Source organism: Paraburkholderia sp. JHI2823 (assembly GCF_038900695.1).
Classification (GTDB): Bacteria; Pseudomonadota; Gammaproteobacteria; order Burkholderiales; family Burkholderiaceae; genus Paraburkholderia; species Paraburkholderia mimosarum.
The window spans coordinates 168,740-284,082 of sequence record NZ_JAYMRY010000004.1; the positions used below are offsets into that span (position 1 = coordinate 168,740).

A 115,343-nucleotide genomic window follows, 5' to 3' on the forward strand; every position below is an offset into this window, starting at 1 on the left:
GCATTGCCGGACGGCACGGTCATAGACGGAGAAATTCTCGCGTGGGAACGCGGCGCCGGCGCGCCGCTACCGTTCGCGCGTCTGCAGCCGCGCATCGCGCGCAAGTCGCTGACCAGAAAGGTGCTCAGCGAATCGCCGGCTGCGATGGTCGCATACGACCTGCTCGAAGCCGACGCGCGCGACCTGCGCATGGAACCGCTCGCGATACGGCGTGCCCGGCTCGATACGCTCGCCGAGTCGTTGCCGCGGACGGTTGCGGTCGACTTGCGCGTATCGCCGGTTGTTGTCGCCGCGGACTGGTCCGCAATCACGCGGCTGCGCGAGGAAAGCCGCGCACGCGGCGTCGAAGGGCTGATGTTGAAGCAGCGGATCTCGATGTACGGTGTCGGACGCACCAAGGCATCGGGCACCTGGTGGAAATGGAAGATCGACCCGTATTCGGTCGACGCCGTGCTGCTATACGCCCAACCCGGTCATGGCCGGCGCGCCAGTCTCTTCACCGACTACACGTTCGCGGTCTGGGACGAAGCCGACGGCGTGCGCACGCTGGTGCCGTTCGCGAAGGCCTACTCCGGACTCACCGACGAAGAAATCCGCAGGGTCGATGCAATCGTGCGCAAGACGACTATCGAGAAGTTCGGGCCCGTGCGCAGCGTCACGCCGACGCTGGTGTTCGAAATCGGCTTCGAAGGGATTCAGGCGAGCCCCCGGCACAAGTCGGGCGTGGCGGTGCGATTTCCACGGATGCTGCGATGGCGCACCGACAAGTCAGTCGAGGACGCGGATACGCTAGAGATGCTCAAGGGCTTTCTGAAGGATGTTGCTGGCGGCGGGCGGCGGGTATAGGTGCGGTGCGGGCGCTTCTGTCAGGTTAGCGCCCCGGCGCCTTTGCGGGTGTCAAGGCGCCGCTCTCATTGAAGAGCGTGGCCTTAGAGTGGCTATCGGCCCCTGGCGCCGCGCGCAGTATCCGCGCATGTTTCCGATCAGATAGATTGATTCCATGCCTGGCCGCGATGCTCACGAAGACGGCAGCTCCGCGAGAACGGCCCGCGCCAGAATCCAGTTGTTTCCCGTGGATTTGCGGTAGCGCATTTTCGAACGTCCGCCTTACCGCCAACGCGGCGAAATCAGGCGACGCCACAACAGTTTCCCGGCGATTCCCACGAAACATCCGGTGATTGCAATTGCGCAGAGACAATAAATGATTATTGCAATTACCGCCATATCCTCTGGCGCCGGCATGTCTTCTCCGACAAATACCTTGAATCCGAACCGGATGAAAACATCGACGAGAAATGGCATGTCAAATGGCATTGCGAGAAATAATTTTGCCAAATAAAAACTAGCAACGAAAATTACGACTACGCAGAACAAGGACCATACAACCAATATCAAACGCCTCATCTCACTCCACTGTACCGTAGGCACGCAACGTCGAACCAGGCACCGGCAAAGCTGCCGGGTGTGAACGGATGTATCGCCGAAGACTGTCGAACGCGAACGGACTAATGACCGTAATGCAGCCTTCGCTCAGCCTTGCCGGTCCTTCGGGGTGCAGCCTGAAACGTCCGCGCTTGATACCGTTAATCATCGTCGTGTCTCCGCCGTGAGCGTTCCATAGCATGAACCACTGCGTATGATCAGTTGTGCCGTACCCATGTGCGTCATACCAGTCCCAGAACCAGCCAAACCGTCCGCCCGTATCGGCTGGTAACGCGACCAGCGACAGTCGAGCGAGAATCTCGCCCTAACACGCGATTCCACTTCACGCTAGCTCTGCTTTCAATCGGAAAAGGCTGAAAAGTAATGCCAATTGCGTCTGCCGCATTAGCGCGGCACTGCCGATTAACGTTCGACAATTTGTCTCAAATCGTCGGCATGTGCTACGTACGCAGTTTGCCAGGGCGTGCCGTATCAGCGTGGAGCCAGCCCCTTCGGTTCTCATCGGCGTTCGATAGACCGCGCGCGCCTCAGCGGCGTACTGCGATGCGCGAGGGCGTAGGGCTACGAGCGCGCGCCGACACGCGAGAGTGAATTCGCGACGCTGGGCATCGCAGCGCTGCACGCTGCCAGATGTCAGATTCCCCATCTTCCGCACGAGGCACGCGAAATGCGCGGCATGGACTTCGCCCACTTCAACGCGGAGAAAGACATGACCACGGAATCCAGTGTCTACAAGGTTACGGAAATCATCGGAACGAGCCCGACCTCATGGGAGGAAGCCGCAAGAAATGCGGTGGAAACGGCAGCGGGTTCACTGCGTGACCTGCGTATCGCCGAGGTCTGCAAGCTTGACATCAAGATCGAGAACGACAAGGTGGTTGAATATCGGGCCCGGGTGTCGGTGTCGTTCAAATACGAGAGTTGAGAAAATCGCTCGGGCACGCGGCGGTCTCTGCGTTTCCCTTGACACCAGGTGCGCGTGTCTACCGCGCTTCACCGTCTGCAGCGCTTTTACCGGGGGCCGGAGCCCGGCGCTTGTCGCGCCATTCCACGACTTGCCATGCAACGAGTCCGGGCAGAAAGACGACGATGTCGCGAATCCGGCGCGCGCCCGCGAGCGCGAGGCATAGCTGAGGATTGAGCCCCAGCGCCGTGCCGATCAGCAAAAATCCGCCTTCCTGAACGCCGAGCGCGCCGGGCACGAAGAACGCGATACTGGTGAGCGCCTGGGTCAGCGACTCGAGCGCGAGTGCCTGCAAAAAATTGCTTTTCGCCCCGAGAAAACGCAGCGCGAGCCAGAGTTCGAGCGCCGTCGCGATGCATTGGAGCGATTGCCAGATGAGCAGGTAACGAAGGATCATGCGGCGTTGCTGCCAGAGTCCGCTGATCGCCTCGTCGATCTGCACCGATTCCCCAACGAGTGAGCGGAATTTGCCGCTCGTCATGCGATTGAACAGTTTCGTCAGTCGAGCGAACGGACTCGCGCGCTGCAAGAGTGAAAACGCCGCGAGCAGGACCACGAAAATGGCGATGCCGCCTCCCAGTCTTGCTGCGAGGTGCCACGCACGCGAGCCCGCGAGAGCGATCAGATAGCCGATCGCCGCAATGGCAAAGAGCATCTGGCTGATGAGCGTCAGTTGAATGTCGACGACGAGGCTGGCCATCGCGGGAGCCGGCTGCATGCCCCACTTGCACATCATGCGAAACGTCACGACTTCGCCGCCGATCCGCGCAACGGGCAACATGCCGTTCACGGACTCGCGGATCCAGACGAGGCGCAGCACGCCAAAAAGGTTCGGGCGGATCGGGTCGCGCATCAGCATCTGCCAGTTCCTTGCATTGGCGAGCATCGGCAGAACATGGACCATTCCCGCGAGGACGAGCCCGGCGCCGGCCACGCGCATCAAGCCGAGCACCGCTCGCGCGTCGGCGTGCCAGACGAGCCAGACCGCGACGGCCAGGCCCGCAAACGCGGCAATCCGGGGAAGATATTTCATGGAGCGTCGTCGCTGTGTTCAGCCTGGCTGCCCGTCGACGAACCTCGCCACGCCGGAGAGCCAGCAATACCCGTCGGTGAAGGCAGACCTCGTGCGCCCAGCTTCGCTCATCGTTGCAGTCCTGCCGCAAGCAGCGCCGCGACCGGCGCCCAGCCCTCATGCGCACCGACTGCGCCCGGTCTTCGGGCATAGGCGATGCGCGCCGTCATCCGAACCACGACGAGTGAGACGATGACCACCGTCGATATGCGTGAGCGCCTGGCCGCGCGCAGCGCGCCAGCTTCCAGCGGCTCGCGCAGGAACGACGAAGCCGCGCGCGAACTCGCCTCCGCATTGCGTGCAAAGATCGCGGGCGAGGTGCGCTTCGATGGCGGCTCGTGCGCGCGCTACGCGACCGACTGCCCGATTCGAAGTACATTGGCCGCGCTGGCGTTGCGGCACAGCCATCGCGTACGTGCGTAGCGGGTACGGCCCGCATCGCTTTCACACTGCGAGCAGGCGCGCGGTGGCACCACTGCGCGCGACGCCCACGAGCGAGATCATGCACGCCCTGCTCTCCAGCCTCGCGCTGGCCGTCGCGGCCGCGCTCCTGCTGTCATACGGCACCGCTCTCGCGTTGCTGTACTGGTTGCAGGGCCGCCTCATCTACCCCGGCGAACGCCTGCGACGTGGCCCATTACGCCACGACGCGCAACGGCGCATCCATCACGTGCGCATGCGCTCCGCCGATGGCAACGAATTGATCTGCGGATACGCGGCGCCCGAGAACCCGGCTCATGCGATGGTCGTTCTCTTCCACGGCAACGGTGAAGACCTGAGCCAGCGCTATCATATCGCGCACGCGCTGCTCGACGCGGGCTATGGCGTCGTGCTCGCGGGTTATCGCGGATACGGCGGCGCGCCGGGGCGGCCGAGCGAAGCGGGACTCTACGCCGATGGCCGCGCAGCGGTCGCGTTCGCAGCACGACATGCGCGCGATGTCGTCGTCCATGGCTATTCGCTCGGCTCCGGCATTGCCGTGCAAATGGCCACCGAGCACGCGCTCGCCGCGTTGCTGCTCGAAGCGCCGTTTACGAGCATCGCCGACGTGGCCGCCGTGCGCCTGCGCGGGCTCCCTTTGCGGCGGCTCGTGCGCGACCGCTATGACAACCTCGTCAAGATCGGCGCCGTGCGCGCTCCGACGCTCATCTACGGCGGCGACGCCGATTCCGTGATCCCGCCCGCGCAATTTTCGCGGCTTTTTTCTGCAATTCGCGCGCCCCGGCGGCTTGCCATCGTCGGCGGGGCCACGCACGTCGACGCATGGGAACGCGGCGGCCATGCCCACGTGCTGCGCTTCCTGGCTGACGTCCTCGGCAACTAGCCGCGATTGCCGGGCAATCGGAACGGATGGCACGCGCGTTGCTGTCATCGCAGCAACAGCCTCTGCGCTCCGGAGCGTGTCCGTGTCCCTCGTGCCTGCCCTTTTATGCCTCGCGATCGCTGCGATCGCGCTCGGCTGGCTATCGCTGGCGTGGCGCAGACTCAAGCAGGCCAGCGCGCTCGACGAAGGCAGCCGCCGGCTCGGCATCGAAGGCGCCTCGGTGCAGGCGGGGCCTTACCGCATGTTCTTTCGCTTCGCGCGGCGCCGCGCGCCTGCGCCCGCGCGTCTGCCCGTCGTGCTCGTGCACGGCCTCGTCATATCGAGCCGGTACATGGAGCCGCTCGCCCACTCGCTGGCGCGCGACTTCGACGTATTCGCGCCCGACCTCCCAGGCTTCGGCGAAAGCCCGCTCGCCAGTGCGCGCGAGGTGTTGAGCATCACGCGGCTTGCCGATGCGCTGCGCCTCTGGCTCAACGCATGCGGTTTCGAACGCGCGATGTTCGTCGGCAATTCGTTTGGCTGTCAGGTGCTCACCGATTTCGCGGTCCGCTATCCGCACGCCGTCGATCGCCTCGTTCTCCAGGCGCCCACGCCGGACCCGGCCGCTCGCTCGCTGCCCCGCCAGGCCTGGCGCGACTGGCTCAACGGCCGGCGTGAACGCCCGCGCACGCCGGCCGCGCCCGGGCGCATCGACTATGCCAAAGCGGGCCTCTGGCGCGCGATTGCCACCATGCGCATGCTCGTGCGCGATCCCATCGACGAACGCCTGAAGCGCGTCGCGGCCCCGGCGCTCGTCGTCGCCGGCACGCGCGATCCCGTCGTTCCGCTCGCATGGGCCGCCGAGGCAGCCCGACGCCTGCCGCACGGTGCGCTGATGACGATCGAAGGCGGCACGCACACGCTCAACTATGCCGCCCCGCATGCGTTCGCCTTCGCGATCACGCCGTTCCTGAAGGCCGCAGGCAGCGATTTATTCAGGAGCCCGCATCGATGAGCAAGCCGCCTCCGGGCATCGCCCGATTCGATTCCGCCGCCGCCATGGCGCAGGCGCTCGCAAGCATGCTGCACGGCAGACGGTTTTCGAGCCCGAGCCAGTCGCCGCTGCTCGACCGCCTCATGCCCGCGATCAACGCCATGCCGAAGCGCCAGCGCGAATGGGCCTATATCCTGGGCGGCATGAGCGAAGGCATCGATCCGCATCGCGCCCGCAACCTCGACATCGAACGTATCGCGCAATGGCTCGCGGGTCTCTATCCGCAGGTGCCCTACCGCTGTGCATTCGTCGGCTCGTCGAACGGCGCGATGATCCACCTCGCGGCCGCGCTGCGCGCGCCCTGGCTGCCGCAGACGTTTCTGTGCCCCGTGCGTGCACCGTTCAGCGATCCCGACGATGCGCAACGCGGCTTCGCGGCGAGCCGGCGCGTGGTCGAAGCGCTGCTGGCCGCCGACGAGCGCATTGCCGTCCACCACATGCACGACCCGAATCAGGACCGGCTGATGCTGCAAGGCATGCGCTATTTCCGCCTCAAGCATCGGCGCTTGCCGCTCGCGTTTCGCGAGTTCCTGCTGAGCAGTCTGGAGCACGGGTCGACGCTCTACGTGGTGCATTGCACGCGCGACTGGGCGGTCACGCGCACGAGCGAGCGCTCCGTCTTTCAGTTCGGGGCCACGGGCGGTGCGACCGAAGACGAGTATTTCAACGGCGGCGAGCGCGTACGCGCATTTCTTGCTCACTATGGCAGCGCAAGAACGCGCTGGGATCCGCCCGCTCCGGATACCCGCGCGCCCGAGGCCGAATGGGGATTCGACACGGCCTTGATGGAAGACCTCGCCGCGTTGGCCGGCCCGATGCGATGGCGCATCGTCGAAATCCGCTTCGAGGAGCCGGAAGCGCTGAGCTTCGTCACGGCCATGGTTTACCGGCGCTGGTATGAGGAAAGCGCGATCGAGCGCCGCCGGCTCGTCGTGGACTCCTTCATGCTGATGGACCCGCTCTCGACACTGGAACTCCATGCGATCCCGTTCTGGCTGCTGTTCGGCGTCGAGCCTTCCGCAAACGCACTGCAACGCTTCCTGGACGCCGAGGCCCCATTCGAGGAAATCGACATGACCTTGTTCTCGCACGGCACGGAAAGCGTCGGAATCGCGCCCATTGCGCGCTGGCGCGCGCTGCTCGCGCGTGCCCGCCACGCCGGGCGCTTCGCCGGGGTCGATACCTCGCGCTTTCCGCGCGATTTCGCGACGTTCGAACGATACGGTCGCGCGCTCGCGAATTTGCGGCCGCGGCTCGGTCCGCCTTCCCCGCTCGACCCTTCGCACTTCGAATCATTGCTGCGTGAATTCGGTGCGCCCTTCGGCGTGCATTGCGACATGCTTTCCTGTTCCGTGAGCACGGCGCCCGAATACTGAAGCCCGGCTTGGTGGCCCCCCGGGAACGATCGATGCGCTGACTGCTGCATCACTTTCGGGGGGAACACCATGACTCAGCCATCCCACGCTTCGCAGGCACAAAATGCTCTCGACATACTGATCGCCGATCACCGGGCGGTCGAGAGACTGTTCGCGGCCTTCGAGCCGGCGGACAAGGCCACGGCCGACGCGCGCTTCGCGCTCGTCAAGCGCGCTTGCGAGCAACTGGCCGTGCACACGATGCTCGAAGAGGAACTGCTCTATCCCGCCGCGAGCGAAGCCCTCCCCGCGCTGACACTCGACGTGGATGAGGCGCGCGTGGAGCACTACCTCGTCAAATCGCTGATCCAGCGCTTTACCACGTTGACGCCCTTGCACGCGGGTTTCGACGCCACGTTTCGTGTCATGACGGAGCTGGTCAGGCACCACGTGCAGGAAGAAGAGGCCGATCTGTTCCCGCGACTGCGAAAGAGCAACCTCGACCTCGGGCGCCTCGGACAGCGCATCGCCGCACGCAAGGCCGAACTGGATTCGAAGCTCGAAGCCGCCGGGGTCAAGCAGACCGGCGATCTGACGCTCGCGCACCTCGATCTCCCGCTCTGAAAGCGCGCGGCCCATCGCGCCCGCTTGTCCACGGCGGGCGGCCAGGTCGGCACGCCCATTGCGCTCGAAGGTATTCGACATTCACAGCGAGGTAAGCGCCATGAACGAACATCGCCCCGTCCCGCCCATGCCCGGACAGCAGCAAGACACCACGCCGGGCCGCACCGGCCCGATGGACCCGCAACCCGATCACGGCGAAGCGAGCTATCGCGGCAGCGGCCGGCTCGCCGGCAAGGTCGCCCTCGTGACGGGCGGTGACAGCGGCATAGGCCGCGCCGTTTGCATCGCCTTTGCGCGCGAGGGCGCGGACGTCGCCATCGCGTACTACGACGAGCACGACGATGCGAAGGAAACGGCCCGCTGGGTGGAAGAAGCCGGCCGGCGCGCGCTGCTGCTGCCCGGCGACATCCGCGATCGTGCGTGGTGCCGCGAGCTCGTGAGCAAGACCGTCGGCGAGCTGGGCAAGCTCGACGTGCTCGTGAACAACGCCGCGTACCAGATGACGCATGAATCGATCGAGTCGATCAGCGACGAGGAATGGGACCGCACCTTCGATACGAACATCGGCGCCATGTTCCGCATTTCGCGCGAGGCGATCGCGGTCATGCAGCCGGGCTCCGCGATCGTCAATACGGCGTCGATCAACGCGGACAAGCCCAAGCCCACGCTGCTCCCCTACGCGGCTACGAAGGGCGCGATCCAGAACTTCACGGGCGGCCTCGCGCAGTTGGTGGCGCAGCGCGGCGTACGCGTGAACTGCGTCGCGCCAGGGCCGATCTGGACGCCGCTCATCCCATCGACCATGCCGCCCGAGCAGGTGCGCGAATTCGGCAAGGCGACGCCCATGGGGCGCCCCGGGCAACCGGCCGAGCTGGCGGGGGCCTATGTGCTGCTCGCCTCCCAGGAAGGCAGCTACATATCGGGCGCGACGATCGCGGTCACGGGCGGGACGCCGCTCATCTGAATTCATTGCAAAGGAGTCCTTCATGCCGATGCAGTACGCATTCGCGATCTCTTTCCATTTGCCGCCGCCCTGGCCGCAGGACGACCCGCAACGTCAGCCGTTGCCGCCGGCCGAGCCCGACGACCAGCCGCCCACGCTGCCCGAAGGCGATCCCCCGCCGCACGTGCCGCCGCAACGCTTCGGCCGCGCGCGCTCACTCAAGCAGCGCCACCACCCCGCAAGGAGAAGACCATGGCACAGGTTCGCGAAGTGATGTCACGCGACGTCCTGCATATCGCGCCCGAGACGACGATCCGGCACGCCGCCGAGATCATGCGCGACCACGACATTGGCGCATTGCCGATCTGCAACGGCGAGCGCATCGTAGGCATGGTCACGGACCGCGACCTCGCCATGCGCGGGCTCGCCGAGGGCTGCACGGGCGAGGAAACCGTCACGCATGTGGCGAGTTCGGGCGTGGAGTGGTGTTACGAGGACGAGGACGTGAATGTCGTCCAGCGCCGCATGGCGGAGGCCCAGGTGCGCCGGCTGCCCGTGGTGAACCACGAACGCGGCCTCGTGGGCACGCTTTCGCTCGGCGACATCGCCACGCGCTGTGACGGCGCGCAGCGCGAGCGCATCGCCAACACGCTGGAAGACATTTCCCAGCGGCGCGTGCGCTGAGGCACCAGGCGAAGTCAGCGATTGCCCTCCTCGTTTTGCTTCGCCGCTTCAGCGATCGTGCCCAGCAGCGCGTGGACCGCAACGGGCTTCTCCAGACGCGCGGCAAACATCGCGCTTTCGTCACCGCCCGGCGCGAGGCGATCGACCTGACCGGTCATGGCAATGACCGGAAGCGGCCGAGCCATAACGCCCCGCTGCGCCGCCTGCTCTGCCTCCATGGCGCGTAGCGCCGTCACGATCTGCTCGCCCGCTTCGCCGTCGAGCTGCAGATCGCACAGCACCACGTCGGGCCATGCGCTGCGCGGCGTCTCGCGAAGCGCTGCGAGCCACGCCGCGCCGCTGGCTTCCTGCTGCACCGTCGCGCCATGAAGCGCAAGCGCGGCCTCGAGCGCATCGCGCGATTCCACCTCGTCGTCGAGCACCACCACGCACAGGCCCGCGAGTTCTCCGCCGCGCGAGTGCGTGCGCTCGGGCAGCACCGCGTGCATCGGCAGCGCCACGGCGTAGCGCACGCGTTGGCTCTGCGGATCGAGCGTGAGACTGCCGCCCGCTTCGCGCAGCAATGTTTCGATGCGCTCGAGCGCGTTGTCGTCGAGCGGCGCGGGCCGTGGGCCGTCACCCGTCACGTCGAGCAGCACGGTATTGCCGTCGCGGCGCGCGCCGAGCTGCACGCTGCGCTTGTCTCGCGCCGGGCTCGCCTGCATGGCGAACTCCGCGTCTTGCGCACCATTGTCGACTGCGTGCTCCACTTCGTTCGCCACCAGTAGGGTGAGCGCCTGCAACAACGCATCGCTGTCGGCCACCGTCGCCCACAATCCTTCGTCCGGTTGCGCGGCCACGCGGGCGGCGGCCTCCCCTGACGCCTCGCGCACCCGCGCGGCCACTCGCGCGAGCAGACTCGCTACGTTGACCGTCGTCGTCGCCAGCCGCCGCTCCGCATGTTCGAGGTCGTCCTGCTGCCATTGCATCGCCCACATCTTCGCGTAGACACCCTCGCGCGCAAGCAACGCGTCATGTCGCCCTTGTTCGACGATGCGCCCATGCTCCATCACGAGTATCAGATCGGCTTCGACGATCGTCGAAAGGCGGTGCGCGATGACGATCGTCGTGCGCCCGCGCGCGAGCCGCTGAAGCTCGTTCTGGATCGCACGCTCCGAGCGTGTATCGAGTGCCGAAGTCGCCTCGTCGAACACCATGATGCGCGGATTCTTGAGGATGGCGCGCGCAATCGCAATGCGTTGCCGCTCGCCGCCCGAAAGCCGCACGCCGCGCTCGCCCACCCGCGTTTCGTAGTGGTCTGGCAGGCGCTCGATCAGTTCGTCGAGCTGGGCCGCGCGCGCGGCGCGCACGACGTCGGCGCGCGTGGCGCGCGGCTGCCCGTAGGCAATGTTGTACGCGATGGTTTCGTTGAATAGCACGGTGTCCTGCGGCACGATGCCGATGGCTTCACGCAGGCTCGTTTGCGTGGCGTGCCGGATGTCCTGGCCGTCAATGGCGATGCTGCCGCGCAGGGGCTGATAGAAGCGGAACAACAGCCGGATCAGCGTGGATTTGCCCGACCCGCTGCCGCCCACCACCGCAACCGTGCGCCCGGGCGCCGCCGTGAACGAAACATCGTGGAGCACGGGCCGCCCCGCGTCATAGCCGAAATCGACGTGGCGGAACGCCACTTCACCTTCGTGCACCATGAGCGTGTGCGCAGTGGGCATGTCCTCGTCCTCGCCGGGCGTGCCGCGCACCGAGAGAATGCCGAACAGCCGCTCGACATCGACGAGCGCGTCGTTCGCCTCGCGGAACACGAAGCCGAGCGTGTTGAGCGGCGCGCACACCTGAATGATGTACGCGTTGATCAGCACGAGATCGCCGACCGTCATCGCGCCGGTCAGCACGTTGTGCACGGCGATCACCATCACGGCCGCGATCCCCGCCGCGACCACACCGCTTTGGCCCACGTGCAGCGCGGTCAGCGCGCGCTGGTTCGCCGTGCGCGCCAGCACCCATTCGTCGAGCACGCCGCGCAGGCGCGTCACTTCGTGCTGTTCCGTCGAAAAGTATTTGACGGTGTCCTGATTGAGCAGGCTGTCGACGAGCCGTCCATCGGCCTGCGCTTCGAGCCTGTTGACGGCGCGCTGAAACGCGAGCCGCCGGCGCGTGTAGATCGCCGTCCACGCGGCATAGCACACAAAGGTGCCGGCGATGGCGAGCACGAAGGCATTGTCGTAGCGCGACGCCACGATGGCGACGACCACGCCGATTTCGAACACCGTGGGCAGGACCGAAAAGAGCGCGGTGCCGAGCAGAAAGCCCAGACCATCCGCGCCCTTTTGAACGTCGCGCACGATCGCCCCCGTTTCGCGCTGCGCATGAAAGCGCGCGCCCAGGCGGTGCAGCTGAGCGAACGCGCGCTCGCGCAACGACGCCACCGCGCGCTGCACGACGATGCTGAACGCCACGTCGCGAGCCTCGCCGAGCGCGTCGGAAAGAAAGCGCAGCAGCGCATAGGCGAGCGCGAGCAGCGCCGGCAGCGTCGCGAGCGCGTGGGCGTGGCCGAGATCGTCGATCAGATGCTTGAGCGCGATCGGCACCGAAACGGCGCCAAGGCGCGCGAGGATCATCAGCGAAGTGGCGGCTGCGGTGGCGCTGCGGTGCTGCCACAACGCCTCGCCCAGCGTGCGCAGGATGCCCGTGCGCACGGCGCGCCGGCTCGGCGTGGCTCCGTTCATCGTCCGCCAGCCTCCTGTGGAGCGTTCGTGAAGCGCATACATGCGCAATTGGCGCGCCCGCGCGGATACACCAGGCAACGCGCTTTCGCATGCTTTTCGAAACGTCTTCACCCTCGGTGTAAAAGTGCGCCGTCCAGCCGCGCACGCATTGCGGATTGTCGCGCCGATACGCATCGACCGCACACGCACCGTTCATGCGACTCGCGTGGCCTTGCATGCGGTCTGCTGCGCACTCCGAACCAGTGGCACAGCGCTTGCGCTTGCGCCGTTGCACCCGGTGCAACATTCCGCCGCGTTCATCAAGACGCTTTCCGATACCCCGCGCCCGCCGCCCACTTCTCGCGAGGACATACCATGAAAATCGCACTCGTCAGTGAACACGCATCGCCGCTCGCCGTCGCGGGCGGCGTCGATACCGGCGGACAAAACATCTACGTCGCGCACGTGGCCCGTCAACTGCACCGTGCCGGTCATCAGGTCGATGTGTTCACGCGGCGCGACCGCGCACTGCTGCCTCCCATCTCGCATATGGACGGCGTGCGCGTGATTCATGTTCCCGCCGGGCCGCCCATGCAATTGCCCAAGGAGCGGCTGCTTGCTCACATGCCGCAATTCGCCCGGTTTCTCGTGGATTTCTGCCGCAGCGAGCCGCAGCGTTACGACGTGATCCACGCGAACTTCTTCATGTCCGGGCTCGCCGCGCTCGCCGTGAAGGACGCGTTGCGCGTGCCGCTCGTCATGACGTTCCATGCGCTCGGACGCGTGCGGCGGCTCCATCAGGGCGCCAACGACGGTTTCCCTGACGAGCGTTTCGCCATCGAGGAGGAACTGGTGCGGCGCGCGGACTGCCTCATCGCCGAATGCCCGGCCGACGAGGCCGATCTCCTCGAGCACTATCGCGCCGATCCCTCGCGCATTGCCGTGATCGCTTGCGGCTTCGATCCGGGCGAGTTCTCGCCCGTGGATCGTCTGCAGGCGCGGCGCCGGGTCGGCTGGCCCGCCGACGCGTTTTGCGTCCTGCAACTGGGGCGCCTCGTCGAGCGCAAGGGCATCGACAACGTCGTGCGCGGCGTGGCCGAGCTTCACGCACGCCATGGAGTGAAGGCCACGCTCTACGTGGTGGGCGGCGACGCCGATACGCCCAACGAGATCGCCACGCCCGAGATCGCCCGCCTGCGTGGCATTGCGCGCCAGTGCGGGATCGAACCGCACGTCACCTTCGTGGGACGGCGCGAGCGAGCGCAATTGCGCGACTTCTATAGCGCCGCCGACGTGTTCGTGACCACGCCATGGTACGAGCCGTTCGGCATCACGCCGGTCGAAGCGATGGCGTGCGCCACGCCCGTGATAGGCGCCGATGTGGGCGGCATCCGCCACACGGTGCGCCACGGCGAAACGGGCTGGCTCGTGCCGCCGCGCGACCCGCACGCGCTCGCCGAGCGGCTGCTGGCCGTCCATGCGGACCCCGAGCTAGCCCGCACGATGGGCGAAGCAGGACGCGCGCGCGTAGAGGCGCACTTCACGTGGCGGCAGATCGGCCTCGAACTCGAAGACGTCTATGCGCAACTCGCGGGCGCGACCCTCGGCACTCGCGAGGGTACGGGCGAAGCCGCCCAGGGACGCGTGCGCCGCGCCATCGGCTGAGGAACCATCGGTATGCAGAAAGCTGCACCCAACGGGCCGAGCGCCGCGCGTCCCGCCGTCTTTCTCGACAAGGACGGCACGCTGCTCGAAAACGTGCCGTACAACGTCGCTCCCGGCCGCATGCGTTTCGCGCCGGGCGTCGCCGACGCGCTGGCGCTGCTCGCGCGTACGCCGCTGCGTCTCGTCGTGGTGAGCAACCAGCGAGGCGTCGCGCTCGGGCGCTTCGCGCACACGGCCCTCGCCGGTGTGGAAGAGCGGTTGCATCGCATGTTCGCCGACTGCGGCGCCACGCTGCACGCCGCGTACTGGTGCCCGCACGATCCGCTCGGCCATGTGGCGCCCTGGGCGTGCGATTGCGATTGCCGCAAGCCGCAGCCGGGCATGCTGTTGCGCGCAAGCCGCGAACATGGCATCGACCTCGCGCGGAGCTGGATGGTCGGCGACATTCTCGACGACGTGGAGGCCGGCAATCGCGCCGGCTGCCGCGCGATCCTCGTCGATTGCGGGAACGAGACCGAGTGGCAGAGCGCGCCCGCGCGCCTGCCCTATGCGATCGTGGCGAATCTGCATGAGGCGGCGCAGGTGATCGTCGAGCGATTTCACTACGAAGGAAACGCACACGCGGTCACCCCACATGCCGTACAGGAGGCGCCGCGATGAACGGAACCGCCTTCGCCATCGCGCCGCGCGACGCGCACGCGCGCTCGCCACGCGTGCGGCCGCCGGGCGCGGCGTGGGACGCCGGGGTCAAGCGCATTCTCTGCGTGCGCCTCGACCAGCTAGGCGACGTGCTGATGACCACGCCCGCGCTGCACGCATTGCGGGAAAGCGCGCCTGACCGGCATATCACGCTGCTCACCTCCCCAGCGGGTGCGGCGTTGGCGCGCTACCTGCCCGACGTCGACGAGGTGATCGAATACCACGCGCCGTGGACCGGCGGCGCGCGAGCGGCTTCGAACGACGATGAAGCCGCGCTCCTTGCGCGCCTGCGCGCGGGCGCGTTCGACGCCGCGGCGATCTTCACCGTCTACAGCCAGAATCCACTGCCGGCGGCGACCCTATGCTTTCTCGCCGGCATCGAGCGACGCCTCGCGCATTGCCGGGAGAATCCTTACGCATTGCTAACGAACTGGCTTCCCGAGCAGGAACCGCACGCCGACCTGCGTCACGAAGTCGAGCGCCAACTCGCGCTCGTGCGCAGCGTGGGCGCCAATCTCAAAGATCCCGCCGACGCGCGGCTGCGCCTTACCGTGGATCGCGCCGCATGCGCCACGCTCGCCGACAAGCTGCGCATGCACGGTGTCGATCCTGCCGAACCCTGGATCGTCGTGCACACGGGCGCCAGCGCTCCGTCGCGACGCTATCCGCCAGCGCTTTTCGCCGAAGCGCTCGATCAGCTCGCGCCCACGGCGCGTTGTCCGATCCTGCTCACCGGGAACCTCGCCGAAAGCGAGTTGACGCGCGACGTCATGCACTTTTCTCGCCCGGTCGCGCGTGCGCGCCTCGTCGATCTCGCGGGCTCGCTCACGCTCGGCGAACTGATCGCCTTGCTCGACAGGGCGTCGCTCCTCATCGCGAACAACAGCGGCCCTGCGCATCTGGCCTCGGCGCTCGGCAAGCCGGTCGTCGATCTCTATGCGCTGACGAATCCGCAGCACACGCCGTGGATGACGCCGCACCGCCTGCTGTATCGCGATGTCGCATGCCGCTGGTGCTATCGCAGCGAGTGCCCCGAAGGCCATCACGCGTGCCTGCGCGGCGTGCCGCCCGGCGATGTCGCGCAAGCCGCGCGCGAACTGCTCGAGGAGGCTGGCGGGCTCGCTCCTGCGGCCGTCCGATCCTTGCCACCCTGAGTTCATCTGGCAGCAGCCCCATGCCAGCATGGCCGTCCGCAACGGGAGACCGTTCATGTATACCCTCGGAATCAACGCCGTCTACCACGACAGCGCCGCCGCACTGGTCCACGACGGCGTGGTGATCGCCGCCGCCGAAGACGAGCGCTTCACACACGTCAAGCACGCCAAGCGACCCGTGCCGTTCTCGACATGGCAACTGCCCTTCGACGCCATCGATGCCTGCCTCAAGGAGGCCAACATCACGCTCGCCGAAGTCGATCACGTCGCCTACTCGTACGATCCTGCGCTGTTTCCCGACATGCCGGCGAAACCGGGCGCGACGATTGCGTTGCCGCTCGATCCGTCGCGTGCGCGCATGGAGACGAACGCCTCGCCCTGGGATCCGCTCTTCCTCACCTATATCGTGAACGCCCGCGCGCAATTGCTGGACGGCGCACCGCATCATCTGCGCAAACGCTTTGCGGGGGTGGACCGGGAACACGGCTTTGCGTGGCACAACGTCGAGCACCATCTCGCGCACGAAGCGAGCGCCTTCCTCGCGAGCCCCTTCGACGAATGCGCCGTGCTGACCATGGACGGACGCGGCGAAGGCGTGACGACGAGCCTGGGCGAATTCCGCGGCGGACGGTACAAACGCATCACCCAGGTGGAGCTGCCGCATTCGCTCGGACTCCTCTACGAATCCGTGACGGGCTGGCTGGGTTTCCTGCATTCCTCCGACGAGTACAAGGTCATGGCACTCGCCTCGTTCGGCGAGCCGCGCTATCTCGATCAGTTCCGCGAGATCGTGCAGTACAACGGCAACGGTCATTACACGGTGGCCGACCCGCATCTCGTCGACCGCTTCGGCGTGCCGCGCGAGCGCGGCGGCCCGCTGGAGCAGCGCCACTTCGATATCGCCGCTTCGCTGCAGCGCGTGCTCGAAGAAACCGTGCTGGAGATGGTGCGCTGGCTCCACGCCCGCACGGGCCTTTCGAAACTGTGCATGGCGGGCGGCGTCGCGCTCAACTGCGTGATGAATTCGTACGTGCGCGACAACGGCCCATTCGATGACATCTGGGTTCAGCCCGCGGCGGGCGACGCGGGCACCGCGCTCGGTGCGGCGCTCTGGACCGACTACCGCCTGCGCGGCGACGCCGCGCAGACAGCGGGCGAGCCCGTCGCGCGGCACTGGCAAATGGACCACGCCTACCTCGGCCCCGCCTTCGACGATCAGACCATCGAGCAATTCCTGCGCTGGTCGAAGACGCCCTACCGGCGCCTCGACAACATCGCCGAGGAAGCCGCGCAACTGCTCGCCGAAGGCCAGGTGATCGGATGGTTTCAGGGGCGCACCGAGTTCGGTCCGCGCGCCCTGGGCGCCCGTTCGATCCTCGCCTCGCCGATCGACCCCGGCATGCAGGCGAAGCTCAACGAGATCAAGGACCGTGAGGACTTTCGCCCCGTCGCGCCGGTCGTGCTCGAAGAACGGGCCGCCGAATGGTTCGTGGGCGGGAAGCGCGCGCCGTTCATGCTGTTCATCTTCGACGTGCGGCCCGAGAAGGCCGATCGCATTCCGGCCGTGCGCCACGTCGACGGCACCGCGCGCATCCAGACCGTCAACCGCGATCAGCATCCGCTCTACTACGACCTGGTCGCAGCGTTCGAGCGGCGCACCGGCGTGCCCGTGCTCGTCAACACGTCGTTCAATACGCGCGGCGAGCCGATGGTGAACTCCCCGCGCGACGCGCTCGAATCGTTCTGGACCTCGCCGCTCGATGCACTCGTCATCGGCCCGTTCCTGGTTCGCAAGCGCGAGGCGCGCGCATGAGGCCCACCGACGTCGAGCTGCGCGAGGCGCGGCCCATCGGCGCCGAAGCGCCGGTGTTCGACGGCTACCCGGGCGCGCTGCTGGAGCATGTGCGCATTGCCGTGGTCGTACCCACGTACCGCCGTCCTGCGCTGCTCGAATCGTGTCTCGCCGCGCTGTGCGCACAAGACCTCGCGCCCGACGACTACGAGATCATCGTCTGCGACGACGGCCCGAGCGATGCCACCCGCGCCGTGGTCGAGCGCGCAGCGGCGCAGCATGGGCCGCGCGGCCTGGACGTGCGTTACCTCCCGGTACGCGAGACCCAGGGGCCGGCGGCGGCGCGCAACGCGGGCTGGCGCGCCGCGCGCGCGCCGCTCATCGCCTTCACCGACGACGACACCGTGCCGGATCGAGGCTGGCTGCGAGCCGGACTCGCGGCGCTCGCGCATGCCGAGGCCGCGGCGGGCCGCATCGTCATGCCGCTGGGCGATCCGCCAAGCGATTACGAGCGCGACGCGAGCGGCCTCGCGCACGCCGAATTCGCCACCGCCAACGCGTTCGTGCAACGCGCGACGCTGGTGCGGGTGCGCGGCTTCGACGAACGATTCACGGCGGCCTGGCGCGAGGATTCGGACCTGCATTTCGCCATGCTGCAAGCGGGCGCTCGAATCGTGCGCGCCGACGACGCCGTGGTCATGCACCCCGTGCGCCCCGCCCGCTGGGGCGTGAGTCTCGCACAGCAACGCAAGAGCCGCTTCGAGGCGCTGCTGTTTCGCAAGCATCCCGCGCTTTATCGCGAACGCATCGGCTCGGGGCCGCCGCTACTTTACTATGGTGTGCTTATCAGTGCGCTCGCATTCGCTGTCGCGCTGGCATGCGGGCAGCCGAAGATTGCGCTGGCCGCGCTCACCGCATGGTTCGCGCTCACGGCTGTGTTCTGCGCACGCCGCTTGCGCGATACGCGCCACGATGCACGCCATGTGGGCGAAATGATCTGGACGTCGCTGTGGATTCCGTTTCTATCGATCTTCTGGCGGCTCCAGGGAGCCGTTCGTTACCGCGTGTGGTTCCTCTGATGGATGCGCCCATGCCCTCCTTTCTCGACGCGCTCGCGCCACGGCGCATCGTCGTCTTCCGCGCGCTGCAGCTCGGCGACATGCTCTGCAGCGTCCCCGCGCTGCGCGCCCTGCGCGCCACCTGCCCCGATGCGCACATCGCCCTCGTGGGCCTGCCGTGGGCGCACGACTTCGTGTCGCGCTATCCGATGCTGATCGACGAAATGATCGTCTTTCCCGGCGCGCGCGGCTTTCCCGAACAAGCCGAGGACGAGCGCGATCTGCCCGCCTTTCTCGACGCCATGCGCACGCGCTGCTTCGACCTCGCGATCCAGCTCCACGGCAGCGGCGGCGTGGCGAACACGCTCGTCGACGCGTTTGGCGCGGGCGCGCTCGCGGGCTTCACGCAGCCTGGCGAAAAGCCGCCGCCAGGCTGCTACCTGCCGTGGCCCGATGTGCTGCCCGAATCGCAGCGCTACCTCGCGCTCATGCATGCACTGGGCGCGCGGGGCCAGGCGCTGCGTGAAGACGCGCTCTGGTTTCCGCTGCACGAAGCGGACCGCGCCGCGTGCGCCGACATCGTGGGCCATTTCGGGCTCGATCCGGCGCGCCTCGTGCTCGTGCATCCGGGCGCGCAGTTGCCCTCGCGGCGCTGGCCCGCCGCGCGCTTCGCCGCCGTCGCCGACACGCTGGCGTTCGAGGGCTGGCAGATCGCCGTCACCGGCACCACGCGCGAACGCGAACTCACGGCGAGCGTGCTCGGCGCCATGACGCAGACGGCCCACCATCTCGCGGGCGAGACCACGCTCGGCGCGCTCGCGGCGCTGGTCGAAATGGCGCGGCTCGTGGTGTGCAACGACACGGGCATCTCGCACGTGGCCGCGGCCATGCGCACGCCCAGCGTGGTGATCGCCTCGGGAAGCGACACGCGGCGCTGGGCGCCGCTCGATCACGCGCGGCACCGCGTGATCGCCGACTGGCCCGCTTGCCGCCCCTGCTCGTTCCACACCTGCCCATACGACCATTCATGCGCGCTGAACGTGACGGCCGAACAGGTCGCAGCGCTTGCGCAAGCGCATCTCCTCGACATGAGCGCGCCGGCCTTCGCGCGCGGCGCATACGCCGAGGCCGCAACGACAAGGAGGAGCCGGGCATGCTGATGCGAAATTCGCGGCCCTTGCGCGTGCTCACCTGGCACGTTCATGGCAACTACCTCTACTACCTCACACAGGCGCCCCACGAATTCCACGTCGTGACGAAGCCCGGACGGCCGGCGGGCTACGCCGGACGCGCAGGCGTGCTGCCCTGGGGCGCGAACGTCCACGAGGTGCTGACCGAAGACGTCGCATCGGGCGATTTCGACGTGGTCGTGTATCAGCACCGCAGTCATTGGGAACGCGACCGCTTCGAACTTCTCAGCGATCTGCAACGCCGGCTGCCACGCGTGTACATCGAACATGACCCGCCGCAGGAAGCGCCTTTCGCGCAGCGCCATTGGGTCAACGATCGCGGCGCATTGCTCGTGCACGTCACGCCCTTCAACGCGCTGATGTGGGATAGCGGCCGCACACCCACACGGGTGATCGAGCACGGCGTACTCGTACCCGGAAACGCGCGCTATTCGGGCCAGCTGCGGCGCGGCATCGTCGTCGTCAATCATTTGCGCGAGCGTGGCAGACGGCTGGGCGCCGATGTGTTCGAACGCGTGCGGCGGGACGTCCCGCTCGACCTCGTCGGCATGGATGCGCAAAGCCTTGGCGGCATCGGCGAGATTTCCAACGTCGAGCTGGCAAGGTTCGTTTCGCGCTACCGGTTCTTCTTCAATCCGATTCGCTGGACGAGCCTCGGTCTTGCCATCGTCGAAGCGATGACGGTGGGGATGCCCATCGTCGGGCTCGCGACGACGGAGCTCGCAACGGTGATACGCGACGGCGAGAACGGCTTCGTCGATACGCGCGTCGAGCGGCTCGTCGAGCGCATGCGCGCGCTCATCGACGACCCGGCGCTCGCGCGGCGGCTCGGCGAAGGCGCGCGGCGCACCGCGCTGGAACGCTACAACATAGGCCGCTTCGCGCACGACTGGGATCTCGCCTTGCGCGAAGTCGCGGCATGAGCGGCGGTCTCGCCAACTTTCCAAAGGACGGCAAACGTGAAAGAACTGATCCGCAAACGTATTCTCGTGACGGGTGGCGCGGGCTTTCTCGGCTCGCACCTGTGCGAGCGGCTCGTGATGCAAGGCCACGACGTGCTGTGCGTCGACAACTTCTACACGGGTTCGAAGCGCAACGTGGCGCATCTGCTCGATAACGCCAATTTCGAGCTGATGCGCCACGACGTGACGTTTCCGCTCTATGTCGAAGTGGACGAGATCTACAACCTGGCGTGCCCCGCCTCGCCGGTTCACTATCAGCATGATCCCGTGCAGACGACGAAGACGAGCGTGCACGGCGCGATCAACATGCTCGGGCTCGCCAAGCGCGTGCGCGCGAAGCTCCTGCAGGCATCCACGAGCGAGGTGTACGGCGACGCGCGCAGCCATCCGCAAACGGAAGACTACTGGGGGCATGTGAATCCCATCGGTCCGCGCTCGTGCTACGACGAAGGCAAGCGCTGCGCCGAAACGCTGTGCATGGACTACCTGCGCCAGCATGGGCTCGACGTGCGCATCGTGCGGATCTTCAACACGTTCGGGCCGCGCATGCATCCGCGCGACGGCCGGGTGATTTCGAACTTCGTCATGCAGGCGCTCGCGGGCGAACCGCTGACCGTCTACGGCGACGGCTCGCAAACACGCTGCTTCTGCTACGTCGACGACCTGATCGACGGACTCATGCGCATGATGGCGTGCGCGACGCCGCCCACGGGCCCCGTGAACATGGGCAATCCCGAGGAAATATCGATGCTCGACACCGCACGACGCGTCATCGCACTGGCGGGTTCGAAGTCGACGATCGCCTTTGCCCCGCTGCCCGTGGACGATCCATGCCGTCGCTGCCCTTCGATCGAACGCGCGCGCACGCTGCTCGGCTGGACGCCGCACACCTCGCTCGACGCGGGCCTCGACGCGACCATTGCGTACTTCCGGCGTCTGGTCGCCAATCGCGCCGATGCAGCGAACATGCATGCGGAGCGGGTTCCAGCGCCGGCGGCGGGTTTCTGACCAGGGGATTCACGACGGGGGGTCTTTCCGCAGGCACTCCATGACCGGCCAGAGGACATCAGCCCATGTGTCTCGAACGGATCTATACGCGGCTATGGCAATGTCTCGCCGCCGCAACCCGCGAGGGTCCGCAACCCTTCAAGGCGATGCAGGTCGCGACGATCGGCCTCGACGGCGCGCCTGACGTGCGCACCGTGTTGCTGCGAAGCGTGTGCGAAGCGCAAAACCTGCTGACGTTCCACACGGATTTGCGTTCGCCGAAAGTCGCCGCACTGAGCCGGGAGCCGCGCATCGCGCTAGTGGCTGTCGATACGGACCGCAACCTGCAAATTCGCGTGCACGGCGAGGCTCGCATCATCCGCGATGGGCCGGCGAGAGTCGACGCCTGGCATTCCAGCGACGATCGAAGTCTGGTGGCGTATCGCACGCTGCTCGCGCCGGGCTCGCCGATGAGCCAGCCCTGCGATGCGTTCGGCACGCAGCCGGGCATTCCGGGCCCCGAGGAAGGACTGAAACACTTTTGCGTCGTCGAGGTTCAAGCCGCCTGCCTCGAGTGGCTCGATCTCTCGGCCGGGGATCGTCCCGAACGAGCGCGTTTCGTACGCGCTGGCGAGACATGGGTCTCCGGCTGGATCGCTCCCTGATCGCCGGCGTGCGGCCCCGATTACCCCGTGTGCGACTCGTTGCAACGCGCCCAGCGCAAGGCGCCGGGCGCGTTCAAGAGCGCTCACTCCGTCGAGGCAGCGTTGGCATGTGCCGCCTTGTGGTGCCGCATCTTCTTGTTGGTGGTCGACGGGCCGGAATTGCCGAGCGTGTCGGCGCCCTGGGCGTTGGACTCCGTAGCCGTCGGACCGCCTGATTGCGGCGCGCTCATGCCCGTGCCGCCGCCGCTGCTGCCGCTGCCGCCCCCGCTTCCGCCAGCGGTGCCGCCGCCCGCTTGCGCAAAGGCGCCGCCGGAAAGTGCGAGACACGCCAGTGCGGCGATAAGGTGACTCTTCGTCGTCTTCATATTTTCCTCCGTGCTATCGATTCGAAAACCCGCTTGCTTGATGATGTCGACGCCGCCGGGATCGAGTTGCCAACCACTGTGCTGAACGTCGGGCACGGCGGTCGCCATCTCAGGCGGCAGCACTCGCATCCCGCAAGGCCCATGCCGGGCACGAGAGGTTCGTGCATCGCCTCGATCATGCGGGCACCGCAGCGACGCAGCATCTCGCGAGTCAACCCATCGCCTTCGCGTATTCGCGGCGAAGCAGGACATCGCGATAAATGCCAGGCCGGCACGCCAGTTCCCCGGGTGGCCCATCGTCCACGAGCCGCCCGTCCTGAATGACGACGATGCGATCGAAGTTTTGCAGCGTCGAAAGGCGATGTGCGATGGCAACGACCGTGCGCCCTTTCATGAGCTTGTCCAGCGCGGCCTGGACCACGGCTTCCGAGGCGCTGTCGAGTGCCGAGGTCGCTTCGTCGAGCAACAGGATCGGCGCGTCTTTCAGAAAGGCGCGCGCGATCGCGATACGCTGCCGTTGCCCGCCCGAGAGGCGCGCGCCGCGTTCGCCTACGGCCGTGTGCAAACCCTCCGGCAACGAGCGGATCAAATCGAGGCAGCCTGCGTGCTCGCAGGCCTGCAGCACTTCCTCTTCCGTCGCTTCGGGGCGGCCGTAGCGCAGGTTATCCAGCAGCGAGCGGTTGAAGAGCGAAATGTCCTGCGGCACGAAACTCACCGCATCGTGCAGGCTCTTCAGGTTGACGTCCGCGAGGCGCTGTCCGGAAATGCATACCGCGCCCGCTCCCAATGGCGGATCGAACCAGCGAAGCAGCAGCGCGAGCACCGTGCTCTTTCCCGCGCCGGACGGTCCGACGAGACCCACACGTTGTCCCGCATCGATATGAAGGCTGAAGTGGTCCAGCACACGACGCCGGCCTGGATAGGAAAACGAAATATTCTCGAAGTCGATATTCGCGTCGCGAACTTCCAGGTTCGGCACGCCCACCCGTTGCTCCATCTCACGCGGAACGAGCAGGAATTGCGCGGCGTCGGCAAGCCGCGCCACATGCTGGGTCATATCCACCAGTGCGACGGCGAGGTCGCGCGTGCCATGCAAAATGGCGAATCCGAGCGAACTCACGAGCACGACATCGCCCGTGGTGGCCCGCTCCACGGTCCAGAGCCAGACGACCCAGCCGAGCAGCGAGCCCGACAGCAGCACCGTGAGAACGGCGTGCACGATCCTGAGTTTTTCGAGGTGACGCAATGACGATTGGCGCGAGCGGATTTCGTTGTTGAGAAAGTTGCCGAAGCGCAGGCATTCGCGCGCCGTTGCATCGAAGGCTTTGATGGTCGGCATGTTGCCGAGCAGATCGACCAGTTCGCCATCGACGGAAGCCGCCCATGAAGCAAAATCCAAATGCCGCTCACTGCCCCTTCTCGCGAGCCAGAACAGGAACACCGTCATGAGAGCGGAAATCACGACGAGCGCGAAGGCCATCCCGACGTTTACCCAGCCGATGAGCACGACGGATCCCAGCACCGTCAGCAAGGTTGGAATGGCGCTCCACGCCGACGTATTCTCGATCGTGAAAATGGCGTTGGCCGTGGCGGAAATCCGGCTTGCCAGCGTGCCCGGCTGCGCGTTCGAAAAGTAGGCGGGCGAATGGCCGGTGAGATAGCCGAACAGCTCGCGCCGCACGTCGCCCGTTACCGCGACGAAGGTTCGCACACCGGCCAGCCCCGCCAGACGCCAGAGGAGGTTATCGGCGAACAGCAGCGCAACGATGACGAGAAAGGCGCCCACGACGCGCGAGGGATGCTCGTGGCCTGCGGGCAATGCATCGATGAGATCGCGGATCGCGAACTGCGCCCCGAGCGCACAGCCCACGGCCGCGGCGATGGACGAGACGACCAGCGCATGCCCGTACGGATGGGCGCGGACGTACCGCCATAGCAGGCGCAAAGGATGGTTCGCGTACTGAATGAGCGTCTTCGCGCGCCGCCCGAGCGTATCGGGCCGGTGCCCGCCGTCTGCCATGCCTGCATCTGTCGTGATCATCGGAACGCCCCCGCTTGCGGCCGTTCCGAAGTCCCGCACAGATCGTTCCCAAAGCGGCGGAACCGACACCCGTCAACGTTTTCGCGTGATCGCCTGAAGCAGGAATTCGCCTTGATCCGTCACGCGCGGCCGGCGCATGCCGGTAGGGAGGCTCTCGAGTGCTACGAGTTGTTGTTCGAGCAGCGTGTCGAGTTCGCCGCGGTCCATGTCGATCTGATCTGGCGACGCCTTGACCAGCATGAGCGTCGCAAATTCGTGAGGGCTCAGCACCTGCGTCTCCTGAATTTTCTGTATCGGCGGATTCCTTCCGTCCTGATTGTCCTGATTGTCGTTCGCCTGAAAGGCATGAAATCGCGAGCGCTCGCCGTGCGCGGAACGAGCCGCGAGCGGCGATCGGTTCCGGGCATCGCTGGCGTTGAACCCGAAAGTCGGGTTCAGAGCGAATCCGCTGCCTCGCTCGAGTCTTCCGCATCATGGGCGGATGCGGGACTCGATATCACCGTCAAATTCAAAGTCGTCACGCTCATTTCGAGCGGTGCCAGCGTGGTACTCATCTCCCCCACGCGGCCAGGATCGATTTCGAGAATGTCGATGGTCATCGAGTCCACGCCCGTGCCGCGATCGGCACACGCGTTCCACCGAACGACCTTGGCGCCGCTTTGTGCGAGGCATCGCCATACCGGGATGACCTTGAGCTTGCCGGATGCGGCGCGGATTGTGAGCCTTTGGACCACCATCGTGTCTCCCATGCAGTGACGGTTCTGGCGGATAAATGCTTCGATGTGGCTCATACGAGCATATTCCACGGAAGGCCCCAAAGTACACACAAGGCCGCTGTTCGTAAGTTCAGCTTTACGGACAGCCCCGCCACACCGGGGAAACGAAGGCATCGCCGGGTCCGTCTTTTCCCTTGCCACACGGGTGGCAGCAAGGCGCTTGCCTGGATAGCCGCGCCTTGCGGAGTGCCAACGGCGCGGCGGGGTCGGATGGCCGCAGAAATGCCTGCGCGCGAATGCTGCAAACGCCCGCCGTCCGGCGAAACGCGCCCTTGATCAGCCCCCGCCTTGCGGCACCACGATATCCGTCGTGGCGGCCCGGGACGGCACATCGTTGTCGTCGGCGCGTGCATATGCCCCAGGCGCGCGAGTTCGGCGCTCGACGCTTTCCGGATGCAGCACGTCGAGCACGGTCCGCCCCCTTTCGGTCAGATGCGCGCGGCGCCGGCCCGCGGCGCTATGTTCGAGCATCACCAGTTGCCGCTCCAGCAGCGCGTCGAGTTCGGCGCGGTTCATGTCGAGCTGGTCCGGGGCCTGACGAACCAGCATCAGCGTTGCGAATTCATGTGGACTGAGCATTGCCGTCTCCCGTCAAGAATGAAACCGTGAACTGGGGCACGGTGCAGAAAAACGATACGAGCGGCGCCTGGCGGCGTGCAGCGGCGCGAACCCGGCGGCCCGCGCCGCACGACCCTTCCGGCCTAGTCAACCCTCACCTCGATACGTCGCGGCTTCGCTTCTTCGCGGCGAGGAATGGTGAGCCTCAGCACGCCATCGCGCAGTTGCGCATCGATGCGCGAAACGTCGAAGTCGGGGCTGAGCGTGAAGGCTCGCCGAAAGTGCGGGTGGCGCACTTCGCCATGCTGCAGGCGCAGCCCGGATGGCATGGGGATCACCGCCTCTGCCTCGATGGTCAGATTGCCGTCCTGCACGCGCACGTCGAGCTTCTCGCGCGGCACGCCCGGCAGGTCCGCATACAGCGTGATGCCGCGGCTGTCCTCGAACACGTCCACCGGCGGGGTAATGCGGGTGACCTGCTGCGCGGATTCGCCGGTCTCGCGCGCGGCGACCTCGTTGTGCGCCGCACGGGTCAGTTCAGTGCTGTCGTTCATGATGTCCTCCGTGATCGCATGGTTCACGCCGGGCTCACTGCACGGTGATCGCGCGCGGCTTCGACGCCTCGGAACGTCCGACGCTGATCGTCAGGCATCCGTTCACATAACGCGCGTTGACCTTGTCGGGGTCGGCGTGCTGCGGCAGTTCGACGACGCGCCGGAACGCGCCCATGAAGCGCTCGCTCGCGTACACGCGCGTATCGTCTCCCGACCGGCTCTCGGGCGGCTTGCGCTCGCCACTGATCGTGAGCAGCCCTTTGTCGATCGAGACGTCGATCGCTGACGGGTCGAGTCCCGGCGCGAACGCGACGATCTCGACGCTGTCGTCGGTGCTGCCGATGTTGAGAGGCGGAAATGTCTCGCTGCGCATCGCGCGCAGGCTTGCGGGAAAGCCCGGAAAGAGACTGGCCATCTGCCGTTGCAGGCGGTCGAATTCGCCCAGCAGATCAGTGCTGAAGAAGGGATCGCTCATGACTGGCTCCTTGAAACCGGGGCCGGCACGGAAGACGAATGGAACCACGCGCTCCAGTCCGCCTGCCGTGGGAAGCCCCGCCGACAAACAAATCGAAACACGCAGCGCTTGTCGCGACTGCCTGAGCGATGAATAAAATAGCGCATGGAACGGAAATTTCAAGAGGCCCCGCAGCATGTCACGGAGGCTTCATGGACCTTTCCAGCTGGCTCGAAGTCGTCCTCGCTTCGATCCCAAAGGAGACGCAGCAAGCCGCCGCGCACGAACGACGGTTCGCGTCACTTCGCGCGTGGCGGCTCGATGCCTTCGTCGGCGCGATGGAGCTTGCCCGCGCGCAGCGCCGTCACGGCCTTGACCACGGCGCGCGCCACGTTCGCCACTTCCTGCTGGAAGCGCTCGTCCGCATCGAGCGTTTGGTGCGAGGTCGCATAGGGCTCGTAGTAGCCCACCATGCGGTCGAGGCGCGCCGACGCGCCCGCATCGATCCAGCCCATCCAGTCGAGCCAGTCGGCGAGCGCGCGGCGCGTGTCCTCGATACCGGCCACGTCGCCGTGCACGATCGCGCCATACGCGCGCCCCGCCAGATGCTTCGGAAAGTGCCAGCCCGACAGTTCGAGCGCCTTGGCTTCGTCCGGATGCTTGCCGTGCGTGGACGTCGGGTCCGGATTGCCGCCGTCCGCGCAGACGAGCCGGTCCATCATCAGCTTGAGCGGACTGCTCACCTGATACCAGTAGACGGGCGTGACGAAGATCGCGCCGTGGCAGGCCGCGAAGCGCTCGTAGATCTCGGCCATCCAGTCGTTGATCTGGTTGAGCGAATGATTGGGATAGCAGCTACAGGGCCAGTGACAAAGCGGCATCGCCGTCGAGACACAGCCCTTGCACGGGTGAATGTGCAGATCGGGCTCGGCGGTGAGCCGCGAAAGGTCGAGCAGATCGGCTTCCACGCCGGCCTGCTCGATCTCGCGTTCGCAGATCTTCGCGAGCCGGAAGCTCTTCGACATCTCTCCTGGGCAGGTGTAGTCGTTGCGCGAGGACGCATTGACGACGAGGATGCGCGACGGCGTGCCGGCCGAACGCTGGCGGTGCTGCGCCGCGTCGATGCGTTCACGCGCCGCACGCCACTCGGTGGAGAGCGCGTAGTCGGGATCGGCGTAGCCCTCGCCCGCCCGAGACGTGACGGGCGCCTTGCGCCCTTCGCTGTAAGCGTCCCACGCGATGGCCTCGAGGCGCTCGAGCGCCGCGTCTTCGCCGCGAAACGCGGGGTCGTAGAAGCGCGCCATGAAGCGCGCGCGAAACACGTCGCGCGGCACGCCCTCTTCGGTTTGCCCCTTGCGCACGAGACCGGCGGCTTGTTCGGCGGATGTTTTCGGCATGATGGCTTCTCCTTGTGCGAGGCGTCGGGCATTCAGGCTGGCGCAGGCGTCGTGCGAACCGGTTTGTCGCCTGCTTCGTGGCCTGCTTCGTGGCTTGCTGCATGATCTGCCTCGTGGCCTGCTTCGTGGCCCGCTTCATCGCGTACTTCGCGGCAAGCTTCTTGACCCGATGCGCGACGTTCCAGCAGCGCCCCGTACGCGCGCAGATAGTCCTCGCACATGCGCGCCGCCGTGAAGCGTCCTTCGAACGCGGCGCGGCAGCGCGCGCGGGAAAGCGATGGGAGTCGCGCGACCGCCTCGACCGCGGCCCCCACGCCTTCGACGATGAACCCGCTCACGCCGTCTTCGATCACCTCGGGCACCGCGCCGCGCCGGTAAGCGATCACGGGCGTTCCGCTCGCCAGCGCCTCGATCATGACGAGGCCGAACGGCTCGTCCCAGGCGATGGGCACGAGGAGTGCCTCGGCGCGGCGCAGCAGCGCGGCGCGCGGCTCTCCCCCCACTTCGCCCAGATAGTCGACACAGCCGGCATGACGCGCGAGCAACGGCCGCATGCGTTCGTCGAACCAGGCCCGCTCGCCCGGATGCACGGCGGCCGCCATCTTCAGCGGCTTGCCGGCGCGGCGCGCGATGTCGATCGCCGTATCGGGGCCTTTGCCCGGCATCATGCGGCCCATCCATAGCAGGTAGCCGTCGTGACCGGCGCCCGGCGCGAAGGCGTCGAGCGGCAAACCGTGCGCGATCGTCGCGAGCCAGTTCGCATGCGGTGCACAGCCGCGCTGCGCATGCGAGATCGAAACGAGCGGCGCGTCGCGCGAGACGTCCAGCAGCGCGCCCAGGTCGCGGCGGCGGATCACGCCATGCAGCGTCGTGACCGTCGCCACGTTCAGGTGGCGCACGAGCGGCAGGTGCAGCGGCTCCGTATGGAAGTGAACGACGTCGAATTCGTGGGCGCGCGCGGCCACGCGTTCGAGCTGCGCGACGTGATGGACGAGCGTATCCGTGACCTCGCGGTCGTGCCACAGCGGGCGCGGACAGCACGGCACGAGCGAGGCCGCGGTGAGGGAATCGGCGCTCGCGAACAGCGTCACCTCGTGGCCGCGCGCGACGAGCGCCTCGGTCAGGTAGTGGACGATCCGCTCAGTGGCGCCGTAGCGCGCGGGCGGCACGCGTTCGTAGAGCGGGGCAACCTGGGCAATACGCATGGGATTGGCTCACGGAATCGGCGGGACATTCGATGTTCCGCATTGAACGTTCCCGACGTGTGCGGCGCCTGAGCGGGAGAGCGGCACGGCAGTTGCTGCTCAGACGATGTGTGTCTCGATTCGCTTGCACGCGATGCAATCGCGCGAATGCAAGGGCAATCGCGCCACGAGCGCGTGAGAACGCGACGCACGCAACCGCGACGGAGACAACCGCATGCCGACCAGGCCGAAGCGATCGCCGCGCCCCGCGTCCGCAGGTGCCGACGTCGATCCGCAACAGCAACCCGAATCGCTCGACGCATGCCGCCGCTGCGCGCTCTGGCGCGACGCCACGCAGGCCGTGCCCGGCGCGGGCGACGCGCCCGCCACGCTGATGCTCGTCGGCGAACAACCCGGCGACAGCGAAGACCGCGCGGGCCTGCCCTTCGTCGGCCCGGCCGGACGCCTGCTCGACAGTGCCCTTGCCGAGGCCGGCATCGTCCGCGAAACCGTCTATGTGACCAACGCGGTCAAGCACTTCAAATGGGAACTGCGCGGCAAGCGCCGCCTGCATCGCACGCCGGCCCAGCGCGAAGTCGAAGCCTGCGCCTACTGGCTCGAACGCGAGATCGCGAACGTGCAGCCGAAGGTGATCGTAGCGCTCGGGGCGACGGCGCTGCGCGCCGTGCTGGGCGATCCACATGCGCGCCTGAACGCCTGGATGGACCAGACCGCGAAGGCCGGCGCGCGCACCGTGATCGCCACGTGGCATCCCTCCTACGTGCTGCGCGCGCCCGATCCGGCGGCGCGCGACGAAGCCCGCGCCCATATCGTCGAAGCGCTGCGCCGCGCGCACGCGTTGCTGCGCCGCCGTTGATTTCGAGCTCGCACGTCGAGAGGTTTCGCTTTTCGCTCGGGCGGCGCGGTCACATCGATGGTGATGGCGCCGTTCCTCCCGGCGCCAGAACTTTTCCGAAACACCGCGCATCGCGCATGGCCGTATATTCCCCATAAGGCGCGATAGGCTCGTAGCCATGCCGCAGATAAAACGCTATGGCGCGGCGATTCGCTTCCCGCGTCTGCAGGATCACGCGCCGATACCCCATCGCCACGGCCAGCCGCTCCAGATGACGCAGCACCGCCGCGCCGGCCCCGGCCCACTCGGGCCGCCGGTAAATGCGCTTGAATTCGGCCACCTCGAACGAGAAGCGCCGCAGCGCGCCGCAGCCGATCGCCAGCCCATCCATCGTCCTCGCCACCACGAACGCGCTGCGCGCGAGGCGCACGTCCTCGGGCTGAAAGTGCCTTTGCGCGCCGTCGCCGCAGTACAGCGCGATCATCGCGCTCAATTCGTCGAGCAGCACGGCCGCGTCGGGCGTGCCGGGGTCTTCCCGCCGCACCATGGCGACGACCGATGACTCATCCATTGTCAGTGCCCTCCCAAGCCAGTCCTCCTCACGCAGCGCAAGTGCAGTGCCGCTGTCGCTAGCCGCGCGCCGCCCGCCACGCGCCGCCGGAGCGCCAGGCCATCGCGTGGTGCGCCGCAAGCGTTCGTGCTTTTTCGCGCACGGTGCATTCCTCCGGCTTCGCGTTTTACTTGTGCAACGCCTGGCGCAGCGTGCTCACGTCGTTCGTCGTGATCGGCTGCGCGTCGTTGCCCCACGCGCTGCGGATATAGGTGAGCACGTTGGCGATCTGAACGTCGGCGAGCGTGCCCACGAAGCCCGGCATCGCCTGGCGCGGCGGGCCCGTGAGCGTGGACGGGCTGTTGCCGCCCTCCACGAGCAGGCGGATCAGCGAAGTCGTGTCCTCGGTCAGCACTGAAGGATTGCCGGCGAGCGCGGGGAAGGCATGCGGCACGCCGCTGCCGTCTTCGCGATGGCAGCGCGCGCAGAACGAGCCATAGACGTCCTTGCCGGGCGTGAGCGACGACGCGATGCGGTTGCCGTTCGAGGGCGAGTGCGGTTGGTCGCGGCCGGGCGTCCACGTGCCCGAAGGCTGCTGCGCGGGCAGGCCCTTCAGGTAGTGAGCGACGGCGGCGAGGTCGGCGTCGCTCAGGTACTGCGTGCTGTCCTCCACCTGCGCGACCATCGTGCCGTATGCGACCGCGCCCGCACCGTGCCCCGTCTTGAGGAACGACGCGATCTGCGCCTCGCTCAGGCGGCCGAGACCCGATCCCGCGTCGCCGGTGAGGTTCGCCGCGAACCAGTGATCGTTGACGCCGCCCACCAGATATTCGGGCGAGCCTTCGTCGTAGCCGCGTTCCTGATACGCCGCGCCGCGCGGCGTATGGCAGGAGCCACAGTGGCCGAGTCCTTGCACGAGGTAGGCGCCGCGGTTCCATTGCGCGTCGTGTCCCGGTTTGTCTGAGTAGATGCCGCGCGGAACGAACGTCCATTGCCAGAAGCGCAGCGCCCAACGCTGGTTGAACGGGAACGCGACGTCTGAAGGCGGTGCGGGCCGCGCGACGGGCGCGACGCCGTGCATGATGTACGCATAGAGCGCGCGCAGGTCGTCGTCGCTGACCTTCGCGAACGACGCATAAGGCATCGCCGGATAGAGGCGCTTGCCGCCGCGCGCCACGCCTTCGCGCAGCGCCCGCGCGAATTCGTCGAACGTGTAGCGGCCGATGCCGTATTGCGGATCGGGCGTGATATTCGTCGACATGATGGTGCCGAACGGCGAGCCCAGCCCCTGGCCGCCCGCGAACGGCGCGCCGCCCTGCACTGCCGTGTGGCACCCCGCGCAGTCGCCGGCCTTCGCGAGGTACGCGCCGCGCGCGAGCGTCGCGGGGTCCGCGGGCAGCGCCGATGCGTTCGCCCCTTGCGCGTGAAGCGCGTCGCGTCGCGCGAACAGCGCGGCCGCCGCGATCACCATCGCGCACACCGCCGCCGCTTTTGCGCGCCGCTTCATGGTGCGCTTCATAGGCCGCTTCATAGGCCGCTTCATAGGCCGCTTCATGGGCCGTTTTATGGCCCGCTTTATGGCCCGCTTCATGGCGCACCGTCCCGCCGGACGAAGCCGGTCTGCGCGAGGAACGTCGTGGCGCGCTGCGCGGTGAGCCAGCGCCCCGCAATCGTCAGTCCTCCTATGAGATACGCGGCCGCGCCCGGCACCCACATGATGAGGCCGCCCAGTTGCTGATCGTGCAGCGGATCGACGCCGAGCGCGCTGCACGTTTCGATGTACGACGGATACCAGAGCCCCGGCGAGAGCGCGATCAGCGCGCCCAGGGCGCTCGTGTGAACCATCGTCGTGAAGAGCGAGAGCATGGCGGGCCCGCCCGTGCGCCGGTGCGCGCCCTCGCCGAACACGCTCCACCAGAACAGCAGCGAAGTCACGAAAAAGCTCGCATGCTGCAGCGAATGCACGGCGGAATTGCGCAGCGCGGCTTCGAAGAGCTTCGGCGCGTGCCAGGCCCAGAGCGCCACGGCCTGGAGCAGCCATGCGGTGAGCGGCGCGCTCGCCGCGCGCCAGATCGCGCAGAACGCGGCGGACCGGATCGCCACGCCAACCGCTAGCCGCGCGCGATGGGGCAGCGCCCACATCCAGATGCCGAGCGGGCGGCCCAGTACGCACAGCGGTGCCGCGATCAGCATCAGCGTTTCGTGCTGGACCATGTGCGCGGAGAAGAGCGCGCCGCTCAACGTATCGAGCGGCGAGCACAACGCCACTAAAAGAAAGAGCCAGCCAGCGAGAAACGCCGCGGCCTGGCGCAGGCGCACGCTGCGCGCGGTGCCGCCGCCGCGAACGGCTACGCGCGCGAGGCCTGCCACGTAAGCGAGCAAACTGACGCCCAACAGCACGGCCACCCACGGCGCGAAATCCCAGCCGAACGAAATCGCCCCGTCGGGCGGCACGGCAAGCCCATGCGCGTGCGCAGGCAGCGCGAGGCCGAGGCCGGCGCACGCAGGCCACGAAACCGCGAAGCGAAGCGAACGACCGGTCATCGACATGCGGGCAGCCACCATTGCGGGAACCACATCATCAGTTGAACGAGCGCGCAGAACGCGGCGACGATGGCCGCCATCGAAGCGAAGAACGCCGGGCGGGCCCCGCCCGTCGCATAGCTCGCATCGCCGGCGTGGGCCGTCTCGCGCCAGCGCCGCCACGCGAGGCACGCCGCCGCGAGCGAGAACAGCAGCGCGGCCGCGCTCACCAGGTGCAGCGGCAGGTCGCTGCCCGTCGCGCACGCAAGCTGGATCAGCGCGTAATCGGCGCCCTGCACGCCGAGCACGAGAAACGGCGCCGCCAGCAGTCCGAGCCACGTTCGCATCCCAGCCCTCACAGATGAACCCGTGGCGCCAGGTAGACCACCGCATAGATCGGCAGCCAGCTCAGTACCACGAAGTACCAGTAGATCGCGTTCTCGCTCGTATCGACGAGCCGCTTGCCCTCGAACGGCCCCCTGTACAGCAGCGCGACGAGCACCGCCGTGTCCACGGCGTCCGTGACGAGGTGCGTGGTATGCAGACCCAGCAGAAGCCAGACGATCGAGCCATAGGCATTCGCGTACCACATCACATTGAGCGTCGTGAACTCGAAGCCGCGCAGCACGAGAAACGCAATGCCGAACACGAAGCACACGGCAAGCCACAGCCGCGCGCCCTCGCGGTCGCCGCGCAGGGCGGCGCGCCGGGAGATCTCGTTCGGCACGAGGCTCGCGAGCAGCACGGCCGTGTTCAGCGTGCCCCAGACGAGCCCCGGCGGCGGCGCGTTCAGCGGCCACGCCGCGTTCACGTTGCGCAGATAGAAGTACATGCCGATGGCGATGGCGAACACCGTCCCTTCGATCAGCATGAGCCCCGCCGTGGCCCACCACATGAGGCTGCGGTGGCTGAAGTCGAAGCTCGGCAGTTCCCGCACGTCGAGCGCGGCGGGCTCGCCGGCGACGCGCGCCGCGTTTGGCCCGCGCCCCGGCCACCGTTCTAGCGCCGTGGCGATGCGGTTCTCGCGCCGACTCGGCCAGAACCATGCGATCAGCGCGACAGCGACGGGCACGGTCCCCCACCAGACGGCGGTGGGCGTGTAGATCGAGCCGATGAAGAACACCGTCGTCGCGATCGCCGAAATGAACGGCCAGATCGATGGTTGCGGAAACAACGGTCGCGTCTCGGGTATCGCGTCGAGCGCGCTCGTGGTCAGCACCTCGCGCGCGCCGGCCGCGAGACCGGCCACGCCGGCCGGTTCGCACGCCGGCTCCCAGCCGGGCGTGCGGCTCTGCACGACGGGCAGCGCGTCGAAGTTGTGCGGCGGCGGCGGGCTGGCCGAGCACCATTCGAGCGTCGCCCCGCCCCAGGGGTCGGGCGGCGCCGCCTTGCCGCGCAGGCGGCTGCGCAACACGTTGTAGAGGAACACGAGCACGCCGGCGCCGAGCAGGTAGGCGCCGATGGTGGCGCAGAGATTCATCGGGCCCCAGCCCATCGCCTGCGGATAGGTCCACACGCGCCGCGGCATGCCGTGCAGGCCCAGCAGATGCATGGGAAAGAACGTGACGTTGAAGCCGACGAAGAAGAGCCAGAAGTGCCAGAGCCCAAGCCGCTCGTCGAGGAGGCGTCCTGTCATTTTCGGGAACCAGTAGTAGATGACGCCGAAGAGCGGAAACACCGCGCCGCCTATCAGCACGTAATGCAGGTGCGCGACCACGAAGTACGTGTCGTGGATCTGCAGATCGAGCGGCACCGACCCGAGCATGATGCCCGTCATGCCGCCGAGCACGAGCACGAAGAAGAACGCGAGCACGAAGTAAAGCGGCACGCGCAGATGCAGCCGGCCCGTGAGCAGCGTCGCTAGCCAGCAGTAGATCTGCACGCCCGAAGGCACCGCGATCAGCACGCTCGCCGTCGTGAAGAAGCTCTTGCCGAGTTCGGGCACCGTGGTCGCGAACATGTGATGCACCCAGAGCCCGAACGCGAGAAAGGCCGTCGCGATCAGCGAGAGCACCATCGCCGTGTAGCCGAAGATGGGACGGCGCGAGAACGTCTCGATGATCGCCGACATGAAGCCCAGCGCGGGGATGAATATCAGGTAGACCTCCGGGTGCCCGAAGAACCAGAACAGATGCTGCCAGAGCAGCACATCGCCGCCTTGCGCGGGGTTGTAGAACTGCGTGCCCACTTCGCGGTCGAGAATGAGCGCCGTGCTCGCGAGCATGATGGCGGGCATCGCGAAGATCACCATGAACTGCGTGACGAGCGTGGCCCACGCGAAGAGCGGCAGGCGGTTCAGCGACATGCCCGGCGCGCGCATCTTGAGGATCGTCGTGATGAGGATCACGGCTTCGAGCAGCGCGGCAAGCTCGGTGAAGGTGATCATCTGCGCCCAGATGTCCGAGCCCTTGCCCGGCGCGTAGTTCGGCCCCGAAAGCGGCACGTAGCTGAACCATCCAGAGCGCGGCCCGGAGCCCAGTGCGAACGCCACGAACAACGTAAGCCCGCCGAACAGGAACACCCAGTACGCATAGGCGTTCATGCGCGGAAACGCGACGCTGCGCGCGCCGATCATGAGCGGGATCGTCCAGCCCGCCACGGCCTGCATGACGGGCACGGCGAACAGGAACATCATCGCCGTGCCGTGCATGGTGAAGAGCTGGTCGTAGAGTTCGGGGCCGATCAGGCGGCTGTCGGGGCGCGCGAGCTGCGTGCGGATCATGAGCGCGAACACGCCCGCCAGCAGGAAGAACAGGAACGTGGTGGCGATGAAGCGCGTGGCGATCGTCTTGTGGTTGATCGCCGAAAGCCAGCCGATCACGCCGGGTGGATCGCGCCAGGTCCCGGCCAGCGCGGCGCGGACTTCGTCCGTGGCTTCGGGGCCGTCCTTGAGCGTGGTGAGGGCGCTCGCGTCGACGAGGGGTTCGCGTGTCGTGCTCATTGCAGTGTGCCCAGCCATTGAACGAGCGCGTGAAGATCGGTGTCGGATAGCGCGACCGTCGGCATCAGCGTGCCGGGCTTCACGGCTTGCGGGTTGCGAATCCAGTCCGCGAGATTGCCGGGCGTATTGGCGAGCACGCCGGCCGCGAGGGTCTGGCGGCTCATCAGGTGCGTGAGGTCCGGACCCAGCGCGCCTTGCGCGCTCGTGCCGCGCACCGTATGGCAGCCCGCGCACGTCGCGCTTTCGAACACGTCGCGGCCGCGCTGCGCGACGGCATCGGCCAATGCGTTCGAACGCGCCGGGGCGGCTTGATGATCGGCCCACGCCGCGTAGTGCGCGGGCGCATCGGCCACCACCAGCATCGCCATCAGCGCGTGTTCGGCGCCGCAGAACTGCGCGCATTGGCCTCTGTAGGCCCCTGCCTGGTCGGCGCGGAATTCGATCGTCGAATCGAGGCCCGGCAGCATGTCTTTCTTGCCGTGCAGGTTCGGCACCCAGAAGCTGTGGATCACGTCGCCGGCCTTGAGCGACACGACCACGGGACGGCCCACCGGCACGTGCAGTTCATTCGCGGTGACGAACGCGGGCCGGCCGCCCTCGCCCGCATAGACGGCCTGCCACCACCACTGCTCGCCCGTCAGCTCGATACGCAGCGGGCGGTCGACGGGCAGGTCGGACAGCGCGCGGTCGGTCGCAACATCGGCCACGATGAGGCCGACCAGCACCACGACCGAAACGAGGCTGAGCGAGACGACGACGCGCCGCGTGCGAGGTTCGGGGTTCGCAAGCGGCGTGAGATCGGGCGGCGCGGCGCCATGCAGGCCACGGCGCCCGCGGCGCGCGAGCGCGACGAGCGCCGCGAGCACGACAGCCGTGAACACGATGCCGCATACCACGAGCGTGAGGTTCCACAGCGCCAGGATATGCGCGGCCTGCACGCCTGCCGGCCGCAGCGCGTTCTGCTGAGGCTCGGCGCGAGCGGCGAGCGGCGCGAACGAGGCGAGCGCAGCCAACGCCACGCCGGGTGCGCCGCTGGCCTTGCGTCGCCGCGAATGGCGAGGGCCTGCCGGCCGGGTCGTCACAAACGGGGTTGTCATAAACGCGCAGCCTCGGCGTCACCTGGTCGAGTCCGCCAGCGCATTTTTCGTTCCCCGCTCCGGTCTGCGCGCGGCGCATAGTCGAAGGCGTTGGAGAATCGCGTCGCGCGAACCGGCGGCGAGCTTCATTGGCGCGGCCCCAGAAAACGCTGCAACGCCGCCGATAGCCCCACGAGCGCCGCGCCGATGCCCGCGAGCGCCGCGAGGGTGAGGGGATCGGGATGACGCACGGCATCGGCGAGTTGCTGGGCGAAGGTGGTGGCCAGCACGATGCCGGGCCCCATGCCGATCAGAGTGCCGAGCACATAGTCGCGCAGCGCGATATGCGAGGCGCCGGCCGCCAGATTGACGAGCACGAACGGCGCGAGCGGCAGCACGCGCAGCACCACCACGGCGGCGAGCCCCTGGCGGCCCAGGCGCTTCGAGAGGCGGTTCAGGCGCGAGCCCGCACGGCGCCGCACCGCGTCGCGCCCGGCCCAGCGGCCGATGGCGTAGGTCGCGAGCGCCGCGAGCAACGAGCCGGACAGCGCGTAGAGGCTTCCGTCGATGGCGCCGAACAGCAGCCCCGCGCAGACGATGAGCAAGGTGATCGGCACCGACGAGATCGCCGCGAGCGCGTATGCGCCCACCACGAGCAGCGGACCGAAGCGCGTGGCCGCGAGCGCATGGGCGGCCCGTGCAATGCTCGCGAGGCTCACGAAGCGCGAGAGCGGCGTGTAATGCCAGGCGAGCGTCATCGCGACCGCGAGCAATGCGCAAAGGCCCAGCAGCAGCAACCGCCGCGTGATCGAGCGGCCACCGCGGCCCGGCGCGAATTCGCGCACGACTTCGTCGGGCACGGCGGGCCGCTCGGGATCGACCACGGCGCTCTCGGGCACCCAGCGGTCGAGTTCGGGCGAGACCTGGGGCTCGAATCTGCGCAGCGTGCGCGCGCCACCGCCCAGGCGCTCGATCACGCGATGGACGTCCCCGGCGAAGCGCTCGAACGCGCGCTCCACGTCTTCGCAACGCGCGCCCAGATGCTCGGCGAGCAGGCGATTGCGCATGCGCGCGATGGCGGCCCGCACGCGCGCATCCCCGAGCGCTTCGAGCGCGATATTGCATTCCGTGTCGAGCACCATCGAGCGGTTGTTCAGATTCGCACTGCCGATCAAAAGCAGCGCGTCGTCGACGATCATGAGTTTGCTGTGGACGTTGATGAAGGCGTGGCCGAGTCCTTCCGTCCACGGCCAGTAGAGGCGCAGCCGTTGCTCGCGGTCCGCCGCGCGCAGGCGCTTGTAGAGGCGCGCACGCAACGTGCCCATGGCGGCAGCCTGAAGCCAGCCCGTTTGCTCGCGCGGAATCACGGCGGCGACGGCGGGGGGATCGGGCATCGAAAGGCGCCGCGCGAGCGTGTCACCGACGCCGCTCGCCGTGAAGTACTGGTTCTCGATGTAGATCGTGTCGCGGGCCGCTTCGATCGCCGCGCGATAGAGCGCATGAATCTGCTGGCAGCCCGTGCGCGGGCCATGCGGCGCGGCCGTGAGCGCGATGCCGAGGCGCACGTCCTCGATATCGGCGCGCACGCCGGGCGGCCAGGGATCGCCGCTTTCGTCCGTGGTCGCCAGAACTTCGGGGAGCGGCGGCACCGGTTCGCTTTCGTCATGCGCTTCGCGCGCCGTGACTTTCGCGCGTCGCCAGCGATCGTTCGCGAGCTTCGCCACGGCACGCGCGGCCTCGCCGTCGAACATCGCCTGCACGTCGTGGATCGGGCCATAAGGCTGGCGCGGCCCGTTGCGGCGGCGCGGGTCGGCGCTCGCGTGCGCGCAGGTGTCCCAGCGCGAGCGCGCGAGATCCATGCCGCCCACGAATGCGAGGCAGTCGTCCACCACGACGATCTTCTGATGATGCGAAGCGCCTGGCGGATGCTGCCCGTCGAGCCGGAACGCGAGCCGCCGACCCGAGCGCCAGCCTAGCTTGTAGGCGGGCAGCCATTCGCGCTCGAGCGCGTAGAGCATGGCGAAATCCCACGCGAGAATGCGCACGCGCAGCGCGGGCCGCGCCGCCGCGACGGCCGCGAGGAAGTCGCCGAGCGCGGCCGGGAAGCCGTCGTCCGCGCCGCCCGGTACCAGCTCGATGCGGCTGTCGATGTCCCAGCCGACGATGATGACGCTGCGCCGCGCCCGCACGATGGCCTGGCGCAGCGTACCGAAGTACTCCTCAGCATCGACCAGCAGCCGCAAGCGCCGCGCGTGGCACAGCGAATCGCAGGTCTCGCCCGGGCGCAGCAGGCGCGCCGCCCCGGCCTGTGCGGCGCAAGGACTCGTCGGCGTGTTCATGCTCCTCTGTCCCGCCGCGCCGCCGTGCTCACTGCTTTTCCGTAGCCTTCCGGTTGCCCGCGGCTTCGGCGAACTGCGTGAGCTTCATGTCGGTGGCCTTTTCTTCCTCGAGCGTCTCCTTGAGCAGGTTCACCGCTTCCTCATGCCCCAACTGCTTGCCGAGCGCGCAAAGGCTTCCATACGCGGCGATCTCGTAGTGCTCCACCTTCTGCGCGGCCGCCACGAGCCCCGCATCGAGCACGGGCCCCTTCTCGATCTCGTCGATCAATTCGGCGCCCTCTTCGATAAGACCTTCCATTGCCACGCACTTCACCCGCTTCAGGCGAATGCCGGTCGATTCCACCACCTTGTCGATGCGCTCGATCTGCCCCTGCGTTTCTTCGAGGTGGGTCTTGAATGCATCGGCGAGCTGCGGATCGCTCGCCGTGCGCGAGAGCTTCGCGAGCGCGCGCGTGAGCTGCTTTTCGGCGCTGTAGATGTCCGAGAGCATGTGAACGAAAAGGTCGTCGATGGTCTTTCTCTGGCTCATGATTGCCTCCGTGAGTAGGAGACCGACTTTTCGCAATGGCCATACCCGCGCTACCCGCGGGTCGCCTTCCCGCTGAACGCCGGGGATCGGCTTGTCCATGTCCTGCTCCAGTGCCGTCGCGACTGCCTTCCTGCCTTCGATCAGCGGCATCAGCGCATGCCACAGATGTTCGTCGTGCAGCATCCTGTAGGCACCGCTCACGCCGAGCTTCCATGTGCTCGCGCGGCCCGCGCCATCGCTCGTTGCAAAGGCGAACTTGTAAAACTGCGCGGGCGGAATGCGCGAAAGCGCCATCAGCAGAACGGAGAGATTCTGGATCGCGTTGAGCGTGTCTTCCTTGCTCAGATCGTCTACGAGAACCTTCGCGATCTGTGTCTTCGCCCGCGAGATCGTTCGCGAGCCGCAGCACGCCGTTCTCGTGCAGCGTCTGGATCAGCGCATCGAGTTCTTCGTGCGCGGCGGTTCACGTCGGGATCGTGATGCTCGCCCGTCATTTCATTCACGCCGGGCTTGCCCTGGTGGATCGGCAGGAAAAGCGTATTGCCCTTTACGCGGTCGGTGACGAGCGCGATGATGTCGCGCCCGCGAAAATCTTCGCTGGTGTCGTTGAGAGTCTCGGCTTGAGGTGGCGCAACCGACGTTCCCGAACATTCCTCGACGGACGCCTCGCGGGACGATGCGCTGGCGCCACGGCACGAGGCGTGCACGGTCTCACGCAGCGACAACAGGGAGCACGGCCATGAGCGAGGTACGCATAGGCATTTCGGGCTGGCGTTACGACGGCTGGCGCGGCACCTTCTATCCGCCGGGGCTCGCGCAAAAGCGGGAACTCGAATTCGCGTCGCGCGCGGTGCAGACCATCGAAATCAACGGCACGCATTACGGCCTGCAGTCGCCCGCCGCGTTTCGCCACTGGCACGACGAAACGCCCGACGCGTTCGTATTCAGCGTGAAAGGCGCGCGCTATCTCACGCACATGCTGCGCTTTCGCGACGAATCGGCCAACGTTGCATGCGCGAACTTCTTCGCTCAAGGGCTGCTGGCGCTGAACGCAAAGCTCGGACCGATCCTCTGGCAATTCCCGCCGAACTATCGCTTCCATGCCGATCGCCTCGAACGCTTTCTCGCGCTGCTGCCGCACGACACCGAAGCGGCGCGGCGTCTTGCGGCACGTCACGACGCGCGCGTGATCGAACCGTGGATCGAAATCGACCGCAACCGGCCGATGCGCCACGCCATCGAGATTCGCCACGCGAGCTTTGTCGCGCCCGCCTTCGTCGATCTGCTGCGGCGCTATCGCGTGGCGCTCGTGGTCTCGGATTCGACCGAGCCGTGGCCCTATGCAGAAGACGCAACGGCCGATTTCGCGTACGTGCGGCTGCACGGTTCGACGGCAAAATATGCAGGCGCGTACAGCGATGCCGCGCTGGATCAGTGGCACGCGCGGCTCAAGGCATGGAGCGAAGGCAAGCCTTCCGCCGACGCCCGCCTCATCGCGCCGCAACCGCGCGCCCGCGAGCGCAAGCCGCGCGACGTGTACTGCTATTTCGACAACGACCAGAAGACCGAAGCGCCATTCGACGCACGCCGCCTGATGACGCGCTTCGGATTCGCCGAGGAACCGTTGCGGCGCGATGCGCAAGCGATCTAAGGCACGCCAGCAAAGTCACGCCGGGCGGCGTCGAGCAGGGACGGCACGCGCCTTGCGCAAACCCCTCGCTCTGCGCGGTCTTTTCGCGCGCATGGAGGCGGGGTTTGCAGAGTTTCCTGAATGCTCGCATCAGCGTGGTCGTGCTCACACGCAACCGACGCGAGGAAGTGATGCGCACCGTGGCGTCGCTGTTGCGGCTCCCTGAGCGGCCGACGATCGTCGTGGTGGACAACGGCTCGACCGACGGCACGGCGCAATTGCTCGCCCACACCTACCCGGGCCTTCGCGTCGTGCGCTGCGATCTGAACCTGGGCGCGGCCGGCCGCAACGAAGGCGTCGAACAGGTCATGACAGGCTACGTCGCGTTCAGCGACGACGACACCGACTGGCAGGCGGGCTCGCTCGCGCGCGCGGCCGACCTGCTCGACCGCCATCCACACGTGGGGGTGCTGTCGGCGCGCGTCGTCGTGGGGCCCGCGCGCACGCTCGATCCCGCCTGCGCGCTGATGGCCGCGAGCCCGCTGCGCGACGCCCGGGGCCTCGCGGGCCACGATGGGCTGGTTCCGCTGATCGGCTTCATGGCCGGCGCCTGCGTATTCCGCACCGAAGTCTTTCGCGCGCTGGGCGGCTACGAGCCGCGCCTTTTCATCGGCGGCGAAGAGGCGCTGCTCTCGCTCGACCTGCTGCAGGCCGGCTATCGCATCGCGTATGCGCCCGAACTCGAAGTTCATCACCGGCCCTCGCTCGCTCGCGACAGCGAACTGCGCCGGCGCTTTGTGGCGCGCAACGCCGCGCTCGTCGCGTGGATGCGGCTGCCGCGCAGCGAGGCGCTGGCCGCGACGGGGTCGGCCATCGGCAGCGCGCTGCGCGAGCGGCACGCGGCCGAGGATCTGCGCGCGCTGTGGGAAGGCATTCGCTGGGCCATGCAGCGCCGGCGCCCCGTTGCCCCGCGCGTGCTGCGCATGCGCGAGGCGGTTCGCAAGCGGGAGCGCGTGCTGGCGCGCAAGGGGCGTACCGGTGTGAAAGGAAGAATGAACGGCGGTATGGAACCGGGCATCGATGTCGCCGAATGCATCGACCCGGCAGACGCAGACGAAGAAGACGCCGCGCCGCGCAAACATTCGCGCTGAAGCGAAGACCTCAGGCGCGCTCCAGCCGCCAGTACCGCTCCGTGCGCGCCACGTCGAGCGGAAACGATCCGAACGCGCGCAACTGGCTCCCATACGCGCGCACGGCCCGAAGCTTGAGCGCCGCCGCCCGGCGCGGCGCTAACGGCTGCAAGGGCAACGGACTCGCGCGCAACCGTTGGCTTTCCAGTCGCGCGAATCCGGCGGAAAGCGCGCCCGGAATCGCGCGGTAGATGGGATCTTCATAGGCGATGCAGGCGCGCAGGCGCCCCGTGATCAACAGCGAGCGGCACGCCGCGCCCACCAGTTCATGATCGGAATGCCAGAGCCCGAGCGGACACACGAGCGTGCGCGATGCAAAGCGTTCGAACTGCGCGGCGATCGCATCGGCCACTGCGGATACGGTCGGCGTCGCGCCGTACTGCGCGTCGAGAAAATCGAGCCGCACCGCGTGCGCCGCCCACAAGGCCACCGCGCGCTCGTCCTCTTCGCGGCGCGCGGCCATCGCCTCGTGCGAATCGGCGAAACCGCCCGCCTCGTCCCACGGCGTGCGCGCGGGCCGTGCGGGCTCGCCCGCGAACACCGTGCAGACCACGGCGCCCGAGCGCAGCGAAAGCAGCGTCGAACAGCCGAGCACCGCGTCGTCAAGATGCGGCGACACCACGAAGAAGCGGGGCGCGCGGCGTGGCGCGTTGAAGTCGTCGTCGGGGATGGCAGCGGGTCTGTGCATCGCCGGATCTCGTGCAAAGCTGGCGCGAGAGGCTCAGCAAGCCGCATGCCGTTCATTGCGCGTCATGGTTGCAACGGCGCGCCGCGTTCAGCCGCCGGCCTGCGCCGCGATCGCTTCGCGCTTGCGAAAATAGCGGCCCAGCGCATACGTGGCCGTCGACCCGTGCAGCAGCACCGAAATCACGATCGCATCGAGCGCCACGGGCAGCACGGGGCGCAGCAAGTCGCCGGCCTGGTCGATTCCCCACACCGCGTAATAGAACGCACCCACGCCGCGTATGCCCATCCACCCCATCAAACCGCGTTGCTGGGCATCGGCGCTGGAGCCCGCCATCGCGATCAACACGGCCACGGGCCGCGCCACGAACACGAGCACGAGCGCGTAGAGCAGCGGCCGCCATTGCAGCATCTCGCGCCAATGGGCGGAGACGAGGCAGCCGATCAACAGCATCAGCGAAAACTCCGCGAGGCGCTCGATTTCCAGCGTGAAGCCCGTCATATTTTCGGCAAGCCAGGCGTGGGCACGTTCGGGGTCTTTCGCCACCTCGGCGCGCTCGCCATGCTGGACGTCTTCGAGCGCCTCGGCCGGTCGCTGCTCGCCCGTCGCGCGTAATTCTTCGTGGCGCAGCGCCACGCCGGCCGCGAACACGGCAACGAACGCGTAGGCATGCACGAGCAGCGCCACGCCATAGGTGACAGCCATCAGGCCAATGGCGATGAAGCCGTCGAGACCCACGGCCTCGCCGTGGCGCGTGCGCAGGTAAAACGTGAGCCGCGCGCAGAGCGTGGCGAGCACGGCGCCAACGAGCAGCGCGCCCGCGACGCCCCACAGCACCGAAAGGGCCGCACTGCCCGCGTGCTGCATGCCATCGACACGCGTGCCGCACAGCGCGAGGCCAACGAGCGCGATGGGCATGGCCGCGCCGTCGTTGAAACCGCCCTCGCCCGAGAGCGCGAAACGCAGCGGCTCATCGTCGCCGGCTTCACGTACGCGCAGTTCGTTCGCGAGCACGGGGTCGGTGGGCGCGAGCGTGGCGGCAAGAAATAGCGCGACGCCGGCCGGTTCGCCCATCGCCCATGCGAACGCGGCCATCAGCGCGGCGCTCACGATCATCGCGCCGACGCCAAGCCGCAGCGGCAGCCACCAGAGCCGGTTGCGCAGCCGCACGCGCAGGTGCATGCCGACCGAGAACAGCGAGACGACGAGCCCCGCCTCCGCGATGATCGAGAGCACGCGCGGCTCGCGCGCGAGATCCGTGTGGACGAGCCCGAAAGACGCGGGCCCGACGACCACGCCCACCGCGAGATAGATCATCGCGCCGGTGAGCGGCAGACGCTTGATGGGGCCGCGCGCGAACGCGATGAACATCAGAAGCACGCCCACGAGCAGAAACCAGAGCGCCTCCTTCAGCATGATACGAAGTCCTTATCGATTATCGAATGGCCGATGGTTTGCCACAGGCCGGGAGACAAGGCCCGCCGCGCGCAGGCCTCGCTTCTCGTCACGGTTCGAGCTTGACCTTGATCCAGCCGGGCTCGCGCGCGTCGAACGCGCGATAGGCGTCCAGCACGTTCATGAGCGGCTCGCGGTGCGTGAGCACGCCGAGCGGATCGAACGCGCCTTCACGCACGATCTCCACGAGCTTCGGCACGATCGTCCGGTGGTTGCAATTGCCGAGCTTGAGCGTGAGATTGCGGTTCATCGCCTCGCCGATCGGGAAGAAGCGGTCGTTGGGCGGATACACGCCGATCACGCCTATCGTGCCCGCCTTCGCGACGGTCTTGAGCGCCCATTGCAGCACCTGCGAGGGCCCGTTGCCGGGCTGCCAGGCGCCGTTCTGCGCGCCGCGTCCCTGCGTGATCTCCTGCACTTCCTCGTCGAACCGGGCGGACTTGCGATCAGCACCGTCCACACCGTCAACGCCGTTGGCGCCATTGCCGCCGTTACCGGCGCGCACGGCGTCCACGCCCACGGCATCGATCACGCGGTCCGCACCGATGCCTCCGGTCAGTTCCATCACGGCCTCAACGGGGTCTTCCTCGTCGAAGTTCACGGCCTCGGCGCCCATCGTGCGCGCCATGTCGAGCCGCGAGGCGACGCGATCGACACTGAAGATGCGGCCCGCACCCATGAGGCGCGCGCTCGCGATCGCGAAGAGCCCGACCGGCCCCGCGCCGTAGACGACCACCACGTTGCCCGGACGCACTTCGGCGAGCTGCGCGCCGAAGTAGCCGGTGGGGAAGATGTCCGAGAGCAGGATCGCGCGGTCGTCGTCGACATCGTCGGGCAGCGGCACGAGGCTCGCGCCCGCGAGCGGCGTGCGCGCGTACTGCGCCTGCAGGCCGTTGAACGGCCCCGTGCTGGCGGGGCCGCCGAAGAACGCCGTGCCGGCTTGCGCGCCGTTCGGATTCGCCGTATCGCATTGCGCGGTGTAGCCCGCGCGGCAATACGAGCACGCGCCGCACGAGATGGTCGACGGAATCAGCACGCGCGCTCCGCGGCGCAGGTTGCGCACGCCGCGGCCGACTTCCTCGACGATGCCCACGCCCTCGTGCCCGAGCACAGTGCCGGGCTGCATGCCGCCAAGCGTGCCGCGGATCATGTGCAGGTCGGTGCCGCAAATCGCGCTGGAGGTGAGGCGCACGATGGCGTCGGTGGGCTGCTCGATGGTGGGGTCGGCAACGGTGTCGAGCCGGATATCGCCGATGTCGTGAAATACGACGGCTTTCATGGGGTGTTTCCTCGCAGAAGAAGATGAACGACCCGCGGCGGCCGGGCGAAACGCGGCGCCGCCGCGGACATGACGAGACGGGAGCGAGCGTGCGGCTGCTGGCGCGCCGCCTACTGCCGGCCCTTGTCTCCCGGGCGGCTGTTCGCCGGCGCGCTGTTGTGGTGGCCGCGCGCGCCTGGCTGCGCCGGCTGACCGCGCATGCCGGGCTGCGCCCCGGCCGTCTGCTCCGGATGCGGGCCGCCTTCGGGCGGCATCGTGTCCGGATCCGGCTGCTCAGGCTGACCGAACGAGCCCGGCAAGCTGGGCGCGGGTTTTCCATTTGGCACGATGGGCGCTTCGGCATCAGGACCGGCGTCGTTTTGCTGCGTTGCACGCGTGGAATCCAGCGGTTCCCAGTCCGGATCAGCGGGAAGATTCTGTATGGCGGAACACATCGGTGCGCTCCTCCTTCAAGACGCGTCGGCATGGAGCGAAGCGCATGGACCATACCTGCAGAAACGCTTGTCGTAACCGCCCATGGAGAGCAACAGGGACAGTCAGCCGGTGGCCTCGCAGGAACGGTCGATGCGCGACGAGCCCACGCAGTGCATCGCGTAGCCTCCCTCTCGATCCTCGGAGTTCCCATGTCTTCAGATAACGTCAGCGAGTCGCGCCGCAAATGGATGCAGGGCACCTCGGCCAGCGTGCTGGCCGCCGCCGCGTTGCCGGCGATCGCGCAGCAAGGCACACCGGCAACCGCGTCGGCCGCGAGCGGCGTGCAGGATCCGCGCGCGCTTTATCCGCATCCGCCGTTTCCGGAGCAGAGCCAGCCGTGGCCTGGTCTCGCGGGGCGCATGACGCCACGCCCCGATCATGGGGAAACGAGCTATCGCGGCTCGGGCCGGCTCACCGGACGCAAGGCGCTCGTCACGGGCGGCGATTCCGGCATCGGCCGCGCGGCCGCCATCGCATTCGCGCGCGAAGGGGCCGACGTCGCGATCGTCTACCTGCCACAGGAGGAGCCCGATGCGCGCGAGGTCGTGCAGCTGATCCAGCAGGCGGGACGCAAGGCCGTGCCGCTGCCCACGGACATCCGCAGCGAAGCCGCGTGCAACGCGCTCGTCGAACAGGCGGTTTCCGGGCTGGGCGGACTGGACGTGCTCGTCAACAACGCGGGCCGGCAGCAGAGCCACGACTCGATTCTCGACATCACGACCGATCAGTTCGACTGGACACTGCGCACGAACCTCTACGCGCTGTTCTGGATCACGCGCGCCGCGATTCCGCACATGCCTCCGGGATCGGCCATCGTCAACACGACTTCGGTGAACGCCTACGATCCTTCGGCGAACCTGCTCGACTATGCGATGACGAAGGCCGCCATCGCGAACTTCACGAAGGGGCTCGCCAAGCAGATGGTCAAGCGCGGCATTCGCGTGAACGGCGTCGCGCCTGGGCCGTTCTGGACCGCGCTTCAGGTGAGCGGCGGGCAAACCACGCAGAATGTGGAGAAGTTCGGCCAGCAGGTGCCGATGGGGCGCCCCGGCCAGCCGGCGGAAATCGCCCATGTGTATGTGGATCTCGCATCCGCTCAGGCGAGCTATGTGACCGGACAGATCTACGGCGTCTCGGGCGGCGCGGGGAATCCGTGATTTGATTTGCAGGACGCGGGGAGACAGGACGCACGCCTGCCACGACATTCGGGCTCCCTGGCCCGCGTCAAAACACTGCTTCGAACTGCATCTGGAACGGCTGATAGCGGTCGAATTGCTTGCGGCCAATCGGAAACCCGGCGCTGACCTTGAGCGCGCCGACAGGCGAGTTCCACGCGAGACCCACCCCGTAGCTGAAGCGCATGCCGTTCGATGCAATGCTCGCGCCTTGAGCGCCCCACGCATTGCCGCCGTCCACGAAAGTGAACGCGTTCAGACGGTTTCCTCCATCCGGCAACGGCACAGGGAGCTTCAACTCCGCAGTGGTCGTCAGCATCTTCGATCCGCCGATCGGCTGGCCCGTCTGGAGGTCGCGCGGCGATAGCGAGTTCGGTTCGAAGCCGCGAACGGAGCCGATGCCGCCCACGTAATAGTTCTTGAAGACCGGATAGGGCTTGTTGCCGACGCCACCGCCATAGCCGCCCTGCAAACGCATCGCAAGCACGATGTCGGTCGTGAAGGCGTGGTAATACCGCGCGCCGACATCCGCCTTGTAGTATTGGCTACCGCCGATCGGCGTTCCGTACTCCACGCCGGCATGAACCAGGTAGCCCCGGCTCGCCCTCGTGGCGCTGTTGCGCGTATCGCGCGTCCAGCCGGCCATGATCGGCACATTGGTCGATTCGCGACCGTACCGGCCAATGTAATCGATGTAGTTTTGCGGTGTCAGCGCGTCTGGATTGAGCCTGTTGTGCTCGATGGCCATGCCCGTGGAGACCCGGTCGGTGTCGGACAACGGAATGCCGAACCGCGTATCGAGCCCTTGCGTCACCACCCTGAACCGGGAGTCGCTCGAGTAGTACAGAGGCTCGTTGGTGCGGTAGTACGCGCTCGTCGTCCGGCTGACGGCGCCGCTCGTGAACCAGGGATCGGTCTGCGTCACGTCGAGCGTCCGGAACGGCTTCGCCGCGCTGATATTCGCGCTGACGCTCTGCCCCGTGCCCAACACGTTCTTGCTCGTGATGCCCGCCGACACGACGACACGGTCCGTCGTCGAATAGCCGGTGCCGAAGCGCAATGCGGCGCCCGGTTTCTCGACCACGTTCAAATCGACATCGACCTGACCGGGTGAGCCGGGGACAGGCACCGTCTTCACGTCGACCGACGAGAAATAGCCGAGACCGTCGAGCCGGTCGCGCGATGCTACGACCTTCGCCGCATCGTACCCCTCCTGCTCCATCTGCCGCACTTCGCGACGGATCACTTCGTCGCGGGTGATCGTATTGCCGGTCACTTCGACGCGACGCACCGTGACACGGCGGCCCGGATCGACCTGCAACGTCATGTCGACGCTATGGTTGACTGTATCGACGTTCGACAACGGATTGACCGCGGCATAGAGATAACCGTGCGTACCGAGCCGCCCCGCGATTGCGCGCGTGCTGGCGAGCAGTTTTCCGGCCGATACGTACCCGCCCGCGCGAAGCTCGTTCAGGCTGTCGAGCTCCGCCGCCAGTTCGGGCGGGCCACCCGACACCCTCACCGCCGAAAGCGTATAGGGCTCGCCTTCGTGTACCGCGATGGCGATCTCCACGCCCTTGCCGTCCGTCGACGGCGACGTCTGAACGGACTCCACCCTGTATTCGAGGTAGCCGCGATCGAGATAGTACTGGCGGATCCTTTCGAGCCCCTCGGTCAACCGGTCTTTCGAATACACGTCGTTCTTCATGTACCACGAGCCCCAGTTCGTCGGCGACAATTGCATGGCTTCGCGCAGCACCTTCGAGCCGAACACTGCGTTGCCCTCGAAGCTGATCGCCCGGATCTTCGCATCGTCGTGAACGGTGGCGTCGGGGCTGGTCGCTGTCCGGGGTTGCGTCGCTGAAGCGTCTGTCGCGTCTGTCGCGGCGATCGCCGGCGTGCCAGCCGTTGGGTCAACTGAAGCGCGGGAGGCTGGACTGTCTTCCGGACTCGCCGATTGATCGGCCGTGGCGTTGGCTTCGTGGCTCCCCGCCTCGGCGGTTGCCAGGCCTGGCTTCTCGCCCGCAGCCTCGCCGCTCTGCGGTACGGCAGTCGTGGGCGGCGGATCCGTGGCCACTACAGAACATGTAGTTGCGTCCACAACGTTTTCGGCAGGCGCACCATCGACCTCCGCATCCGTCGCGGTTTTGATATCCGCACGCTGGATGGGCTGGGATGCCACGCTGAGCCGCACCTCAGCCGCACCGCCGGATGCTTTCCACGGATCGCTGGCATATGCCGCCACAACGCGATCCGCTTTCACGGCCACGGTGCCGGCATCGCTCGAAACGTGGTTCGCTGATCCGGCAAGCGGCGGATTGGCATCGCCCGAAAGCGCATTTGAGCGGTCACTTACGCCATTGGCATCAGACGCCTGATGGGTATCCCTTACACCAGGCTGCACGTCTGGAAGGTCATCGATGCGCCCGACCGGTTTCGTGTCCGCAGCACGCAGGTAGTGCTGCGCGTGTCCGGCCACCCACGGGGCAACCGGCCTCGCCCCCGTGGTCCGGTAATCGTCAATCCTGGTCAGAGAAGGTTCGGGACGGCGAACGACGTTATAGAACGGCGCGGACATCGCCCGCCGGGTCGAGTCATAGCGCGCCTGGCTGTGGCGGGCCGCGTGCCTTGCCGCAGCGCTGGTGCGCGCGGTCGTTGTGCCGCGCTCGGCGCGACGGGTTGTCCTGCCTTCACGCGGCGCAGTGCTCGCCACGATCTTCTTTTTCCGGGCTTTCTTGCGCGAGGGTTGCTTGCGCGCGGTTTCCTGCCCGGCAACCGTGCGCACCTCGCGCAACCCGTCACGCGCATGCGCGTGACGCCAGAAGTCATTCGAAGATGGCGCCTGGTTCGCGTGGACGAGCGCTCGGCCCCAACGGGTTGCGATACCGTCTCTATCCAGATACGAGACATTGCCCTTGAGGCCCGGGGGAAGCGCCATCTCGCGGCTTGACGCAACCATGTAATTCGCGGAAGGCGCCGCCTGGGCGATCTCGCAGAAGGGAACGCCAAGCGACACCACCACTGCAATACCTGACAATGTCAGACAGCGCGGATCCTTGTCGCGCACGCGAGCCGAATCGGGGCCGACGGTCCACGTGCCGGTGCTGTCGTGCCAGGATATGCGATAAACCTTGTTCATGTCAGTAAGTGATCCGGGAAGCGCACAGGTCCGTTCCGGCATGGCAAACTGCGCGGCCATCGACCATTGCAGCCGCTTGTTTCACCGCGGCAGTCTCGATACCACATGCGGCCATTTGCGGAACATGTAATCGGCGATCCGTTGTCGCGTGTCTGCGGGCAGACGTTGCATGTCGTTGAATGCCGCCTCGCGCGAGATCAGCCCCAAAGGCGCCGCCACCATGACCCAGCTGAGCGAGTGGAACATGCTCGTCCAGGGATGGGAATAGTAACCCTCCGTGTCGATCGGGCGCGGCAGCCGCTGCTGCATGCAGGCCTTCAACGCGCGCCAGGAATCCGGCAGCGGCGTTTGTGCGACGTCTCGCCAAAACGGTGTGTCGCGGCGCGGACAATCGTAGTGCATGCGCAGGAAATCGCGGATGCCGAGCCAATAGCGCGCATTGCTTTCGTTGAAACGGCCGATAACCTCTTCCGACACGACACCGCCGCTTTCGAGCACGACCCGCCTGAAATTGCGCAATTGTTCGAGCATCTGCCCGATCGAAGTCGCTTCCAGTGGCTCGACGAAGCCCGAAGCCAGGCCAATCGTCATCACGTTCCGTTGCCAGACCTCCTTGAAGTGACCGGGCTCGAAATGCAGCGTGCGCGAAGGCTCGATCGGCATGCCGATGCGCCGTTCGATTTCGGCAACGGCCGCATCTTCATCGATATGCCGGCTGCTGAACACATAGCCTGCGCCCACGCGTTCGAGCAGCGGAATCTGCCACACCCACCCGGCGCTCATCGCGATGGCGCGCGTGACGAGGTAAGGATTGGCCTTCGGATGCGGCATATGGAACGGAATCGCGCGGTCGAGCAGCAGATAGTCGCTGAACGACTGCCACTCGCCTTGCAACGCCTTGCCGACCACGAGACGCGAGAGGCCCGATGCGTCGACAAGAAAATCCACGGCGATCGATTCGTCGGTCGTCTGCACGGCGGTGGCGCGCCGCGTTTCATCGAACTGGACGCTGCTCACTTCGGTGAGCTTGTGAACGATTCCGCGGCTCAACGCGACACGCTTCAAATACGCCGCAATACGCTGGCTGTCGAAATGCCACGACGGCCGAATCCCGCATGCCGGGTCGGCCAGCATGCGCCGCGCGTCTTCCTGCGAGCCCTGCTTCGCGATGACCTGAAACCCCGGCAGCGCCTGACTCAGTTCGATACCGAAGTGAGTGAGCGTCGACACCAGCGGATAGAACCCGTACTGCTTCCATTCGATCTCTTCGATGCCCGAATCGACGAACATGTGGTAGTACGCATCGCCCTCGCTACCGTCTCGCCAGCCTTCATAGAGGAAGCCGAGCTTGTAGGCCGCGCCGGTTTCCCTTGCGAATTCGTCGACGGGGATATTGAGTTGCTTCAGCGAATCGACGAGATTCAGCAGGCCGCCTTCGCCCACGCCGACAATGCCGATGCGCGGCGATTCGAGCACCACCACTTCGGCCTGCGGACCGAACATACTGCGCAGCGTGAGGGCGGCAAACCAGCCCGCGGTGCCCCCGCCAACGACAACGATTCGTTTGGCGCCATTCAGGTTCAGCATCGTATTCACTCACATTCGGGTTGATTCAATCCGCGCCCTCGACGCGCATGGTTCCGGTCGTGGGCGCGAGGCCCGGGTGCCCTTGCTTTTACTCCGGCACCGCTGACGCGGCCGTTATCCTTCACGGACATCGGCCTTAACGACGACCGTTAGTTGTCCTTGCTCGAGCTGCTTCGCATACCGGGCAGGAAGGTGGCCCCGCACGACGCCTCCATCGACGACCACGCCCGGATAGCGGCAGATTGCCGCCGTGTTCGCCGGAGCCGGCGCAACGAGTTCCCAATGAACGGCGGTGCCATCGGGCAGATCCGTTTCGGCATTGAAGAACGGCGAGCCCTCCGCATATCCGACGTGAAAGCGGCCCGGCGCAAGCACGCCCGGAAACGGCTTGGCATCCATGAAGCCAAACAGCGAATCGTGCTGCAGCAGGCTCTGTCGCGCGTACGGCCAGACGTGCTCGCGCAGGAAATACTGGTCGGCGAAACGCTGCGACTGGACCGGCCGATACAACGCGCGCCCGATTAGTTTCTCCATTGCCGGCAACGCGCCTGCCGTCACGCCCCACATGCCGGCGAGCAACAGTTCGGTATGCGTAGCATTGTCGCGCATGTGGTGAAAGCGGCAGTCGCTCGCGACCCATTCGGCCACGGCCTGCGCCTCGCGCTCATTGATGACCGAATCCGCATCGCGAAACAGCACGCGATGCAGCCCCGGCGTGTCGTAGGCCGCGAAGCGCCACATCTGGCCAGGCCAGCGCTTGAGTTGCGCATCGACCCGCACGAGTTCGGCGCCGCCCGCACGCAGCCGTTCGACGACATGCGCGGGCACCGTCTCGTCGATATAGAAGCGGCAGCGCCAGTGCGGATAAATGCGCGCCTGTTCGGTCGCATTGAGCACGGCGGTCTCACAGTATTTCGAACTGCCGCCGAACAGCGAGAACGCGATCAGGTTGTGCTCGCGCGTCGCTTCGCTGGGTGGGGGCGGCAGCGGTGCAGCCAGCACGTCGTGTTCGAACACGGGGGGCCCGTTGAAGCGCGCGGCGCGCAGTGCCAGCGCCTGGTTGCCCCAGCGCTGCGCCTGCTCGCGCACGCCCTTGCCGCCCCACGCCTCCGAAAGCGCGTCGAAGAGCGCGAACGTCGCGCCCTTGCGCGCGAGCGCGTTGCCCGCGCAGGTGATCGCATCGTCCCAGCGATCGAACTTGAGATGACACACGGCCGCGTCGATCCACGGCTGTGCAAGGTCCGGCGCGAGGCGCGCCGCCTGCAGGCACGCCTGCAACGCTTCGTTGTACTGCCCGGCGCCATAGGCCTGCTGGATGCGCTTGCCGAGCGCTTCCAGCAGCAGCTGCGCCTTCTTGTGATTGGCGCCTGCCCGAAAAGAATTCGTAGGTTTCATTGCTTGCCAGATCGGATTCGTTTCGATCCCTCGTCCCGGATCCGGAAAAAGGATCGGCAGGTCCGGTCGTGAAGCCGGACCTGCCTTGTTCGACGGGAACACCATGCTGCCGGTGTTCCACGTCATACCGCTCAACGACTACGTCAGACCACGTTCACACCATGCTGGATCAGCAGATCCGCCATCGTGTTCGTGCCCATCGTCGTGTTGTGCCACACGTCGTAGGTCACGCCGTTGACCGTCTGCGATCCCGACTGTTGCCAGCCGCTGGCACCGAGCGGTTCGGCGAGGACGACGGTCGACGTGCTGTCGCCGCTGATCGTCATATGCAGCGTCGAAGTCAGCGAATCGGCCTCGTTGAGCACGTCCGACAGACGCAGCTTCAGCGTGTTGGAACCGCTCTGGCCAAGGTCGAATTTCTCGAAGCCCTGAACGCGCTTGCCGTACGCCGCGAGATCGAGCGTCATGCCCTTGCCTTCGAACGCCAGCGTATCGATGCCCAGCCCGCCATCGACGCGCGTGAAGTTCGTGCCGACGATACCGATCGTATCGTTGCCCGCCCCGCCAAGCGCGACGTCGTGCTGCACCGACAGAGACGTCGTCCCCGTGGTGTCGGTACCGATGCCGTGGATGATGTCGTTGCCGGCTCCGCCGCTGATGATGTCCACGCCGTTGACGATCGGTGCGGCACCCGGGCTTGTCTTGCCCGCGTACAACACGTCGTCGCCGGTCGTGAACGTCTGCGTGAGCTTCGCGATCGAACCGGAATAGACGGTGTACGAACCGCCATTCGTCGACGAGACATCGCTGCCCCATGCGCCGTACGCGTAGTCCGAAATGCCGTCGCCGTTCCAGTCGCCCACCGCCACGCCCGTGCCGGTGTAGTCGCTCGCATTCACCCCGTTGTACTTCACAGCCTGGCCGTTCGCGACGAGCTTGTCGATGTCCGTGAGTGCGGAGAAGTTCGTGCCGCCCGGCGTGCCGTACACGAGGTACACCGCGCCGCTGTCGATCTTGCCGTTACTGTCCGCACCCGGTGCGCCGATCAGGAAGTCGTCGATACCGTCGCCGTTGACGTCGCCAGCCGAGCTGATGCTGAAGCCCATCTGGTTGTTCGTCGTCGACGTGTTGCTGCTGCTGTACAGGGTGAAACCGTTCGTGCCGTTCAGCGTGCTCAGGTCCAGGTTCGACCACGTGTTCCCGGCTGCCTTGCCGTAAACCACGTACACGCGGCCCTGGCCATTGGTTTGCCCGCCGTTGCCCGAGCTGTTCCAGTACGGCGAACCGATCGCGAAGTCATCGATACCGTCACCGTTGATGTCGCCGATGTTCTGGACCGACTGGTTCTGCGCGTAGTACGAGTTGCCCTGCGCGCCCGTCCCACCGCCGTTGATGCTCGAACCGCCCAGCCACTCGTTGACCTGGGTGCCGGAGATCTGGATACCCTGCGAAGGCGTCAGGTTCTTCAGGTCGAAGTTCGTCCCGAGACCGTTCGCGCTGCCGAAGATCAGATACGCCGCCCCGGAACTGGTACCGCCCGTCGTGGTGTTCGCACGCGGAGCCGTCACGATGTAGTCGTTGTAACCGTCACCGTTGACGTCGCCGATCACGATGCTCGTGTTGCCCAGATCCGAGTCGCCCGTGCCCGTCGCCGTGGTATTCACCGTTGACTGGTTCGCCGCGAGCGTCCCCTTCGTGGAAGCGGTGCTGCCCGTCGCCGTGTACAGCCCGTCGGTGTAGGCAAGCAGGTCGCTCCAGCTCGACGAACCCGCTGCACCGGCGTGACCGTACAGAACCGTGTACTGGCCATTGCCGTTGCCGCCGCCGTCGATGGAACCGATGATCAGGTCGCTGTAGCCGTCGCCGTTGATGTCGCCACCGGAGACGCCCGTGCCGAGCCATGCACCGGTGTTGACGTTCTTGATCACGAAGCCATCGGTCGTCGCGCCGTTTTCGATCGAAGCCAGGTCGATCGTCGTCGTGCCCGTGCCGCCGCGTCCGAAGATCACGTAGACACGGTCGTTGAGGTTCGACGAGATCGCGAAATCGCTGTAGCCGTCGCCGTTGAGGTCGCCGACGTCGATGACGCTCATGCCCTGGACGCCGTTGTCACCACCGATACCCGTTGCCGCCGTATCGACGATCTTGAAGCCCTGGGCCGCCGTCAGCGTGTTGATGTCGGCAAGGCTCGGCAGACCGTTCTTGCCGCCGTACATCACGTAGATCGCCGACTGCCAGGCTGCGAGGCCGCCAATCATGTCATGCGGCGCCGACACGACGAAGTCCGAATACCCATCGCCGTTGAAGTCGCCGAGCGAGGACATCGAGTAGCCGAGGCCCGCGTTGGACACGATCGAGCCACCCACGGACGGCGTGCCGGCCGTGTCGATCACGAGATGCGCATTCGGGTTGCCGTCGAGCAGACCGACGTTCGACGCGACACCGCCCGAGTTCACGAGCACGGCCTTGAGGTTGTACGTGCCGTCGAACATCGCCGGCAGCGTCGTGCTGAAGGTCGCGCTCGTGCCGTTCACCGTCAGCGTGACGCCCTTGGCGTACACCACGTCGCCCGCATCGAACACGCCGTCGTTGTTCCTGTCGTCGAACAGCGTGACGGTCAGCTGCCCCGCCGCGGCCAGAGCCGCATCGGACGCCTTCAGGCCCGTGACGGCGCCCGTGAACGTCGGCGTAATGACGCTCGTGATGTTGTCGGTCGAGCTGACGCCATTGTCGCTCGCCGTCGTCAGGTCGATCGTGAACGAACTGAACGTCGCGGCTGCTGCCGAGAACGTCGCGTCGGTCGGCGCGCTGGTGTTGCCTGCTGCGTCGGTCGCGGTCGCTTCGACCGTGCCGCCGCCCTGCGGCTTCGGCGACACCACCGAGTAGCTGCCATCCGCACCGGCCTTCGTCGTCGACGACGTGCCGTCGGGATAGGTCACCTTCACGGTGCTGCCCGCTTCCGCCTTGCCCGAGACCGTCACCGTGCCGTCCGTGTTCGACGTCGCCGTGACCGTCGGAGCGTCCGGCGGCGTCGTGTCGGTGTACGACCCGAAGCCCGGTGCGCTCTTGTTGCCCGCTGCGTCAGTGGCGGTCGCGGTGTACGTGCCGCTGCCTTCCACGCCGCTCGAAGTCAACGTGTAGTGGCCCGAGGCATCCGCCTTGACTGTCGCTGTCGCGCCGTCCGGATAGGTGACCGTCACGGTGCTGTTCGCTTCGGCTGCACCCGAAACGACCACCGTGCCGCCCGTGCCCGCCACGACGTTCACGCTCGGCGCAGCCGGAGGCGTGATGTCCTTGTACGACACGGTCGTGTCCGGGCCGGTGTTGCCGGCCGCGTCGGTGGCATGCGCCACGACGTTGCCGCTCGGCTGGTTCACCGGCGTCGTCACCGAGTAGCTGCCGTCAGCGCCGGCCGTGGTCGTTTCCGACGTGCCGTCCGGATTCGTCACCGTCACCTTGCTGCCCGCTTCGGCCTTGCCTGACACCGTCAGGCTGCCGTCCGGATTGACCGTGACGTCCACGCTCGGCGCGGAAGGCATGTCGGGCGAGTAGGTCGCCTGGGTCGGCGTGCTGACGTTGCCTGCCACGTCCGAAGCCGTGGCGCTCAACGTGCCCGGCGTCTGCGGCGTCGACGAGGTGGCCGTGTAGTGGCCCGACGCGTCGGCGGTCGCCGTCGTGGTGCTGCCGTCGTGCCAGGTCACCGTCACCTTGCTGCCGGCATCAGCCGTACCCGTAACCGTCAGCGTGCCGTCGATGTTCGCCGTCGGCGTTACCGTCGGCGCAACGGTCGACGTCTTGATCACCACGATCTGGGTCGCGCTCTGGCCAATGTTGCCGGCCTGGTCGATTACCTGCGCGATCACCGTGTAAGTGCCGTCAGCCAGCGGCGTCGACGTGTTGTCGAACAACCACGCCTTGTTCGCGGCCAAAGCCATCGACCACGTCGCACCACCGTCAAGACTGATGCGCACGCCGTCGCCTGCTGCAAGCGCGGTGCCGATCGAACCGCTGAACACCAGCGTGTTGTCGCTCGTGATGAAGTCGCTCGAGCTGACACCCGTGTCCACCGTGATCGAGCCGATCGTGACCGTTTCCGCAGCCGAAGGCGGCTGCGTGTCGACCACGACGTTCTGGTGCGCAGTCTGCAGCGTCGAGCCTGCCGCGTTAACGATCCTGGCCTGCACGTTGTACGTGCCGTCCGCCATCGTGTTCGCGGTGTTGTCGTAGGTCCACGAGGTGCCCGACACCGACACCGTATGCCACGTTGCGCCGCCGTCAAGGCTGATCTGCACGCTCGAACCTGCTGCGAGCGGCGTACCCAGCGAGCCGTGGAAGACCAGCGTGTTGTCGCTCGTGATGAAGTCCGTCGCGCTGGCGCCCGTGTCCTCCGTGATCGAGTCGATCGACAGGGCCACCATCGTCGACGTGTCGATCACCACCTTCTGGATGCCCGGCGTGCTGTAGTTGCCCGACGTATTGATCACACGCGCTTCGAACGTGTAGGTGCCCGAAGGCAGCTCGTTCGCGGTGTTGTCGTACACGTAGGTGTTGCCGCTCGAAAGCGTTGCGTCATGCCACGTCACGCCGCCGTCGAGCGAGATCTGCACCTTCTCGCCTACGTTCAGCGTACCCGTCACCGTCGCGCTGACGATGAGGGTCGAGTCGGCGGTGATGAAGTCGCCAACCACGCCCGTGTCGGTCGTGATGCCGCTGATCGCCGCCGTCGCCGACGGCGGGAGCGTGTCGGTGTAGTGATACGACGCGTCCGGGCTGGTGTTGCCCGCTGCGTCGGTGACGTGCGCGGTCACGTCGCCGGTCGGCTGATGCGTCGACGTCGTCATCGAGTAGCTGCCGTCAGCGCCGGCCGTGGCCGTTTCCGACGTGCCGTCCGGGAACGTCACCGTCACCTTGCTGCCGGCCTCGGCCGTGCCCGATACCGTCAGCGTGCCGTCAGGGTTCGCCGTCGGCGTTACCGTCGGCGCAATCGCCGACGTCTTGATCACCACGGCCTGGGTCGCGCTCTGGCCAATGTTGCCGGCCTGGTCGATCACTTGCGCGATCACCGTGTAGGTGCCGTCAGCCAGCGGCGTCGACGTGTTGTCGAACAGCCAGCTCTTGCCCGAGGCCGAAGCCATCGACCACGTCAGACCACCGTCGAGGCTGATGCGCACGCCGTCGCCTGCGGCGAGCGCGGTGCCGAGCGAGCCGCTGAATACCAGCGTGTTGTCGCTCGTGATGAAGTCGCTCGCGCTGACACCCGTGTCCACCGAGATCGAGCCGATCGTGACCGTTTCCGCAGCCGAAGGCGGCTGCGTGTCGATCACGACGTTCTGGTGCGCGATCTGCAGCGTCGAGCCCACCACGTTGACGATCCTGGCCTGCACGTTGTACGTGCCGTCCGCCATCGTGTTCGCGGTGTTGTCGTAGGTCCACGAGGTGCCCGACACCGACGCCGTATGCCACGTCGCGCCGCCGTCAAGGCTGATCTGCACGGTCGAACCTGCTGCGAGCGGCGCACCCAGCGAGCCATTGAAGACCAGCGTGTTGTCGCTCGTGATGAAGTCTGTCGCGCTGGCGCCCGTGTCCTGCGTGATCGAGTCGATCGAGAGGGCCACCATCGTCGACGTGTCGATCACGACCTTCTGGATGCCCGGCGTGCTGTAGTTGCCCGACGCATCGATGACACGCGCCTCGAACGTGTAGGTACCCGAAGGCAGCTCGTTCGCCGTGTTGTCGTACACATAGGTGTTGCCGCTCGAAAGCGTTGCGTCATGCCACGTCACGCCGCCGTCGAGCGAGATCTGCACCTTCTCACCCGCGTTCAGCGTACCCGTCACCGTCGCGCTGACGATGAGGGTCGAGTCGGCGGTGAGGAAGTCGCCAACCACGCCCGTGTCGGTCGTGATGCCGCTGATCGCCGCCGTCGCCGACGGCGGGATCGTGTCGACATAGTGGACCGACGTGTCCGGGCTGGTGTTGCCCGCTGCGTCGGTGGCATGCACGGTCACGTCGCCGGTCGGCTGGTTCGCCGGCGTCGTCACCGAGTAGCTGCCGTCGGCGCCGGCCGTAGCCGTTTCCGACGTGCCGTCCGGGTTGGTCACCGTCACCTTGCTGCCCGGTTCGGCCTTGCCCGACACCGTCAGGCTGCCGTCCGCATTCGGCGTCGCAGTCACCGTCGGCGCTGCCGGCGGCGTGTTGTCCGTGTACGCAAACGTACCCGGTGCGCTCGTGTTGCCCGCTTCGTCGGTCGCGGTCGCGGTGTACGTGCCGCTGCCTTCCACGCCGCTCGAAGTGAGCGTGTAGTGGCCCGATGCATCCGCCCTGGTCGTCGCGGTCGTGCCGTCCGGATACGTGACCGTCACCGTGCTGTTCGCTTCGGCTATACCCGTCACGACCACCGTGCCGTCAATGCCCGCCTCGACATGCACGCTCGGCGCAGCCGGAGGCGTGACGTCCACGTGGTAGTCGATCTGCGTCGGGGCGCTCGTGTTGCCGTTGAACGTGTCCGTCACGATGACCGAACCCTCGCCCTGCGGCGTCGGCGACGTCACGCTGTAGTGACCCGTGCTGTCGACCGTGCCCGTGGCCGTCGTGCCGTCCGGGTACGTCACCTTGACCGTGCTGCCAGGAATGGCGGTGCCCGACACGGTGATCGTGCCGTCTGCATGCCCGATCACCTCCGCACCCGGTGCTGCCGGGGGAACCGTATCGACGTAGCTGATCTGCGTCGCGTCGCTCGTCTGGCCATTGACCGTGTCGGTCACGTAGATCGAGCCATTGCCCTGCGGCGTCGGCGACGTCACGCTGTACTTGCCGTCGCTGCCGACCGTCGTGATCGCCGTCGTGCCGTCCGGGAACGTCACCGTGATCTTGCCGCCCGCCACGCCCGTGCCCGACACCGTCACCGTGCCGTCGGGATTGCCGTCAGCCTTCGCTGCCGGTGCCGACGGGGCATGCGTGCCGTGAGGGAGCGTCGTCGCGTCGCTCGTCTGGCCGTTGTCCGTCTCGGTGATCGTGATGTCGCCGTTGCCCTGGGAGGGCGGCGACGTGATGCTGTAGTGGCCGTCGCCGTCCACGGTCGTGCTGCCGGTCGTGCCGTCCGGCCAGGTCACCGTAATCTCGCTGCCGGGGTCGCCCGAGCCCTCCAGCGTGATCGAGCCGTCCGGGTTGTCCGTCGCCGTGCCTTCCGGCGGGTTCGGCACCGTCACGTTGTAGCCGATGTGAGTCGGATTGCTCGAGAGGTCGTTGAACGTGTCGACGACCGTGATCTCGCCCTTATCTTGCGGTGCGTTCGAGGTCAGGCTGTAGTGGCCATCGCTGCCGGCCTTCATGCTGGCGGTCGTACCGTCCGGGAACGTGACCGTGACCTTGCTGCCAGGAATGGCCGTGCCCGACACGTTAACCGTGCCGTCCTGATTGACCGCCACGCTCGCGGTCGGCGCCGACGGGGGCACCGTGTCGGTGTAGACGATCTGCGTCGGATCGCTGGTGTGGCCGAGGGCCGTGTCAGTCACGCTGATCGAGCCGTTGAGCTGCGGCGTCGGCGAGGTGATGCTGTAGGTGCCGTCGCTGCCCACGGTGCCCGTGGCCGTCGTGCCGTCCGGGAACGTCACCGTGATCTTGCCGCCCGCCACGCCCGAGCCCGACACCGTCACGGTGCCGTCCGGATTGCCGTGCGCGCTGACCGACGGCGAAGCCGGCGGCGTAGCCGAGTAGCCAATCTCCGTCGGTTCGCTCGTCTTGCCGTTGAAGGTATCGGTCACGCTGATGGTGCCGTCACCCTGCGCGTCCGGCGAGGTGATGGTGTAGTGGCCGTCTTTGCCAACCGTAGTCGTGCCGGTCGTGCCGTCCGGGTACTTCACCGTCACCGTGCTGCCGGGGATGCCCGTGCCGGAGACCGTCACCGTACCGTCGTCGTTGCCGGTCACAGTGGCGTCCGGCGCCTGCGGCTGCGTGGTCATGCCGTAGCCGACCTGCGTCGGGGCGCTGTCCTTGCCGTTGAAGGTATCGATCACGTTGATCGAACCGTTGCCCTGCGGATTCGGCGAGGTCACGCTGTAGTGGCCGTCGCTGCCGACCGTGCCCGTGGCCGTCGTGCCGTCAGGGAACGTCACCTTGACCGTGCTGCCAGGAATGGCGGTGCCCGAGACCGTCACCGTTCCGTCCGGGTTGCCGAGCGGGTGCACCGAGGGCGACGCCGGCGGCGTGTTGTCTACATAGTCGATGAGCGTCGGATTGCTCGTCTGGCCGTTGATCGTTTCGAGCGCGCTGATCGGGCCGTTGGCCTGCGCCGACGGCGAGGTGATGCTGTAGGTGCCATCGCGGCCGACCGTAGTCGTGCCGGTCGTGCCGTCCGGCCAGGCAACCGTGACCGTCGCGCCCGGCACACCCGTGCCCGTGACGGTCACCGTGCCGTCGGCGTTGCCGTCAGCCGTCACGGTCGGCGGCGCAATCGCCACCGTGTACGCAACGATCGTGTGGCCGCTGGTGTTGCCCGCCGCGTCGGTCGCCGTGACGTCCACCGAGCCGCTCACCTGAGCGGTCGAGGAGCTGATCGAATAATTGCCCGAGGCGTCGGCGACTGCCGAGCCCGATGTGCCGTCCGCGAAGTGCACGATCACCGTGCTGCCCGCTTCCGCCGTGCCGGAGACGGTCAGCGTGCCGTCGGGGTTGACCTTCACCGTTGCGCCCGGCGCTTCGGGCGGCGTGGTGTCGGTGTAGTGGGTCGACGAATCGGTGTTGTGGCCCGACGGGTCGGTAATGGACGTATCGATGTCGCCACTGCCCTGCGGCGTTCCCGAGTCCGTCGAGTAGTTACCCGACGAGTCCGCCGTCGTGCTGCTGGTCGAGCCGTCCGGCCAGGTCACCGTGACATGGCTGCCCGGCGTCGTCGTACCGTGCACGTTCAGCGTGCCGTTCGGATTGACCGTCACGAGCGGGCCGCGGCTTCCATTCCCCTCGTCGATGACACCGGCAAGCCCCGCCGCTGCACCGCCGCCGCCACCCACGGCAACCGCGATGCCACCGGCGACCAGACCGACGCCGCCAAGGATGGCGGGCAGTGCCGAGAGCACGGAATTATCCTGGACCAGCAAAGGATCGATCGAATCGATCGACGTCATGATGCCGGCCGGGTTCGCCGCATTGGCAGCATCGACGTTGACGAACCACAAGGCGCCATCGCCATCCTGAAGAACGAGATCGCTCTTCAGGTTCGATGCGTCATTGAAGAAACCGTGGATGACGATGACCTGGCCATCGATCGTCGTGACGACGAGCGAATCGCCGTCCCGCGCGATCGACTTGACTTTCGCCCTGGGAATCGGCAGTTCCACAACCGAAGGCGAAAGCAGCCTCGCATCCGAGTCGCGGAGCTCGGTCCGCGCGTGAGATTTCTTGTCGATGACGATGATTTGTTGAGCCAATTTGACTACCCCCATGTAACTTGAATAGCAGACAGCGCGCAGCCGGTCGCAACGAAGCTCCCGAGAAGCGCGCCTTTTTGATGCAGATCCAAACTGTTAGGATTTCGAAAGATATGAAGCGCCACCCAGTTTTATCTATCGATGCTACTGAGTGTCGAATGCGTAATTAATCAGACACGTCCGAACTATGTGTAAAAGAGTTTTAAGTCGCGGCGCCCCCGAGGCGATCGCGCCAACGCTTCCCGTCACCGCTCGCGCAACGCTTCCTTGGCCTTGTTGAGCGGCTTCATCAGATAGGCCAGCACACTCTTGCGTCCGGTCTTGATGTCCACGGTCGCCACCATGCCCGGCACGATGGGAAAGATCTTGCCGGCCTTGTTCTTCAGATGGTCGCTGTCGGTGCGGATATAGACGCGGTAGTAGTAGACCTCTTTCTTGACATCGTCCTGAATCGTGTCGGGAGAGATGACCGTCACCTTGCCGTGCAGACCGCCAAAGATCGCGTAGTCATACGCCGTGATCTTGACCGACGCTTCCTGTCCCGGATGCATGAAGGCGACATCACGCGGCGAAATGCGCGCCTCGACCAGCAGCTTCTCATCGACCGGCACGATTTCCATCAGCTTCCCGTTGGGCGGAATGACGCCGCCGAGCGTGGTGACCGAGATGTCCTTGACGATGCCGCGTACCGGCGACTGGAACGTCAGCCGCGTAAGCGCATCCTGACGGCCGCGAGAGACGGAACGCTGCGCCTCGACCTCGGCATTCGCCTTGGCGAGTTCCTCTCGCGCCTTGACGAGATAGTCATGGCGCGCATCGTTCTGCTTGCTTTCCAGCTCCGTGATCTGCCGCTTGAGGCGCAGCACTTCGACTGCACTCGCGGCGCCCTGGGCCACCAGCGGTTCGGTCAGCGCGAGTTCGCGGCGCACCAGCGAAAGCGCCTGCGAGAGGTCGGCGATCGTGCTCGCGAGTCCGTCACGCCTCGAGCGGTAGAGCGCCGTTTCGCTGCTGACCAGGTTCGCATCCTTCTGCACATCGGGCGGAAACGTCAGCGGGGTGTTGTTGACCTCCGCGGAAAGCCGCGCAGCCGTTGCCAGCGCTGCACGCCTCTTGGACTCGCTCTCATCGACCGCCGATTCGATGCGCGTGCGGTCCAGTTGCGCCACGACCTGGCCCGCGTTGACCATGTCGCCCTCCTTGACCGCCAGCTCGACCAGAATCCCGCCTTCGAGCGACTGGATGATCTGCTCCTTCGAGCTCGGAATGACCTTGCCCGTTCCGCTCGAGACCTCGTCGAGATCGAAAAACGCCGCCCACACGAGAAAGCTGACGATCAGACCGCAGATCACCCACGCGACAAGCGACGAACGCGGCAACGCGGCATCCGGTCGCGCCGAGGCGTCGGGCTCGGGAGGCCGGGTCCACCACCGCTTCGGCTTTGGCGGCGGGGGGGCCTGCCCGTCATGACGCAGCGTCACCCGCGTGTGCGCGACCGCACCACCCGATGCCGGAGTGCCGGTTTGCCCCGGGCCCTTTTCGACCTGATCTGGCCGCTCTTCAACATCGCTCATTTCGACAACTCTCCCAGTACCTTGTCCTTGCTGCCGTCCATCACGATGCGCCCCGCATCGATGACGATGATCCGGTCCACCATCGTGAGCACCGACAGGCGATGGGTCGCGACCACGAGCGTGCGCGTACCCAGCCATTCGCCCATCGCATCGATGAAATGGCGCTCGCTCATGTCGTCGAAGCTGGCCGTGGGCTCGTCGAGCAGCACGATCGACGGCTCTCGCAACAGGGTTCGCGCCAGCAGCAACGCCTGGCGCTGGCCGCCTGAGAGCCCGAGCCCACCTTCGAGAATCATTTCATCGAGACCGTTGGGACGCGACTGGACGAAAGCCAGGGCGCCCGTCATGCGCAGCGCCTTCAGCACGGCTTCGTCGGTGGAAAGGGGGGCTCCCATCACGACGTTGTCGCGGATGGTGCCGTGAAAGAGCCTTGCGTTTTGCGTGAGCAGGCCCATGTCGCGCCGCACGTCGGCCGGATCGATCAGGCCCAGTTCCGTGCCGTCGAGCGAGATGCTGCCGCGCTGCGGCGTCTGAAGTCCGGCCAGCATCATCAGGAGGGTCGACTTGCCGGCCCCCATACGGCCGAGCAAGGCCACCCGCTCGCCCTTACCGATGTGCAGCTTCGGAACCCAGAGCGCGGGCGCCTTGTCGTCCTTGCCGTACTGATAAAGCACACGTTCCAGCGCATATTCGCCGTGCAGCGCCGTGCGCTGAACCAGCCGGGAATGCTCGGGCTGATCGACCGGGCGCGCCATCAGTTCGTCGAGCCCCTTGCGGGCCACCTTGGCCTGCTGCCAGCGAGCAAAAATCGACGAGAGCTGCGCGAGCGGCGAAATCATCCGCGATGCGAGGATCGACGTGCCGACCAGTGCCCCGGTGGTCATGTCGCCCTTCATCACCAGGAAACTACCGGCCAGCAGCACCAGCGCATAGGTGATGCCCTGGACTTCCTGCGTCCAGGTCATCAACAGGCTCGTCATGAAGCGCTGCTTCATGCTGATCGTCGCGGACACGTTGTTGGCGTGGTTCCACTGGTTCTGAAAGCGCGCTTCGGCACGCAACAGCTTGATGTCTTCAATGCCCTGCACGGCTTCGACGAGCATGGCGTTGCGCAGCGCCGCCTCGCGCATGCCTTCGTTCGAAAGACGGGCCAGCGGACGCTGGATCAGCAGGCCCGGAATCACGAGCAGCGGAATCGCCGCGAGCGCCACGATGACGATGCCGCCGCCCACCGCCCATAGCACGACCAGGAACAGCAGGAAAAAGGGCAAGTCGGCCAGTGCGCTCACCGTCGTCGAGGTCAGCAGCTCGCGCACCTGGTCCAGCTCGCGAACCTGGGCGATGAAGCTGCCGGTGGATTTCGAGCGGGCCTCGTTGCGTATGCGCAGCGCATGCCCGAACACGACATCGGAAATCTTCAGATCGGCGCGCTTGCCCACGACGTCGGAAATATGGGTACGCGCCACGCGCAGGCCGAATTCGAATGCGATGGCGATCATCACGCCGACAAACAGGACCCACAGCGTCGGTTCCGACTGCGACGGGACCACGCGATCGTAGATCTGCATCGAGAACGTCATGCCCGCGAGCGCGAGCACGTTGGCGAACAGCGACGCGAGAAACACATCGCCATAGCGACGCCAGTCCCGCAGCGCGATCTCCCAGAACCAGTTCGGCCGGAACGGCCGGATGTAATCGTCGACGCGGGAATCGGCCACCGCATTGCGCGGACGCAGGATGGCGATGCGGCTTGCCGCTGCGCCCAGCTCGTCGGCCGTCATCGACGCTTCGAGCCCCATGTCGCCACTCATGAGCACACCGAACTTGCCGCGTCCGTCGGATGTCTGCACCACGCCGACCGAACCGTCCTTGAATTCGACGGCGAGTGGCAAGCGCTGCGGGTTCAGCTGGCCGATCGAAAACGCTTGCAGCCGCAAATCGAGCCCGGCCTGGCGGGCCAGACGGTCGAGAACGACGTCGAGCGACGCATCGCCCTGCCACGCAAGGGCGACACGCACACTCTCGGCCGAGGTCGAAAGACCATAGTGACGTGCGATGGCGAGCACGGCGTCGAGCCACCTGGTGTATTGAAGCGGCAGATTCATGGAAGTACCTCCATCCCTTGTACCTGGGTCTTGTTCAGGCCGAAGAAGTCGCGCCCGGCTCCCGTTGCATTGAGCCAGGCGACCAGATTGAGCCAGAAGTCATCTTTCGCGGACTCCTCATCGGAGGCGGCCTGATAGAACTCCTGCTCGGCATTGAGAAGATCCAGGATCGAGCGCGTGCCGAGCTTGTACTCTTCGCGATAGAGGTCTCTGGCCTCGGTAATGCTCCGCTTGCGCTCACCGAGCACGCCGAGCCGGTCCCTCGCCCCGATGGCGAGCTCCCGGTAACTGCGCGCGTAGTCGCTGCCCGTGAGCCGCGCGACCTGGACCCGCGAGCGCGCCGAAGCGAGCAGGTTTTCCGCTCCCTTGACCTTGGCGTTGAGCGCACCGCCCTGGAAGACGCTCCAGTTCACGTTGACCATCACCGTGCGGTACGAGCCCTCGGGTACGTAAGTCGATGGATTGATACCGCTCAGACTCTTGCTCTGGGAAACGTCGAGAGAAAGCGTCGGCCAGCGCTGCGCCTTGGCGACGTCGAGCTGCGCCACGGCCGAGCTCATATCCGCCTTGGCGGCAAGCACGTCGGGAATGCCGTCCGTATCCGGATCCGCGGCGAGCTGGACCTGCGCTGCCCTGTCGTCGGGCAGCGGTGCGATCACGCCGTTGAACCGGGCCCCGATCAGCGTGCGCAGGCGCTCCATGGCCTGTGCGCGCTGCGCACGAACCTGGGTGAGATTCGCGCGTGCGTTCTGAACGCGCGATTCGGCCTGGATCGGATCCGAGCGATGGCTGACACCAGCATTCGCGCGAAGCTGGGCCATCAACAGAACCTTCTGGACGGCTGCGACCTGCTCTCTGGCGATGGCTTCGAGCACCTGATAGCGATGGACGTTGATGACCGCTTCAGCGGTCTGCTCCGCGATCGTGTCGATCTGCTTGAGCACCAGTGCCTGTTGTTTCTTGACATCGGCTTTGGCCTGATCCACCGCACCGGAAACCTTGCCGAAGTCGTACAGCATCTGCGAAACGGTCACCGAAGTGGTGTTGCCCGAGCCGGTCAGGGTGGAGTTGCCGCCGCCGAGCCCAGCGGTGACCTGGGGAAAGTAGCCTCCGCGGGCGACATCGATGGCGCTGGTCGATGCGGCCAGCGTCGCCACGCTGTCGGCAATCGATGGATGACTGCGTACGGCCATCGAAACAGCCTGATCCAGACTGAGCACCCGCTCGGACATTTCCGCCCCGAGGTCGACAGGAGCCTGATCGCCTTTGAGCTGCTTCGATAGCGCCTGAACATCCAGCGTGCCGGCGCCCCAATCCAGCTTGCCGGCGGCAGGAGGAGGGGGTTGCTGTGCTGCGTGCACGGAAACTGGCCCGAAAAGGCCGACGAGGCACGAACATACCGCGCCCGGCAATTTCAACTTCACAAAAGCTCCTTCGGTCATTCAGGGGACCTGGACGCACGCTGTGGGGCAACTGCATCGGTGGTTATTTGAGAAGGTCAGGATGGCGGGCGCAGACGTCGGCAACCCGCGCAAGCGATGCGGCACGAGCACGCGCACCGCAGCGCGCCGCGGGCGACGGACCTGTCATGCGTAACCTTTGGAGAGGGTGCGAAGGAATTCGGCCTGGAGTCCGGAAGGTGCGGCACCTGTCGGTCCTCGTCGGCAAACGATCAGCGTCACAACGCTGTGCAAAATATCCGAACGAGTCCGCACCGGCTATAAGACTCATCTGATTTTTCGTGCGCGCTCAACGATCGATGCAAATGTATGACATTTGTAAGGAATTGCGAAGACTCGATGAAATCGAGTTTGCAGAAGCGGAGAATCGGGCGTGGCGCTGCAGCGTCAGACGACGTATCGGTGAGTTGTAGAAAGAATGGATTCCTTACCAATCAGTCGACGATCTCTGGCGCAAGGTGTTGCGGCTGTAAACTGTCACCTTGAAACAACCGCTATGAGTTCCGGGTCGGAGTGGCGCCGCATGCGCGCACGACGGCCGCACTGGGCTGACAGTCCTCAATGCGCGGGTTTCGTACAAGCCGCTCTGCGCCGCGGATGACTACACCCCCATCGTTTTGGCGGCCACCCGCCCCTATGCCGGGCAAGAACCTTGCCGTAAAGACAAAGCGCCCAGGTAATTCGGTAGCTCCTGACTGATCAAGAAGCCACTAGCTGTTCGCCGCCAAAATCAAGAACTGTCGTTTCGCGCACATCGTGCTTTAGCGACCATAGCCTCACGAGAGGTGCACGGTTCAACTTCCTTTTGCAGTGTGAACCGTGAGCTATCGATGATGCGCCTGCAGCATGAGTTGGATGCCCCGGCCGCATTGAATTGTCGGAGGATGCCATGCAAGACACGTCGATCGAAGCCGCCAGCATCCCGCAAACCGCGCCTGCTCAGGCGGGAAGCCCGTTTCGCCATATCATCATGGTGTGCAGGTCCGGGGCGGACTTCGCACGCCTGCGCCCAGCGTGGGAGGCACTGGCCGCTACGTGTCCGCCGAGCCTGGATTTCACTTACTGCGAAGTTGCTGCGGCCCGCGCCTTCGCGCTTGGCGAGACAGTCAGCGTTGTGCTCGTGAGCGACGGCACGGTGCTCGTCGCGCTCTGGCCGGTGATCATCGTGCGCCGGGGCGCGTACCGTGTTGCACGCGCGCTCGGCTGCGGGAACGACCAGGAGTACGCCGGCCCGCTCGTCGCCGATCCAGCCGATGTGCGCCTCTACGCGGCCGCCCTCGAAGGGTTGTGCGGCGTCGGCGCCGACGTGCTGGAAATCTTTTTTGTCGAACAAAACAGCCCGCTTGCGGCCGCGCTCGCCAATGTGCCGCAGTCGTGGGTGCTGCGCGCGATACCGGAGCGCTGGCGTCGCGTGGACGGCTACTCGATCGGCCTCTGCGCCTTCACCACCTACGACGCCTTCCTCGCCACGCGGCCGGAATCGCTGCGTGGGACGCTGCGCCGCTGCGCAAGACGTCTCGCAGAGCAGGGCGTAGTTGAGTATGGCTGGTGTCAGGACGCCGATGACGCCCGCGAGGTGCTGACCTGGCTCTTTGCGAACAAGCGCCGCTGGGCTCGCGCGCGCGGCTTCGATGCATCGTTTCTCATGGACGACGAAGTGCGTGACTTCTTCATCGACCTCGCGAGACGGATCGAACTCGTTTCAACGCCGCTCGTCTATTTCGTGAAACTGGACGGCACCCCGGTTGCCGCTTCGGTCAACCTGGTCGGACCGCGCAGCATCGAGTACTTCATCACGACCTACGACGAATCCTACGCTGCATGTTCGGTCGGCAATCTGATCGTCGACAGCATGGTGCGCTGGGCCCACGCGAGCGGCCGGGATTTCGACTTTCGTCCGTTCTTTTCGGCCTACAAGGCGCGCTGGACCAACCAAAAAAGCAGGTATGAGTCGCATTTCGTCATACTAACGTTGCGTGGCCGGCTCGCCGAACTGCCGCTCGCGGCGCAGCAGCTTCGCCGGGTCGTCAGGAAAGTCCGCGCGCTCGCCGGCGGTTGAGCGGCAACGCGACATTTGCCTTGCGCTATTCGGCTCGCACCGCCGCCGCAATTTGCGCCAACAACGCCAAATGAAGTTGCGAGAGGTTCGCGCCAACCCTGCTCCACAGCCGCGCGCTGCTGATCGCCGAGCCGCTGCCGGCGTTGGTGCCCTCGTCGAGAGTGCCGATAACCGGCCTTTGCGCGCGCCAGCGCGCAGTCGTGGAGGGCAGGCCTCGTTCCGTGAGATAGCGCGCCAGCGTTTCCCAGGACTATCTTGAGGCGAGCGAACGTAGCGTCCAATGGCAACGCAGGGCTCCAGATGGCGCTCGCCGAGGCGTGGGATGCTATCCTTCTCGACCTTTCACTGCCGGGCATGGACGGGCTCACGCTTTGCCGCAGGCTGCGGGAACAGGCAGGCCGGGACACGCCCGTGCTTACGCTGACCGCGCCGGACGCGCTCGGCGACAAGCTCGCAGAGTTCGTGCACGGCGCCGACGACTATCTCGTCAGACCGTCGACCGCGCTGAACCTGGTCGTACTGCCGATGCTGGCATTGCGTTACGGGCGTTTCGCGTCCGACGAGGCGATCGAAACCGGACCCGCGGCTGCGTGAGCCGGTTCCGGCTGGCGTGTGCAACGTGCAATATTGGAGAGACTCCTTGCCCGGCTTGAATCGATTTCTCGACGAAAAGAGACTCCGCCTGGCGTTCGAAGTGAGCCTGTGGTTCAAGGCCGCTTTCGCACTTTCGGAAATCGTTGCGGGTATTGCCACGTACTTCGTTTCCCAGCAGCGCTTTCTGACGCTCGTGATGTGGGTCACCCGGGAAGAGTTCGCCGAAGATCCCCACGATCTCGTCGCCAATTTTCTTCTCCATTCGGTACAACATCTTTCCGTCGGCACCCAGAAGTTCGCGGCCATCTATCTGCTCGCCCACGGCGTGATCAAGCTGTGGCTGATTATTGGCCTGCTGCGGGAGAGACTCTGGTATTACCCTGTATCAATGACCGTTTTTGGTTTGTTCATCATCTATCAGCTCTACCGGTTTTCGTTCACGCATTCGATCTGGCTGCTGCTCGTTACGGCGTTAGACGGCGTCATTCTTGCTCTCACGTGGCACGAGTACCGGTATCTACGAAGCGCCCGCAAGATCGTCATCGCGCGTTCGTGACGGCGTCCGCTCAGGCGCCCCTACCCTCGCCAAATTCCGTTTCACGGCTGCCGGCGCGCGAAAACTTTGGATGGTTTTACTGCAAGAACTGAAGTCACATATGGAAGCCCATTTATGCAAGCCATTGAAACATTGAATCGAACCGTATTTCTGGCACTCAACGCTTCGCCTGCAACGCCGGAATGGCTAATTGCCGCGGGCGTGCTCATCGCGAACTATGCGATTCTCCTGGTTCCAGTCCTTCTCGTGAGCCTGTGGCTGGCAGGCGGGGACGAGCGGCGAGCGCTTGCCGTGCGCGCATGCCTCGTCGGCCTGCTTGCGCTGGGCATCAACCAGGTTATCGGAATCGCGTGGTACCACCCTCGCCCATTCGCAATCGGGGTCGGTCACACGTTCCTCGCGCATGCGCCTGACTCGTCATTTCCGAGCGATCACGCCACCCTGCTTTCCGCGATCTCGTTCACGCTACTCTCTGCCGGAAAGCGCCGAACTGGATTGCTCGTACTGTCCGTCGATATCGCAGTTGCGTGGGCCCGCGTGTTCATTGGCGTGCACTGGCCGTTTGACATGGTTGGGGCGGTGATTGTCGCCTCGCTGGCGTGCATGCTCGGCAGTACGTTGTGGCGTTTCGGCGGCATGACCGTGACCCGCGCACTGATCACGGTTTACAGGAAAGCGCTCGCCATGACGATTGGTGAACGATGGCTTCGGCCGTAGTTGATACGCGCCATTGAAAACGCCGGTTGCCAATCGACGCAAACATGCGCCGGCATTTTCCCGGCGATACCGGGCGATCGGCGCTATCCGCCTCACTGCAAAAACCGCTTGACCTTCCCATTGTGGAAAGCTTCATTGTTAAAGCGTTCTTCGCACTGATGGAGGGAAAGATGGAATTCGAAGTGAAGGATATGTCCTGTGGAGGCTGTGCCCGCGCGATCACGCGCGCGGTCACCGGTATAGACCCTGCGGCCAGGCTCGATATCGATATTGCAGCCAAAATCGTGAAAATCGATTCCGTGCTGCCGCCGCAGCGGCTGGCCGCAGCCATCGAAGCGACCGGATTTCATCCAACGGTCAATTCGCCCTCGGCGGATTGACCGCCAAACCTCATTCTTTCAGAACTGGAGCTTTCGTATGCGAATTCCTTACTTCGCCCGATCGTTATTTGTGTGCGCCGGTATCGTCACGGGCATGATTGCGCTTCCCGTAGACGCTCAGGAGAGCAATTCAATGCCCGGGATGAAGATGTCCGCGCAGAATGACGCGGGAGCGAATGCGTCGACGCAAGGGTTCAAGGACGCAGACGAGAAGATGATGAAGGAGATGAGCGCGCCGCCCTACACCGGGAACGCCGACCAGGACTTTGTGGCTCACATGATTCCCCATCATCAGGGAGCAATCGACATGGCTAAGGTCGAGCTGAAATACGGTAAGGACCCGGAGCTGAAAAAGCTGGCGAAAAACATTATCAACGCCCAGCACGATGAAATCGGCTTCATGCAGCGGTGGCAGGAGAAGCACGGCGGCAAGTGATGCGGCACGGCCCGGCTCGTGGGCCGTCATCATTGCCGGGGGATTCCGTAGCCCCCGCGACGCAATGGGCACTCGGACTTCGCAATCTAATCGGGCACTGCCCCTGACGGTCTTCGCTCTTCCGTTAGCAGGGGCGGCCGTACGAACATGAAATAAAGGCCCATGAGGATAGTCGCAGCACCGACGGCCGCGAGAAGCCACGCGCACAGAGGCCGACGCACGGTCCCGCGCTTCGTGGTCACGGTATGCAACACCGTTGCCTCCCTGGGCAAGCAACGCTCCAACCGGGACAGACGCGACGGCCCGTCGTCAAGTCCGCGCGGTCCGTAGCCGTAGCGCGTTGCCGATGACAGAGACCGAGCTCAACGCCATTGCGGCACTGGCGATAATCGGGCTGAGCACAATCCCAAGCCACGGATAGAGCACACCAGCCGCAACCGGAATCCCCACGGCGTTGTAGGCAAATGCGAAGAACAGGTTCTGGCGGATGTTCTTCATCGTGGCAACGCTCAACGCACGGGCGCGCGCGATGCCGCGCAGGTCTCCCTTGACGAGAACGACGCGGGCGCTGTTCATGGCCACGTCCGTTCCTGTTCCCATCGCGATGCCAACATTTGCCTGCGCGAGCGCAGGCGCGTCGTTCACACCGTCTCCGGCCATGGCGACGACGTGTCCCTGCGCCTGAAGCTCCTGCACATGCTTGTACTTGTCTTCAGGCAGCACACCGGCCCTGACGCCATCGAGCGCGAGCGCCTTTGCCACGGCGTTCGCGGTGACGGGATTGTCGCCGGTAAGCATGACAATGCGCACGCCGGACGCTTTCAGCAGGCGCACGGCATCCGGTGTCGTGCCTTTCACGGGGTCCGCCACGCCGATGTAGCCAGCCAGTTCGCTGTCTATCGCGACATACATGACCGTTTGCCCCGCATCGCGCAGCTCGTCGGTATTTTCTTCGATCGACGAGCAGTTGATTTTCATCTCCTCCATCAGGCGCACATTGCCCAGCGATACCACGTGCCCTTCGATTTTTCCGGTCACGCCTTTGCCGGGAACCGAGTCGAAATCTTCTACGTGATTCGTGCCCGTTCCCGCTTCCTTCGCGTGCGTGATGATGGCCTGCGCGAGAGGGTGCTCGCTCGCACCTTCGAGACTCGCGGCGTATCCAAGCACCTGGGATCCGGAGCGGCCATCGAGCGCAACGACCGTCTGCACGCGCGGTTTGCCCTCCGTGAGGGTTCCGGTCTTGTCGACCACGACGGTGTCGACCTTCTCCATCAACTCCAGGGCTTCCGCGTCCTTGATGAGCACGCCTTCGCCGGCGCCACGTCCCACCCCGACGATGATGGATACAGGTGTAGCGAGGCCGAGCGCGCACGGGCAGGCGATGATGAGCACGCTGATGGCAACGACCAGTGCGTTTGCCAGCGCGGGCGCAGGACCGGCCACGGCCCAGACGACAAAAGAAGCGGCCGCAAGGCCAATGACTGCGAGCACGAACCACCCTGAGACCTGGTCGGCGAGTTTCTGGATAGGCGCACGCGAGCGCCCAGCCTCCGCGACCATCTGCACGATCCTCGCGAGCAGCGTGTCGGAGCCAACCTTCTCCGCGCGCATCAGGAACGTTCCGGTCTGGTTGACGGTTGCGCCGGTCACCTTGCTGCCCGCGACCTTCTCGGCGGGAATCGGTTCGCCGGTAATCATTGACTCGTCGACGCTCGACCGCCCATCAACCACCACGCCATCGACGGGTATCTTCGAACCCGGCTTGACGCGAAGGGTGTCGCCCACGGTGACGTCTTCGAGCCGCACAATATCTTCCGTGCCGTCGGGCCGGACACGAACGGCCGTGTGCGGGGCAAGCTGAAGCAGGTCACGGATGGCGCTCGACGTGCGTGAACGTGCGCGAAGTTCGAGCACCTGCCCAAGCAGCACGAGGGTCACGATTACCGCAGCAGCCTCGAAATACAGCGGCAGTTCGTTCCCGCTTCTGAACGCTTGCGGTAGCGTGCCGGGGAAGAAAAGTGCGAATACGCTGAACGCGTAGGCAGCAGCGACGCCCAGGCCGATGAGACTGAACATGTTCAGCCGCCGCGTGACAAACGACTTCCAGCCGCGTTGCAGAAACGGCCAGCCGGCCCATAACACCACGGGGGTAGCAAGCAACGCTTGAACGCACTGGGCCCATGACGCCTGTATCCAGTGGGGCAATGGCCACGCGCCGAAAAGATGTTCGAGTCCCGCGTCGATATCGAAGGGCAAAACCATTTTGCCCATCGTCATGAGAAGCAGCGGAATCGACAGCGCGAGACTCACCCAGAAACGTCGCGTCATCGATTCCAGTTCGACGTTTCGTTCTTCCGTCGCCGCAGGGGTAACCGGCTCCAGGGCCATACCGCAGATGGGGCATGCCTCCGGGGCCGAGGCACGAATTTGCGGATGCATTGGGCACGTGTAGATGACACCGGAACCTGGCTCGCGGACGCGACTGTTCTTTTTCTCCGTCGGATCAAGGTATCTATCCGGTTCAGCCTGAAATGTCCCCAGGCACTTGATGCTGCAGAAGTAATATGTCTGGTCTCGGTGGGTGAGGTGATTTGCCGAATCCGTTGTGACCTTCATTCCGCATACCGGATCAAGGGCTTCGGATACGCCTTGCGTGGCGACGGCGTGTTCGTCCACGGGCTCGACTCTGGCGTGGGCATGGGTATGCAGGTCTGACATCGTGAAGGCTCCCGGAATGACTCAATGCACGTGTACCGCGTCATCCCCCGATAATCTGGGAATAAAGCGCGGCGTGCGCGCGGCGTACTCTCGCCAGGCCTCGCCGAACTGCTCTTCGGCTTCCTGCTCCTCCTGCATGGCCAGCTTCACGTACATGAAGACCAGCACCGGGAACATCACGAGCGTCACGAGCGTCGGCCACTGGAGCAGAAACCCGAACATGATGACGACAAAGGCGGCGTACTGCGGGTGCCGAATCCTGGCATAGGGTCCGCAGGTCGCCAGCTTTCCGCTGCGCTGCGCGTCATATAGCACGTGCCAGGCCTTCGCCAGCAGGTAAAAGCCACCGAAGATGAAGGCGAGGCTTAGCAGATGCGGGAGAGCGAAATGTGGATTGCCGTGCCGGCCCGTCATCATCCACCAGAGGTGCCCGGAATCATGCGAAAACAGGTCGGTTTGCGGAAATCGGGATTGGAGCCACCCCGAGAGCAGGTAAACGGTGAGCGGGAACCCGTACATCTCCGCAAACAGGGCGACGATGAACGCGGAGAATCCGCCGAACGTGCGCCAGTCCCGCTTCGTCGAAGGCTTGAAAAAGCTGAAGGCAAAAATGATGAAGACGAGGGAATTGACAACAACCAGTCCCCACAGGCCGTATCCGCTAGCGGAATGAATCATGGCCGTCTCCTGATTGCTCCCGGTCGGCACTGTCCCGGTGCGAATGTTGCCCATGGCCATGGCCGTGGTGCATGAAGAGATGCATCAATGGGCATGAGAGCAGCAGCAGATAAGGGATCACACCGAGGAAGTGGGCACGATGCTCGGAAAACATCAGAAAGACCGCGATTAAACCAAAGACGGTCATCGCAATTGCCGCCCGTGACTTCCAGAAAGGGCGTGCGCCGTGTGGAACCTCGTCCATCAGAAATTCTCCGAAGTGAATTTACGTGACCAGCAGGACCCAGACACTGATATCACGCCGTGCGGCGCGCATCGCCACCAGTCATGTGCTGCCGCTGACGCAACTGCTCTGGCGCGAGCTTTTATGTCCTGCAGCCATATTGGAAATGTCTTCCTCAAGCTACCGGCTACGCGGCAGAAGATATTGATGCAAGTCAACGGCTTGACATCGAAAGGGGACAGATTGCCACCGTGTCGAGATGAGCGTCGCGTCCAATGCGAAACGGAGACGCTCATTGACCTGCATCAAAAGGGGCGGATGCCGGCCGCGTAACGTGAAGATCCTGGTCTGAGCGTGCGAGTGAGTGGCAGCTTGTCTGTGCCCTTTCGCGTCGCGCTCGTCAGCTCCTTGCGGATTGGAAAAATGGTGACACGCACGCTCAGGAATTTGCTCCTGCTGGCTATCGTTCTCGGGCTGTCTGGTTGCGGCTACAACACCATCCAGACCCAGGACGAACAGGTTACGGCAAGCTGGTCGGAAGTGCTGAATCAGTATCAACGCCGCGCAGACCTCGTGCCAAACCTCGTCAGCACGGTCAAGGGGTACGCGAATCATGAAAGAGACGTGCTCACGCGTGTGACCGAAGCTCGCGCACAGGTGGGTTCGATCAAAGCAACGCCGGAACTGCTTTCGAACCCGCAAGCCTTCGCCGAATTTGAGGCTGCACAGGGGCAGCTGACTTCGTCCCTGTCGAGGTTGCTGGTGGTCTCCGAGAACTACCCACAACTGAAAGCCGACGCGAACTTCCGGGATTTACAGGCGCAGCTCGAAGGGACGGAAAACCGCATTGCCGTCGCGAGGAATCGCTATATCCGGGCCGTTCAGGCTTACAACACAACGGTACGGTCATTCCCGTCCAACCTGACGGCAAAGGCCTTCGGTTTTCAGGAAAAACCCAGCTTCTCGGTCAGTAACGAAGCCGAGGTTTCGAAAGCGCCGCGCGTGGATTTCGGGACGCCGCCGGCGTCAGCGGGCGGGGTGTCCAATTGAACGTCGTGCGCGTGGCGATTGCACTCATCGTCGCACTCTTCTCGTTTGTCAGCGCTGAAGTTCAGGCCGATGTCGCTGTGCCTGTCTTGACGGCAAGGGTGACAGACGAGACAGGCACGCTCACGGACGAGCAAAGGGCGACCCTCGAGCAGACGCTGAAGGATTTCGAGGCCAAAAAGGGCGCACAGATTTCCGTCCTCATCGTTTCGACGACGCAGCCGGAGACTATCGAACAGTATTCGATACGCGTCGTCGAGCAATGGAAGCTTGGCCGCAAGAATGTCGACGACGGCGTTCTGCTGATTGTCGCGAAAAACGACCGGACACTGCGTATCGAAGTCGGATATGGCCTCGAAGGGGTGCTCACCGACGCCACGAGCAACCGCATAATCGACGAAACGATTGTTCCGCAATTCAGGCGGGCGGATTTCTACGGCGGCATCTCGTCCGGCGTCGAAAGCATCATGCGTGTTGTCGACGGCGAGCCATTGCCTGCACCGCCAGAACGAAGTTCTGGCGGTTCCAGGGGGTTGCTGCCGATACTCTTCATGCTGACCGTCATCGCAGGCGGCATACTGCGCACGATATTCGGCAGGCTGCCAGGCGCAATCGTCACGGGCGGACTGATCGGGTTGCTGGCGTGGCTCCTGTCTGGCGCCTTCCTCGTTGCCGTCGCTGCGGGTGCGATTGCATTGATGTTCACGCTTCTGGGTAGCGGAATGGGCGCCTATGTCGGCGGCCGGTTCATCGGCGGTGGGTCCGGCAGATTCGGTGGCGGTTCAAATCGCGACATCTTTCGGGGCGGCGGTGGCGGATTCGGCGGCGGCGGCGCATCAGGCAGGTGGTAATCATGGACTCGAAGCGACTTTTCAGACACCTCTTCATGACCCGTTGGCACGTCAATGCAGCCTTCCCCCGCCGTTCGCTTCATGCCATCGAGAAGGCAGTGCAGAAAAGCCATCAGGCGCACATTGGCCAGGTCAGGTTCGCGGTCGAGGGGGCATTACACAGCGCTGCGCTTTTCAAAGGGGTGTCTGCCCGCGAGCGGGCAATTGATATCTTCTCCCAGCTCCGCGTGTGGGATACCGAGTACAACAATGGCGTGCTTATCTATCTTCTCCTTGCTGACAGGGATGTGGAAATCATTGCGGACCGCGGTATTCACGCGAAAGTAGATAGCAGCGAGTGGGAGGCAATCTGTCGTGCGATGGAAGCAGCATTTCGACAGGATGCGTACCAGTCCGGCGTCCTGCGAGGTATAGAGCAGGTTACCCAACTTCTCGCGAAGCATTTTCCGGCTCACTGCCCTCCCCGCGACGAGTTGCCGAGTTCGCCGGTCGTCATGTGATGCCCCGATACCGAGGACAAGTCGCATTCACGCGGTGATCGGTGCACGAATCGCTCGCGGGCTCACCAGGTCGCAGCATGCTCCGGCGCAGTCCCGCGGACCCCTGCGCGCCGGCCCGCGACCATTTCCATCAGCCAGTTCACGACAAGCGCGGTATAGGCCCGCTGGCTGGGATCGTCCGATAGCCCATGGTCGGCGCCTTCGATGATCCGGTACGTGAGCGAGTGCGCCTGCAAAAAGGCCTGCAGATAGCTGGCGATCACGGTGTGCGGCACGATCTCGTCATGCTCTGATTCGACGAGCAGCACATCTCCACCAAAGCGGGCCGCCGCGCGCAACGCGCGATTGTCCGACGATGGCACGATGCGTTTGCGATACGCGACGAGATCATGCTCGACGTGCAGGGCGCGCTTCGGCGTGTGCCATCCTTCGTCGAGGTAGAGCGCCGGTACGCGCAGACCCAGCCAACGCACGGGGCGAAGTTCCGTCAGGATCGCTGCGAGATAGCCCCCGTAGCTGCTGCCGATCACAGCAACCGCATCGCGATCGACCAACGGATGGTCAACGAGCGCGTCGTAGGCGGCAAGCAGGTCCTGCAGATTGGTTTCCCGCGTCACCTTTTGCTGTTCATCGAGCGTACGTCCATGTCCCGTCAGATCGAAGGTCAGGCAGACGCAGCCGAATGCCGCCGTTTGCCGGGCGCGCTCGAGATACTGCTCCTGATTGCCGCCCCAGCCGTGCACGAAAAGAACGCCCGGCACCGTTGTCTTCGGTGCGAGCAGGGTCCCGTCGAGGTAGCCGTTCTCGACCTTGATCTGCACGCCATAACGTTCCGCTGTCATTTTCCGCTGCTCCGTTGCAAGGTATGGCGATCCACCGTGTAGTACTTCGTGATGGCGCCCGCGTGCGCATCGACGCCTCGATAGATGATGCAGGCGCCGTCGGGCACCTGTACGTCGTCTCCGTAGAGCTCACGTGTCGAGGCGCGCACCGCACATACCTGAGGGTACGCCCTGAACACGTGTAACGCGCCGAGCTCCGCGCCCGTTGCGCCGCCGACCCGCCACGACTGCTCGAGCACGCCGCAATGGCGCACGCCCTGCGCATCGATGCCCCAGGCGACGTCGTAGTTGCGTCTCGATGCGAAATAGCCGGCGTAGTCGTTTTGCACGGCGGCATCGAATGCGCGCGCCTTGCTGATCGCCTCACGGATATCGCTTGTGACCTCGAGTTGCGCAAGCATGTCGAAGCCGCCATGCACGACCACCAGGTCTGTGCCGCCATATACATGGTGGCCATGGTTGTTGAGCGTCAGATGCTGCACGCCATAGTAGCTCGCGACCAGATCGTCGAGCGTCACCTGGCCGACGCTCAACGTTTCAATGTCGTCCAGATGCCGTTCGACGACAATGCCTTCCGCTGCAAGCGCCTCGCCGCCGAGCGCGTCGAGTTCCGCATTCAGTTCATCCATATTGGCGACCAGTGCCTGTCCCGCTCCGCCGATCCCACAGGGCCGCTTGACCCGCACACGGCCCTGCGCCCAGAGCCTGCGCGCCGCGTTGCAGGCATCGTCGCGCGAAAACGCGGAATAGCCCGGCAACACCAGCGAAGCAATGTGTTCGCCGAATGCGCGCGACCAGCCAGGCGGCGAAGCCTGCGCGTCGTCGGGCAGCGCGTGTGCGATCAGCTTCGTCGCGACGAACGGAAACGGCACGACGCCGCCGAACAGATCGCGCACGGATCGTACCCCGAGCTTGCGCGCTTGCGTCAGCGTCAGCGTGTCCTCCGGGACCAGATAGCGATGCGCGGGATAGGCATCGCTCTCATTGAACTCGCCCGCAAGCGTCGTGCCCTTCAGTTCGGCGATCTGCCTCGCGAGCGCCCAAAGCGTATCGACCTCGTGACCGGTCCGATCCCTCGTGCGTGACCCACGATAGACGAGGACAACGGGCAGCGCTGGCTTCGCCGGCGATAAACGCGCCTTCATGTCGTCCTCCCCGCGCCGTGGCGCAATCGTCTCATATTGACACAGAGTCAGACTGTATTTCAGCCATGGAAGACATCACCCGGGCGCCATCACGCGCAGCACCGGGTGTCCGTCAACGTTCTTCAGCGGGAAATATGAACGGTGTGTCGCGGGGTCGACAGCGACCACGTGCGCGTTCGGTCCGAGCCGCCCTTCGCCGACGTTGGCTACACGCGGGCCCTTGACACTGAAAACCGAAACCACGCCCGCTTCCCCGGCCACATAGAGTCTGCCCGGTGCCGGATCGAACGCGAGTACGTCCGGGTCCTTGCCGATGTCAAACGACTGGACCACCCGCCGTGCTGCCATGTCGAACACGAGCAGCTTGTCGTTGCCCTGACAGGCAACGAACGCGAGGCTATCCCGCGAATCGACCAGCAGTCCATGGTTGTCGTCGGCTCCCTGGAGGGCAAAGCGGGCAACGATCCTGTCGACCGTCGGGTCGATTTCTGCGAGTTCGTTGCGTGACTGCACGTTGACGAAGATGTGACGTGATTGCGCATCGTATTGCGTGTTGCCAACCTCGCCACCAAGCGGAATCGTCGCGACACGCTGGTTGGTCCGGACATCCACGACGGTTTCCGTGCTACCGGTCTCGTCAGATACGTAGAGCTTGTGCACCTCGGGCGCGTAAGCCATCCCGTCAGGATAGTGTCCGCCAGGCATGCGCGCGACGACTTTGAATGTTGCTTCATCGATGGCCACGATCTCGTCCGTTCCCGTAGCCGAGGCATACACGCGCGATATTTCGGGAATTGCAAGTACGCCATGCACGGATGAAACGTCAGGAATCCGTGCGACCACGCGCGATCTGTTCACATCCACGGCAATCACCTCTCCGTCGCCGAGGTGCGCGATGAACAGCAGATGGCGATCGGGATCGTAGCTTGCGTAGTCAAGCCGCGTGGCGCGACCTGGCAGCGGGATATCTGCGACGTGCGTCAGTGGGAGATTGTTGACCTCCTGCCCGGCAGCGGGCGGAATCATATGCACCAGAACGCCCAAGGCTGTACACAGACCGAGGAGGACGAGGTACAACAAGACCGCCGGGCGCAAACGCCACTGTTGCAAGGTTTTCATGAATGCCTCCTGCGGCGCGACTGCCACCACTACGCGCATGGCGGTGCGATGGCGTCGCGCACAAATGGCCGCGCAGCGCGTCAATGCGCGATCGCGGCCTGCGCGTCCAGAGCCGCCTTGACACCTCTGGCCAGGTCGACGCCGATGACATCAGAAATTCCTCCTCGGACAGGGTGCACGAGTACGCAGCAATTTTTTGTTCTTTCGAAAACTGCGCTCCGGCTGGTCTCCTCACGCCTGCGTTGCAGGAATGAATTTCGATCATCGTTCTCAGCGATCCGGCTTGACGTGGCGGAACAGGAAAAGCAGCGACAGGTCATAGGCGATCTTGAGGGCGCCGCACGCGACAAGCGGTGCGCCGAGCCAGCCGATGCCGATAAGGCCGCCCGCCAGAGACGGTGCCAGTGAGGCAGCGAGGCTTCGCGGTACCGAAGTGAAGCTCGCAGCGGCGGGCCGCTCGGCCGGCGTGACGACAGCCATCACGTAGGCGGTGCGCGTAGGAACGTCCATCTGGGACAATGCGCTGCGCGCAAGCAGCAGCGCCAGCGTCATCGGCAACGAAGCGGCAAAGGCCGCGGCGATCAGGCACAGGCTGGCCGGGATATGCGTGAACACCATTGTGTTCAGCAACCCGATCTTGCTGGCGAGTGGCGGTGCGGCGAGCTGGGAGAGCGCGGTGAGCAGCCCCGCCCAGAAAAAGAACTGGCCTGTCGCACCGACTGACAGGCCGAAGCGTTGCATGAGCCAGAGTGACATCAAGGCATTGACGACCATGCCGCCGGCAAACGCATCGACGCTGAACAGCAACGCGAGACGCGTCACGATGCGCCGTGACTCACCGAGCGGTGCGCCCGGGCCGGAAGGCTGTGCACCGGAAGGCGGCAGGCGACGATAGAGCAGCCAGATCGCACCGCCCGTCACCGCATACACGATGAACATCGTACGCATGGCAGTCAGTTCCGCCATGTGTGCGTGTGCTACGAGCCATGCGGGCACGCCCGCTGCGAGTGAACCGACCGCTGCCGAAACGGCACCGACCAGGCTGTAGCGGGCGAATAGCGCCGTTCGTGCATCTCCCGTCGCCATCCCCGCAAGCCGCGATTGTTCGAGGGGGAGAAAAAGACTGACGTCGCCCGAGCTCGGGTTGAGCGTTCCGACAAAGGCAACGATGAGCAGCGGCAGCAGCGACGATAACCCCGCAAAGCCGAGGCCGGTCGCGACCATCAGTGCCGCGGCAAATATAAACATCCGCCGTGCCGCGAAGCGATTGGCAAGCACACCGACTGCGATCGTGGCAACAGCGGAGCCGACCAGCGTCGCGGTGCTGATCAGGCCGACATCGACCTTGGCGAACCCGAGCGCGAGCAGCCAGGCGGGTAACAGCACCGCGATGAAACCGTCACAGAAGCCCCGCAGTCCTCGGCTTACCAGCAGCAGCCGCGCCGCGCGGTCAGCGCCCGCTGGCAACACCCGTCTTGACATCCGGGCTGCCAGCGAAAGAGAGCGACCTTCCTCACGTGCGTTCATTGCTGCTCTTGCACCACGCATACAGCGCGTCGTAGACGATCATGCCCTGCTGCAACTGCTCATGATCGTCGGTGAAGTTGCGCGACAGGCCAATCGAGATGGCGTAGAGCCCGGTCGCCTCTGGCGCCAGATCGAGCCGCCCGGTATCGGCGCCCCGCACGATGCTGGCGAGCCTGATCAGCGCGGGTTCGTCCAGTTGATATTTCCGCAGGAAGGCATCGAAGCTGCAGAGTTCGCCGTGGTGACCGAGCTCGACGTCCGGCACGTCGAAGGGAATCGCCCCAGTCTGCTGAGCGAGGCGCTTGACCTCGTCGCGAGGCACGTAGAGGAACTCTGGTTCCTTGTCGATGAAACGGGCAATCAGCCACGGGCAGGCAATACGGTCGATTTTGGGCCGTTCGCGCGTAATCCATTTCATAACGCCTCCTCCCGTTCGCCCAGCGCTTTCATACGCCGTGTGCATGGATGAGCGGATAGACGGCAAGCCCGATGAGCGCCGCGGCGATCACGATGACTGGCTCCTGCAGCTTCTTGAAGCGCCACAGCAGCAGCACGGTTGCGAGCGCAAGCGCGACCGTCGGCCAGTCAATGATCGAGCGCCGCGCAATCACGATCACCGAGCCGGTAATGGCGCCAACAGCAGCGGCAGTGATGCCGTCGACGAATGCCTTGACGGCGGGCAGCTTGCCGTACTTCTTGAAGTACGGCGCTGGCAGCACCGTGAAGAGATAACAAGGCAGGAAGGTACCAAGCGCCGCCACGCAGGCGCCCGGGAGTCCAGCGACCAGATAGCCGATGAAGCCAACCGTGATCACGACCGGTCCAGGCGTAATCATGGCGACGGCCACGGCATCGACGAACTGCTTGTCGTTGAGCCAGTGATGCTCGGTGACCACGCCGCCGTAAAGGAACGGGACGATTGCAAGGCCCGAGCCAAAAACGAAAGCGCCCGCCTTCGCGAAGAACAGTCCGATCTGGCCAAGCAGTGGCCAGTCGAGACCACTGAGCACGCCGCTCGCAGCCGGCAGCTGCGCCGCTGCTGCAGCATTCAGGCCGCCCTTGCTGAACCATTTCGGCGGGGCAACGACGAACCAGTTGATGAGGCCGCCCGCAATGAAAAGCCACGCGATCTCCGACTCGGTGATGACGGTCACCGCCGCGAGTATCAGGTAGATCGCCCACAGGAGCCTGTTCCTGCCGATGGTCTTCGTGGTGAGCTTGTACGCGCTCATCGCGATGATTCCGACGACTGCGGCACCCACCCCGTAGAAGGCAGCCTGCATCCAGGAGAGCCCGCCGAAGTGGGCGTAGGCCCAGCCAAGGCCGACCACCATCAGGAATGACGGCAGCACGAACGCGATACCGGCCAGCGTTGCGCCGACGATGTGATAGTGCACGTAGCCCAGATAGATGCCGAGTTGGGCAGCCAGTGGTCCCGGCATCATCTGCGCGAGCGCCAGTCCCTCGCGGTAATCCGACTCGCTGATCCATTTGCGCTGATCGACGAGATCACGATGCATATAGCCGACGAGCGCCACCGGTCCGCCAAACCCGAACGTGCCAAGCCGCAGCATGTACAGGACCAGCTGGCCGAGCGTGTAGCCGGGTGCCGTCGCCGTCGTAGTGCTCACGATCGTCCTCCGGCGTCCCGGCCTTTTGCAGCGGTGACAAAGTGCGTGTAGAGCGAGTCGAGGACGCGACCCATTTCATCCAGCAGCTGGTCGTCATTTGACGCGCGCTCCCTCGCCCCTGCCATCACGGCTTCGAAACCAATGGCTTCGGGCACGGGGGCGCCGCCCACGTCGAGCGCGTGAACCATCTCGCCAAGCCGCAGCAGCGCGGGATCCTTGTCGAGACCAAAACTCGCAACCAGCACTTCGAACGTCACGCGCTCGCCGACGTGAGTGAACGCGGCGCCGTCGAAGTCGAAACCGAGCGCGCTGGGCGGGCAGGCACTGGGCGAGGTGAGCCAGATGAAGTTCGCATCGCGGTCGATGAAGCGCCGGATCAGCCAGGCGCTTGCGACGCGGTCGACCCACATATGCTGGCGCGTGGCCCAGGTGCGCCCCTGATAGTCGCTGACCGGGAGGCTTCGGATCGGCCGCTCGGCGGAATGGGGCTCACCCGGCGAAAGCACGGTATCGACCAGTCCGATGAAGTCCTGCCACGCAGCCTCGGCACGGGTAGCGGCATCGCCCGGGAAGAAGTCGATTGCGACGATGGTCTCGTAATCCTTGCGCAGACGCCTCAACAGCTTCGTGAGCTCAGCCGCTGACTGGCCGGAAACCGTCTTGCGTGCCTCCTTCAGCGCGCGCATGAACTCCGCATGGTCGTCAGTGCGGTCGAAAAGCGCCCGGAATTCCGCTTCCTGCGCCGTATCGAGGCTCGCAGCGCGCAACAGGTGCGCGGTGCCACCACTGTCAGCAATGGCACCCGCCAGTTCGCGCAGCATCTCCTCGCGCGCCTCCGTGTGAGGCAACAGATAAATGCCGTCGCGCAGCACCGCGCAGCCTTTCGCCTTCAGTGCGCGCCAGAAGCGCATTCGGGCAGTCGCGTTCTCGGTTGGCAGCGTCAGAACGAGGAGCGACCAGGTTGTGATATTTTCCATGTAGATTACCTTACACACACGTAGCTAAATCTACAAGTTAACTTTTGTGCGATCGTCGTTGCCACGCCGGAATGCGGGCAAGGCCGGTGGACGATCCACGAAGACGCCCCTTAGGTCCGGTAAACTGCCTGCCCGGATCTACCACCTGCGGAGCCTTCCCGCACCCCGACCTGTCATGAATTCAGAATCGGCGCAGCAGTTTTGACCGCCCTCAGCGCTGCAGCGCTGTTCGGCGCCGCGACGCCCCTCGCCAAAGGATTGCTCGGCTCGATGTGCCCGTTCCTGGTCGCACGATCTGCAGGTGTTTCTCGGCATGGTTGCGATCGTCGCCGGAGGCGTGATGCTGTCCCGGACGCCGGGGCGAGACAGGTGTGTCGGGCGGTGCCCTGTTGATCGTATCGATGTGGTGAGTAGACCCGAGGAGTTGCACCTCGAATCTCTCGCGGAACCGTACGTGAGACTCTCGCCCCATACGGCTCCCGTTATCCAACCGATACCCCGACGACACGCCAGTGGACAAACAATCTTCGACATAGCCAAAGAAGCCGCTCATCGCCGTCCGATAGAACGCCCCGTAGTAGTTCCACCACCCTTGTATCGTCGTGTTGCATTGCTGCGCAAGTTCTTCCAGCGTCGCCAGTGTGCGTCGGTGCAGTCTCCAACTTCGCACGGCCTGCCTCATCCGCTTTAAGACATCGCTGCTTACCGCTGGCAGAAGCTAGTAAATCGCCGTCGGTGTTTGCTCGATGCCGCTCTCGGTCTGAACGTAAAACCGAGAAACGTGAACTGCACGTTCGGGTGAATAGCAGTGCGATTGCTGTCCTTGCAATACACGATCTTCGACTTCTCCGGATGCATCGTCAGGCCACACTCTCCCAGCCGTGCTGCAATCGATTGCATCACGGGTTGCGCCTCCGCCAGACTGCGGCAATGAACCACCGCGTCGTCGGCGTAACGTGCAAAGGGCGATTGCGGCCATGTCCGCTGCATCTGCCCACCATTGCGATTAGCCATGCAAAGAACTTCGGATTGCTTTTCAATTTGTGTGTGCCCTATTGCGGATATACGGACGAGTGGAACGTGCCGGGCACGACGACCATCGTTCGCGCCATGCCCGACGACACCGTGATGGACATGAAGCTCGACGAACGTGGTGCAGTGATCTGACCGGCCGCGGATGGTAGCGACCATATTGCCCTGGTTACCTGTGGCATAGGACTCTCAGGTCACCGCACCGCTGGCCCTATGACCAACCAGTCCGCCCACATTGGCGTCGACCAGGATACCGACCGCGGTCGGACGCGCGGTGCACGAGCGTTGCCGGCGTGTGTTAAGAGCCTACGCTCATCACGTGACGAACGCGGCGACTCACGTCAATTGTCGGTCTGACCGCCGTCGCGGGGCGGTCCCCCTTGCTGTCGCTGCGCGTGCACCTCGCGATCACACTCCGCTTGCACGGCGATCGTCGCGTCGAGCGGGTCATCACGCTGCCGCATCAGCCAGTAGACGATCCCCAGTGCCACCAGCGCAAATGCAAGCGCCGCGATCTGGGCGGGCGCACTGGCCGGATCGAGAATGATGAATTTGCGGGCGATGGCCAGCAGCGCGACCAGAAGCACCGTTTTGACCTGCACGATGTGATCGCGCCGCGACATCACGCGCGTAATCGAATGTTTGAATTCCATTGCGATCAGCAGCGTCATGACCATCCCGAAGATGGTCTGATACACCGCGTGATCCAGCGGGTTCAGCGCGTCCGAAACCAGCAATGAACTCACCGCGCGAATCAACTGCCAGAGCGACACGAGGATAATGATGGAAATCACGACGCTCAGCACATGCGCGACAAGCTGCTCGAATCGTTCATAAAAGGTTAGCATGTCCCACTGCTGACGCAACGCATCGAGATCCTTGCGTAGCCAGCTTTTCTTACTTTCCATGATTTGACTCCCGGAGGGCCGTCGCTGCGCCGCGAGCGCACCGCACGTGCATGGATTGCACATGCGCCGTGCACAGTCCATTCGACGGTCGCGTAACGCACATGCTACGGTCCTCCGCGTTTGCGCGGCTTCTTTGTGGATACTGACATATTCAGTTATTGATAGCAGAGGTCGAACTATCTCGCGATTCTGATACAGGTTCCTGTCATGTATTCGAAGAGGTACTAAGCCTGAAGCAGCAGGTCCATGCACTGTACCCTAACGAGCGCAATATGGAATACGCTCAAGCGTGGCCCGGTCGCTTGAGTCTAGCAGGTCGAGTATCTTCGTTCTTGTCAGCTCTCCAGCAGCTCATCAGCTGCGGACACCGGCTTTAGATACGATACGGGCCGGCCTGGAGCAGATCAGTCCCTTGTGGCCTTTTGGGCACTTCTCCGAAGAGCAGCTTTGCGGCGCGCCTTCCCTTGATGCAGTCCGCAGAAGTGAGCGATTATCCGTACATCCCCCGGATCAGAGACTAGACTTAATGCATCGTCGGTGCATGCTCGCGCAAGAGGCACGTATGAGCTATTCAGTCCCGATTGGGACGTGCACCCGAGGGAGGCAGGCCGATGCCGAAGACCGTTCGAACCGCTGAGCAGATTCGCGACGAACTGCAGAACCGCATGGCGAAAATCGCCGCTGACGTGCCGGGAGCTTTGCGGGTGCGCATACCGCTACCGGAGCGGCACCCGCCTGACGCATCCGGCCGCAACTGGAACATGGTGCCGCTCAATGACTTCGGCGTAGATTGCGCACATCATGTCCAGAAGGTGATCGAAGACATGCGCACCGAGTTCGTGCTTCCAGATTGACGCCTTGATACGAAACCGGAGCCGCTCATGCAAAGGCACGTGTTTGAGCATCGAGGCTACGAGATCGCGGTACAGCCGGAGCAGAATGCATACGGCGCGTGGCAGGCGAAGGTGAGTGTGCGCCATGCCGATAGTTCCGTGGCCGAATTCCGTCTGGAGACAATTCAGCCGGAATGGCTTACGCAGGCGGAGGCGGTGCGCGACGGCATCGAATGGGGCACGCGATTTATCGATCACAAGCTGGAAGAGTCGCACAACCCGATGTGATGGGACCATCAGCGGATAGCGAACAAAATCCGGCAGCTTCTCGAAAGACGCCAAATTCCGATGTGCTTACGGTGCACTAATACGGCCAACCGCCGTTATCCCGGCGCGGCCGCCTGCTCGTGAAGCGCGAGAAAACGAAACGAAGTCGTGACGTCCTCAAAGGTGGATAGCATATTCATGGTCAGGATTTATGGACGCATGCGCAGCGCACATGGCTACGCGATACGCGACTTCCTGCATCGCTGCGACATACCGTTCGAATGGATCGAACTGGGCAGCGATAAGGAAGCTGAGGAACTGGCGCGCGTACAGCACGTTTCCGATTTCCGCCTGCCGGTCTGCGTCTTCCACGACGGAACGCGGCTGGAATGTCCGACCATCCGGCAAATCACCGAGAAGCTCGGCTGGTTTGCGAGTCCATCCCGTGAGGCCTACGATCTTGCGATTTACGGCGCAGGACCGGCGGGATTGAGCGCCGCGGTGTACGGTGCATCGGAGGGACTGCATACCGTACTGGTAGAGCGCTGGGCTCTGGGCGGACAGGCAGGTAGCAGTTCGAAGATCGAGAACTATCTGGGCTTTCCAAAGGGCGTGAGCGGCGCGGAGCTCGCTGAACGGGCGCGCGACCAGGCCATCCGGTTCGGCGCCGAAATCCTGCTCGCGCGCACCGGCGTGCGCGCGGAATTCCCGCCCGGCCAGGGCATCGTATTTCTGGAAGACGGCACGCGTATCACGGCGCGCACGTCTATCTGCGCGACCGGCGTGGCATATCGCACGCCAGGTCTGGCAGGTGAAGAGCGCTTTCTCGGTGCAGGCCTCTATTACGGCGCTGGCGCCAGTGAGGCCGCGCTGATCCATGGCGATGACGTATATGTGGTGGGCGGCGGCAATTCGGCGGGACAGGCCGCCATGCATTTTTCGCAGTCCGCCAACCGCGTCTTCATGCTCGTGCGGGACGCATCGCTCAAGAACACGTTGTCACAATACCTGGTGGATCGCATTACATCGGCGTCGAACATTGAAGTGCGCACGTGCGTCGAAGTTACCGCCCTCGCAGGCAGCGACGTGTTGCAGGAGATCACGTTGACCGATGTGCGAACCGCCCAGGCCCGCACGTTCAAAACGAACTGGCTATTCGTCTGCATTGGCGGTGTGCCGCAGACCGAATGGGCGAAGGAAGTCGGCATCGTCCGCGATGAAGCCGGCTATCTCGTGACCGGCCCGGATCTGCAGGAATATCCAACGGACCTGAAATGGCCGCTCGACCGCGCGCCGCTGCATCTGGAAACCAGCATGCCCGGCGTATTCGCGGCGGGCGACGTGCGCCACGCGTCGATCAAACGCGTGGCGTCGGCAGTTGGCGAGGGGGCAATGGCTGTGGCGCTGGTACATCGCTACCTCAATAGCGCTTGAGAAGCGCGACCTTGATCCGCGCGCGTCTGCGCGCACCCGTCCGAGGAGAACGATCATGACCCCTGGTTGCACGCACCTGGGCGAAGCCCTGATTCTCCACACGTCCGTCGACTATTGCGAGGACTGCGTGAAGCTCAACCAGCCGTGGGTACATTTGAGGCTTTGTCTTTCGTGCGGACACGTCGGCTGCTGCGATTCGTCGCCCAACCGGCATGCAAGCAGGCATTTTCACGCGACCGGCCATCCGCTGGTGCGTTCAATCGAGCCCGGCGAAACGTGGATCTGGTGCTATCGCGACGAAATCGTCGCGGGTGAGCTTGAATCCTGACGGCGAGGCCGCCCGCCCGGGCGGGCGGCCTTGCGTTCTTCCCTTCACTTCCCTTCAGCATGCCAGCGCGTCAAGCATGCGCCGGTGCCTGCTTCGACGCCTCGCTGGGCGCTTCCGTGGGTGCTCCTCCTTTCTGCACACGCACGGAGTGCGTACCCGAATCGTAGGTCATCGTGACCTTGTCGCCGTCGCGCACGTCGCCTCCCAACAGCGCATCGGCAAGTTGCGATTCCACCTCGAGACGGATCTTGCGTTTGAGCATCCGCGCGCCGAACTCGGGGTCATAGCCGATCTGCGCAAGATGATCGCGCAACGCGTCGTCGAACGACAGATCGATGTTTTGGGCCAGCGCCGTACGCCGTACGCGCGCAAGTTGCAGGTCTACGATACGGCGGATCTGCTCCTTGCCGAGCGCATGGAACACGACGACTTCATCGACCCGGTTCAAAAACTCGGGCTTGAAATGATGCCGCAGCATTTCCATCAACCGGTCGCGCAGTTCAGGATAGTCGAGCTGCTTCGCGTCGGCCTTCATGTTGTCCTGGATCAGTTGCGAGCCGATATTGCTGGTCGCGATGATGATCGTGTTGGTGAAATCGACCAGACGTCCCTTGCCGTCGGTGAGCCGCCCTTCGTCGAACAGTTGCAGCAGGATGTTGTGCACCTCCGAGTTCGCCTTTTCGATTTCGTCGAGCAGCACCACGCAATATGGCCTGCGCCGCACGCGCTCGGTGAGTTGTCCGCCTTCCTCGTAGCCGACATATCCGGGTGGTGCGCCAACCAGCCGCGCCACCGTATGACGCTCGGAATACTCGCTCATGTCGATGCGCACCAGCGCGCTCTCGTCGCCGAACACCGAAGCGGCTAGCGCCTTCGCGAGTTCGGTTTTACCCACGCCCGTGGGCCCAAGGAAGAGGAAGCTCGCAGTCGGCTTGCCGGCCTCTGTCAAACCGGCGCGCGAAAGCCGCACCGCTTTGGCGACGGCGGAGACGGCCTCATCCTGGCCGACCACGCGTTCCTTCAGATGGTCTTCCAGTCGCAACAGCTTTTCACGGTCCTCGGCCGTGAGTTCAGATAGCGGCACGCCCGTGAGCGACGAAACGATCTGCGCAATGTCTTCCGCCGTCACTTCCTGCGAACTGGTGCCGCGCTCCTTCTTCCATGTTTCGGTGGCTTCATGCAGGCGCTTTTGTTCTGCGACGAGCCGTCCTTCCAGTTCCTTGGCCTTATCGAATTGCTTTGCAGCGCTGGCCGCGTCCTGTTCCTGCTTGATGCGGCGGATGCTTGCCTCGACATCGTGCAATGGCTGCGGACGCGAATTCGACGAAATGCGCACGCGGGCGGCGGCCTGATCGAGCAGATCGATTGCCTTGTCCGGCAAAAACCGTGCGGCGATGTAGCGATCCGAAAGCTTTGCCGCTGCAGCGATCGCCTCTTCGGTAATTTTCACCTTGTGATGTGCTTCGAGCCGGTCGCGCAGGCCACGCAGGATCTCGATCGTTTCCTCGACGCCAGGCTCGGGCACCATCACGGGCTGAAAGCGCCGTTCCAAGGCCGAGTCCTTTTCAATGTACTTCTGGTATTCGTTCAATGTGGTCGCACCGACGAGGTGCAGTTCACCGCGAGCGAGCGCCGGCTTGAAGACATTGCCGATATCGAGGCCGCCTTCGCCGCCGCCCTGGCCCGCGCCGACAATCGTATGCAGTTCGTCGATAAATACAACCAGACGGTCCTGGTTCTCGATGATCTCATCCAGTACCTGCTTGACGCGCTCCTCGAACTCGCCACGATACTTCGCGCCGGCCACGACGCTATTGATATTCAGTTCGACCACGCGCTTGCCGCGCAGCACTTCCGGCACCTGGTCCTGAGCGATGCGTTGCGCCAGACCTTCGACGATAGCGGTCTTGCCCACCCCAGGTTCGCCGATCAGCACCGGATTGTTCTTGCGCCGCCGCGCGAGCACTTCAATGGTGGTTTCGATTTCCTTGTCACGGCCGATCACCGGATCGAGCTTCCCCTGGCGCGCAAGCGCGCTGAGATCGCGCGCGTACTTGTCGAGCGTGGGCGTGGTGGAGCGGTCTTCCATCTTGCCGTCTTCGGCGCCCTTACCGACCACCTTGACTGCTTTTTGCCGCATCGATTGCGGCGACAGCCCGAGCTTGCGCAGCAATTCACCTGCAAAGCCGTCTTCTTCCTCGATGAGCCCAATCAGAATGTGCTCTGGTCCGACGTAGCTGTGCCCCAGTTCCAGCGACGACCTCAACGCATTTTCCAGCGCACTCTTGGCGCGCGGCGACACGCCGATCTGCTCGTTGTCGCTCGGCTCCTTGCGGGTGCCACGTGGCGCGCTCTGGTCGATGGTCGTCTTGATTTCTTCGGGATCAAGCTTGAATTCGCGCAGGATTTCCTGCACCACATTGTTATCGGCAAGCGCCAGCAGCAGGTGTTCCGTATCGACTTCGTTCTTGCCATATTCGACCGCGGCTTGAGCCGCGGCTTGCAGGCGGTCCAGACCGCTCTGGCTCAGGTACGTCTGCAGGTCCACCGCTTCACGCGCCCGGCGCTGCCGGCGTGTGCGGCCGCCTGGGTGGCCGCCCGCTGAATCGACCATTTGCCCGCTGCCGGCGGCTGTACGCTGATTCGCGCCGCCGGATTGTCCGGGCGAGGGTCCGGTGAACCGGGTACCGCGGCCGCTTTCCATCTGCGGCCACATGTCGTCGAACAGACTGTCGAACAGTCCGCCGTGAAAGAGGGACTCGAGCGGCGACACATGGCGCTGATTACGCGTCATGAACTCCATGTAGTGCTCATTGCACAGCATCAGCTGACGGCGTTGACCGTTTTCGGTGATCGTGATCTGTGAGGTTGCGGGCTTTCCACAAACGCTGCACTCGGCCATGATGATCTCCTTTTTGTCCGTGCGGGCATTGCTTCCCGCGCGGGTAATGGGTGGGTGGAAAATATCTATTCCGCTGCTTATTGCGATGTCGCCTTGTTTGCATGCCGCGCCCCGCTCGCGCTGTACTCGAATCGAGGTAATACAGTGGACGGCGCGTCGATTGATCCGTTGTTCCCGTGGCACCCTGTTCCGCTACCCGTGCGCGCCGGCAGCAGCACCGCGCACATCCACGCGTTGGGCAACTGGCTCACCAGCCCTCCCGTGAGCGATTGCACTTCAAGTCCGCTCGCTGCTTGTTTCAGTTCTTCGTCGCTGCGAGGCAGCACTTCCTGGCGCTTGAGGATGGGTCCGGTTGCAACCAGTGTCGGGTTGTCGCTCAAAAGATTCCCGCGTGCTGCTCGATGCTGGGCGAGTCATCGAGACCGCGGAGTGCGGATGGGGTTATTTGATCTCAATGCGCCGCTTCGCTGCCGGTTCTCCGGCCGCTTTGGGGACGCGCAGCGTCAGCACGCCGTTTTCAAATCTGGCCTCTGCCCGATCGAGATCAACGCCCGCGGGCAGCGGGACTGCGCGCTGAAAATGTCCGAACGACCGCTCGACCCGATAGCATCCCTGTTCTTCGCTCGTCGATTCGAAGCGTTTGTCGCCGCTCATGATCAGCATGTCGTCTATCACTTCGAGTTCGACGTCGTCGCGGGTCATGCCCGGCAATTCGGCGACGATACGCAGTGCGTCGCCTTCATCGGTGACGTCGATTGGCGGTTGAAACTCGCTCGCGCTGAAGTCGCCGAACCAGTTTCCGAGTGGTCCACGGCCGCCGAACGGATCACGGATCAATTCGGTAAACAAATGAACCGGATCAGGCAGCGGCCAACTGGCAGGCGCAAGTGAGACCGGCGCTGCAGCGGCTTGCGCCGGAGCCCGGTTACCCGTTTGCGCGTCAGCCGGCTGTCCGTTTCGCGAGGCGCTTTGCTGACTGGTGCGCGGCGCACCGACGTGGCCGGATGCGCCTTTTTGCGCGTGCGAACGTAAAAATCGGAACGGATTCCATTTGTCGAGATCCAGAGGCATGTGATTCTCCTTGCGTGAGGTGCGCCAGTGCCAGGCTTGAGGCTGGACCACTCTGGAGATGACGGGCGGTCCATTCGACCTCCGTGATGCCGGGGCACGACCGGCGTGGCACCACCCGCCGCTGACCGTGTGACCCACGAGTGCCAGTGAGCGCTGCGTTTACGGATGCAATGGTGCGTGTGACTCTCCGGTAAGGTCGTCATGGTGCCAGGCACGCGCAGTGATGCCGAGTACGAACAGCAGCGCGCCCGTGATCAACGCATACACGCCGATCAGCCAGACGAGCGCTAGTGCGCCGGCGCCCGGAAAGAGCAGCACGAAGATGCCGAAAAGCCCGGAAAGCACTCCAGTCAACGCCAGCATCCACGCATTGTGCAGGCGCCGGTGTAGCCGCGTTGCTGCGATCAGATCGAATACGCCGGTAATAATCGCGTTTGCGCCGATTATGGCGACCAGCACAACGGTAGTAATTCCCGGCATCAACGCGGCTATCACACCGGCGCCGATACTGCAGATGCCGAGCAGCAAGGGCACCCACCAGCCGCCATGCGTCACGCGGTAGCGGATGGCCGCGACAATCGCGACAACGCCACCGGCGATTGCGTAGGCGCTAAAGAGGGTGATAAGCAGCAGGAGAGTGAGACCGGGCCAGAATAACGCCAGGGTGCCGAACAGCAGCGCTACAGTGCCACGAAGAATGAGCATCCACCAAGCGCGCCCAAGCAGATCATCCATGTGGGACTCCAGCTGTACGTCGGGTGATGAATTTCAGTCTAGGCCCCGTGAATCTGCGATTCTTTCGCGTTTCTGCCATGCGTTTCGCAATTCTGCGCTCATTAATTAGGGATGCTGATTGGCATCGAGACGGGCATTCGGATGCAAGAAAATAAACTATCCATCTCCGATTTCTATAGTTCGCCGTAAAGCGTTCTAACATGAACTTACGCCCCTCACAGTCCGGCATTAACCTGAGCCTTGCTGCCCGTATCGCATCGTGAACTCCAACGAAGGAATCTCAACGTTGCCCAAATCGAGCGCTGCAACTCGCGTGAGCGGTCGAGCCTCGGGGCTGTGGGCAACATATCCGACCTCGCGTGCAACCCCATCGCTTACGCTGTGTGATACCGGCGTAAGCGTCAGACTGTCGAATGCATACTGAAAGGGTGTACAGGTATGCGAGTTGCGATACAGCAGCGACTTCAAACGAGATGGGTAGCTTCCGCCTACATGACGAATCCGTCTTAAGCAGCCTTGAACCTGGCCTAAGCTTTCGTAACGCGACGAGGTAGCAACTAGCCCGCTTATCATGAATCAGGCTACAAGATCGACCCCGAATCATGGCCTACGCTGCCAGCCGATGAACGTCGCTTTTACCGACTGGCTAAATTTGATGCCGGGACTGCAGCTAGTTGTACCGACAGGTTCCACTGTCGTGCGTGCTGCGGGCTGCGACGACCTCGGAATGAGCCACTCCATCCTGATAGGTGCACCATTTGCCGCAGTTATTCCGACGAGAGCGACGCTGGCCACGACCGTTGACAGCGATCCCAATGGATGGGTTATCGCACTCGCATCAGGCATATTTTGGCAAGTCTCGCAAGAGGCGTTTTTGGCGGTCCCGAAATGGTCTAAGTCCTGGGATCCATTCGTACGCGAGGCCGTGGATACATTGGGTGCCTTGCATCACGCGGATCTCGTCGACGCTGCCTGCGCAGACGCTTTTGCCGATGTCATCTCGGTGCACATCGCTCTGCGTTACGGGCACTGTGCTGGTGGGGCCGAGCCGAACACGCCGCTTACGCGTCAAATGCTGACTCGCATTCAAGTTTTCGTCCATGAGCACATCGCCGAAACCATTTTGGTCGAGCAACTCGCAGTCCTGGTGCACATGAGTGCCTCAAACTTTGCACACGTTTTCAAAACGGCGACAGGCAAACCGCCCCATCTGTATGTGACACTCGAACGAGTGAAGTTTGCCAGGACGATGTTGTGCGAGGAGGCCATTCCCCTGGTTGAGGTTGGCGCGCGGGCGGGGTTTCAGACTCAGCAGCATTTCACCGACGTCTTTCATCGATATACCGGTATGACGCCTCGCGCATTCCGGCTTACCCACCGAAACGTCGTAAGCTGATTAACTTGGGAAGTTGCGAGCAGAACAATGACCGCGGGACTTCAACATGTCCTCGACAAGGCAACGCACTACTTGAAAGCGCAGAGATCCGTCACGTCCTGCAGGAATGAGGAAGAAGTGCGAACCGCAAGAAACTAGTCTTGATGCCATCGTCGTCGCGTCAATGGCCCCGGCGAAGTCCCAAGGTGCGCGCCGGCGGCATATGCAAGGTTGGCTGGCCCCGCAGCGGCTTTGCGGTGCGGCCGAGAGGCACGCGCGCGTGCACTGAGCATGAATTCAACCATCTGCCCGCGGAAGAGCCTCGGCTTGTTTCCCAGAGCAAAGGAGTAAATCGATGAGCGATCTAGTCGTTGTAAGTTTCAAAGGCGAAGACACAGCCGATCAGGTGCTGACCAAACTCCAGCAGATGCAAAAGGAACATCTGATCGACCTTGAGGACGCCTGCATCGTGGTCCGTAGCGCGAACGGCAAGGTACACCTCAAGCAAGCCGTCGATCTCGTCAAGATCGGCGCTCTCAGTGGCGCGGCCTGGGGTGGTCTATTTGGTGCACTGGTCGGGCTGGTGTTGCTCAATCCGCTCGCCGGGCTGGCCACAGGTATGGCCATTGGTGCTGGCACGGGCGCATTGTCGGGCGCGCTCTCGGACTATGGAATCGATGACGATTTCATGCGCTCGACGGGCCAGAACATTGAGCCGGGTTCGTCGGCGCTGTTCATCCTCGTGCGTCACGTGAATTTCGATAAGGTTCTGCCAGAGCTGAAGCCATTCGGCGGAAAGGTATTAAAGACGTCTCTCACGAACGATCAGGAGGAACGCCTGAGGAAGGCGGTAGAGAGCCTGAACAGCAGTGGTACGACAGCATAAGCATCGCTGCACTGCATCAGGGTTGTGATCTTGAATTCTGTTGAAGTTCGCATTTGGGCCGGATCGGCGTCCCGATAATTTTCGCGGATCATTCCGTGTGGACGTCGATCACATCGGCGCGCAGTTCGACATTGGAGAGTGATCACGCCTTCGCGAGCAGATTGTCAGGCACGATGCGGCCGAGCACGCGAGATGCGTGGTGTCCAGCATCTCCTGCTTCACGCATGCGCCGATTTGCGCTTCCAACGACCTTGATTGCATGCGCGCAACGCCGGTGCGATAGCGAGATTCCGCTGGTTCCCTTATGGAGCGCTATATGAAGATGGGAAGTCGCGTCGACATCCGGAAATCGAAAGTCGAGGCGCAGGAAGCGCCGATGACCGTGGATGAACAACTCGACGAAGCGCTCACAGAGACCTTTCCTGCGAGCGATCCAGTCGCCGTTCACCCCGAGCCAGAACAACTCGCGAAGACGTAAACTCAGTCGTCGTCGGCACTAAGCGGAATCATGTCGATGTGATCTGACGCCGACGCATCGACGCGTCGAAGCAGCACCTTTCGGGCCGAGTCAAAAACACAAGGAGCGGATATGCCTGATACCGAAATCGCGCCTGGAGAAGCCGGGCAGCGCGACGAGCAAGTCCCGCTGCGCAAGCTCTTCGAACCCGTAAAGGTAGGACCCCACAACTTGCGTCATCGTGTCGTGATGGCGCCGCTGACGCGTTCGCGCGCAAGCCGACCAGGCAACATCCCGACGCAGCTCAACGCCTGCTATTACGCGCAACGCGCAGCGGCCGCGCTCATCATCAGCGAGGCGACGCAGGTGTCGATGCAAGGACAGGGCTATGCATGGACGCCTGGGATCCATAGTCGCGAGCAGGTCGAAGGCTGGCGGCTCGTGGCGGACGCCGTGCACGAGACGGGCGGGTTGATGTTCATGCAGCTGTGGCACGTCGGACGCATATCGCACCCCTCGTTGCAGCCCGACGAAATGCTGCCCGTTGCGCCCTCTGCTGTTCGGCCGAAAGCGGAGGCGTTCATCGAGAACGAGCGCGGCGAAGGTGTCGTCGCGCCCTGCGTCACGCCTCGCGCGCTGCAGGTCGAAGAGATGCCGTATCTCGGGCGCCAATACTTCAGAGGTGCGCGCAACGCAAAGGCTGCCGGAATGGACGGCGTCGAAGTGCACGCAGCGAACGGGTATCTGCTCGATCAGTTTCTGTTGTCCGGCACGAACCGCCGCTCGGACGAATACGGCGGATCGAGCGAACGTCGGGCCAAGCTGCTATTCGAGGTGATCGAAACGGTTTGCGAAGTGTGGGGGCCGGAAAAGGTCGGCGTCCGGCTGTCCCCTCTCGGCACCTTCAACGACATGCATGACGACGATCCCGAGGCGACCTTTTCTTATGTCATCGAGAAGCTCAATCGATACGGGCTGGCTTATCTGCACATCGTCAATCCCGCGCTGGCGGCAACCGGTGAGGATGTCGCTTTCACGGCGCGCGCGAAACGCATGAGCGAGATGATACGCCGCACCTACCGTGGCGTGCTGATGGTCGCGGGCGGGTTCGACGGCGGCAGTGCGGAAAGATGGCTCGAGGACGGCAACGCGGACCTGATCGCGTTCGGACGCTTGTTCATCGCCAATCCCGACCTGCCGGAACGCTTGCGGTTGCACGCTCCGCTCAATTCGCCGGATCCGTCCACGTTCTATGGAGGCGGCGAGCGCGGATATACGGATTATCCGTCGCTCGCGCAGGAACGAGGGGAGGCCCCACGGTCCGTCATCGATGGGCGTTGGAGATAGAGTGTCGCTGACCCGCGAGCTCGCTAGCGTGACTCGACGATTTGCGATGGCCGCCGAGCCGGCGACCAATCACACTGAGAGGCGCATCATGGCTGTCACTACCTGGATTGTCGTTGCCGACGGCAGCCGTGCTCGAGTCTTCGAGACACTGGGACTTAAACTGGACTTGCGGGAAATCGAAGACCTCGTCAATGTCGTCCCTGATGGACGGACGCTGAGCGAGAAGGATCGCGAAAAATTCGCCAGGACCGTCGCCGACTACATCGAACAAGGACGGCTCCATCAGCGGTATCAGCGATTGCGCTTAGCCGTCGAGCCGAAGTTTCTCGGGATGCTGCACGCGCATCTGAGCGAGGGGACGCGTCACTTGATTTTCGAAGAGATCAACGAAGATCTCTCGGCCCTCGATGCGCGCGAAATTCAAGCGCACCTGCGAAGGCATTAACGGCGACCTGCCCGGTCATGACCGCATTAAATGAGTCATCCATTGATGTAGCTTGTTCCCGCGGAGGTTACCGCCCCATCTTGCGTGTGCCCTTTTACTTAGTCGGCCCTGAAAGTTCATGTTAGCCGCCGAGCAACTTATGCCAGACGCCATCACAGGCGGCGTCGATCCTCGCCGCTCCAGTTCGTATCGGCTGCAATCATGACCCCTCGTCTGCTATTTCTTGCGCTCCTTCGCGCCCAGTATGCCGGGGCTGTCCGTTGCTCAGCCATTGCTTGCCTCACCAGCGTGCCCAAAGTGTGCCTCATCCGGATGCTGCTGGTCATTGGGGGCGCCGGCGGCGTCGGCTCGATACTGATCCAGCTGGCGCGCCAGCTGACCGGCCTGACCGTGGTCGCCACCGCATCGCGGCCGGAAACACGGGAGTGGGTGCGCGAGCTTGGTGCGCACCATGTGATCGACCACACGAAGCCGATGCCGGAGCAGTTGCGCGGCCTTGGCATCGACGAGGTCGATTACGTGGCGAGCCTGACCCACACTGACAAGCACCTGGTCGAAATTGCCGAGATGCTGGCGCCGCAGGGCAAGCTGGGGCTGATCGATGACCCCGTGTCGCTCGACGCGCCGATCCTCAAGCCCAAGAGCCTCTCGCTGCACTGGGAATTGATGTACACCCGCTCGATGTACCAGACCCCGGACATGATCGAGCAGCACAATATTTTGGTCCGGGTCGCCGAGCTGGTCGACGCCGGCGTGCTGCGCACGACGCTGGCGGACCATTTCGGCACCATCAACGCGGCCAATCTGCGCCGCGCCCATGCCTTGCTCGAGAGCGGCAAGGCGCGCGGCAAGATCGTGCTGTCCGGCTTTTGAGATTTTGAGAAACGCGCCATGAAAACCAAAGCTGCCATCGCATGAATTACACAATGAAAACTCTGCTTCTTCAACAGGCGGGACCGGACTACACACTGGTGCCCGCAAATGTTCTCATCCCCACGCCCGGCTCGGGCGAAGTCCGCCTGCGAGTGACGGCCTCGAGCATCAACCCGGTGGACTACAAGTTTGCGCGCAATGGCGCCGGCCTGGCCATGCCCCACATCCTGGGCATCGAATCGGGCTGCCGATCAGAGTGTCCTCGCTTTCTTAACCATGCGTCACTATGATCAATACACCTGGTGCGGAGCACGTATCTTTGTCCGTCACCTCAGTGCGTGCAACAGGAGCGATGTCATGGTCAAGACCGCGTTGTTCGTCCGGCTGGAAGCGAAGCCGGGCAGGGAGCAGGAAGTAGAAGCCTTTCTGATGGGCGGATTGCCGCTCGTCGAAGCGGAGCCCGCAACGATCGCGTGGTTCGGCCTGCGCCTCGGGCCGTCCACGTTCGGCATCTTCGATACTTTTCCCGACGAAGCCGGTCGCCAGGCGCATCTCGCGGGCAAGGTCGCCGAGGCGCTGATGGCGAAAGCCGCAGACCTTCTTGCCAGGCCGCCCGAAATCGCGCACGTCGACGTGCTCGCGGCGAAGCTGCCCGGCTAGCTGGCCTGCGGATTGCCGCTTCCGCGGCGGATGAACTCCCGTCCGAAACCCTCCCCCGAAACCGCGCGCGATGGCTTCGTGCGCGTTCGCGGCGCGCGCGAACACAACCTGAAGAATATCGACGTCGACATTCCGCGCGATGCGCTCGTTGTATTCACAGGCGTGTCCGGCTCCGGCAAGTCGTCACTTGCGTTCGGCACGCTCTACGCCGAGGCGCAGCGGCGCTACTTCGAGTCGGTCGCGCCTTACGCGCGCCGGCTGATCGAACAGGTCGGCGTGCCCGAATTCGATTCGATCGAAGGACTGCCGCCCGCCGTCGCGCTTCAGCAGCAGCGCGGCACGCCGAGCGCGCGCTCGTCGGTGGGAAGCGTCACGACGCTTTCCAGCCTCGTGCGCATGCTGTACTCGCGCACCGGCAGCTATCCGCCGAAGCAGCCGATGCTCTACGCCGAGGACTTCTCGCCGAACACGGTCCAAGGCGCCTGCCCGACGTGCCACGGGCTCGGACGTGTGTACGAAGTCACCGAAAAGTCGATGGTCCCCGACGACACGCTCACGATCCGCGAGCGCGCGATCGCTGCGTGGCCCCCCGCTTGGCACGGGCAGAATCTGCGGGACATCCTCGTTACGCTCGGCTACGACGTAGATATTCCGTGGCGAGAGCTGCCGAAGAAGGACCGCGATTGGATCCTTTTCACCGACGATTCGCCCACGGTGCCCGTCTACGCCGGCTTAACGCCCGAGGAAACGCGGCTTGCGCTCAAGCGCAAGATGGAGCCGAGCTATCAGGGCACGTTCACCGGCGCGCGCCGCTATGTGCTGCACACGTTCGCGAATACGCAAAGCGCGCTGATGAAGAAACGCGTATCGCGCTACATGATCGGCCGGGAGTGCCCGGCATGTCACGGCAAGCGATTGAAGCGCGAGGCGTTGTCCGTGACGTTCGCCGGACTCGACATCGCCGCGTTCTCGCAGATGCCGCTCGCGCGCCTCGCCGACCTGCTCGCCCCGATCGCGCGCGGCGAACTGCCCGCGCACACCCACGGCATCGACGGCGACAGCGCTATCCTTGGCAAGCAGGCGATGCGCGAAGCGACCGAGAAACGCGTCGCAGCGGGCGGCTCCGCGCACAAGGCGGCGCCGAACGTGCGGCGTACGCCCAACATGTCGGACGAGAAGCGCGTCGCAGCGCAGCGCATCGCGGAGGAATTGCTCGAGCGCCTCACGACGCTGATCGACCTCGGGCTCGGCTACCTCGCGCTCGATCGCTCGACGCCTACGCTTTCATCGGGCGAATTGCAGCGCTTGCGGCTCGCGACGCAGCTTGCCTCGCAACTATTCGGCGTCGTGTACGTGCTAGACGAGCCGTCGGCAGGATTGCATCCTGCCGACGGCGAAGCGCTTTTCACGGCGCTCAAGCGGCTGAAGGCGGCGGGCAATTCGCTTTTCGTCGTCGAGCACGATCTGAACATGATGCGACGTGCGGACTGGCTCGTCGATGTAGGCCCGGCCGCGGGCGAAGCAGGCGGTCACGTGGTGTACAGCGGGCCGCCGGCGGGGCTCGCGAAGGTCGAAGCGTCGCAGACGCGCAAGCATCTCTTCGGCATGCACAAGCGTGCCGCGCACGCTCCGCGCACGCCTTCGGGCTGGTTGCGGCTCGCGAAAATCACGCGCAACAATCTGCACGGACTCGACGCGGCGTTTCCGCTCGGCTGCTTCACGACCGTGACCGGCGTATCGGGCTCGGGCAAATCGAGCCTCGTCAGTCAGGCGCTGCCGGAGCTCGTCGCGGGTCGCCTCGGCCGCACGATCACACCGGACGCCGACGAAGAACTCGACCCGCTCCTCGCCGCCTATACACAGCCCACGGGCGGCGACATCGTCGAAGGAATGGAGGCGGTCCGGCGGCTCGTGCGCGTTGACCAGAAGCCGATCGGCCGCACGCCGCGCTCGAATCTCGCGACCTACACCGGCCTCTTCGATCAGGTGCGCAGGCTCTTCGCCGAGACGCCGGCCGCCCGCAAGCGCCGCTACGACGCGGGCCGCTTCTCGTTCAACGTCGCGAAAGGCCGCTGCCCGACGTGCGAAGGCGAAGGGTTCGTCAGCGTCGAACTGCTGTTCCTGCCGAGCGTGTACGCGCCCTGCTCCACCTGCCACGGTACGCGCTACAACGCGCCGACGCTCGAAATCGAATGGCGTGGCAAGAACATCGCGCAGGTGCTCGGGTTGACGGTCGATGCCGCCTGCGACTTCTTCGCCGACGAAGCGCAAGTCATGCGCGCGCTGCAAGTGCTGCAGGACATCGGCCTCGGTTATTTACGGCTCGGACAGCCCGCGACGGAGTTATCGGGCGGCGAAGCGCAGCGCATCAAGCTCGCGACCGAACTGCAGCGCGCGCAGCGCGGTGACTCGCTCTACATCCTTGACGAGCCGACGACAGGCCTCCACCCCGCCGACGTCGACCGTCTGATGACGCAGTTGCAGGGACTCGTCGACGCAGGCAACACGGTGATCGTCGTCGAGCATGACATGCGTGTTGCGGCGCACAGCGACTGGCTGATTGACATCGGACCTGGCGCGGGCGACGACGGCGGAAGGACGGTTGCGTGCGGCCCGCCTCGTGAAGTTGCGAAAGTGGCAGAAAGCCGCACGGCCGCCTATCTGCGCGATCGTTTGCCGTAAACATGAAAACAGCGGTCGAGCAGCAGCCCATGCAACTTGTTCCAGACGCCTGCCTTCTGCCACGCGTTTAGCCGACGCCAGCACGCTTTCGGGAAAAGGCATTCGATCGCGTGAAGGCCTGCTCGGTTTTCGAATGGGGGATCCGATTTCAACAGCGTCGAATCCGTTACAAGTCTACGTTTGCCGCCATCGCAATTACACGTCTCGCCATCCGGATGTTCGCATAGTCGACCAGTTTGCCATCGATCTGAACGGCGCCACGTCCGTCGCGCTCCGCTTCAATGAGCGCCGCTACAACACGCTCAGCCTGGCAAAGCTCGTCGTCGCCAGGAACAAAAGCGTGGCGCGTCGCATCGATCTGGCAAGGATGAATGACCTGCTTTCCATCGAACCCCATTGTTGCAGCCTTGATAGCCAGTGACGACGTCAAATCGCGATCATGAAACGCTCCGCAGGGCCCATCGATTGCTCTCAGGCCGTGAGCGCGCGCCGCGACCAGGATACGCATCATCGGATAAGCCCACATATCGAGCGCCGTGCTTGAGTAATCACCTTGCGCAGAGCGCGCGGTCAGACGGTAGCCTGGATGTGAAAGCCCGATATCGACACCTTTTGCCCCAATCGATGCCGAAAAGTCGCCTACGCCAAAATGCAGTGACTCGATCAATTCCGAATGTCCCGCGATCTGCTCGCAGTTCGTAAGCCCGAGAGCCGTCTCGATCATCACTTCCAGACCGAGTGGCACCCTCCCACGCCTGCTGTGCAGGTTGATCAGTCCGACAACGCTGTCCACGTCGGCAGTACACTCAACCTTTGGAACGAGAAGCGTGTCCAGCCGCGGCGCGAACATCGACAACTGCGCCACCTCTCTTTCGACGGTCGCGCTCGCCGGAATATTGACGCGCACGCTTACAGTTTTTTTCCCCCAGTCCAGCTCGTTGATCGCCGCGATAGCGCCGAGGAGCGCGGTCTCCTTTTGAGCTTGCGGCACGGCATCCTCCAGGTCGAGAAAGACTGCATCCGCCGAACTGCGGGCCGCCGATTCGACCATCCGACGCTGATGGGCCGGTACCGCAAGAAACGTTCTTGTAACACGCATGGAACTATGATCCTCGTACGGTTCAGGGGTCGGTCAGGCGATGCGCAGGCGGGACGGATGCAGTCCCAGCTCCCCAAGGATGTCGTCCGTATGCTCGCCTACATCGGGCACGCTTTTCATCGCTGGCGACAGTCCGTCAATAATGACCGGCGGCAAAAACACCTCAAGTGGGCCCTCCGGACTCCCGATGGACGCCACTCGCCCGCGTTCGTGCAACTGCGGGTGCCCGAGGAAATCTTCGACTGTGTTCATGCAGCCATTGGCGATGGCCGCTCGTTCGAGAAGATCCCCCAGCTCTGCGCTCGTCCATTTGGCGAAGTACTGGTTGATCAATGCTTCAAGGGCATCGCGATTGCGCACGCGATCCGGGTTCGACGCGAAGCGCGGGTCGGTGCGAATATTCGCATCACCCAGCACTTTTTCGCAAAAATTCCGCCACTCCCGCTCGTTCTGGATTCCGAAGAAAACCGTCTTGCCGTCGCCCGCGATAAATGGCCCATATGGCGCGATAGTTGCGTGACGAGCGCCGGAGCGCTCGACGGGCTTGCCACTGTCGCGTGTGTAGTACGCAGGGTAACTCATCCACTCGGCCATAGCATCGAACAGCGAGACTTCCAATGCGGTGCCCCTGCCTGTCCGCTCGCGCCGATAGAGCGCAAGCAAAATGCCATTCAGCGCATACATGCCGGTTGCGATATCGACGATAGACAAACCGCACTTTACCTGTTCATCGGGTGTGCCATTGATCGACAGGAAGCCGGTTTCGCATTGAACCAGCAAGTCATAGGCCTTCTTCTTTGCATACGGTCCCGTCGAACCATAGCCCGAGATGTCGCAGGCTATGATGCGCGGATAGCGCTCAATGAGTGACCTGGCGTCGAGCCCGAGTCGCTTCGCGGCGCCAGGCGCGAGATTCTGAATGAACACGTCCGCGCGTGGCAACAATTCTTCCAGTACCTCCTGCCCGAACTCTGACTTCACGTCTAATGCCAAGCTTTCTTTTGAGCGATTTGCCCAAACAAACTGACTCGACATGCCGTGCATCGCCTTGTCATATCCGCGGGCAAAATCGCCGCTGCCCGGTCGTTCAATCTTGATGACACGCGCCCCCCAATCGGCAAGATGCCGACTGGCGAGCGGAGCAGCGATTGCCTGTTCGAGCGAAACCACCGTGATGTTATCCAGGGGAAGGTTCATATCCGACGCTTTCTCAGTTGGTTGACGACTGTCTAATGGGCTGCCTGATTGATTGCACCCAACTCACCGAGAAAGTTTCTCGCAGGCGATGCGGCCTGTGAATCATCGATTTCCGAATGCCGCGTTCGCGATTGAAGACTTGCACCGATGATCGAACGAACGGCCGAATCTAGTACATCGTTTCAGGCAACCCGATTCAGGGTGCGTTGCTCCAGAAAGCTCTCCACGTTGGCGCAAACCGCACGCGCAAGCGTCTCGACAGCGGATGAGCTTGCCCATGCCACGTGCGGCGTCAGCAACAGATTGTCCGGCTGACCGGTGACGAAGCGATGCTGCTCGTGCGGTGGTTCAACCTGCAACACGTCAAGCGCCGCACCGGCGATGGTTTGCCTGAAAAGCGCGGCCTCAAGCGCGCGCTCGTCGATGAGCGCGCCGCGCGCCGTATTGATCAGCACTGCAGTGGGACGCATCATCGAGAACTCGCGCTCTCCGATCAGACCTTCAGTGTCAGCTGATAGAGGGCAATGCAATGAGATCACGTCGCTGGCGGAAATCACCGTGTCAAACAAGGTATAGCCTGGCCGCGCTTCAGTCCTGCCCTTACGCTCGCTTGCCAGCACTCGCATTCCCAGTGCTGTCGCTATCCGCATAACCTCCTTGCCGATCGCGCCCAAGCCGATCAGACCGAGCGTTGCACCGCGTATGTCGCTAATGGGCGCGCCGTGAACACAAAATACCGGCGACGCGGTCCACGCAGACGAAGCGGCCAACTGACTGTAGGAAAGCATTTTCCGCCGCAACATGAAGATGCAGGCGATTACATGCTCGGCGACGCTCAATGCAGCATACGCAGGCACATTGGACACCTGAATACCGTGTTCACGACACCAGGCTAGATCTACGCTGTCACTACCGCTGGCCGCAATGCAGATGTACCGGAGCCGCGGAAGTTGCCGCAGCGTGTCAGACCGAAGCGGAACCTTGTTGGTGATGGCAATGTCGGCGTCTGCCAGCGCATCGACAAGCTCATGCTCGCGGGTACTGGGGCGCTCTGTCCAGCGGTCGGATGACCGGGGACGAGGTACTGGCACAGGCAACGTTGCACTGTCCAGAAAAACAATATGGCTCATGTGAGTAGGATCCCCAACGTTCGGTTAGGTCTCCGGTCCCTGAATCAGACCGGGGTGTGGAGATTGCAGATGGCGAACGAAATTTTGCGCACAACGCGGCAATGCATCGAAGTCACGGTAGCCGATCAGGCTCTCAAGCTTCGTCCACTCATCGCTAAAGGGGACGATCTTGTAGCCATAGCTTTCATCCGGCGTTTTCACAGTGACGTCAGACATGACTGCCAGGCCAATTCCGGCGCGCACCATGGTGCGCATGGCATCGAAGCTCGTTACCTGCAGGCGGACACGCAACTTGCGCTGCAAGTCCGCGGCACACGACTGCATCATCCGGAAAATCAGGCTGCCTTCGTGGAAGGCAATCAGATCGTAATCGAGCGTCTCGGCGAAGGAGACTTCACTTCGGTCCGCCAGCGGATGCTGCAAGGGAACCACGACGACGAGGTTCGAACGTCTGAACGGATGCACTGTCAGTCCAGCCGTCGAGACACCAGACCAGAACACGCCCAGATCCGCGAGACCGTCGCGCAACGCACGAACGATGAACGGGCTGCTCCATTCTTCGAGATGAACATCGATCTGCGGATAGGCTTCGAGGAAGGTGCGAATGGTCGGGCCAAGAAAACCGACAATCGCGGTGCTGTTTGCGAACACACGGACTTCGCCCTTGGAGCCGTCGCCGAATTCGCTCATCTGCGCGCGCATGCGCGCCATCACCAGCATCATGTCCTTCGCGTGCGTCACGAGTTCCAGTCCGGCAGGCGTCGGCCGAACCCCCACGTTGCGGCGCTCGAGCAATTGCACCCCGAGCGCGTCTTCGAGATCGCTGATCCGCTTACTGACGGCGGAAGTCGCAATGAAGTGACGCTCGGCGGCCCGCGCGAAATTGCGTTCTTCAATAACAGTCAGGAATATATTTAACGTTACAAGATCAATTCGCATGCAGATTGCTCCGGCAACGCGAGTTGGGTGCGCAAGGCACGGTCCCGGTATTCAGGCCTGCGCACCTGACGTGTGCCCTCAGCCGTGATTAAGAGTGATCGTCTTCAGGGTCGTAAAGCTCAACAGGCCCTCCATCCCCTTCTCGCGACCATAGCCGCTTTGCTTTACACCGCCGAACGGCAACTCTATGCCTCCGCCTGCGCCGTAGCAATTGACGAACACCTGGCCTCCATGAAACGCGTGAGCCAGACGCATCTGGCGGCCGCCGTCGCGCGTCCAGATACCCGCAACCAGACCGAATGCCGTGTCGTTCGCGAGACGAACGGCCTCCGCTTCATCCGAAAATGGCATTGCAACCAACACAGGACCGAAGACTTCGTCCTGGGCAAGCGTGTGCATGTGGGGTACGTCGCGCAAAAGCACAGGCGGCTGAAAGTACCCTCCCGGCGCTGCATCCGGCGCAAGCTTCGCAGTCGCGGCAACGCGGATCTTGTCAGCATCGGCCCTGGCAAGGAAGGTTTTTACCCGATCGAGCTGGGTTGCGTTGATCAACGGCCCGCAATCGTAGTTTCCTTCCGCTGGGCCGGCCGTAACCGCTTCAAAGCTGCGCGCCAATCGTTCGACAACTTCCTCATAACGCGAAGCCTGCACCAGCAAGCGGCTACCGGCGGAACACGTCTGCCCGCTATTCTGCACAATGGCATTGCGAATGACCGGTAATGCGGCATCCAGATCGGCGTCGTCGAAGACGATTTGCGGAGACTTCCCGCCGAGTTCGAGCGTCACGGGGCAATGGTGCCTGGCTGCCGCCTGTGCGACGGCGGTGCCCGTTGCGGGAGAGCCCGTAAACGAGATATGCGCGATGCCGGGATGTTCGCTGAGCGCGACGCCAGCTTCACGGCCGTAGCCCGTTACGATGTTCAGCACACCTGCGGGTAGCCCCGCTTCGGCTGCAAGCTCGGCCAGTTTGAGATACGAGAGACAGGCGTCTTCGGCCGGCTTCACCACGCTTGTGTTGCCGGCCGCAAGCGAAGCCGCGACGCTGCGTCCGAACATCGCGGCGGGATAATTCCATGGAATGATATGCCCGGTCACGCCATGCGGCTCGCGAACGGCAAGCACCGTATGTCCAGGCAGAAAAGGAATGGTCTCTCCATGCAGCTTGTCACAGGCACCCGCATAGAATTCCAGGTAGCGGGCGCATACGGTGATATCGGCCGCGGCTTGCTTTAGCGGCTTGCCCGTGTCCTCCGATTCGATGCGCGCCAGCGTCTCGTGATTGTCGAGCACCAGCTGGCCCAGGCGCGCGAGAATGCGGCCGCGCTCGACTGGACCGACACGCCGCCAGGTGGTGTCGAAGGCTTTGCGCGCTGCCTTGACGGCGGCGTCGATGTCGGCCGCATCGCCACGAGCGATGCGCGCTAACTCCAGACCTGTGGACGGGTTGATCACGGCAATCGTGCCGCCGCTCGAGGGAGCCACCCATTGATTACCAATGAAATGATGGGCTGTCGTCACGTTATTTCCCCTGTACCGAGATTTCTCGTTCCATCCCGCGTGGTTCGGCGGTGAGAATGCCATCGTCGCTTTCGATCTGGAGCGGCACCCAGTTGGTCGAACGCACGAAGTCGCCACGCGGCTTTTCCACGGCACGTGGACGGTTCGCAACGCGGTTATAGGTGATGTATGCCTGCCAGCGGTTCTCCGCCGACATGTTCACACCGGAGCCGTGGATGGTGAGGCAGTGGAACAGCACCAGCGTGCCCGCCTTGCCGACGATCGGCACCGGCGCGCCAGACGTCTCAAGGATCTTCCTGATCTGATCACGCTGTACTGCGCGTTGCGGCAACTGGTAAGCGGCCTGGCTATCGTCGTAGTAATGGTCCACGAGACCTAATTTATGGCTGCCTGGAATCATATACAGCGCGCCATGGATTTCCTGTGTGTCGCTGAGCATGACCATCGCCGTCAGCATGTCATGCTCGGGATATCCATCATGCACCCAATAACCAAAGTCCTGATGCCAAAGCCAGCCTGTGCCCTCGAGCGCAGACTTGGTATTTACCTTGGTATGGGCGATATACACCTCGTCGCTGCCGAGCGTTTGCATCACCGGACGCAGCAGGCGCGGTGTGCGCGACAGCGCCCGATACTGCGGCGAGGCAACGGGGCCGTCGTTTTCGTGGACCCGAAAGATTGAGCGTACCGCACCCGAGCGTTCGCGGAAGACGGAATCCGCCTCGATCGCGCACAAACGCTCGGTATCCTCCCTGAGGGCGCGCACTTCCTCACTGCTGTAGCAGTTGGGAATAACGATGAATCCGTCACGGTGGTAATCCACAATCTGTTGCCTGGTCAATTCCATCTCGTCTCCTTGTTTAGTCAATCCAGCCTACGAAGCAAGTCTAAAACAGCAGGTATCTCCTTTCGTTGTTCAATCGCGATGTCGGCGTTGCCAGGTTGAGAATGACCCCGCCCCTCTGTTCTTGCATACTTGGCTTGTCCATCGGGCCGAGATCGATCAGGCCCGGCTGGAGCAGACAAAAGCGCAGTGAGAAATCTGCCAACTCATTTGCCAGTTCATCATGGAGCGAGACATGTCAATCAACACGCCGGCCGCCATTGCATATGTGGAGGCCCCCCCGGACGAGCGCAGTGTCTATTCGAAGGTGTCATGGCGACTTATCCCCTTTCTGCTCATGTGCTACACAGCTGGCTATCTCGACCGCGTGAACGTCGGTTTCGCCAAGCTCCAGATGCTCGATCAGCTGAAGTTCAGTGAAACGGTCTATGGTCTCGGCGCCGGTATCTTCTTTGTCGGCTATGTGATATTCGAAGTGCCTAGCAACATCGTCATGCACAAGGTCGGCGCGAGGATCTGGATCGCCCGGATCATGATTACGTGGGGCCTTATTTCGGCGGCGATGGTTTTCGTCAAGACGCCGACCACCTTCTACGTGATGCGTTTCTTTCTCGGCGTAGCTGAAGCCGGCTTTCTCCCTGGCATCCTGCTATACCTGACGTACTGGTATCCGTCGTCGCGCCGTGGACGCATCACTGCGCTATTCCTCGCTGGCATTCCTCTCGCCGGCATGCTCGGCGGCCCGCTTTCCGGTTGGATCATGCATTCATCAGGCAATATCAGCGCGTGGTCCGGATGGCAGATGATGTTCCTCCTCGAGGCAATGCCGTCGGTACTGCTCGGCATCGCTGTGTTTTTTGTACTAGGCAACGACGTCCGCTCCGCCAAATGGCTCACAGAAGCGGAGAAGCAATTGCTCGCGGCGAATCTGGAACGCGAGATTCCCGAGGCGCAGGTGCATTCGCTGCGGGGCGCTTTCACCGACATCCGCACGTGGATCCTGTGCGTTATGTACGCTTTTATCCTGATGGGCGAATACGGCGTTCTGTTCTGGATGCCCACTATCATCAAGGACACCGGCGTCACGGATCCGTTACAGGTCGGCTTGCTGACCGCGATTCCATACACCGCGACTGTCATTGCAATGTTCCTTGTTGGGCGGCATTCGGATCAGACACGTGAGCGCCGTTGGCATCTCGCGCTGCCTGGTGTCGTCGCGGCAATCGGCCTCGGGCTCGCCGCGAAGTATCCTCATAGCACCGTGATGGCCGTGTGCGGACTGACGATCGGCACTATGGGTGTCCTGTCCGTCGTTTCGCAGTTCTGGAATCTGCCGCCTGCGTTGCTTGGCGGTGTGGCGGCCGCTGCGGGCATTGCGCTCGTCAACTCGGTCGGCAACCTGGCCGGCTTCGTCAGCCCGTACATGCTCGGGTGGATCAAGCAAAACACGGGCACTACGAGCATCGGGCTGTATGTCCTTGCTGCGAGCATGATCGTTGGCAGCCTGATCGTGTTCTGTTTCCCGTCGCGATTGATTGATCGTTGAGAGCAGCCGCGACGCCGCCTTCGCGACAGAACAGGCCTCGCGCTACTTCGCTCGCCACGCAATCCTGTTGGTCCAGTCAAGGGGCAACGCAGAGAACATGGGTGAATTTTGCAGATTCCCGGCCGTATGTGGTCAGCCGTGATCCAGAGCGTCTCGATCAGTTCCTTGATCTCCTTGGCCGCCGCGGGCCGACGAGGCTCCCATTCGACCCGCGTTGGCGACTCGACGGTCCCCTCGCCTGCTTCCGCTCCAGCGCCGAAAATGACCAGGTCATAGACGGCATAGCAGCAGGATCGATTTGCGCTCAGCGTGACAGGGGATGCGGCGAGTGCGCGGACGCACGCGCGCCTGGCGCTGCGGCCGCCTCGTCTTCCGGCTCTGCGGACAGATCCCGCTTGAAAGTCTCAGCGAGGAAAAACGCGCACACCAGGCTCAGCAACCCTGTCGCCGCGATATAGATCGAAATGGGCAGCGTCTGGCCATACGTCGCGAACAGATAGGTGGCGATCAGCGGCGTCGGTCCTGATGTGATGATGCCGGCGATCTGATACGGCAGCGAAGCACCCGTATAGCGCACCCGCGTACCGAACAGTTCCGCAAACCACGTCGATTGCACGCCGTACACCGACGCCTGGCTCAACGCGATACCGCAGACGTACGCCACGAAAATCATGGTCGTATTGCGTGTCTCAAGCAACGGAAAGAACGCGAATCCATAGATCGCCACGAACACCGCGCCGAGCATGAAGACGGTCCGGCGTCCAATCAGATCCGACAGTTTGCCGAACAATGGCAGCGTGATCAGCGCGAAGGCGCAGCCGAGAATGATGGCGTTCAGCAGCATGCCCTTTGGCAGGCCGAGCCGCGTCGTGCCATAGACCAGCACGAACACGTTGATCACGTTGAAGGTAATGTCGACCGCGAAGCGCGTGCCGATCGTCAGCACGAGGTCTTTCGGATGCCGGCGCAGCAATTCGATCAGCGGCGCCTTCACGACCTGCTTGCTCGCCTTGATCTGTTCGAATACCGGCGACTCCATGACGCGCAGGCGGATGAACAAGCCAATCGCGATCAACGCGACGCTCAGCAGGAACGGCAGGCGCCATCCCCACGAATAGAACGCGTCTGACGGCATACTCGACACGGCTTTGAACACCGCCGTCGAGAGCATCAGCCCGAGCGGCACGCCCAATTGCGGGAACGCGCCGAAGAAACCACGTTTTCTGGCCGGCGCCGTTTCGACCACCATCAGCACCGCGCCGCCCCATTCGCCGCCGACGCCGAGCCCTTGCAGGAAGCGCATCGCGACCAGCAGGATCGGCGCCCAGACGCCGATCGAGGCGTAAGTCGGCAGCAGGCCGATCACGAAGGTGCCGACGCCCATGATCGTCAGCGTCGCGACGAGCGTCGCCTTACGTCCGATGCGATCGCCAAAGTGTCCGAAAAACACGGCGCCGAAGGGCCGTGCGAGATAGCCGACCGCAAAACTGCCGAACGCCGCGATGGTGCCGACCATCGGATCGAACGAGGGGAAAAACAGCTTGGCGAAGACCAGCGCCGAAGCGGTGGCATAGAGAAAAAAGTCGTACCACTCGATGGCGGTCCCGACCACCGAAGCGACCAGCACACGGTTGACGGCCGAGCGGCTGATGACCGGCGCGTTGCCGGATGAAATGGGCGATGTATTCATGTCTCCTCCCTTCTCTGGGAATCTATGTTTTGAACTGCTGCGTGTCGGCGGCGCGGGTTCGCCCGCACGTTACGATCAGTTCACTGGGCTCACCAGTGCAGTTCCATCGG

At 64.4% G+C, this 115,343-nt stretch carries 99 protein-coding genes and 3 pseudogenes (2 of these 102 running past the window's edge); 47 read left to right on the plus strand and 55 right to left on the minus strand.

Going from position 1 to position 115,343, the window contains the following annotated elements:
• Positions 1-846 carry the 3' portion of an ATP-dependent DNA ligase gene (locus VSR34_RS07075; protein WP_342962199.1) on the plus strand. The gene continues 834 nt to the left of window position 1, outside the view, so 846 of the gene's 1,680 nt are visible here — the last part of the coding sequence; the start codon falls outside the window, past its left edge; its stop codon occupies positions 844-846.
• Between the two features lie 559 nt (positions 847-1,405).
• On the opposite strand, the gene VSR34_RS07080 is transcribed toward VSR34_RS07075, so the two are convergent.
• Positions 1,406-1,741: a tlde1 domain-containing protein gene (locus tag VSR34_RS07080; RefSeq protein ID WP_342962253.1), complete on the minus strand. Its 336-nt coding sequence runs from the start codon at positions 1,739-1,741 to the stop codon at positions 1,406-1,408.
• Positions 1,742-2,110: 369 nt separating this feature from the next.
• Between VSR34_RS07080 and VSR34_RS07085 the strand changes: the two genes are divergently transcribed.
• Positions 2,111-2,368 carry a dodecin family protein gene (locus tag VSR34_RS07085; protein WP_238327675.1) on the plus strand — a complete coding sequence of 86 codons (258 nt, stop codon included), beginning with the start codon at positions 2,111-2,113 and terminating at the stop codon, positions 2,366-2,368.
• 58 nt (positions 2,369-2,426) lie between these two features.
• Here the strand turns inward: VSR34_RS07085 and VSR34_RS07090 are convergent, their stop codons facing one another.
• Positions 2,427-3,440: a lysylphosphatidylglycerol synthase domain-containing protein gene (locus VSR34_RS07090; RefSeq protein ID WP_036044071.1), complete on the minus strand. Its 1,014-nt coding sequence runs from the start codon at positions 3,438-3,440 to the stop codon at positions 2,427-2,429.
• Between the two features lie 231 nt (positions 3,441-3,671).
• Between VSR34_RS07090 and VSR34_RS07095 the strand changes: the two genes are divergently transcribed.
• The 8 genes from VSR34_RS07095 (at position 3,672) to VSR34_RS07130 (ending at position 9,442) form a co-directional block, all read left to right on the plus strand.
• Positions 3,672-3,902: a hypothetical protein gene (locus tag VSR34_RS07095; RefSeq protein WP_028229888.1), complete on the plus strand. Its 231-nt coding sequence runs from the start codon at positions 3,672-3,674 to the stop codon at positions 3,900-3,902.
• A gap of 43 nt (positions 3,903-3,945) precedes the next feature.
• Positions 3,946-4,803: an alpha/beta hydrolase gene (locus VSR34_RS07100; protein ID WP_342962200.1), complete on the plus strand. Its 858-nt coding sequence runs from the start codon at positions 3,946-3,948 to the stop codon at positions 4,801-4,803.
• Positions 4,804-4,885: 82 nt separating this feature from the next.
• On the plus strand, positions 4,886-5,797 hold the full coding sequence (locus VSR34_RS07105) for an alpha/beta hydrolase (RefSeq protein ID WP_342962201.1): 912 nt from the start codon (positions 4,886-4,888) through the stop codon (positions 5,795-5,797).
• Positions 5,794-7,212 (plus strand): hypothetical protein, encoded by a 1,419-nt coding sequence (locus VSR34_RS07110; RefSeq protein WP_028210633.1) that lies wholly within the window; start codon positions 5,794-5,796, stop codon positions 7,210-7,212. The genes VSR34_RS07105 and VSR34_RS07110 overlap by 4 nt, the downstream gene beginning before the upstream one ends.
• Before the next feature lie 69 nt (positions 7,213-7,281).
• Complete coding sequence (locus VSR34_RS07115; RefSeq protein WP_028210632.1) at positions 7,282-7,815, plus strand: hemerythrin domain-containing protein; 534 nt, start codon at positions 7,282-7,284, stop codon at positions 7,813-7,815.
• A 100-nt stretch (positions 7,816-7,915) separates the two neighbouring features.
• Positions 7,916-8,779: an SDR family oxidoreductase gene (locus VSR34_RS07120; protein ID WP_028210631.1), complete on the plus strand. Its 864-nt coding sequence runs from the start codon at positions 7,916-7,918 to the stop codon at positions 8,777-8,779.
• 22 nt (positions 8,780-8,801) lie between these two features.
• On the plus strand, positions 8,802-9,032 hold the full coding sequence (locus tag VSR34_RS07125; RefSeq protein ID WP_036018219.1) for a hypothetical protein: 231 nt from the start codon (positions 8,802-8,804) through the stop codon (positions 9,030-9,032).
• Positions 9,011-9,442, plus strand: a complete 432-nt coding sequence (locus tag VSR34_RS07130) for a CBS domain-containing protein (protein ID WP_028210630.1) — start codon at positions 9,011-9,013, stop codon at positions 9,440-9,442. Before VSR34_RS07125 ends, VSR34_RS07130 begins: the two co-directional genes overlap by 22 nt.
• Positions 9,443-9,456: 14 nt before the next feature.
• On the opposite strand, the gene VSR34_RS07135 is transcribed toward VSR34_RS07130, so the two are convergent.
• Positions 9,457-12,165 carry an ATP-binding cassette domain-containing protein gene (locus VSR34_RS07135; protein WP_342962202.1) on the minus strand — a complete coding sequence of 903 codons (2,709 nt, stop codon included), beginning with the start codon at positions 12,163-12,165 and terminating at the stop codon, positions 9,457-9,459.
• A 354-nt stretch (positions 12,166-12,519) separates the two neighbouring features.
• Here VSR34_RS07135 and VSR34_RS07140 point away from each other — a divergent pair, with 354 nt between their 5' ends.
• From VSR34_RS07140 to VSR34_RS07180, 9 genes are all read left to right on the plus strand, one after another.
• Positions 12,520-13,809: a glycosyltransferase family 1 protein gene (locus tag VSR34_RS07140; RefSeq protein ID WP_028229884.1), complete on the plus strand. Its 1,290-nt coding sequence runs from the start codon at positions 12,520-12,522 to the stop codon at positions 13,807-13,809.
• Positions 13,810-13,821: 12 nt separating this feature from the next.
• On the plus strand, positions 13,822-14,469 hold the full coding sequence (locus VSR34_RS07145) for an HAD family hydrolase (protein WP_051390782.1): 648 nt from the start codon (positions 13,822-13,824) through the stop codon (positions 14,467-14,469).
• Complete coding sequence (gene waaF / locus VSR34_RS07150) at positions 14,466-15,662, plus strand: lipopolysaccharide heptosyltransferase II (RefSeq protein WP_342962203.1); 1,197 nt, start codon at positions 14,466-14,468, stop codon at positions 15,660-15,662. The genes VSR34_RS07145 and waaF overlap by 4 nt, the downstream gene beginning before the upstream one ends.
• Positions 15,663-15,717: 55 nt before the next feature.
• Complete coding sequence (locus VSR34_RS07155) at positions 15,718-17,475, plus strand: carbamoyltransferase C-terminal domain-containing protein (protein WP_028229883.1); 1,758 nt, start codon at positions 15,718-15,720, stop codon at positions 17,473-17,475.
• Complete coding sequence (locus VSR34_RS07160; protein WP_342962204.1) at positions 17,472-18,533, plus strand: glycosyltransferase family A protein; 1,062 nt, start codon at positions 17,472-17,474, stop codon at positions 18,531-18,533. Before VSR34_RS07155 ends, VSR34_RS07160 begins: the two co-directional genes overlap by 4 nt.
• On the plus strand, positions 18,533-19,672 hold the full coding sequence (locus tag VSR34_RS07165) for a glycosyltransferase family 9 protein (protein ID WP_051390780.1): 1,140 nt from the start codon (positions 18,533-18,535) through the stop codon (positions 19,670-19,672). The genes VSR34_RS07160 and VSR34_RS07165 overlap by 1 nt, the downstream gene beginning before the upstream one ends.
• Entirely contained in the window at positions 19,669-20,625 is a 957-nt protein-coding gene (locus VSR34_RS07170; RefSeq protein ID WP_028210625.1) for a glycosyltransferase family 4 protein, read from the plus strand. Before VSR34_RS07165 ends, VSR34_RS07170 begins: the two co-directional genes overlap by 4 nt.
• A 36-nt stretch (positions 20,626-20,661) precedes the next feature.
• Positions 20,662-21,672: a UDP-glucuronic acid decarboxylase family protein gene (locus VSR34_RS07175; RefSeq protein ID WP_028229880.1), complete on the plus strand. Its 1,011-nt coding sequence runs from the start codon at positions 20,662-20,664 to the stop codon at positions 21,670-21,672.
• Between the two features lie 65 nt (positions 21,673-21,737).
• Positions 21,738-22,316, plus strand: a complete 579-nt coding sequence (locus VSR34_RS07180) for a pyridoxamine 5'-phosphate oxidase family protein (RefSeq protein WP_342962205.1) — start codon at positions 21,738-21,740, stop codon at positions 22,314-22,316.
• Positions 22,317-22,399: 83 nt separating this feature from the next.
• Here the strand turns inward: VSR34_RS07180 and VSR34_RS07185 are convergent, their stop codons facing one another.
• From VSR34_RS07185 to VSR34_RS07225, 9 genes are all read right to left on the minus strand, one after another.
• Entirely contained in the window at positions 22,400-22,681 is a 282-nt protein-coding gene (locus tag VSR34_RS07185) for a hypothetical protein (protein WP_036018293.1), read from the minus strand.
• Positions 22,682-22,892: 211 nt separating this feature from the next.
• Positions 22,893-24,722 carry an ABC transporter ATP-binding protein gene (locus VSR34_RS07190; protein WP_036018218.1) on the minus strand — a complete coding sequence of 610 codons (1,830 nt, stop codon included), beginning with the start codon at positions 24,720-24,722 and terminating at the stop codon, positions 22,893-22,895.
• Positions 24,723-24,794: 72 nt separating this feature from the next.
• Positions 24,795-24,992, minus strand: coding sequence for a hypothetical protein (locus VSR34_RS07195; protein ID WP_028210620.1), 198 nt, complete (start codon positions 24,990-24,992; stop codon positions 24,795-24,797).
• 164 nt (positions 24,993-25,156) lie between these two features.
• Entirely contained in the window at positions 25,157-25,513 is a 357-nt protein-coding gene (locus VSR34_RS07200; RefSeq protein WP_028210619.1) for a hypothetical protein, read from the minus strand.
• A gap of 261 nt (positions 25,514-25,774) precedes the next feature.
• Positions 25,775-26,077 (minus strand): hypothetical protein, encoded by a 303-nt coding sequence (locus tag VSR34_RS07205; protein WP_081715882.1) that lies wholly within the window; start codon positions 26,075-26,077, stop codon positions 25,775-25,777.
• Positions 26,078-26,199: 122 nt separating this feature from the next.
• Complete coding sequence (locus VSR34_RS07210) at positions 26,200-26,610, minus strand: Hsp20/alpha crystallin family protein (protein ID WP_028210618.1); 411 nt, start codon at positions 26,608-26,610, stop codon at positions 26,200-26,202.
• A gap of 34 nt (positions 26,611-26,644) precedes the next feature.
• Positions 26,645-27,085 carry an Hsp20/alpha crystallin family protein gene (locus VSR34_RS07215; protein WP_342962206.1) on the minus strand — a complete coding sequence of 147 codons (441 nt, stop codon included), beginning with the start codon at positions 27,083-27,085 and terminating at the stop codon, positions 26,645-26,647.
• A gap of 278 nt (positions 27,086-27,363) precedes the next feature.
• On the minus strand, positions 27,364-28,398 hold the full coding sequence (locus VSR34_RS07220) for a flavodoxin family protein (protein ID WP_028210616.1): 1,035 nt from the start codon (positions 28,396-28,398) through the stop codon (positions 27,364-27,366).
• Positions 28,399-28,493: 95 nt separating this feature from the next.
• Positions 28,494-29,666, minus strand: coding sequence for a glycosyltransferase family 4 protein (locus VSR34_RS07225; RefSeq protein ID WP_063625069.1), 1,173 nt, complete (start codon positions 29,664-29,666; stop codon positions 28,494-28,496).
• Between the two features lie 214 nt (positions 29,667-29,880).
• Here VSR34_RS07225 and VSR34_RS07230 point away from each other — a divergent pair, with 214 nt between their 5' ends.
• Complete coding sequence (locus VSR34_RS07230; protein WP_342962207.1) at positions 29,881-30,522, plus strand: UdgX family uracil-DNA binding protein; 642 nt, start codon at positions 29,881-29,883, stop codon at positions 30,520-30,522.
• Positions 30,523-30,571: 49 nt separating this feature from the next.
• On the opposite strand, the gene VSR34_RS07235 is transcribed toward VSR34_RS07230, so the two are convergent.
• From VSR34_RS07235 to VSR34_RS07270, 8 genes are all read right to left on the minus strand, one after another.
• Positions 30,572-31,072, minus strand: a complete 501-nt coding sequence (locus tag VSR34_RS07235) for a GNAT family N-acetyltransferase (protein ID WP_028210614.1) — start codon at positions 31,070-31,072, stop codon at positions 30,572-30,574.
• 166 nt (positions 31,073-31,238) lie between these two features.
• Complete coding sequence (locus VSR34_RS07240) at positions 31,239-32,582, minus strand: cytochrome c (RefSeq protein WP_342962208.1); 1,344 nt, start codon at positions 32,580-32,582, stop codon at positions 31,239-31,241.
• Positions 32,583-32,638: 56 nt separating this feature from the next.
• Entirely contained in the window at positions 32,639-33,601 is a 963-nt protein-coding gene (locus tag VSR34_RS07245) for a cytochrome c oxidase assembly protein (RefSeq protein WP_342962209.1), read from the minus strand.
• Positions 33,592-33,921 carry a hypothetical protein gene (locus VSR34_RS07250; protein WP_028210612.1) on the minus strand — a complete coding sequence of 110 codons (330 nt, stop codon included), beginning with the start codon at positions 33,919-33,921 and terminating at the stop codon, positions 33,592-33,594. Before VSR34_RS07250 ends, VSR34_RS07245 begins: the two co-directional genes overlap by 10 nt.
• An 8-nt stretch (positions 33,922-33,929) precedes the next feature.
• Positions 33,930-36,515, minus strand: a complete 2,586-nt coding sequence (gene ctaD / locus VSR34_RS07255; protein ID WP_342962210.1) for a cytochrome c oxidase subunit I — start codon at positions 36,513-36,515, stop codon at positions 33,930-33,932.
• Complete coding sequence (locus tag VSR34_RS07260; RefSeq protein WP_051390779.1) at positions 36,512-37,612, minus strand: c-type cytochrome; 1,101 nt, start codon at positions 37,610-37,612, stop codon at positions 36,512-36,514. The genes ctaD and VSR34_RS07260 overlap by 4 nt, the downstream gene beginning before the upstream one ends.
• A 125-nt stretch (positions 37,613-37,737) precedes the next feature.
• Positions 37,738-39,930: a VTT domain-containing protein gene (locus VSR34_RS07265; RefSeq protein ID WP_028210609.1), complete on the minus strand. Its 2,193-nt coding sequence runs from the start codon at positions 39,928-39,930 to the stop codon at positions 37,738-37,740.
• Between the two features lie 28 nt (positions 39,931-39,958).
• The gene (locus tag VSR34_RS07270; RefSeq protein ID WP_028210608.1) at positions 39,959-40,459 is read right to left on the minus strand and encodes a ferritin-like domain-containing protein; all 501 of its coding nucleotides are present in this window, start codon (positions 40,457-40,459) and stop codon (positions 39,959-39,961) included.
• A gap of 739 nt (positions 40,460-41,198) precedes the next feature.
• Here VSR34_RS07270 and VSR34_RS07275 point away from each other — a divergent pair.
• Entirely contained in the window at positions 41,199-42,110 is a 912-nt protein-coding gene (locus VSR34_RS07275) for a DUF72 domain-containing protein (protein WP_342962211.1), read from the plus strand.
• Positions 42,111-42,214: 104 nt separating this feature from the next.
• Positions 42,215-43,240 carry a glycosyltransferase gene (locus VSR34_RS07280; RefSeq protein ID WP_342962212.1) on the plus strand — a complete coding sequence of 342 codons (1,026 nt, stop codon included), beginning with the start codon at positions 42,215-42,217 and terminating at the stop codon, positions 43,238-43,240.
• A gap of 10 nt (positions 43,241-43,250) precedes the next feature.
• On the opposite strand, the gene VSR34_RS07285 is transcribed toward VSR34_RS07280, so the two are convergent.
• The 4 genes from VSR34_RS07285 to VSR34_RS07300 all read right to left on the minus strand — a co-directional run bounded on the left by VSR34_RS07285 (position 43,251) and on the right by VSR34_RS07300 (position 47,132).
• Complete coding sequence (locus tag VSR34_RS07285; RefSeq protein WP_342962213.1) at positions 43,251-43,967, minus strand: PIG-L family deacetylase; 717 nt, start codon at positions 43,965-43,967, stop codon at positions 43,251-43,253.
• An 87-nt stretch (positions 43,968-44,054) separates the two neighbouring features.
• Complete coding sequence (locus VSR34_RS07290) at positions 44,055-45,380, minus strand: cation:proton antiporter (RefSeq protein ID WP_036018215.1); 1,326 nt, start codon at positions 45,378-45,380, stop codon at positions 44,055-44,057.
• Positions 45,381-45,468: 88 nt separating this feature from the next.
• Positions 45,469-46,698 carry an alcohol dehydrogenase catalytic domain-containing protein gene (locus VSR34_RS07295; RefSeq protein ID WP_342962214.1) on the minus strand — a complete coding sequence of 410 codons (1,230 nt, stop codon included), beginning with the start codon at positions 46,696-46,698 and terminating at the stop codon, positions 45,469-45,471.
• A gap of 110 nt (positions 46,699-46,808) precedes the next feature.
• On the minus strand, positions 46,809-47,132 hold the full coding sequence (locus VSR34_RS07300) for a hypothetical protein (RefSeq protein WP_342962215.1): 324 nt from the start codon (positions 47,130-47,132) through the stop codon (positions 46,809-46,811).
• 189 nt (positions 47,133-47,321) lie between these two features.
• Here VSR34_RS07300 and VSR34_RS07305 point away from each other — a divergent pair, with 189 nt between their 5' ends.
• Positions 47,322-48,329 carry an SDR family oxidoreductase gene (locus VSR34_RS07305; RefSeq protein WP_342962216.1) on the plus strand — a complete coding sequence of 336 codons (1,008 nt, stop codon included), beginning with the start codon at positions 47,322-47,324 and terminating at the stop codon, positions 48,327-48,329.
• 67 nt (positions 48,330-48,396) lie between these two features.
• Here the strand turns inward: VSR34_RS07305 and bamA are convergent, their stop codons facing one another.
• From bamA to VSR34_RS07340, 7 genes are all read right to left on the minus strand, one after another.
• Complete coding sequence (gene bamA / locus VSR34_RS07310; protein WP_342962217.1) at positions 48,397-51,489, minus strand: outer membrane protein assembly factor BamA; 3,093 nt, start codon at positions 51,487-51,489, stop codon at positions 48,397-48,399.
• A gap of 81 nt (positions 51,490-51,570) precedes the next feature.
• The gene (locus VSR34_RS07315) at positions 51,571-53,076 is read right to left on the minus strand and encodes a tryptophan halogenase family protein (protein ID WP_028210603.1); all 1,506 of its coding nucleotides are present in this window, start codon (positions 53,074-53,076) and stop codon (positions 51,571-51,573) included.
• Between the two features lie 114 nt (positions 53,077-53,190).
• Positions 53,191-54,471 carry a hypothetical protein gene (locus VSR34_RS07320; protein WP_028210602.1) on the minus strand — a complete coding sequence of 427 codons (1,281 nt, stop codon included), beginning with the start codon at positions 54,469-54,471 and terminating at the stop codon, positions 53,191-53,193.
• A gap of 143 nt (positions 54,472-54,614) precedes the next feature.
• A complete protein-coding gene (locus VSR34_RS07325) occupies positions 54,615-63,896 on the minus strand; it encodes an Ig-like domain-containing protein (protein ID WP_342962218.1) in 9,282 nt (3,093 codons plus the stop codon).
• A gap of 245 nt (positions 63,897-64,141) precedes the next feature.
• Complete coding sequence (locus VSR34_RS07330) at positions 64,142-65,467, minus strand: HlyD family efflux transporter periplasmic adaptor subunit (protein ID WP_081716298.1); 1,326 nt, start codon at positions 65,465-65,467, stop codon at positions 64,142-64,144.
• Complete coding sequence (locus VSR34_RS07335; RefSeq protein WP_342962219.1) at positions 65,464-67,572, minus strand: type I secretion system permease/ATPase; 2,109 nt, start codon at positions 67,570-67,572, stop codon at positions 65,464-65,466. Before VSR34_RS07335 ends, VSR34_RS07330 begins: the two co-directional genes overlap by 4 nt.
• On the minus strand, positions 67,569-69,014 hold the full coding sequence (locus VSR34_RS07340) for a TolC family outer membrane protein (protein ID WP_081716297.1): 1,446 nt from the start codon (positions 69,012-69,014) through the stop codon (positions 67,569-67,571). Before VSR34_RS07340 ends, VSR34_RS07335 begins: the two co-directional genes overlap by 4 nt.
• 907 nt (positions 69,015-69,921) lie before the next feature.
• Here VSR34_RS07340 and VSR34_RS07345 point away from each other — a divergent pair.
• The 6 genes and pseudogenes from VSR34_RS07345 to VSR34_RS07370 all read left to right on the plus strand — a co-directional run bounded on the left by VSR34_RS07345 (position 69,922) and on the right by VSR34_RS07370 (position 73,774).
• Positions 69,922-71,091, plus strand: coding sequence for a GNAT family N-acetyltransferase (locus VSR34_RS07345; RefSeq protein WP_342962220.1), 1,170 nt, complete (start codon positions 69,922-69,924; stop codon positions 71,089-71,091).
• Between the two features lie 267 nt (positions 71,092-71,358).
• Positions 71,359-71,685: pseudogene (locus tag VSR34_RS07350) on the plus strand (response regulator); the annotation flags it as partial.
• Between the two features lie 46 nt (positions 71,686-71,731).
• On the plus strand, positions 71,732-72,241 hold the full coding sequence (locus VSR34_RS07355; protein ID WP_342962221.1) for a DUF2127 domain-containing protein: 510 nt from the start codon (positions 71,732-71,734) through the stop codon (positions 72,239-72,241).
• Between the two features lie 114 nt (positions 72,242-72,355).
• Positions 72,356-72,958: a phosphatase PAP2 family protein gene (locus tag VSR34_RS07360; protein WP_028215662.1), complete on the plus strand. Its 603-nt coding sequence runs from the start codon at positions 72,356-72,358 to the stop codon at positions 72,956-72,958.
• A 170-nt stretch (positions 72,959-73,128) separates the two neighbouring features.
• Positions 73,129-73,338 carry a heavy-metal-associated domain-containing protein gene (locus VSR34_RS07365; protein ID WP_342962254.1) on the plus strand — a complete coding sequence of 70 codons (210 nt, stop codon included), beginning with the start codon at positions 73,129-73,131 and terminating at the stop codon, positions 73,336-73,338.
• A 37-nt stretch (positions 73,339-73,375) separates the two neighbouring features.
• Complete coding sequence (locus tag VSR34_RS07370) at positions 73,376-73,774, plus strand: DUF305 domain-containing protein (protein WP_028215660.1); 399 nt, start codon at positions 73,376-73,378, stop codon at positions 73,772-73,774.
• Between the two features lie 309 nt (positions 73,775-74,083).
• Here VSR34_RS07370 and VSR34_RS07375 read toward each other — a convergent pair whose 3' ends face one another.
• Genes VSR34_RS07375 through VSR34_RS07385 form a run of 3 tightly spaced genes read right to left on the minus strand, consistent with a single transcriptional unit; the run spans position 74,084 to position 77,417 of the window.
• The gene (locus VSR34_RS07375; protein ID WP_342962222.1) at positions 74,084-76,495 is read right to left on the minus strand and encodes a heavy metal translocating P-type ATPase; all 2,412 of its coding nucleotides are present in this window, start codon (positions 76,493-76,495) and stop codon (positions 74,084-74,086) included.
• A gap of 21 nt (positions 76,496-76,516) precedes the next feature.
• On the minus strand, positions 76,517-77,173 hold the full coding sequence (locus VSR34_RS07380; RefSeq protein WP_028229854.1) for an isoprenylcysteine carboxylmethyltransferase family protein: 657 nt from the start codon (positions 77,171-77,173) through the stop codon (positions 76,517-76,519).
• Positions 77,157-77,417 (minus strand): DUF2933 domain-containing protein, encoded by a 261-nt coding sequence (locus VSR34_RS07385; protein WP_342962223.1) that lies wholly within the window; start codon positions 77,415-77,417, stop codon positions 77,157-77,159. The genes VSR34_RS07380 and VSR34_RS07385 overlap by 17 nt, the downstream gene beginning before the upstream one ends.
• Before the next feature lie 402 nt (positions 77,418-77,819).
• On the opposite strand from VSR34_RS07385, the gene VSR34_RS07390 reads away from it, so the two are divergent.
• From VSR34_RS07390 to VSR34_RS07400, 3 genes are read left to right on the plus strand one after another with little or no spacing between them, the layout of a single operon-like run.
• On the plus strand, positions 77,820-78,446 hold the full coding sequence (locus tag VSR34_RS07390; protein ID WP_042287984.1) for a LemA family protein: 627 nt from the start codon (positions 77,820-77,822) through the stop codon (positions 78,444-78,446).
• Entirely contained in the window at positions 78,443-79,294 is an 852-nt protein-coding gene (locus VSR34_RS07395) for a YgcG family protein (RefSeq protein ID WP_342962224.1), read from the plus strand. Before VSR34_RS07390 ends, VSR34_RS07395 begins: the two co-directional genes overlap by 4 nt.
• Before the next feature lie 2 nt (positions 79,295-79,296).
• The gene (locus VSR34_RS07400) at positions 79,297-79,794 is read left to right on the plus strand and encodes a TPM domain-containing protein (RefSeq protein WP_028215727.1); all 498 of its coding nucleotides are present in this window, start codon (positions 79,297-79,299) and stop codon (positions 79,792-79,794) included.
• Between the two features lie 62 nt (positions 79,795-79,856).
• On the opposite strand, the gene VSR34_RS07405 is transcribed toward VSR34_RS07400, so the two are convergent.
• The 9 genes and pseudogenes from VSR34_RS07405 to VSR34_RS07445 form a co-directional block, all read right to left on the minus strand.
• The gene (locus VSR34_RS07405; protein WP_028229850.1) at positions 79,857-80,636 is read right to left on the minus strand and encodes an alpha/beta fold hydrolase; all 780 of its coding nucleotides are present in this window, start codon (positions 80,634-80,636) and stop codon (positions 79,857-79,859) included.
• Entirely contained in the window at positions 80,633-81,781 is a 1,149-nt protein-coding gene (locus VSR34_RS07410) for a DUF3182 family protein (RefSeq protein ID WP_342962225.1), read from the minus strand. Before VSR34_RS07410 ends, VSR34_RS07405 begins: the two co-directional genes overlap by 4 nt.
• 75 nt (positions 81,782-81,856) lie before the next feature.
• Complete coding sequence (locus VSR34_RS07415) at positions 81,857-82,807, minus strand: YncE family protein (RefSeq protein ID WP_342962255.1); 951 nt, start codon at positions 82,805-82,807, stop codon at positions 81,857-81,859.
• Between the two features lie 363 nt (positions 82,808-83,170).
• A complete protein-coding gene (locus tag VSR34_RS07420; protein WP_342962226.1) occupies positions 83,171-84,427 on the minus strand; it encodes an MFS transporter in 1,257 nt (418 codons plus the stop codon).
• A complete protein-coding gene (locus VSR34_RS07425) occupies positions 84,414-84,845 on the minus strand; it encodes a chromate resistance protein ChrB domain-containing protein (protein WP_028211001.1) in 432 nt (143 codons plus the stop codon). The genes VSR34_RS07420 and VSR34_RS07425 overlap by 14 nt, the downstream gene beginning before the upstream one ends.
• A 28-nt stretch (positions 84,846-84,873) precedes the next feature.
• Positions 84,874-86,058: a chromate transporter gene (locus tag VSR34_RS07430; RefSeq protein WP_342962227.1), complete on the minus strand. Its 1,185-nt coding sequence runs from the start codon at positions 86,056-86,058 to the stop codon at positions 84,874-84,876.
• A complete protein-coding gene (locus tag VSR34_RS07435) occupies positions 86,055-87,035 on the minus strand; it encodes a chromate resistance protein ChrB domain-containing protein (RefSeq protein ID WP_342962228.1) in 981 nt (326 codons plus the stop codon). Before VSR34_RS07435 ends, VSR34_RS07430 begins: the two co-directional genes overlap by 4 nt.
• A 607-nt stretch (positions 87,036-87,642) precedes the next feature.
• Positions 87,643-87,717 (minus strand): annotated as a pseudogene (locus VSR34_RS07440) (hypothetical protein); the annotation flags it as partial.
• A gap of 20 nt (positions 87,718-87,737) precedes the next feature.
• Entirely contained in the window at positions 87,738-88,049 is a 312-nt protein-coding gene (locus VSR34_RS07445; protein WP_337588015.1) for a reverse transcriptase domain-containing protein, read from the minus strand.
• Here VSR34_RS07445 and VSR34_RS07450 point away from each other — a divergent pair.
• Positions 87,966-88,202: a hypothetical protein gene (locus VSR34_RS07450; protein WP_028211004.1), complete on the plus strand. Its 237-nt coding sequence runs from the start codon at positions 87,966-87,968 to the stop codon at positions 88,200-88,202. The two genes, VSR34_RS07445 and VSR34_RS07450, sit on opposite strands and share 84 nt — an antisense overlap.
• A gap of 206 nt (positions 88,203-88,408) precedes the next feature.
• On the opposite strand, the gene VSR34_RS07455 is transcribed toward VSR34_RS07450, so the two are convergent.
• Positions 88,409-88,975, minus strand: a complete 567-nt coding sequence (locus VSR34_RS07455; RefSeq protein WP_028211005.1) for a phosphate-starvation-inducible PsiE family protein — start codon at positions 88,973-88,975, stop codon at positions 88,409-88,411.
• Between the two features lie 611 nt (positions 88,976-89,586).
• On the opposite strand from VSR34_RS07455, the gene VSR34_RS07460 reads away from it, so the two are divergent.
• The 4 genes from VSR34_RS07460 to VSR34_RS07475 all read left to right on the plus strand — a co-directional run bounded on the left by VSR34_RS07460 (position 89,587) and on the right by VSR34_RS07475 (position 91,837).
• Positions 89,587-89,829, plus strand: a complete 243-nt coding sequence (locus tag VSR34_RS07460) for a hypothetical protein (RefSeq protein ID WP_028211006.1) — start codon at positions 89,587-89,589, stop codon at positions 89,827-89,829.
• A 27-nt stretch (positions 89,830-89,856) separates the two neighbouring features.
• Positions 89,857-90,096 (plus strand): DUF6566 family protein, encoded by a 240-nt coding sequence (locus VSR34_RS07465; protein WP_051381256.1) that lies wholly within the window; start codon positions 89,857-89,859, stop codon positions 90,094-90,096.
• Between the two features lie 198 nt (positions 90,097-90,294).
• Positions 90,295-91,509 carry an FAD-dependent oxidoreductase gene (locus VSR34_RS07470; protein ID WP_342962229.1) on the plus strand — a complete coding sequence of 405 codons (1,215 nt, stop codon included), beginning with the start codon at positions 90,295-90,297 and terminating at the stop codon, positions 91,507-91,509.
• A 55-nt stretch (positions 91,510-91,564) separates the two neighbouring features.
• Complete coding sequence (locus VSR34_RS07475; RefSeq protein WP_028211007.1) at positions 91,565-91,837, plus strand: UBP-type zinc finger domain-containing protein; 273 nt, start codon at positions 91,565-91,567, stop codon at positions 91,835-91,837.
• Between the two features lie 70 nt (positions 91,838-91,907).
• Here the strand turns inward: VSR34_RS07475 and VSR34_RS07480 are convergent, their stop codons facing one another.
• The 3 genes from VSR34_RS07480 to VSR34_RS07490 form a co-directional block, all read right to left on the minus strand.
• Positions 91,908-94,739 carry an ATP-dependent Clp protease ATP-binding subunit gene (locus tag VSR34_RS07480; protein ID WP_028211008.1) on the minus strand — a complete coding sequence of 944 codons (2,832 nt, stop codon included), beginning with the start codon at positions 94,737-94,739 and terminating at the stop codon, positions 91,908-91,910.
• 441 nt (positions 94,740-95,180) lie between these two features.
• Positions 95,181-95,810, minus strand: coding sequence for an Hsp20/alpha crystallin family protein (locus VSR34_RS07485; protein ID WP_028211009.1), 630 nt, complete (start codon positions 95,808-95,810; stop codon positions 95,181-95,183).
• 159 nt (positions 95,811-95,969) lie between these two features.
• Complete coding sequence (locus tag VSR34_RS07490; RefSeq protein ID WP_342962230.1) at positions 95,970-96,545, minus strand: DUF308 domain-containing protein; 576 nt, start codon at positions 96,543-96,545, stop codon at positions 95,970-95,972.
• Between the two features lie 622 nt (positions 96,546-97,167).
• Here VSR34_RS07490 and VSR34_RS07495 point away from each other — a divergent pair.
• From VSR34_RS07495 to VSR34_RS07535, 9 genes and pseudogenes are all read left to right on the plus strand, one after another.
• A complete protein-coding gene (locus VSR34_RS07495) occupies positions 97,168-97,941 on the plus strand; it encodes an AraC family transcriptional regulator (RefSeq protein WP_342962231.1) in 774 nt (257 codons plus the stop codon).
• A gap of 334 nt (positions 97,942-98,275) precedes the next feature.
• Entirely contained in the window at positions 98,276-98,806 is a 531-nt protein-coding gene (locus tag VSR34_RS07500; RefSeq protein WP_028211012.1) for a DUF1269 domain-containing protein, read from the plus strand.
• Between the two features lie 316 nt (positions 98,807-99,122).
• Positions 99,123-99,284 (plus strand): hypothetical protein, encoded by a 162-nt coding sequence (locus tag VSR34_RS07505; RefSeq protein ID WP_342962232.1) that lies wholly within the window; start codon positions 99,123-99,125, stop codon positions 99,282-99,284.
• 111 nt (positions 99,285-99,395) lie between these two features.
• Positions 99,396-100,610: an alkene reductase gene (locus tag VSR34_RS07510; RefSeq protein WP_028211013.1), complete on the plus strand. Its 1,215-nt coding sequence runs from the start codon at positions 99,396-99,398 to the stop codon at positions 100,608-100,610.
• A gap of 88 nt (positions 100,611-100,698) precedes the next feature.
• The gene (locus VSR34_RS07515; RefSeq protein ID WP_028211014.1) at positions 100,699-101,055 is read left to right on the plus strand and encodes a host attachment protein; all 357 of its coding nucleotides are present in this window, start codon (positions 100,699-100,701) and stop codon (positions 101,053-101,055) included.
• A 309-nt stretch (positions 101,056-101,364) separates the two neighbouring features.
• Positions 101,365-101,928, plus strand: a pseudogene (locus VSR34_RS07520) (zinc-binding alcohol dehydrogenase family protein); the annotation flags it as partial.
• 53 nt (positions 101,929-101,981) lie between these two features.
• Positions 101,982-102,218 (plus strand): hypothetical protein, encoded by a 237-nt coding sequence (locus VSR34_RS07525; RefSeq protein ID WP_342962233.1) that lies wholly within the window; start codon positions 101,982-101,984, stop codon positions 102,216-102,218.
• A gap of 67 nt (positions 102,219-102,285) precedes the next feature.
• Positions 102,286-102,588: an antibiotic biosynthesis monooxygenase gene (locus VSR34_RS07530; RefSeq protein ID WP_028211015.1), complete on the plus strand. Its 303-nt coding sequence runs from the start codon at positions 102,286-102,288 to the stop codon at positions 102,586-102,588.
• A 30-nt stretch (positions 102,589-102,618) separates the two neighbouring features.
• Positions 102,619-105,270: an excinuclease ABC subunit UvrA gene (locus VSR34_RS07535; RefSeq protein ID WP_342962234.1), complete on the plus strand. Its 2,652-nt coding sequence runs from the start codon at positions 102,619-102,621 to the stop codon at positions 105,268-105,270.
• Positions 105,271-105,436: 166 nt separating this feature from the next.
• Here VSR34_RS07535 and VSR34_RS07540 read toward each other — a convergent pair whose 3' ends face one another.
• From VSR34_RS07540 to VSR34_RS07565, 6 genes are all read right to left on the minus strand, one after another.
• Entirely contained in the window at positions 105,437-106,369 is a 933-nt protein-coding gene (locus tag VSR34_RS07540) for a CoA ester lyase (RefSeq protein ID WP_342962235.1), read from the minus strand.
• Positions 106,370-106,402: 33 nt separating this feature from the next.
• Positions 106,403-107,566: a CaiB/BaiF CoA-transferase family protein gene (locus VSR34_RS07545; protein WP_342962236.1), complete on the minus strand. Its 1,164-nt coding sequence runs from the start codon at positions 107,564-107,566 to the stop codon at positions 106,403-106,405.
• Between the two features lie 182 nt (positions 107,567-107,748).
• Positions 107,749-108,696, minus strand: coding sequence for a D-2-hydroxyacid dehydrogenase (locus tag VSR34_RS07550; RefSeq protein ID WP_342962237.1), 948 nt, complete (start codon positions 108,694-108,696; stop codon positions 107,749-107,751).
• 24 nt (positions 108,697-108,720) lie between these two features.
• A complete protein-coding gene (locus VSR34_RS07555; RefSeq protein ID WP_342962238.1) occupies positions 108,721-109,635 on the minus strand; it encodes a LysR family transcriptional regulator in 915 nt (304 codons plus the stop codon).
• A gap of 78 nt (positions 109,636-109,713) precedes the next feature.
• Positions 109,714-111,153, minus strand: a complete 1,440-nt coding sequence (locus tag VSR34_RS07560) for an aldehyde dehydrogenase family protein (RefSeq protein WP_342962239.1) — start codon at positions 111,151-111,153, stop codon at positions 109,714-109,716.
• A 1-nt stretch (position 111,154) separates the two neighbouring features.
• Positions 111,155-112,000, minus strand: coding sequence for a phytanoyl-CoA dioxygenase family protein (locus VSR34_RS07565; RefSeq protein ID WP_051390836.1), 846 nt, complete (start codon positions 111,998-112,000; stop codon positions 111,155-111,157).
• A gap of 232 nt (positions 112,001-112,232) precedes the next feature.
• On the opposite strand from VSR34_RS07565, the gene VSR34_RS07570 reads away from it, so the two are divergent.
• On the plus strand, positions 112,233-113,543 hold the full coding sequence (locus VSR34_RS07570) for an MFS transporter (RefSeq protein ID WP_051390837.1): 1,311 nt from the start codon (positions 112,233-112,235) through the stop codon (positions 113,541-113,543).
• A 304-nt stretch (positions 113,544-113,847) separates the two neighbouring features.
• Here the strand turns inward: VSR34_RS07570 and VSR34_RS07575 are convergent, their stop codons facing one another.
• Both VSR34_RS07575 and VSR34_RS07580 read right to left on the minus strand, forming a co-directional pair.
• Positions 113,848-115,233: an MFS transporter gene (locus tag VSR34_RS07575; protein ID WP_342962240.1), complete on the minus strand. Its 1,386-nt coding sequence runs from the start codon at positions 115,231-115,233 to the stop codon at positions 113,848-113,850.
• Between the two features lie 89 nt (positions 115,234-115,322).
• Positions 115,323-115,343: the final stretch of a Xaa-Pro peptidase family protein gene (locus tag VSR34_RS07580; protein WP_342962241.1), read on the minus strand. Its footprint extends 1,146 nt past the window's final position; only the last 21 of its 1,167 coding nucleotides appear in the window; its start codon lies beyond the right edge, outside the window; its stop codon occupies positions 115,323-115,325.

What these genes read in the sequence shown, in the direction of transcription:
- VSR34_RS07085 (WP_238327675.1), top strand. Translation starts at nt 2,111, where the DNA reads ATGCGCGGCATGGACTTCGCCCACTTCAACGCGGAGAAAGACATGACC.
- VSR34_RS07090 (WP_036044071.1), bottom strand. Translation starts at nt 3,440, where the DNA reads ATGAAATATCTTCCCCGGATTGCCGCGTTTGCGGGCCTGGCCGTCGCG.
- VSR34_RS07095 (WP_028229888.1), top strand. Translation starts at nt 3,672, where the DNA reads ATGACCACCGTCGATATGCGTGAGCGCCTGGCCGCGCGCAGCGCGCCA.
- VSR34_RS07110 (WP_028210633.1), top strand. Translation starts at nt 5,794, where the DNA reads ATGAGCAAGCCGCCTCCGGGCATCGCCCGATTCGATTCCGCCGCCGCC.
- VSR34_RS07115 (WP_028210632.1), top strand. Translation starts at nt 7,282, where the DNA reads ATGACTCAGCCATCCCACGCTTCGCAGGCACAAAATGCTCTCGACATA.
- VSR34_RS07120 (WP_028210631.1), top strand. Translation starts at nt 7,916, where the DNA reads ATGAACGAACATCGCCCCGTCCCGCCCATGCCCGGACAGCAGCAAGAC.
- VSR34_RS07125 (WP_036018219.1), top strand. Translation starts at nt 8,802, where the DNA reads ATGCCGATGCAGTACGCATTCGCGATCTCTTTCCATTTGCCGCCGCCC.
- VSR34_RS07130 (WP_028210630.1), top strand. Translation starts at nt 9,011, where the DNA reads ATGGCACAGGTTCGCGAAGTGATGTCACGCGACGTCCTGCATATCGCG.
- VSR34_RS07135 (WP_342962202.1), bottom strand. Translation starts at nt 12,165, where the DNA reads ATGAACGGAGCCACGCCGAGCCGGCGCGCCGTGCGCACGGGCATCCTG.
- VSR34_RS07140 (WP_028229884.1), top strand. Translation starts at nt 12,520, where the DNA reads ATGAAAATCGCACTCGTCAGTGAACACGCATCGCCGCTCGCCGTCGCG.
- VSR34_RS07145 (WP_051390782.1), top strand. Translation starts at nt 13,822, where the DNA reads ATGCAGAAAGCTGCACCCAACGGGCCGAGCGCCGCGCGTCCCGCCGTC.
- waaF (WP_342962203.1), top strand. Translation starts at nt 14,466, where the DNA reads ATGAACGGAACCGCCTTCGCCATCGCGCCGCGCGACGCGCACGCGCGC.
- VSR34_RS07155 (WP_028229883.1), top strand. Translation starts at nt 15,718, where the DNA reads ATGTATACCCTCGGAATCAACGCCGTCTACCACGACAGCGCCGCCGCA.
- VSR34_RS07160 (WP_342962204.1), top strand. Translation starts at nt 17,472, where the DNA reads ATGAGGCCCACCGACGTCGAGCTGCGCGAGGCGCGGCCCATCGGCGCC.
- VSR34_RS07165 (WP_051390780.1), top strand. Translation starts at nt 18,533, where the DNA reads ATGGATGCGCCCATGCCCTCCTTTCTCGACGCGCTCGCGCCACGGCGC.
- VSR34_RS07180 (WP_342962205.1), top strand. Translation starts at nt 21,738, where the DNA reads ATGTGTCTCGAACGGATCTATACGCGGCTATGGCAATGTCTCGCCGCC.
- VSR34_RS07185 (WP_036018293.1), bottom strand. Translation starts at nt 22,681, where the DNA reads ATGAAGACGACGAAGAGTCACCTTATCGCCGCACTGGCGTGTCTCGCA.
- VSR34_RS07190 (WP_036018218.1), bottom strand. Translation starts at nt 24,722, where the DNA reads ATGATCACGACAGATGCAGGCATGGCAGACGGCGGGCACCGGCCCGAT.
- VSR34_RS07200 (WP_028210619.1), bottom strand. Translation starts at nt 25,513, where the DNA reads ATGAGCCACATCGAAGCATTTATCCGCCAGAACCGTCACTGCATGGGA.
- VSR34_RS07205 (WP_081715882.1), bottom strand. Translation starts at nt 26,077, where the DNA reads ATGCTCAGTCCACATGAATTCGCAACGCTGATGCTGGTTCGTCAGGCC.
- VSR34_RS07210 (WP_028210618.1), bottom strand. Translation starts at nt 26,610, where the DNA reads ATGAACGACAGCACTGAACTGACCCGTGCGGCGCACAACGAGGTCGCC.
- VSR34_RS07215 (WP_342962206.1), bottom strand. Translation starts at nt 27,085, where the DNA reads ATGAGCGATCCCTTCTTCAGCACTGATCTGCTGGGCGAATTCGACCGC.
- VSR34_RS07225 (WP_063625069.1), bottom strand. Translation starts at nt 29,666, where the DNA reads ATGCGTATTGCCCAGGTTGCCCCGCTCTACGAACGCGTGCCGCCCGCG.
- VSR34_RS07230 (WP_342962207.1), top strand. Translation starts at nt 29,881, where the DNA reads ATGCCGACCAGGCCGAAGCGATCGCCGCGCCCCGCGTCCGCAGGTGCC.
- VSR34_RS07235 (WP_028210614.1), bottom strand. Translation starts at nt 31,072, where the DNA reads ATGGATGAGTCATCGGTCGTCGCCATGGTGCGGCGGGAAGACCCCGGC.
- VSR34_RS07240 (WP_342962208.1), bottom strand. Translation starts at nt 32,582, where the DNA reads ATGAAGCGGCCTATGAAGCGCACCATGAAGCGGCGCGCAAAAGCGGCG.
- VSR34_RS07245 (WP_342962209.1), bottom strand. Translation starts at nt 33,601, where the DNA reads ATGTCGATGACCGGTCGTTCGCTTCGCTTCGCGGTTTCGTGGCCTGCG.
- VSR34_RS07250 (WP_028210612.1), bottom strand. Translation starts at nt 33,921, where the DNA reads ATGCGAACGTGGCTCGGACTGCTGGCGGCGCCGTTTCTCGTGCTCGGC.
- ctaD (WP_342962210.1), bottom strand. Translation starts at nt 36,515, where the DNA reads ATGAGCACGACACGCGAACCCCTCGTCGACGCGAGCGCCCTCACCACG.
- VSR34_RS07260 (WP_051390779.1), bottom strand. Translation starts at nt 37,612, where the DNA reads ATGACAACCCCGTTTGTGACGACCCGGCCGGCAGGCCCTCGCCATTCG.
- VSR34_RS07265 (WP_028210609.1), bottom strand. Translation starts at nt 39,930, where the DNA reads ATGAACACGCCGACGAGTCCTTGCGCCGCACAGGCCGGGGCGGCGCGC.
- VSR34_RS07270 (WP_028210608.1), bottom strand. Translation starts at nt 40,459, where the DNA reads ATGAGCCAGAGAAAGACCATCGACGACCTTTTCGTTCACATGCTCTCG.
- VSR34_RS07275 (WP_342962211.1), top strand. Translation starts at nt 41,199, where the DNA reads ATGAGCGAGGTACGCATAGGCATTTCGGGCTGGCGTTACGACGGCTGG.
- VSR34_RS07285 (WP_342962213.1), bottom strand. Translation starts at nt 43,967, where the DNA reads ATGCACAGACCCGCTGCCATCCCCGACGACGACTTCAACGCGCCACGC.
- VSR34_RS07290 (WP_036018215.1), bottom strand. Translation starts at nt 45,380, where the DNA reads ATGCTGAAGGAGGCGCTCTGGTTTCTGCTCGTGGGCGTGCTTCTGATG.
- VSR34_RS07295 (WP_342962214.1), bottom strand. Translation starts at nt 46,698, where the DNA reads ATGAAAGCCGTCGTATTTCACGACATCGGCGATATCCGGCTCGACACC.
- VSR34_RS07300 (WP_342962215.1), bottom strand. Translation starts at nt 47,132, where the DNA reads ATGTGTTCCGCCATACAGAATCTTCCCGCTGATCCGGACTGGGAACCG.
- VSR34_RS07305 (WP_342962216.1), top strand. Translation starts at nt 47,322, where the DNA reads ATGTCTTCAGATAACGTCAGCGAGTCGCGCCGCAAATGGATGCAGGGC.
- bamA (WP_342962217.1), bottom strand. Translation starts at nt 51,489, where the DNA reads ATGAACAAGGTTTATCGCATATCCTGGCACGACAGCACCGGCACGTGG.
- VSR34_RS07315 (WP_028210603.1), bottom strand. Translation starts at nt 53,076, where the DNA reads ATGCTGAACCTGAATGGCGCCAAACGAATCGTTGTCGTTGGCGGGGGC.
- VSR34_RS07320 (WP_028210602.1), bottom strand. Translation starts at nt 54,471, where the DNA reads ATGAAACCTACGAATTCTTTTCGGGCAGGCGCCAATCACAAGAAGGCG.
- VSR34_RS07330 (WP_081716298.1), bottom strand. Translation starts at nt 65,467, where the DNA reads ATGAGCGATGTTGAAGAGCGGCCAGATCAGGTCGAAAAGGGCCCGGGG.
- VSR34_RS07335 (WP_342962219.1), bottom strand. Translation starts at nt 67,572, where the DNA reads ATGAATCTGCCGCTTCAATACACCAGGTGGCTCGACGCCGTGCTCGCC.
- VSR34_RS07340 (WP_081716297.1), bottom strand. Translation starts at nt 69,014, where the DNA reads ATGACCGAAGGAGCTTTTGTGAAGTTGAAATTGCCGGGCGCGGTATGT.
- VSR34_RS07345 (WP_342962220.1), top strand. Translation starts at nt 69,922, where the DNA reads ATGCAAGACACGTCGATCGAAGCCGCCAGCATCCCGCAAACCGCGCCT.
- VSR34_RS07360 (WP_028215662.1), top strand. Translation starts at nt 72,356, where the DNA reads ATGCAAGCCATTGAAACATTGAATCGAACCGTATTTCTGGCACTCAAC.
- VSR34_RS07365 (WP_342962254.1), top strand. Translation starts at nt 73,129, where the DNA reads ATGGAATTCGAAGTGAAGGATATGTCCTGTGGAGGCTGTGCCCGCGCG.
- VSR34_RS07370 (WP_028215660.1), top strand. Translation starts at nt 73,376, where the DNA reads ATGCGAATTCCTTACTTCGCCCGATCGTTATTTGTGTGCGCCGGTATC.
- VSR34_RS07375 (WP_342962222.1), bottom strand. Translation starts at nt 76,495, where the DNA reads ATGTCAGACCTGCATACCCATGCCCACGCCAGAGTCGAGCCCGTGGAC.
- VSR34_RS07380 (WP_028229854.1), bottom strand. Translation starts at nt 77,173, where the DNA reads ATGATTCATTCCGCTAGCGGATACGGCCTGTGGGGACTGGTTGTTGTC.
- VSR34_RS07385 (WP_342962223.1), bottom strand. Translation starts at nt 77,417, where the DNA reads ATGGACGAGGTTCCACACGGCGCACGCCCTTTCTGGAAGTCACGGGCG.
- VSR34_RS07390 (WP_042287984.1), top strand. Translation starts at nt 77,820, where the DNA reads ATGGTGACACGCACGCTCAGGAATTTGCTCCTGCTGGCTATCGTTCTC.
- VSR34_RS07400 (WP_028215727.1), top strand. Translation starts at nt 79,297, where the DNA reads ATGGACTCGAAGCGACTTTTCAGACACCTCTTCATGACCCGTTGGCAC.
- VSR34_RS07405 (WP_028229850.1), bottom strand. Translation starts at nt 80,636, where the DNA reads ATGACAGCGGAACGTTATGGCGTGCAGATCAAGGTCGAGAACGGCTAC.
- VSR34_RS07410 (WP_342962225.1), bottom strand. Translation starts at nt 81,781, where the DNA reads ATGAAGGCGCGTTTATCGCCGGCGAAGCCAGCGCTGCCCGTTGTCCTC.
- VSR34_RS07415 (WP_342962255.1), bottom strand. Translation starts at nt 82,807, where the DNA reads ATGATTCCGCCCGCTGCCGGGCAGGAGGTCAACAATCTCCCACTGACG.
- VSR34_RS07420 (WP_342962226.1), bottom strand. Translation starts at nt 84,427, where the DNA reads ATGAACGCACGTGAGGAAGGTCGCTCTCTTTCGCTGGCAGCCCGGATG.
- VSR34_RS07425 (WP_028211001.1), bottom strand. Translation starts at nt 84,845, where the DNA reads ATGAAATGGATTACGCGCGAACGGCCCAAAATCGACCGTATTGCCTGC.
- VSR34_RS07435 (WP_342962228.1), bottom strand. Translation starts at nt 87,035, where the DNA reads ATGGAAAATATCACAACCTGGTCGCTCCTCGTTCTGACGCTGCCAACC.
- VSR34_RS07450 (WP_028211004.1), top strand. Translation starts at nt 87,966, where the DNA reads ATGAACCACCGCGTCGTCGGCGTAACGTGCAAAGGGCGATTGCGGCCA.
- VSR34_RS07445 (WP_337588015.1), bottom strand. Translation starts at nt 88,049, where the DNA reads ATGGCTAATCGCAATGGTGGGCAGATGCAGCGGACATGGCCGCAATCG.
- VSR34_RS07455 (WP_028211005.1), bottom strand. Translation starts at nt 88,975, where the DNA reads ATGGAAAGTAAGAAAAGCTGGCTACGCAAGGATCTCGATGCGTTGCGT.
- VSR34_RS07460 (WP_028211006.1), top strand. Translation starts at nt 89,587, where the DNA reads ATGCCGAAGACCGTTCGAACCGCTGAGCAGATTCGCGACGAACTGCAG.
- VSR34_RS07465 (WP_051381256.1), top strand. Translation starts at nt 89,857, where the DNA reads ATGCAAAGGCACGTGTTTGAGCATCGAGGCTACGAGATCGCGGTACAG.
- VSR34_RS07470 (WP_342962229.1), top strand. Translation starts at nt 90,295, where the DNA reads ATGCGCAGCGCACATGGCTACGCGATACGCGACTTCCTGCATCGCTGC.
- VSR34_RS07475 (WP_028211007.1), top strand. Translation starts at nt 91,565, where the DNA reads ATGACCCCTGGTTGCACGCACCTGGGCGAAGCCCTGATTCTCCACACG.
- VSR34_RS07480 (WP_028211008.1), bottom strand. Translation starts at nt 94,739, where the DNA reads ATGGCCGAGTGCAGCGTTTGTGGAAAGCCCGCAACCTCACAGATCACG.
- VSR34_RS07485 (WP_028211009.1), bottom strand. Translation starts at nt 95,810, where the DNA reads ATGCCTCTGGATCTCGACAAATGGAATCCGTTCCGATTTTTACGTTCG.
- VSR34_RS07490 (WP_342962230.1), bottom strand. Translation starts at nt 96,545, where the DNA reads ATGGATGATCTGCTTGGGCGCGCTTGGTGGATGCTCATTCTTCGTGGC.
- VSR34_RS07495 (WP_342962231.1), top strand. Translation starts at nt 97,168, where the DNA reads ATGAACGTCGCTTTTACCGACTGGCTAAATTTGATGCCGGGACTGCAG.
- VSR34_RS07500 (WP_028211012.1), top strand. Translation starts at nt 98,276, where the DNA reads ATGAGCGATCTAGTCGTTGTAAGTTTCAAAGGCGAAGACACAGCCGAT.
- VSR34_RS07505 (WP_342962232.1), top strand. Translation starts at nt 99,123, where the DNA reads ATGAAGATGGGAAGTCGCGTCGACATCCGGAAATCGAAAGTCGAGGCG.
- VSR34_RS07510 (WP_028211013.1), top strand. Translation starts at nt 99,396, where the DNA reads ATGCCTGATACCGAAATCGCGCCTGGAGAAGCCGGGCAGCGCGACGAG.
- VSR34_RS07515 (WP_028211014.1), top strand. Translation starts at nt 100,699, where the DNA reads ATGGCTGTCACTACCTGGATTGTCGTTGCCGACGGCAGCCGTGCTCGA.
- VSR34_RS07525 (WP_342962233.1), top strand. Translation starts at nt 101,982, where the DNA reads ATGAAAACTCTGCTTCTTCAACAGGCGGGACCGGACTACACACTGGTG.
- VSR34_RS07530 (WP_028211015.1), top strand. Translation starts at nt 102,286, where the DNA reads ATGGTCAAGACCGCGTTGTTCGTCCGGCTGGAAGCGAAGCCGGGCAGG.
- VSR34_RS07535 (WP_342962234.1), top strand. Translation starts at nt 102,619, where the DNA reads ATGAACTCCCGTCCGAAACCCTCCCCCGAAACCGCGCGCGATGGCTTC.
- VSR34_RS07540 (WP_342962235.1), bottom strand. Translation starts at nt 106,369, where the DNA reads ATGCGTGTTACAAGAACGTTTCTTGCGGTACCGGCCCATCAGCGTCGG.
- VSR34_RS07545 (WP_342962236.1), bottom strand. Translation starts at nt 107,566, where the DNA reads ATGAACCTTCCCCTGGATAACATCACGGTGGTTTCGCTCGAACAGGCA.
- VSR34_RS07550 (WP_342962237.1), bottom strand. Translation starts at nt 108,696, where the DNA reads ATGAGCCATATTGTTTTTCTGGACAGTGCAACGTTGCCTGTGCCAGTA.
- VSR34_RS07555 (WP_342962238.1), bottom strand. Translation starts at nt 109,635, where the DNA reads ATGCGAATTGATCTTGTAACGTTAAATATATTCCTGACTGTTATTGAA.
- VSR34_RS07565 (WP_051390836.1), bottom strand. Translation starts at nt 112,000, where the DNA reads ATGGAATTGACCAGGCAACAGATTGTGGATTACCACCGTGACGGATTC.
- VSR34_RS07570 (WP_051390837.1), top strand. Translation starts at nt 112,233, where the DNA reads ATGTCAATCAACACGCCGGCCGCCATTGCATATGTGGAGGCCCCCCCG.
- VSR34_RS07575 (WP_342962240.1), bottom strand. Translation starts at nt 115,233, where the DNA reads ATGAATACATCGCCCATTTCATCCGGCAACGCGCCGGTCATCAGCCGC.